This is a genomic window from Mesorhizobium sp. M0239, assembly GCF_040321815.1.
Classification (GTDB): Bacteria; Pseudomonadota; Alphaproteobacteria; order Rhizobiales; family Rhizobiaceae; genus Mesorhizobium.
This window is the reverse complement of the sequence record NZ_JAMYSG010000009.1, coordinates 1-109,855: the sequence shown is the minus strand read 5'-3', so window position 1 is coordinate 109,855 and position 109,855 is coordinate 1. Positions and strand designations below refer to the sequence as shown.

117 protein-coding genes and 3 pseudogenes (1 of these 120 cut by a window edge) are annotated in these 109,855 nt (G+C 63.1%); 65 read left to right on the top strand and 55 right to left on the bottom strand.

Annotated elements, in window-relative coordinates:
- The 7 genes from NKI99_RS11605 to NKI99_RS11575 all read left to right on the top strand — a co-directional run.
- Window positions 1–520, top strand: the 3' portion of a protein-coding gene (locus NKI99_RS11605; protein WP_352610878.1) for a CmpA/NrtA family ABC transporter substrate-binding protein. The gene continues 797 nt to the left of window position 1, outside the view; the window shows 520 of its 1,317 coding nt (coding positions 798–1,317); its start codon lies off the left edge, out of view; its stop codon occupies window positions 518–520.
- A 67-nt stretch (window positions 521–587) separates the two neighbouring features.
- Complete coding sequence (gene ntrB / locus NKI99_RS11600) at window positions 588–1,478, top strand: nitrate ABC transporter permease (protein WP_352610876.1); 891 nt, start codon at window positions 588–590, stop codon at window positions 1,476–1,478.
- A gap of 10 nt (window positions 1,479–1,488) precedes the next feature.
- The gene (locus tag NKI99_RS11595) at window positions 1,489–2,286 is read left to right on the top strand and encodes an ABC transporter ATP-binding protein (protein ID WP_023809417.1); all 798 of its coding nucleotides are present in this window, start codon (window positions 1,489–1,491) and stop codon (window positions 2,284–2,286) included.
- Between the two features lie 4 nt (window positions 2,287–2,290).
- Window positions 2,291–4,741, top strand: coding sequence for a nitrite reductase large subunit NirB (nirB, locus tag NKI99_RS11590; RefSeq protein WP_352610874.1), 2,451 nt, complete (start codon window positions 2,291–2,293; stop codon window positions 4,739–4,741).
- 5 nt (window positions 4,742–4,746) lie between these two features.
- Window positions 4,747–5,076 carry a nitrite reductase small subunit NirD gene (gene nirD / locus NKI99_RS11585; RefSeq protein ID WP_352610872.1) on the top strand — a complete coding sequence of 110 codons (330 nt, stop codon included), beginning with the start codon at window positions 4,747–4,749 and terminating at the stop codon, window positions 5,074–5,076.
- 4 nt (window positions 5,077–5,080) lie between these two features.
- Window positions 5,081–7,957 (top strand): nitrate reductase, encoded by a 2,877-nt coding sequence (locus NKI99_RS11580; RefSeq protein ID WP_352610870.1) that lies wholly within the window; start codon window positions 5,081–5,083, stop codon window positions 7,955–7,957.
- Window positions 7,958–8,056: 99 nt separating this feature from the next.
- Entirely contained in the window at window positions 8,057–8,323 is a 267-nt protein-coding gene (locus tag NKI99_RS11575; protein ID WP_023809413.1) for a BrnA antitoxin family protein, read from the top strand.
- Window positions 8,324–8,340: 17 nt separating this feature from the next.
- Here NKI99_RS11575 and NKI99_RS11570 read toward each other — a convergent pair whose 3' ends face one another.
- From NKI99_RS11570 to NKI99_RS11525, 10 genes are all read right to left on the bottom strand, one after another.
- Window positions 8,341–8,697, bottom strand: coding sequence for a cupin domain-containing protein (locus tag NKI99_RS11570; protein ID WP_023809412.1), 357 nt, complete (start codon window positions 8,695–8,697; stop codon window positions 8,341–8,343).
- A gap of 55 nt (window positions 8,698–8,752) precedes the next feature.
- Complete coding sequence (locus NKI99_RS11565; protein ID WP_023809411.1) at window positions 8,753–10,135, bottom strand: NAD(P)/FAD-dependent oxidoreductase; 1,383 nt, start codon at window positions 10,133–10,135, stop codon at window positions 8,753–8,755.
- 29 nt (window positions 10,136–10,164) lie between these two features.
- Window positions 10,165–11,274 (bottom strand): ABC transporter ATP-binding protein, encoded by a 1,110-nt coding sequence (locus NKI99_RS11560; protein ID WP_352610868.1) that lies wholly within the window; start codon window positions 11,272–11,274, stop codon window positions 10,165–10,167.
- A 1-nt stretch (window position 11,275) separates the two neighbouring features.
- Window positions 11,276–12,064, bottom strand: a complete 789-nt coding sequence (locus NKI99_RS11555; RefSeq protein WP_023809409.1) for an ABC transporter permease — start codon at window positions 12,062–12,064, stop codon at window positions 11,276–11,278.
- Complete coding sequence (locus NKI99_RS11550; RefSeq protein ID WP_023809408.1) at window positions 12,061–12,969, bottom strand: ABC transporter permease; 909 nt, start codon at window positions 12,967–12,969, stop codon at window positions 12,061–12,063. The genes NKI99_RS11555 and NKI99_RS11550 overlap by 4 nt, the downstream gene beginning before the upstream one ends.
- Window positions 12,970–12,993: 24 nt before the next feature.
- Window positions 12,994–14,073, bottom strand: a complete 1,080-nt coding sequence (locus tag NKI99_RS11545) for an extracellular solute-binding protein (RefSeq protein WP_023809407.1) — start codon at window positions 14,071–14,073, stop codon at window positions 12,994–12,996.
- 3 nt (window positions 14,074–14,076) lie between these two features.
- Window positions 14,077–14,769: a helix-turn-helix domain-containing protein gene (locus NKI99_RS11540; protein ID WP_023809406.1), complete on the bottom strand. Its 693-nt coding sequence runs from the start codon at window positions 14,767–14,769 to the stop codon at window positions 14,077–14,079.
- 135 nt (window positions 14,770–14,904) lie between these two features.
- Window positions 14,905–15,651: an ROK family protein gene (locus NKI99_RS11535; RefSeq protein WP_352610866.1), complete on the bottom strand. Its 747-nt coding sequence runs from the start codon at window positions 15,649–15,651 to the stop codon at window positions 14,905–14,907.
- 39 nt (window positions 15,652–15,690) lie between these two features.
- Window positions 15,691–15,999 (bottom strand): MarR family transcriptional regulator, encoded by a 309-nt coding sequence (locus NKI99_RS11530; RefSeq protein WP_352610864.1) that lies wholly within the window; start codon window positions 15,997–15,999, stop codon window positions 15,691–15,693.
- Window positions 16,000–16,056: 57 nt separating this feature from the next.
- Window positions 16,057–16,707 carry an SGNH/GDSL hydrolase family protein gene (locus tag NKI99_RS11525; protein ID WP_023809404.1) on the bottom strand — a complete coding sequence of 217 codons (651 nt, stop codon included), beginning with the start codon at window positions 16,705–16,707 and terminating at the stop codon, window positions 16,057–16,059.
- A 342-nt stretch (window positions 16,708–17,049) separates the two neighbouring features.
- Between NKI99_RS11525 and NKI99_RS11520 the strand changes: the two genes are divergently transcribed.
- The 5 genes from NKI99_RS11520 to NKI99_RS11500 all read left to right on the top strand — a co-directional run bounded on the left by NKI99_RS11520 (window position 17,050) and on the right by NKI99_RS11500 (window position 22,400).
- Window positions 17,050–18,129, top strand: a complete 1,080-nt coding sequence (locus NKI99_RS11520) for a substrate-binding domain-containing protein (RefSeq protein WP_023809403.1) — start codon at window positions 17,050–17,052, stop codon at window positions 18,127–18,129.
- 81 nt (window positions 18,130–18,210) lie between these two features.
- Window positions 18,211–19,722 carry a sugar ABC transporter ATP-binding protein gene (locus tag NKI99_RS11515; RefSeq protein WP_128303927.1) on the top strand — a complete coding sequence of 504 codons (1,512 nt, stop codon included), beginning with the start codon at window positions 18,211–18,213 and terminating at the stop codon, window positions 19,720–19,722.
- Between the two features lie 10 nt (window positions 19,723–19,732).
- Window positions 19,733–20,695, top strand: a complete 963-nt coding sequence (locus NKI99_RS11510; protein ID WP_352610863.1) for an ABC transporter permease — start codon at window positions 19,733–19,735, stop codon at window positions 20,693–20,695.
- A 3-nt stretch (window positions 20,696–20,698) separates the two neighbouring features.
- Window positions 20,699–21,652, top strand: coding sequence for an ABC transporter permease (locus NKI99_RS11505; protein WP_023809400.1), 954 nt, complete (start codon window positions 20,699–20,701; stop codon window positions 21,650–21,652).
- A 64-nt stretch (window positions 21,653–21,716) separates the two neighbouring features.
- Window positions 21,717–22,400 (top strand): SGNH/GDSL hydrolase family protein, encoded by a 684-nt coding sequence (locus NKI99_RS11500; RefSeq protein WP_352610862.1) that lies wholly within the window; start codon window positions 21,717–21,719, stop codon window positions 22,398–22,400.
- A 137-nt stretch (window positions 22,401–22,537) separates the two neighbouring features.
- On the opposite strand, the gene NKI99_RS11495 is transcribed toward NKI99_RS11500, so the two are convergent.
- Both NKI99_RS11495 and NKI99_RS11490 read right to left on the bottom strand, forming a co-directional pair.
- A complete protein-coding gene (locus NKI99_RS11495) occupies window positions 22,538–22,798 on the bottom strand; it encodes a hypothetical protein (protein WP_352610860.1) in 261 nt (86 codons plus the stop codon).
- 212 nt (window positions 22,799–23,010) lie between these two features.
- On the bottom strand, window positions 23,011–24,114 hold the full coding sequence (locus NKI99_RS11490; RefSeq protein WP_352610858.1) for a histidinol-phosphate transaminase: 1,104 nt from the start codon (window positions 24,112–24,114) through the stop codon (window positions 23,011–23,013).
- A gap of 130 nt (window positions 24,115–24,244) precedes the next feature.
- Between NKI99_RS11490 and NKI99_RS11485 the strand changes: the two genes are divergently transcribed.
- The 8 genes from NKI99_RS11485 to NKI99_RS11450 all read left to right on the top strand — a co-directional run bounded on the left by NKI99_RS11485 (window position 24,245) and on the right by NKI99_RS11450 (window position 32,628).
- Window positions 24,245–25,018: an SDR family NAD(P)-dependent oxidoreductase gene (locus tag NKI99_RS11485; protein ID WP_352610857.1), complete on the top strand. Its 774-nt coding sequence runs from the start codon at window positions 24,245–24,247 to the stop codon at window positions 25,016–25,018.
- A gap of 207 nt (window positions 25,019–25,225) precedes the next feature.
- Window positions 25,226–26,548, top strand: coding sequence for a histidinol dehydrogenase (gene hisD / locus NKI99_RS11480; protein ID WP_352610856.1), 1,323 nt, complete (start codon window positions 25,226–25,228; stop codon window positions 26,546–26,548).
- Window positions 26,549–26,563: 15 nt separating this feature from the next.
- A complete protein-coding gene (locus NKI99_RS11475; RefSeq protein WP_352610855.1) occupies window positions 26,564–27,589 on the top strand; it encodes a zinc-dependent alcohol dehydrogenase in 1,026 nt (341 codons plus the stop codon).
- Between the two features lie 32 nt (window positions 27,590–27,621).
- A complete protein-coding gene (gene hutC / locus NKI99_RS11470) occupies window positions 27,622–28,353 on the top strand; it encodes a histidine utilization transcriptional repressor HutC (protein ID WP_352610854.1) in 732 nt (243 codons plus the stop codon).
- A gap of 107 nt (window positions 28,354–28,460) precedes the next feature.
- Window positions 28,461–29,759, top strand: a complete 1,299-nt coding sequence (locus tag NKI99_RS11465) for a hypothetical protein (RefSeq protein ID WP_352610853.1) — start codon at window positions 28,461–28,463, stop codon at window positions 29,757–29,759.
- A gap of 200 nt (window positions 29,760–29,959) precedes the next feature.
- A complete protein-coding gene (locus NKI99_RS11460; RefSeq protein WP_031212560.1) occupies window positions 29,960–30,967 on the top strand; it encodes an ABC transporter substrate-binding protein in 1,008 nt (335 codons plus the stop codon).
- 100 nt (window positions 30,968–31,067) lie between these two features.
- Window positions 31,068–31,835 (top strand): ABC transporter permease, encoded by a 768-nt coding sequence (locus NKI99_RS11455; protein WP_352610852.1) that lies wholly within the window; start codon window positions 31,068–31,070, stop codon window positions 31,833–31,835.
- 10 nt (window positions 31,836–31,845) lie between these two features.
- Window positions 31,846–32,628: an ABC transporter ATP-binding protein gene (locus tag NKI99_RS11450; protein ID WP_352610851.1), complete on the top strand. Its 783-nt coding sequence runs from the start codon at window positions 31,846–31,848 to the stop codon at window positions 32,626–32,628.
- A gap of 105 nt (window positions 32,629–32,733) precedes the next feature.
- Here NKI99_RS11450 and NKI99_RS11445 read toward each other — a convergent pair whose 3' ends face one another.
- The 5 genes from NKI99_RS11445 to NKI99_RS11425 all read right to left on the bottom strand — a co-directional run bounded on the left by NKI99_RS11445 (window position 32,734) and on the right by NKI99_RS11425 (window position 37,725).
- Window positions 32,734–33,156 (bottom strand): hypothetical protein, encoded by a 423-nt coding sequence (locus NKI99_RS11445; protein WP_352610850.1) that lies wholly within the window; start codon window positions 33,154–33,156, stop codon window positions 32,734–32,736.
- A 185-nt stretch (window positions 33,157–33,341) separates the two neighbouring features.
- Entirely contained in the window at window positions 33,342–33,782 is a 441-nt protein-coding gene (locus NKI99_RS11440) for a DUF411 domain-containing protein (protein ID WP_352610849.1), read from the bottom strand.
- 40 nt (window positions 33,783–33,822) lie between these two features.
- The gene (locus NKI99_RS11435) at window positions 33,823–35,265 is read right to left on the bottom strand and encodes a multicopper oxidase family protein (RefSeq protein WP_352551487.1); all 1,443 of its coding nucleotides are present in this window, start codon (window positions 35,263–35,265) and stop codon (window positions 33,823–33,825) included.
- Window positions 35,266–35,390: 125 nt separating this feature from the next.
- Window positions 35,391–35,753 carry a hypothetical protein gene (locus tag NKI99_RS11430; protein ID WP_352551486.1) on the bottom strand — a complete coding sequence of 121 codons (363 nt, stop codon included), beginning with the start codon at window positions 35,751–35,753 and terminating at the stop codon, window positions 35,391–35,393.
- Window positions 35,754–35,916: 163 nt separating this feature from the next.
- Window positions 35,917–37,725 (bottom strand): dipeptide ABC transporter ATP-binding protein, encoded by a 1,809-nt coding sequence (locus NKI99_RS11425; protein WP_352610848.1) that lies wholly within the window; start codon window positions 37,723–37,725, stop codon window positions 35,917–35,919.
- A 190-nt stretch (window positions 37,726–37,915) separates the two neighbouring features.
- Between NKI99_RS11425 and NKI99_RS11420 the strand changes: the two genes are divergently transcribed.
- The 8 genes from NKI99_RS11420 to frp all read left to right on the top strand — a co-directional run bounded on the left by NKI99_RS11420 (window position 37,916) and on the right by frp (window position 45,784).
- A complete protein-coding gene (locus NKI99_RS11420; protein ID WP_352610847.1) occupies window positions 37,916–39,274 on the top strand; it encodes an LLM class flavin-dependent oxidoreductase in 1,359 nt (452 codons plus the stop codon).
- Window positions 39,275–39,295: 21 nt separating this feature from the next.
- Window positions 39,296–40,072, top strand: a complete 777-nt coding sequence (locus NKI99_RS11415) for a DUF427 domain-containing protein (protein ID WP_023809382.1) — start codon at window positions 39,296–39,298, stop codon at window positions 40,070–40,072.
- Window positions 40,073–40,106: 34 nt separating this feature from the next.
- A complete protein-coding gene (locus NKI99_RS11410; protein ID WP_023809381.1) occupies window positions 40,107–41,744 on the top strand; it encodes an ABC transporter substrate-binding protein in 1,638 nt (545 codons plus the stop codon).
- 7 nt (window positions 41,745–41,751) lie between these two features.
- Window positions 41,752–42,711 carry an ABC transporter permease gene (locus NKI99_RS11405; RefSeq protein ID WP_023809380.1) on the top strand — a complete coding sequence of 320 codons (960 nt, stop codon included), beginning with the start codon at window positions 41,752–41,754 and terminating at the stop codon, window positions 42,709–42,711.
- Entirely contained in the window at window positions 42,708–43,595 is an 888-nt protein-coding gene (locus NKI99_RS11400; RefSeq protein WP_023809379.1) for an ABC transporter permease, read from the top strand. The genes NKI99_RS11405 and NKI99_RS11400 overlap by 4 nt, the downstream gene beginning before the upstream one ends.
- 70 nt (window positions 43,596–43,665) lie before the next feature.
- Window positions 43,666–44,688 (top strand): LLM class flavin-dependent oxidoreductase, encoded by a 1,023-nt coding sequence (locus NKI99_RS11395; RefSeq protein ID WP_352610939.1) that lies wholly within the window; start codon window positions 43,666–43,668, stop codon window positions 44,686–44,688.
- A 42-nt stretch (window positions 44,689–44,730) separates the two neighbouring features.
- The gene (locus NKI99_RS11390) at window positions 44,731–45,378 is read left to right on the top strand and encodes a ThuA domain-containing protein (RefSeq protein WP_023809377.1); all 648 of its coding nucleotides are present in this window, start codon (window positions 44,731–44,733) and stop codon (window positions 45,376–45,378) included.
- A 61-nt stretch (window positions 45,379–45,439) separates the two neighbouring features.
- A complete protein-coding gene (frp, locus tag NKI99_RS11385) occupies window positions 45,440–45,784 on the top strand; it encodes a fluorescence recovery protein (protein ID WP_023809376.1) in 345 nt (114 codons plus the stop codon).
- Window positions 45,785–46,125: 341 nt separating this feature from the next.
- Here frp and NKI99_RS11380 read toward each other — a convergent pair whose 3' ends face one another.
- Window positions 46,126–48,147, bottom strand: a complete 2,022-nt coding sequence (locus tag NKI99_RS11380) for an amidase (RefSeq protein ID WP_352610937.1) — start codon at window positions 48,145–48,147, stop codon at window positions 46,126–46,128.
- A gap of 146 nt (window positions 48,148–48,293) precedes the next feature.
- Here NKI99_RS11380 and NKI99_RS11375 point away from each other — a divergent pair, with 146 nt between their 5' ends.
- Window positions 48,294–48,569, top strand: a complete 276-nt coding sequence (locus tag NKI99_RS11375; RefSeq protein WP_023809374.1) for a hypothetical protein — start codon at window positions 48,294–48,296, stop codon at window positions 48,567–48,569.
- A 15-nt stretch (window positions 48,570–48,584) separates the two neighbouring features.
- On the opposite strand, the gene NKI99_RS11370 is transcribed toward NKI99_RS11375, so the two are convergent.
- The 4 genes from NKI99_RS11370 to NKI99_RS11355 are packed head-to-tail and all read right to left on the bottom strand — an operon-like array spanning window position 48,585 to window position 52,473.
- A complete protein-coding gene (locus NKI99_RS11370) occupies window positions 48,585–49,670 on the bottom strand; it encodes a Gfo/Idh/MocA family protein (RefSeq protein WP_023809373.1) in 1,086 nt (361 codons plus the stop codon).
- Between the two features lie 39 nt (window positions 49,671–49,709).
- Window positions 49,710–50,474, bottom strand: a complete 765-nt coding sequence (locus NKI99_RS11365; protein ID WP_352610846.1) for an ATP-binding cassette domain-containing protein — start codon at window positions 50,472–50,474, stop codon at window positions 49,710–49,712.
- The gene (locus NKI99_RS11360) at window positions 50,471–51,472 is read right to left on the bottom strand and encodes an ABC transporter permease (protein WP_352441779.1); all 1,002 of its coding nucleotides are present in this window, start codon (window positions 51,470–51,472) and stop codon (window positions 50,471–50,473) included. Before NKI99_RS11360 ends, NKI99_RS11365 begins: the two co-directional genes overlap by 4 nt.
- Window positions 51,469–52,473, bottom strand: coding sequence for a sugar ABC transporter substrate-binding protein (locus NKI99_RS11355; RefSeq protein WP_127294835.1), 1,005 nt, complete (start codon window positions 52,471–52,473; stop codon window positions 51,469–51,471). Before NKI99_RS11355 ends, NKI99_RS11360 begins: the two co-directional genes overlap by 4 nt.
- 407 nt (window positions 52,474–52,880) lie before the next feature.
- On the opposite strand from NKI99_RS11355, the gene NKI99_RS11350 reads away from it, so the two are divergent.
- Both NKI99_RS11350 and NKI99_RS11345 read left to right on the top strand, forming a co-directional pair.
- A complete protein-coding gene (locus NKI99_RS11350) occupies window positions 52,881–53,114 on the top strand; it encodes a hypothetical protein (RefSeq protein WP_023809369.1) in 234 nt (77 codons plus the stop codon).
- A gap of 120 nt (window positions 53,115–53,234) precedes the next feature.
- Window positions 53,235–53,432: a hypothetical protein gene (locus tag NKI99_RS11345; RefSeq protein ID WP_023809368.1), complete on the top strand. Its 198-nt coding sequence runs from the start codon at window positions 53,235–53,237 to the stop codon at window positions 53,430–53,432.
- 107 nt (window positions 53,433–53,539) lie between these two features.
- Here the strand turns inward: NKI99_RS11345 and NKI99_RS11340 are convergent, their stop codons facing one another.
- Window positions 53,540–54,496 carry an FAD-binding oxidoreductase gene (locus NKI99_RS11340; RefSeq protein WP_352610845.1) on the bottom strand — a complete coding sequence of 319 codons (957 nt, stop codon included), beginning with the start codon at window positions 54,494–54,496 and terminating at the stop codon, window positions 53,540–53,542.
- A 211-nt stretch (window positions 54,497–54,707) separates the two neighbouring features.
- Window positions 54,708–55,565: a LysR family transcriptional regulator gene (locus tag NKI99_RS11335; protein WP_023809366.1), complete on the bottom strand. Its 858-nt coding sequence runs from the start codon at window positions 55,563–55,565 to the stop codon at window positions 54,708–54,710.
- Window positions 55,566–55,698: 133 nt separating this feature from the next.
- On the opposite strand from NKI99_RS11335, the gene NKI99_RS11330 reads away from it, so the two are divergent.
- The 6 genes from NKI99_RS11330 (at window position 55,699) to NKI99_RS11305 (ending at window position 62,510) form a co-directional block, all read left to right on the top strand.
- Window positions 55,699–56,781, top strand: a complete 1,083-nt coding sequence (locus tag NKI99_RS11330; RefSeq protein WP_352610936.1) for an amidohydrolase family protein — start codon at window positions 55,699–55,701, stop codon at window positions 56,779–56,781.
- A gap of 11 nt (window positions 56,782–56,792) precedes the next feature.
- On the top strand, window positions 56,793–57,146 hold the full coding sequence (locus NKI99_RS11325) for a Rieske (2Fe-2S) protein (RefSeq protein ID WP_023809364.1): 354 nt from the start codon (window positions 56,793–56,795) through the stop codon (window positions 57,144–57,146).
- A gap of 119 nt (window positions 57,147–57,265) precedes the next feature.
- Window positions 57,266–58,873 carry an ABC transporter substrate-binding protein gene (locus NKI99_RS11320; RefSeq protein ID WP_352610844.1) on the top strand — a complete coding sequence of 536 codons (1,608 nt, stop codon included), beginning with the start codon at window positions 57,266–57,268 and terminating at the stop codon, window positions 58,871–58,873.
- Window positions 58,874–58,961: 88 nt separating this feature from the next.
- Entirely contained in the window at window positions 58,962–60,008 is a 1,047-nt protein-coding gene (locus tag NKI99_RS11315; RefSeq protein ID WP_128306095.1) for an ABC transporter permease, read from the top strand.
- A gap of 101 nt (window positions 60,009–60,109) precedes the next feature.
- Entirely contained in the window at window positions 60,110–60,889 is a 780-nt protein-coding gene (locus NKI99_RS11310; protein WP_502897908.1) for an ABC transporter permease, read from the top strand.
- Window positions 60,879–62,510: an ABC transporter ATP-binding protein gene (locus NKI99_RS11305; RefSeq protein ID WP_352441775.1), complete on the top strand. Its 1,632-nt coding sequence runs from the start codon at window positions 60,879–60,881 to the stop codon at window positions 62,508–62,510. Before NKI99_RS11310 ends, NKI99_RS11305 begins: the two co-directional genes overlap by 11 nt.
- 110 nt (window positions 62,511–62,620) lie before the next feature.
- On the opposite strand, the gene NKI99_RS11300 is transcribed toward NKI99_RS11305, so the two are convergent.
- Window positions 62,621–63,184, bottom strand: coding sequence for a TetR/AcrR family transcriptional regulator (locus NKI99_RS11300; protein WP_352441774.1), 564 nt, complete (start codon window positions 63,182–63,184; stop codon window positions 62,621–62,623).
- A gap of 103 nt (window positions 63,185–63,287) precedes the next feature.
- Between NKI99_RS11300 and NKI99_RS11295 the strand changes: the two genes are divergently transcribed.
- Window positions 63,288–64,103 carry an oxidoreductase gene (locus NKI99_RS11295; RefSeq protein WP_352610843.1) on the top strand — a complete coding sequence of 272 codons (816 nt, stop codon included), beginning with the start codon at window positions 63,288–63,290 and terminating at the stop codon, window positions 64,101–64,103.
- Between the two features lie 66 nt (window positions 64,104–64,169).
- Window positions 64,170–65,171: an NADP-dependent oxidoreductase gene (locus tag NKI99_RS11290; protein WP_352610842.1), complete on the top strand. Its 1,002-nt coding sequence runs from the start codon at window positions 64,170–64,172 to the stop codon at window positions 65,169–65,171.
- Window positions 65,172–65,191: 20 nt separating this feature from the next.
- Here NKI99_RS11290 and NKI99_RS11285 read toward each other — a convergent pair whose 3' ends face one another.
- From NKI99_RS11285 to NKI99_RS11275, 3 genes are all read right to left on the bottom strand, one after another.
- Window positions 65,192–65,665, bottom strand: coding sequence for a VOC family protein (locus tag NKI99_RS11285; protein WP_174800353.1), 474 nt, complete (start codon window positions 65,663–65,665; stop codon window positions 65,192–65,194).
- 43 nt (window positions 65,666–65,708) lie between these two features.
- The gene (locus NKI99_RS11280; protein ID WP_128305578.1) at window positions 65,709–66,857 is read right to left on the bottom strand and encodes an amidohydrolase; all 1,149 of its coding nucleotides are present in this window, start codon (window positions 66,855–66,857) and stop codon (window positions 65,709–65,711) included.
- 163 nt (window positions 66,858–67,020) lie between these two features.
- Window positions 67,021–67,464, bottom strand: a complete 444-nt coding sequence (locus NKI99_RS11275) for an SRPBCC family protein (RefSeq protein ID WP_023809353.1) — start codon at window positions 67,462–67,464, stop codon at window positions 67,021–67,023.
- Between the two features lie 441 nt (window positions 67,465–67,905).
- On the opposite strand from NKI99_RS11275, the gene NKI99_RS11270 reads away from it, so the two are divergent.
- The gene (locus NKI99_RS11270) at window positions 67,906–68,049 is read left to right on the top strand and encodes a hypothetical protein (protein ID WP_023809352.1); all 144 of its coding nucleotides are present in this window, start codon (window positions 67,906–67,908) and stop codon (window positions 68,047–68,049) included.
- 98 nt (window positions 68,050–68,147) lie between these two features.
- Here the strand turns inward: NKI99_RS11270 and NKI99_RS11265 are convergent, their stop codons facing one another.
- Entirely contained in the window at window positions 68,148–68,840 is a 693-nt protein-coding gene (locus NKI99_RS11265; RefSeq protein ID WP_352581201.1) for a DUF2270 domain-containing protein, read from the bottom strand.
- Window positions 68,841–68,998: 158 nt separating this feature from the next.
- Between NKI99_RS11265 and NKI99_RS11260 the strand changes: the two genes are divergently transcribed.
- Together NKI99_RS11260 and NKI99_RS11255 are read left to right on the top strand one after the other, a co-directional pair.
- Window positions 68,999–69,727 carry a gamma-glutamylcyclotransferase gene (locus tag NKI99_RS11260; protein ID WP_352610840.1) on the top strand — a complete coding sequence of 243 codons (729 nt, stop codon included), beginning with the start codon at window positions 68,999–69,001 and terminating at the stop codon, window positions 69,725–69,727.
- A 196-nt stretch (window positions 69,728–69,923) separates the two neighbouring features.
- Window positions 69,924–71,075, top strand: a complete 1,152-nt coding sequence (locus tag NKI99_RS11255) for an acyltransferase family protein (protein WP_023809349.1) — start codon at window positions 69,924–69,926, stop codon at window positions 71,073–71,075.
- Here the strand turns inward: NKI99_RS11255 and NKI99_RS11250 are convergent.
- The 5 genes from NKI99_RS11250 to NKI99_RS11230 all read right to left on the bottom strand — a co-directional run bounded on the left by NKI99_RS11250 (window position 71,062) and on the right by NKI99_RS11230 (window position 77,403).
- Window positions 71,062–73,041 carry a glycoside hydrolase family 127 protein gene (locus tag NKI99_RS11250; RefSeq protein WP_352610839.1) on the bottom strand — a complete coding sequence of 660 codons (1,980 nt, stop codon included), beginning with the start codon at window positions 73,039–73,041 and terminating at the stop codon, window positions 71,062–71,064. The two genes, NKI99_RS11255 and NKI99_RS11250, sit on opposite strands and share 14 nt — an antisense overlap.
- A gap of 23 nt (window positions 73,042–73,064) precedes the next feature.
- Window positions 73,065–73,922, bottom strand: coding sequence for a carbohydrate ABC transporter permease (locus NKI99_RS11245; RefSeq protein WP_127294878.1), 858 nt, complete (start codon window positions 73,920–73,922; stop codon window positions 73,065–73,067).
- A complete protein-coding gene (locus NKI99_RS11240; protein WP_352610838.1) occupies window positions 73,922–74,848 on the bottom strand; it encodes a carbohydrate ABC transporter permease in 927 nt (308 codons plus the stop codon). Before NKI99_RS11240 ends, NKI99_RS11245 begins: the two co-directional genes overlap by 1 nt.
- A gap of 200 nt (window positions 74,849–75,048) precedes the next feature.
- Window positions 75,049–76,296, bottom strand: a complete 1,248-nt coding sequence (locus NKI99_RS11235; protein ID WP_128305584.1) for an ABC transporter substrate-binding protein — start codon at window positions 76,294–76,296, stop codon at window positions 75,049–75,051.
- Between the two features lie 63 nt (window positions 76,297–76,359).
- Window positions 76,360–77,403: a LacI family DNA-binding transcriptional regulator gene (locus tag NKI99_RS11230; protein WP_352610837.1), complete on the bottom strand. Its 1,044-nt coding sequence runs from the start codon at window positions 77,401–77,403 to the stop codon at window positions 76,360–76,362.
- 619 nt (window positions 77,404–78,022) lie between these two features.
- On the opposite strand from NKI99_RS11230, the gene NKI99_RS11225 reads away from it, so the two are divergent.
- Both NKI99_RS11225 and NKI99_RS11220 read left to right on the top strand, forming a co-directional pair.
- Entirely contained in the window at window positions 78,023–78,226 is a 204-nt protein-coding gene (locus tag NKI99_RS11225) for a hypothetical protein (protein ID WP_023809343.1), read from the top strand.
- A 5-nt stretch (window positions 78,227–78,231) separates the two neighbouring features.
- Window positions 78,232–78,423, top strand: a complete 192-nt coding sequence (locus NKI99_RS11220; protein ID WP_023809342.1) for a hypothetical protein — start codon at window positions 78,232–78,234, stop codon at window positions 78,421–78,423.
- A gap of 28 nt (window positions 78,424–78,451) precedes the next feature.
- Here the strand turns inward: NKI99_RS11220 and NKI99_RS11215 are convergent, their stop codons facing one another.
- Both NKI99_RS11215 and NKI99_RS11210 read right to left on the bottom strand, forming a co-directional pair.
- On the bottom strand, window positions 78,452–78,718 hold the full coding sequence (locus NKI99_RS11215; protein ID WP_023809341.1) for a DUF1488 family protein: 267 nt from the start codon (window positions 78,716–78,718) through the stop codon (window positions 78,452–78,454).
- Window positions 78,715–78,963 carry a hypothetical protein gene (locus NKI99_RS11210; RefSeq protein ID WP_023760015.1) on the bottom strand — a complete coding sequence of 83 codons (249 nt, stop codon included), beginning with the start codon at window positions 78,961–78,963 and terminating at the stop codon, window positions 78,715–78,717. Before NKI99_RS11210 ends, NKI99_RS11215 begins: the two co-directional genes overlap by 4 nt.
- Window positions 78,964–79,213: 250 nt before the next feature.
- On the opposite strand from NKI99_RS11210, the gene NKI99_RS11205 reads away from it, so the two are divergent.
- From NKI99_RS11205 to msrC, 3 genes are all read left to right on the top strand, one after another.
- On the top strand, window positions 79,214–79,576 hold the full coding sequence (locus tag NKI99_RS11205; protein ID WP_128305587.1) for a co-chaperone GroES: 363 nt from the start codon (window positions 79,214–79,216) through the stop codon (window positions 79,574–79,576).
- A gap of 33 nt (window positions 79,577–79,609) precedes the next feature.
- On the top strand, window positions 79,610–81,238 hold the full coding sequence (groL, locus tag NKI99_RS11200; RefSeq protein ID WP_128305588.1) for a chaperonin GroEL: 1,629 nt from the start codon (window positions 79,610–79,612) through the stop codon (window positions 81,236–81,238).
- A 259-nt stretch (window positions 81,239–81,497) separates the two neighbouring features.
- Window positions 81,498–81,995, top strand: a complete 498-nt coding sequence (gene msrC, locus NKI99_RS11195; protein ID WP_127271638.1) for a free L-methionine (R)-S-oxide reductase MsrC — start codon at window positions 81,498–81,500, stop codon at window positions 81,993–81,995.
- A 12-nt stretch (window positions 81,996–82,007) separates the two neighbouring features.
- On the opposite strand, the gene NKI99_RS11190 is transcribed toward msrC, so the two are convergent.
- From NKI99_RS11190 to NKI99_RS11180, 3 genes and pseudogenes are all read right to left on the bottom strand, one after another.
- The gene (locus NKI99_RS11190; RefSeq protein ID WP_128305589.1) at window positions 82,008–83,063 is read right to left on the bottom strand and encodes a YeiH family protein; all 1,056 of its coding nucleotides are present in this window, start codon (window positions 83,061–83,063) and stop codon (window positions 82,008–82,010) included.
- Between the two features lie 139 nt (window positions 83,064–83,202).
- The gene (locus NKI99_RS11185; RefSeq protein WP_352610836.1) at window positions 83,203–83,580 is read right to left on the bottom strand and encodes an ester cyclase; all 378 of its coding nucleotides are present in this window, start codon (window positions 83,578–83,580) and stop codon (window positions 83,203–83,205) included.
- Window positions 83,581–83,974: 394 nt separating this feature from the next.
- Window positions 83,975–84,091: pseudogene (locus NKI99_RS11180) on the bottom strand (cation transporter); the annotation flags it as partial.
- Window positions 84,092–84,403: 312 nt separating this feature from the next.
- Between NKI99_RS11180 and NKI99_RS11175 the strand changes: the two are divergent.
- The 12 genes from NKI99_RS11175 (at window position 84,404) to NKI99_RS11120 (ending at window position 94,066) form a co-directional block, all read left to right on the top strand.
- Window positions 84,404–84,883 (top strand): GNAT family N-acetyltransferase, encoded by a 480-nt coding sequence (locus tag NKI99_RS11175; protein WP_352610835.1) that lies wholly within the window; start codon window positions 84,404–84,406, stop codon window positions 84,881–84,883.
- Between the two features lie 15 nt (window positions 84,884–84,898).
- Window positions 84,899–85,282 (top strand): ACT domain-containing protein, encoded by a 384-nt coding sequence (locus tag NKI99_RS11170; protein ID WP_023809332.1) that lies wholly within the window; start codon window positions 84,899–84,901, stop codon window positions 85,280–85,282.
- 159 nt (window positions 85,283–85,441) lie between these two features.
- Complete coding sequence (locus tag NKI99_RS11165) at window positions 85,442–86,875, top strand: aldehyde dehydrogenase family protein (RefSeq protein WP_352610834.1); 1,434 nt, start codon at window positions 85,442–85,444, stop codon at window positions 86,873–86,875.
- 300 nt (window positions 86,876–87,175) lie between these two features.
- On the top strand, window positions 87,176–87,598 hold the full coding sequence (locus tag NKI99_RS11160; RefSeq protein ID WP_352610833.1) for an antitoxin Xre/MbcA/ParS toxin-binding domain-containing protein: 423 nt from the start codon (window positions 87,176–87,178) through the stop codon (window positions 87,596–87,598).
- Complete coding sequence (locus tag NKI99_RS11155; RefSeq protein WP_352610832.1) at window positions 87,592–88,290, top strand: RES family NAD+ phosphorylase; 699 nt, start codon at window positions 87,592–87,594, stop codon at window positions 88,288–88,290. The genes NKI99_RS11160 and NKI99_RS11155 overlap by 7 nt, the downstream gene beginning before the upstream one ends.
- Before the next feature lie 71 nt (window positions 88,291–88,361).
- A complete protein-coding gene (locus tag NKI99_RS11150; RefSeq protein ID WP_352610831.1) occupies window positions 88,362–88,694 on the top strand; it encodes an ArsR/SmtB family transcription factor in 333 nt (110 codons plus the stop codon).
- Window positions 88,695–88,742: 48 nt separating this feature from the next.
- Entirely contained in the window at window positions 88,743–89,852 is a 1,110-nt protein-coding gene (gene arsB / locus NKI99_RS11145; protein ID WP_502895837.1) for an ACR3 family arsenite efflux transporter, read from the top strand.
- Window positions 89,849–90,271 carry an arsenate reductase (glutaredoxin) gene (arsC, locus tag NKI99_RS11140; protein WP_023809326.1) on the top strand — a complete coding sequence of 141 codons (423 nt, stop codon included), beginning with the start codon at window positions 89,849–89,851 and terminating at the stop codon, window positions 90,269–90,271. The genes arsB and arsC overlap by 4 nt, the downstream gene beginning before the upstream one ends.
- A 63-nt stretch (window positions 90,272–90,334) precedes the next feature.
- Complete coding sequence (locus NKI99_RS11135; RefSeq protein WP_127294920.1) at window positions 90,335–90,655, top strand: ArsR/SmtB family transcription factor; 321 nt, start codon at window positions 90,335–90,337, stop codon at window positions 90,653–90,655.
- 50 nt (window positions 90,656–90,705) lie between these two features.
- Window positions 90,706–92,127, top strand: coding sequence for an NAD(P)-binding domain-containing protein (locus tag NKI99_RS11130; protein WP_502895846.1), 1,422 nt, complete (start codon window positions 90,706–90,708; stop codon window positions 92,125–92,127).
- Complete coding sequence (gene arsK, locus NKI99_RS11125; protein WP_128305597.1) at window positions 92,120–93,349, top strand: arsenite efflux MFS transporter ArsK; 1,230 nt, start codon at window positions 92,120–92,122, stop codon at window positions 93,347–93,349. Before NKI99_RS11130 ends, arsK begins: the two co-directional genes overlap by 8 nt.
- A gap of 204 nt (window positions 93,350–93,553) precedes the next feature.
- Window positions 93,554–94,066 carry a hypothetical protein gene (locus NKI99_RS11120; protein ID WP_352551425.1) on the top strand — a complete coding sequence of 171 codons (513 nt, stop codon included), beginning with the start codon at window positions 93,554–93,556 and terminating at the stop codon, window positions 94,064–94,066.
- A gap of 9 nt (window positions 94,067–94,075) precedes the next feature.
- Here NKI99_RS11120 and NKI99_RS11115 read toward each other — a convergent pair whose 3' ends face one another.
- The 7 genes from NKI99_RS11115 to NKI99_RS11085 all read right to left on the bottom strand — a co-directional run bounded on the left by NKI99_RS11115 (window position 94,076) and on the right by NKI99_RS11085 (window position 99,863).
- The gene (locus NKI99_RS11115; protein ID WP_352610829.1) at window positions 94,076–94,834 is read right to left on the bottom strand and encodes an amino acid ABC transporter ATP-binding protein; all 759 of its coding nucleotides are present in this window, start codon (window positions 94,832–94,834) and stop codon (window positions 94,076–94,078) included.
- A gap of 26 nt (window positions 94,835–94,860) precedes the next feature.
- Window positions 94,861–95,535, bottom strand: a complete 675-nt coding sequence (locus NKI99_RS11110) for an amino acid ABC transporter permease (protein ID WP_023813259.1) — start codon at window positions 95,533–95,535, stop codon at window positions 94,861–94,863.
- A complete protein-coding gene (locus tag NKI99_RS11105) occupies window positions 95,532–96,203 on the bottom strand; it encodes an amino acid ABC transporter permease (protein WP_023813260.1) in 672 nt (223 codons plus the stop codon). The genes NKI99_RS11110 and NKI99_RS11105 overlap by 4 nt, the downstream gene beginning before the upstream one ends.
- Before the next feature lie 105 nt (window positions 96,204–96,308).
- Window positions 96,309–97,097 carry an ABC transporter substrate-binding protein gene (locus NKI99_RS11100; protein WP_023813261.1) on the bottom strand — a complete coding sequence of 263 codons (789 nt, stop codon included), beginning with the start codon at window positions 97,095–97,097 and terminating at the stop codon, window positions 96,309–96,311.
- A gap of 109 nt (window positions 97,098–97,206) precedes the next feature.
- Entirely contained in the window at window positions 97,207–98,370 is a 1,164-nt protein-coding gene (locus NKI99_RS11095) for a saccharopine dehydrogenase family protein (protein ID WP_352610828.1), read from the bottom strand.
- A complete protein-coding gene (locus NKI99_RS11090; protein ID WP_023813263.1) occupies window positions 98,367–98,867 on the bottom strand; it encodes an Lrp/AsnC family transcriptional regulator in 501 nt (166 codons plus the stop codon). Before NKI99_RS11090 ends, NKI99_RS11095 begins: the two co-directional genes overlap by 4 nt.
- A gap of 132 nt (window positions 98,868–98,999) precedes the next feature.
- Window positions 99,000–99,863 carry a LysR substrate-binding domain-containing protein gene (locus NKI99_RS11085; RefSeq protein WP_352551420.1) on the bottom strand — a complete coding sequence of 288 codons (864 nt, stop codon included), beginning with the start codon at window positions 99,861–99,863 and terminating at the stop codon, window positions 99,000–99,002.
- 138 nt (window positions 99,864–100,001) lie between these two features.
- Here NKI99_RS11085 and NKI99_RS11080 point away from each other — a divergent pair, with 138 nt between their 5' ends.
- Window positions 100,002–100,208 carry a hypothetical protein gene (locus tag NKI99_RS11080; protein ID WP_023813266.1) on the top strand — a complete coding sequence of 69 codons (207 nt, stop codon included), beginning with the start codon at window positions 100,002–100,004 and terminating at the stop codon, window positions 100,206–100,208.
- A gap of 21 nt (window positions 100,209–100,229) precedes the next feature.
- A complete protein-coding gene (locus tag NKI99_RS11075) occupies window positions 100,230–100,979 on the top strand; it encodes a sulfite exporter TauE/SafE family protein (RefSeq protein WP_023813267.1) in 750 nt (249 codons plus the stop codon).
- Window positions 100,980–100,993: 14 nt separating this feature from the next.
- Here the strand turns inward: NKI99_RS11075 and NKI99_RS11070 are convergent, their stop codons facing one another.
- The 3 genes and pseudogenes from NKI99_RS11070 to NKI99_RS11060 all read right to left on the bottom strand — a co-directional run bounded on the left by NKI99_RS11070 (window position 100,994) and on the right by NKI99_RS11060 (window position 102,340).
- Window positions 100,994–101,512, bottom strand: a complete 519-nt coding sequence (locus NKI99_RS11070) for a GNAT family N-acetyltransferase (RefSeq protein ID WP_352610827.1) — start codon at window positions 101,510–101,512, stop codon at window positions 100,994–100,996.
- Window positions 101,509–101,784: a type II toxin-antitoxin system TacA family antitoxin gene (locus tag NKI99_RS11065; RefSeq protein WP_352610826.1), complete on the bottom strand. Its 276-nt coding sequence runs from the start codon at window positions 101,782–101,784 to the stop codon at window positions 101,509–101,511. The genes NKI99_RS11070 and NKI99_RS11065 overlap by 4 nt, the downstream gene beginning before the upstream one ends.
- Window positions 101,785–101,891: 107 nt before the next feature.
- A pseudogene (locus NKI99_RS11060) lies at window positions 101,892–102,340 on the bottom strand (universal stress protein).
- A gap of 208 nt (window positions 102,341–102,548) precedes the next feature.
- On the opposite strand from NKI99_RS11060, the gene NKI99_RS11055 reads away from it, so the two are divergent.
- The gene (locus NKI99_RS11055) at window positions 102,549–103,130 is read left to right on the top strand and encodes a histidine phosphatase family protein (RefSeq protein ID WP_352443120.1); all 582 of its coding nucleotides are present in this window, start codon (window positions 102,549–102,551) and stop codon (window positions 103,128–103,130) included.
- A gap of 31 nt (window positions 103,131–103,161) precedes the next feature.
- On the opposite strand, the gene NKI99_RS11050 is transcribed toward NKI99_RS11055, so the two are convergent.
- Together NKI99_RS11050 and NKI99_RS11045 are read right to left on the bottom strand one after the other, a co-directional pair.
- Entirely contained in the window at window positions 103,162–103,563 is a 402-nt protein-coding gene (locus NKI99_RS11050) for a VOC family protein (protein ID WP_352443119.1), read from the bottom strand.
- 118 nt (window positions 103,564–103,681) lie between these two features.
- Complete coding sequence (locus tag NKI99_RS11045; protein ID WP_352443118.1) at window positions 103,682–104,434, bottom strand: pseudouridine synthase; 753 nt, start codon at window positions 104,432–104,434, stop codon at window positions 103,682–103,684.
- A gap of 161 nt (window positions 104,435–104,595) precedes the next feature.
- On the opposite strand from NKI99_RS11045, the gene NKI99_RS11040 reads away from it, so the two are divergent.
- On the top strand, window positions 104,596–105,048 hold the full coding sequence (locus NKI99_RS11040) for an SRPBCC family protein (RefSeq protein ID WP_352443117.1): 453 nt from the start codon (window positions 104,596–104,598) through the stop codon (window positions 105,046–105,048).
- A gap of 41 nt (window positions 105,049–105,089) precedes the next feature.
- Here the strand turns inward: NKI99_RS11040 and NKI99_RS11035 are convergent.
- Window positions 105,090–105,934: pseudogene (locus NKI99_RS11035) on the bottom strand (helix-turn-helix transcriptional regulator).
- A gap of 79 nt (window positions 105,935–106,013) precedes the next feature.
- Between NKI99_RS11035 and NKI99_RS11030 the strand changes: the two are divergent.
- Window positions 106,014–106,904: an SDR family oxidoreductase gene (locus NKI99_RS11030; protein WP_352443115.1), complete on the top strand. Its 891-nt coding sequence runs from the start codon at window positions 106,014–106,016 to the stop codon at window positions 106,902–106,904.
- Between the two features lie 90 nt (window positions 106,905–106,994).
- On the opposite strand, the gene NKI99_RS11025 is transcribed toward NKI99_RS11030, so the two are convergent.
- Genes NKI99_RS11025 through NKI99_RS11015 form a run of 3 tightly spaced genes read right to left on the bottom strand, consistent with a single transcriptional unit; the run spans window position 106,995 to window position 108,293 of the window.
- Complete coding sequence (locus tag NKI99_RS11025; protein ID WP_352443114.1) at window positions 106,995–107,693, bottom strand: RibD family protein; 699 nt, start codon at window positions 107,691–107,693, stop codon at window positions 106,995–106,997.
- Window positions 107,694–107,697: 4 nt separating this feature from the next.
- Window positions 107,698–108,099 carry a type II toxin-antitoxin system HicB family antitoxin gene (locus NKI99_RS11020; protein WP_128305606.1) on the bottom strand — a complete coding sequence of 134 codons (402 nt, stop codon included), beginning with the start codon at window positions 108,097–108,099 and terminating at the stop codon, window positions 107,698–107,700.
- 5 nt (window positions 108,100–108,104) lie between these two features.
- Entirely contained in the window at window positions 108,105–108,293 is a 189-nt protein-coding gene (locus tag NKI99_RS11015; protein WP_127326556.1) for a type II toxin-antitoxin system HicA family toxin, read from the bottom strand.
- Between the two features lie 363 nt (window positions 108,294–108,656).
- Here NKI99_RS11015 and NKI99_RS11010 point away from each other — a divergent pair, with 363 nt between their 5' ends.
- Window positions 108,657–109,604, top strand: a complete 948-nt coding sequence (locus NKI99_RS11010) for a substrate-binding domain-containing protein (RefSeq protein WP_128305608.1) — start codon at window positions 108,657–108,659, stop codon at window positions 109,602–109,604.
- The last annotated feature ends 251 nt before the right edge of the window (window positions 109,605–109,855 follow it).

The following is a 109,855-nucleotide window of genomic DNA, read 5'->3' as shown; positions in this document are numbered from 1 at the left end:
CCTGCGTGCCGAATTCATCGAGAAATACCCGAACGCCACCAAGGCGATCCTGATGGCCGTCATGGAAGCCCAGCAATGGTGCGAGGCCAGCGACAACAAGGACGAGATGGCCGCCATCATCGGCAAGCGGCAATGGATGAACGTGCCTGTCGCCGACATCATCGGCCGCCTCAAGGGCGACATCAACTACGGCAATGGCCGTGTCGCCAACGGCACCGATCTCTACATGAAGTTCTGGAAAGGCGGCGTCTCCTATCCGTTCAAGAGCCACGATGCGTGGTTCCTCGCCGAGAACATCCGCTGGGGCAAGTTCGCGCCGACCACCGACATCAAGGCGCTGGTCGATCAGGTCAACCGCGAGGATCTGTGGCGCGAGGCGGCCAAGGATCTCGGCGTCGCGGCGGCCGACGTTCCGGCGTCGTCGTCGCGCGGCGTCGAGACCTTCTTCGACGGCAAGATCTTCGATCCGGCCAATCCGTCGGCCTATCTCGACAGCCTGAAGATCAAGGCATCGGCGTAGCACAACCGCAAGCGGCGCCCTGCGCCGCTTGCGATCACTACCTGCCCCCAAGGAGTTTTTCTCAGACATGTCGATCCAGACTATCGAGGACACAAAGGTGAAGGCGTTCCCCCCGAAGCCGGCGGAGGTCATCGCCTTCACCGCCAAGGCACGACGCCGCTTCGATCCGCTGGCGATTGCCGGCAAACTGGCGAGCGCGCTGGTGCCGCCCATCATCGTCATCGCGCTGATGCTGGTCGTCTGGCAGATCGCCTGTTCGTCGCCCACATCAAGCCTGCCGCCGCCGACCCAGGTGTGGAACGAGGCCTACGATTTGATCGCGCATCCGTTCTTCGACAATGGCCCGCAGGATATCGGCCTGGCATGGCGCGTGCTGATCTCGCTGCAGCGTGTCGCCATCGGTTTCGGCCTGGCGGCGGTGGTCGGCGTCGCGCTCGGCGCGCTGGTCGGCCAGTCGATCTGGGCGATGCGCGGCCTCGACCCGGTGTTCCAGATCCTGCGCACGGTGCCGCCGCTGGCCTGGCTGCCGCTGTCGCTGGCGGCGTTCCGCGATTCCAGCCCGTCGGCGATCTTCGTCATCTTCATCACGTCGATCTGGCCAATCATCATCAACACCGCCGTCGGCGTGCGCAACATCCCCGAGGATTACCGCAACGTCTCGCGCATCCTGCGGCTCAACCAGTTCGAATTCTTCGTCAAGATCATGGTACCGGCCGCCGCGCCCTACATCTTCACCGGCCTGAGGATCGGCATCGGCCTGTCCTGGCTCGCCATCGTCGCCGCCGAAATGCTGACCGGCGGCGTCGGCATCGGCTTCTTCATCTGGGACGCGTGGAACTCGTCGCGGCTGCCCGACATCATCGTGGCGCTCGCCTATATCGGCGTCACCGGCTTCTGCCTCGACCGTCTGGTCGCGGCGGTCGGCGCCTTCGTCACCCGCGGCACAACGGCAAAGTGAGGAGAGGGCGATGACGGCCTATCTGAAGCTCGACCATATCGACAAATCCTTCTCGCGTGGTGCCCAGGTCAGCGAGGTGTTGAAGGACATCAGGCTGACCATCGACAAGGGCGAATTCGTCTCCATCATCGGCCATTCCGGCTGCGGCAAGTCGACCCTGCTCAATCTGATCGCCGGGCTGACCAAGGTGTCCGCCGGCGCCGTGCTGCTCGAGGACAAGGAGGTCGACAGCCCCGGTCCCGAACGCGCCGTGGTGTTCCAGAACCACTCGCTGCTGCCGTGGCTGACCGTCTATGAAAACATCAACCTGGCGGTGTCGAAGGTTTTCGGTCGCTCGAAAAGCAAGGCCGAGCGGCATGACTGGATCATGCGCAATCTCGACCTCGTGCAGATGGCGCATGCCAAGGACAAGCGCCCGGCCGAGATATCGGGCGGCATGAAGCAGCGCGTCGGCATCGCCCGGGCGCTGGCCATGGAGCCGAAGATCCTGCTGCTCGACGAGCCGTTCGGCGCGCTCGACGCGCTGACGCGCGCGCATCTGCAGGACGCGGTGATGGACATCCATTCCAGGCTCGGCTCGACGACGATCATGATCACCCATGATGTCGACGAGGCGGTGCTGCTGTCCGACCGCATCGTCATGATGACCAATGGCCCGGCGGCAACCATCGGCGAAGTGCTTGCCGTGCCGCTGGCGCGGCCGCGCCGGCGCGTCGAACTGTCTTCCGACCGGACCTTCCTGCGCTGCCGCGAGGCGGTGCTGAAGTTCCTCTACGAACGCCACCGCTTCGTCGAAGCCGCGGAGTAGCACCATGAGCGAAAGACTTGTCATCATCGGCAATGGCATGGCCCCGGGGCGCATGCTGGAGCACCTGCTGGAACAGGCTCCGGGCCGCTACACCGTCACCATCTTCAACGCCGAGCCGCGCGTTAATTACGACCGCATCATGCTGTCGCCGGTGCTGTCGGGCGAGAAAGCCTATGAGGAGATCATCATCCACGGCGACGGCTGGTACATCGCCAACAACATCACCCTCTACAAGGGCCACAAGATCGTCGCCATCGACCGAGCGGCGAAGACCGTCACCTCCGATCATGGCGTCACCGAACCCTATGACAAGCTCGTCATCGCCACTGGCTCGGTGCCGTTCATCATTCCGGTGCCCGGCCATGACCTGCCGGGCGTGCTGACCTATCGCGATCTCGACGACGTGCAGGCGATGATGCTTGCCGCCCAGTCGCGGGCCAAGGCGGTGGTCATCGGCGGCGGCCTGCTCGGGCTGGAGGCGGCAGCAGGGCTGAACGCGCAAGGCATGGACGTCACCGTGCTGCATGTCATGCCGACGCTGATGGAGCGCCAGCTCGATCCCGCGGCCGGCTATCTCTTGCAGCGTGCGGTGGAACAGCGCGGCATCAAGGTCATCACCAAGGCCAACACACAGGCGATCACAGGCAACGGCAAGGTCGGGCAGGTGGAGCTCGCTGACGGCACCATTATCCCAGCAACGCTTGTGGTGATGGCCGTCGGCATCAGGCCGAATTCGGCGCTGGCGAAACAGGCCGGCATCGCCGTCAACAGGGGCATCGTCGTCGACGCCGGCATGCGCAGCAACGATCCCGACATCTACGCGCTCGGCGAATGTGCCGAGGTCAACGGCCAGGTCTACGGCCTCGTCGCACCGCTCTACGAGATGGCGCGCGTGACCGCCAGCCAGCTTGCCGGCGACGCGGCGGCGGCCTTCGTCCATATGGACACGCCGACCAAGCTCAAGGTCACCGGCATCGAGCTGTTCTCGCTGGGCGACTTCGCCGAGGGCGAGGATCGCCAGGAGATCGTGCTGCGCGACGCCGCCGCAGGCGTCTACAAGCGCCTGGTGCTGAAGGATGACCGCATCATCGGCACCGTGCTCTATGGCGAGACGGCTGACGGCGCCTGGTTCAACGACCTCAAGAAGAAGCAGACCGACATTTCCGAAATGCGCGACACGCTCATCTTCGGCCAGTCCTACCAGGGGGGTGCCCCGCTGGACCCTATGGCGGCCGTTGCAGCCTTGCCGGATGATGCGGAAATCTGCGGCTGCAACGGCGTTTGCAAGGGAAAGATCACCGGCGCGATCACGGCCAAGGGCCTGACCTCGCTTGACGACGTGCGCGCCCACACCAAGGCGTCGGCCTCCTGCGGCTCCTGCACCGGGCTGGTTGAAAAGCTGATGGTGCTGACCCTCGGCGACACGTACAACCCCGCCGCCGTGCAGCCGATGTGCTCCTGCACCACCCTCGGCCATGACGAGGTGCGCCGGCTGATCAAGGCCAAGAGCCTGAAGACCATTCCCGCCGTCATGCAGGAACTGGAATGGACGACCTCCTGCGGCTGCGCCAAATGCCGGCCGGCGCTCAACTACTACCTCGTCTGCGACTGGCCGGATGACTACGCCGACGATTACCAGTCGCGCTTCATCAACGAGCGCGTCCACGCCAACATCCAGAAGGATGGGACCTATTCGGTGGTGCCGCGCATGTGGGGTGGGGTGACCAATGCCGCCGAACTGCGCGCCATCGCCGACGTCGTCGACAAGTTCGAAATTCCGATGGTCAAGGTCACCGGCGGCCAGCGCATCGACATGCTCGGCATCCGCAAGGAGGACCTGCCGGCAGTGTGGGCCGATCTCGGTCAGGCCGGCTTCGTCTCCGGCCACGCCTATGCCAAGGGGTTGCGCACGGTGAAGACCTGCGTCGGCTCAGACTGGTGCCGGTTCGGCACGCAGGATTCTACGGGCTTCGGCGTCCGCATCGAAAAATTCATGTGGGGCTCGTGGACGCCGGCCAAGGTCAAGATGGCGGTGTCGGGCTGTCCAAGGAACTGCGCCGAGGCGACCTGCAAGGATGTTGGCGTGATCTGCGTCGACTCCGGCTACGAAATCCATTTCGCCGGGGCGGCCGGCCTCGACATCAAGGGCACCGAGGTGCTGGGCCTGGTCAAGACCGAGGACGAGGCGCTGGAGCATATCGTGGCGCTGACGCAGATGTATCGCGAGCAGGGCCGCTATCTCGAGCGCATCTACAAATGGGCCAAGCGCATCGGCATCCCCGAGATCAAGCGTCAGATCATGGACGATGGCGAGAAGCGCAAGGCTTATTACGACCGCTTCGTCTTCAGCCAGAAATTCGCCCAGGTCGATCCGTGGTCGGAACGCGTTTCCGGCAAGGACAAGCATGAATTCCGGCCGATGGCCTCTGTCGGGTTTGCGCAGGCGGCGGAGTGACAATCATGAACTGGGTATCAATCGGCTCTATCTCGGACATCCCCCGCCGCGGCGCGCGCTGCGTCGCCACCCCGGAAGGCAAGATCGCCGTCTTCCGCACCGCCGACGATCAGGTCTATGCCATCGACGACCATTGCCCGCACAGAGGCGGACCGCTCAGCCAGGGCATCGTGCACGGTGCGGCGGTGACCTGTCCCTTGCACAATTGGGTGATTTCGTTGGAGACGGGCAAGGCGCTCGGCGCCGACGAGGGCGCGGTGCGCACCATTCCGGTGCGGGTCGAAGGCGAGCGTCTGTTCATTGCGCTGGAAGCGCTGGCCAGCCGCGCGGCCTGAACCCATGGAGATCGACGAAGCGCGCGAGGTGAGGACCACCTGCCCCTATTGCGGGGTGGGCTGCGGCGTGCTGGCGAAGGCCGCCGCGGACGGGCAGGTGTCCGTCCGCGGCGACCCCGACCACCCGGCCAATTTCGGCCGGCTCTGCTCCAAGGGCTCGGCACTCGCCGAGACCATCGACCTCGACGGCAGGCTGCTGCATCCGGAGGTCCACGGCCGCCGCGCCGGCTGGGACGAGGCGCTCGACCTTGTCGCCTCGACCTTCTCGCAAACCATCGCCGAGCATGGCCCGGATGCGGTCGCCTTCTATGTTTCGGGCCAGTTGCTGACCGAGGACTATTACGTCGCCAACAAGCTGATGAAGGGTTTTGTCGGCTCGGCCAACATCGACACCAATTCGCGCCTGTGCATGGCCTCCTCGGTCGCCGGCCACCGCCGCGCTTTCGGCTCCGACACCGTGCCGGGAACCTATGAGGATCTGGAATTGGCCGACCTGATCGTGCTGGTCGGCTCCAATCTCGCCTGGTGCCATCCCGTGCTTTACCAGCGCATCGCGGCTGCCCGGGAAAAGCGGCCGGAGATGAAGATCGTCCTGGTCGATCCGCGGCGCACCATGACCGCTGACATCGCCGACATGCATCTGGCGATCGCGCCGGATGGCGACGTCGCTTTGTTCACCGGGCTGCTCGCTTATCTCGGCCAGCACAATGCGCTCGACCGCGCCTACATCACGACGCACACGACCGGCTTCGGGCAAGCGCTTTTCGCGGCCTCCGCGCTCGACCTGGCCGGCGTCGCTGCCGCCACGGGCCTGAGCGAGGACGAGCTTGGCCGTTTCTACAGCCTGTTTGCGGCAACGGCGAAAACGGTGACGGTTTACAGCCAGGGTGTGAACCAGTCGTCATCCGGCACCGACAAGGTCAACGCCATCATCAACTGCCATCTCGCCACCGGCCGCATCGGCAAACCCGGAGCAGGGCCGTTTTCGGTGACCGGCCAGCCCAACGCCATGGGCGGCCGCGAGGTCGGCGGCATGGCCAACATGCTCGCCGCGCATATGGAAATCGAAAACCCCGACCATCGCGACCGCGTGCAGCGCTTCTGGAACGCGCCGGCCATTGCCGGAAAGCCCGGCCTGAAGGCAGTCGAGATGTTCCAGGCGCTGGCCGACGGGCGGATCAAGGCGCTGTGGATCATGGCCACCAACCCGGTCGATTCGATGCCGGACGCCGATGCCGTCGAGGCGGCGATCAAGGCGTGCCCGTTCGTGGTGGTGTCGGACGTGCTGGCCCAGACCGACACCGTCCGCCACGCCCATGTCCGGCTGCCCGCCGCCGCCTGGGGCGAGAAGGATGGCACCGTCACCAATTCAGAGCGCCGTGTGTCGCGCCAGCGCGCGTTTTTGCCCGTGCCCGGCGAGGCAAGGCCCGACTGGCGGATTGTCGCTGAGGTCGGCAAGCGGATGGGGTTTGGCGAGGCGTTTTCCTATGCGACGCCAGGGGAGGTGTTTGCCGAGCATGCCGCGCTGTCAGGATTCGAGAATGATGGCGCGCGGGATTTCGATATTGGTGCTTATGCCGAGGTTGATGCGGAGGAGTATGAGGCGCTGGAGCCGTTCCAATGGCCGGCGCCGAGCCCAGCCACCCCCCTCTGGCCTGCCGGCCATCTCCCCCGCAAGGGGGGAGATCGGCTGCCACCACGGCCTTCGCCAATTACAAACAATGCAGGAGATATGCGAGCATCAAAGCTGCCAATCTCCCTCCTTGCGGGGGAGATGTCCGGCAGGACAGAGGGGGGTGCTCAAGCTCGACATCAGTCGGACGAGCATCTTCGGGCTGGGCAGAGGCTGGAAGGTAACACCACCCGCTTCTTCGCCGACGGCAATTTCTACACGCCCGACCGCAAAGCGCGCTTCATCGCCATCCGCCCCACCACGGAAGTCCGCACCAGCCCGGACTATCCGCTGATCCTCAATACCGGCCGTATCCGCGACCATTGGCACACCATGACGCGAACCGGCAAAAGCCCGCGTTTGTCGCAGCACATCGCCGAGCCCTTCGTAGAAATCCACCCGGCGGATGCGCAGCGCTTCGGCATCGGCGACGCCGACATCGCGCGGGTTTCCAGCCCGCGCGGCGACGTGCTGGTGCGCGCGCTGGTGACGGCGCGCCAACGCCAGGGCAGCCTGTTTGCGCCGATGCACTGGACCGATCAGTTTGCGGCAAGGGGCCGGCTCGACACGCTGACCGCGCCGCTGACCGATCCCATTTCCGGCCAGCCGGCGCTGAAACATGTCGCCGCCCGCATCGAGAAATTCGCCGCAAAGGCCTTTGGCTTTGCGGTGACGCGGCGCAGGCCTGAGCCTGATACCGCGGCCTACTGGGCCGTGGCCAAATGCAAGGGCGGCTGGCGGGTCGAGCTTGCCTTTGCCGAAGACGACATCGATTGGGCTGGCTTTGCCGGGTCACTGTTCGGCGTGTCACCGGGTGCGGAAATGCTCGCCTATCATGACCGCGACGCCGGCCAGCATCGCATCGCCGCCTTCGACGGCGATCAACTGTCAGCCGCCTTGTTCGTCGCACCCGGCCCGGTCGCCGTGTCGCGCGGCTGGGCGGCGGAACAGTTGAGTGCCGATCATGTCGACCGGCGCGGCAGGTTGGCGATCGTAGCCGGACGACCGGGCGGGATCGACGTCGACCGCGGCGCCATCGTCTGCTCCTGTTTCGGCGTCGGCGCCAACCAGATCGCGGAAGCGGTGCGCGGCGGCTACGGCAGCGTTGCGGCGATCGGCACGGCCCTGCATGCCGGCACGAATTGCGGCTCCTGCCGCGCCGAGATCAGGGTCATCATCGACGCGCAGAGTCTTCAAGCAGCCGAGTGATTGTCCCGACCAAAGGGGCCTGCGCGACGGCGCTGGTTGGGCTATGGTGGCGCAAGCGTGCCACGTCGTGCACGAATCGTCTTCAGTCAGGGTCATCCGATGGCAAATCCCCCGCGTCGACCGACAAATCCGATGACGGCCGCCGAGGCGGCTTTCAAGCCGGTGAAGAAGCCGGCCGCGCCGGTTCGTGAGCCCTCCGCCGCTCCAGGCGTCAGGGAGCTTGTTTCGATCCGGATCGATCGCGCCGTGCTGGACCACTTCCAGGAGGATGGGCCGGGCTGGCAGGACCGCATCAACGACGCCTTGCGGCAGGCGATAGAAGGCAAGCCTGTTGTTGCCGAGGATGATCGTTCAGACGACGAGTAGCGGCTGTTCCAGTCAGCTCACGCCTCGAAGTGCAGGATATAGAGCTTGCGCGTCTTCTCGTGGATCGTCCATTCGCCTTTCCAGCCTTTCGGCAGCACCAGCATTTCGCCCGGACCGACGTCCTCGCTGCGGCCATCGGGACCATGCAGCGAGACCCGACCTGACACGATGTGGCAGGTTTCGGAATTGCTCTCGCGCGATGCGGTGAAGCGGCCCGGCGTGCACTCCCAGACGCCGACTTCCAGTGTGCCGTCAGGCGAGGTCCACAGCGTCTTCGCTGCTTCGAGCTGATCGCCGCTGATCGAGGTCGGCTTGGGCTCAGGCTCGCCGAGGTCGATGGAAGCGAGATGGGCGAAGGTCTGGAAGTCGGTCATGGCAGTCTCCGGGCAGGCACTGAAAATGCAGAAAGTTTTGGAATCGCTCCGAGGCTCAATGCCCGGTGATGCGGTCGGCGATTGCGGCCAGTTTCGACGTATGCTGGAGGCCGGCTTCCTCGCGCTCGTCGGCGACGCGATAGAGCTGATACATCGAGTGGACGCCGAGCCAGCGCATCGGCTCGGGCTCCCATTTGCTCACCTGGCGGTTGACCCAGGGCAGGCGGGTCAGTTCGGTGTCGCGGCGCAGGATAAGGTCGCGCAGCGTGCGGCCCGAAAGGTTGGAACTCGAGACGCCAAGCCCGACATAGCCGCCGGCCCAGCCGATGCCGGTTTCAGGGTCGAGGCCTGATGTCGTGCACCAGTCGCGCGGCACGCCCAGAACGCCGCACCAGGCGTGGTCGATGCGAAGCCCGGCTGTCTGCGGCAGAAGCCGGGTGAGGATCGCGTGCAGGCTTTCGATCGTGGCCTGCTGCGTCTGGCCGCGCACATCCGTTTGCGAGCCGTAACGATAGGGCACGCCGCGCCCGCCCATGGTGATGCGGCCTTCCCGGGTGCGCTGCGCATAGCAATAGGCGTGCGCGGCGTCACCGAGAAGCTCATGGCCCTCCCAGCCGATCTCGTCCCATAGCGATTGCGGCAGCGGCTCGGTGATGATCTGCGCGCTGTTGAGCGGCAGCCAGAGCCGCTCATTGCCTGATATGCCGGCCGTGAACCCTTCCGTGGCGCGGATGATGATCGGCGCGCGCACGGTGCCGCGGTTCGTCGTGACCTTGCCCTTCTCGATGCCGGTCACGGTGGTCTGCTCGTAGATCGGCACGCCAAGCCGCTCGACGGCTTCGGAGAGCCCACGCACCAGCTTGGCCGGCTGCACGCGCGCGGTGCCGTGGTGGACATAGCCGCCAAGCACATTTTTGATGTTGATGCGGGCCTTGGCCTCTGCCTGGCCAATCAGGCTGACGCGGTCCTGCGGCACGCTCCAGCCGATCGCATCGGCATAGGCGGCCTTGATCCGTTCGAGCTGCGGCGGGTTGGTCGCAACCGTCAGATTGTCGACGCGGCGGATGTCGGCATCGATGCCTTCGGCCTCGGTCACCGCGATCACTTCGTCGACCGTGCCATGCATGGCGGTTTCCATGTCGATGACGGCGCCGCGCGTCGAGGTCCGCAGATATTTCTCGCGCGACCAGCTGAAGCCGCCGGACAGCCAGCCGCCATTGCGGCCCGACGCGCCGAAGCCGGCGAACTCCCTTTCGACGATGGCGATGCGGATCGAAGGATCGGCCTTCTTCAGATAGTAAGCTGTCCACAAGCCGGTGTAGCCGGCGCCGACGATGCAGACATCGGCTTCGAGGTCACCCGGGAGCGGCGCGCGATAGGCCGGCAGCCCGATGTCGGCATACCAGAACGAGACGTTGCCGTTGACTTTGGCGTCCATGTCTAAAAATCCTGCGGGGAAAAGAGCGATCAGGTCATCGTCATGTCGGCGCGATCGTCGTCGGCAAGAAGTTTTGCATCGACTACCGACCAGCGCAGATCGACCGTGTCACCAATCGAGAACGGTGTGGCTTCCAGCGACGAGCGCACGATGGCGACCGAGCCATCGCGAAGCGTCACCTGGTATTTCGAACCCGACCCCAGATAGATCGCCTCGCTGACCTCACCGGTGAGGCTGTTCTGCCCGGCGGCGGGAGGCGTGTTGGTGCCGGCAAGCGAGAGCTTTTCCGGCCGCAGCAGGACCACCGGTTTGCCTCCGCCGGCAAGCTTGCCGTTGGCCACGATCTTCTGGCCGGCGATCGTCAGGCTGGTCTCGTTTCCTGACGTCTGGGCGGTGCCACGCAAACTGGTCGATTCGCCGATGAACTTGGCCACGAACAAGGTCGCCGGCTCGTCATAGAGCTGGCGGCCGGTTCCGACCTGTTCGATGCGCCCCTGGTTGAACACGGCGATGCGGTCGGACAGAACCAGCGCTTCTTCCTGGTCGTGCGTCACATAGACGAAGGTGGTGCCGAGTTCGCGGTGGATGCGCTTGATCTCCAGCTGCAGCCATTCGCGCAGTTTCTTGTCGAGCGCGCCGAGCGGTTCGTCCATCAACAGCAGCGGCGGATCGAAGACGATGGCGCGCGCCAGCGCCACGCGCTGCTGCTGGCCGCCGGAAAGCTCTGAGGGATAGCGATGCGCGAAATCGGCCATCTTGACCATGTCCAGCGCTCGCACGACGAGACGGTCGCGCGCCTGCTTGTCCATGCCGCGCAAGGTGAGGGGATAGGCGACGTTCTTGCCGACGGTCATGTGCGGAAACAGCGCGTAGTGCTGGAACACGACGCCGATGTTGCGCTTGTGCGCCGGCAGGGCGACGATGCTGTTGCCGCCGACGGCAAGATCGCCTGCGGTGAGGTCGGTGAAGCCCGCAACGACGTTGAGCGTGGTCGTCTTGCCCGAGCCGCTAGGCCCCAGCAGCGTCATGAACTCGCCGGGCTCGATATGCAGGCTGACATCGTCGAGCGCGGTGAAATTGCCGTAGCGCTTGGTTGCGCCCTTGATGTCGATGGCCGCGCCACGTTCCCTCGCAGTCATCTCAACTCCTCGTCGATTTCGAGCTGATGATCAGCCCGGCGCTGATGATCAGCGTCGTGGCAATGAAGATGATGGTTCCGACGGCCGTCACCGTCGGGTCGGCGTCGCGGGTGATGCTGGTGAAGATCTGCACCGGCAAGGTCTTGAGGTAGGGACTGGTGATGAACAGCGCGACGATGATTTCATCGAAGGAGGTGACGAAGGCAAACAAAAGCCCGGACAGGATACCGGGCGCGATCAGCGGCAAGGTCACGGTGCGGAATGTGGTGAAGCGGTTGGCGCCGAGGCTGGCCGCCGCCGTTTCCAGCCGCACGTCGAAGACTTCGAGGCTTGCCGATACGGCGATGATGACGAAGGGGATCGCCAGCATCGTGTGCGCGATGACGAAGCCGGTGGTGGTGCCGACAAGCTGGTAGTCGAGGTAAACGGCATAGATGCCGATCGCCAGCACCACGCCGGGCACGATCATCGGCGTGATCAGGATGGCGCGCAGCAGGCCGGCGCCGGAATGTTTCATGCGGCTGAGGCCAAGCGACGCCAGCGTGCCGATCAGCGTGGCGGCAACGGCGACGAGGCCCGCGACCCTGAGCGAATTGAAGAAGCTCGACAGCCAATCGGGATTGGTGAAGAAATTCGCGTACCACTGCCAGGAGAAGCCGGACGGCGGGAAAGCGAGCGACTTCTTCTCGTTGAACGACATCGGGATGATGACCAGCGTCGGCATCACCAGCCAGACGGCGACCAGCAGGCAGAACAGGCCGAGCAGAATGCGGAACGGCGTTTGTCTCATGATCTGGACGCCTGCTTGTGGCGCTGGCGCATCAGCGGTGCGGCGAGCGCCAGCAGCACGAAGGTCGCGACCAGCAGGACGACGCCCATGGCGCCGCCTCGGCCCCAGTTGAGCAGGCTGAGCACCTGGCTCTGCACCAGCGTCGACAGCATGGTGCTGCGCGGGCCGCCGAGCAGGGCCGGCGTGATGTAGAAGCCGAGCGACAGGATGAAGACGATGATGGCGCCGGCGAAGACGCCGGGCAGCGACAACGGCAGATAGATTTCCAGGAAGGCGCGTGCCGGGCGCGCACCAAGGCTGCGCGCCGCCTGCACGAGGCGCAAATCGATGCCGCGCATGACCGAATAGAGCGGCAGGATCATGAACGGCAGCAACACCTGCGCCATGCCGATGACGACTCCGGTCTGCGTGCGGATCAGCTTCACGCCGTCAAAGCCGAGCAGCCTGATCACCGAATTGATGATGCCGGAATCTTGCAGCAGGATGACCCAGGCCAAGGTGCGCACCACGCCGCTGACCCAGAACGGCACCAAAACGCACAAGATGAGGACGAGTCGCAGGCGCGGCTCGACGGCCGTCATGAGATAGGCGTAGGGGTAGGCCGCGATGACGCAGACGATGGTGACCCAGGCGGCGATGGAAAAGGTGCGCCACAGGACGGTGACGTTCACCGGCGTGGAGAAGAACCAGACGTAGTTCTGCAGGCCCCAGGCCGGGTCCGAAAAACTGCGCAGCGTGACGGTCAGCAAGGGATAGCCCATAGCCGCGATAAGCAGGAGCAGGGCCGGCATCGCCAGCAGGGACGGATAGGCGGCAAGGCGCAGGCGCCGCTGCGGCCCCTGCACGGCACCTGACGGCCGGGAATGATCACCCCCGGCCGTCGGCGTATGCGATGTCTGGCTCACGCCGTCACCTCAGTGATAGCCGGCTCAGTTGCCGGCCATCAGCGCCGTCCACTTGTCGGACGCGGCGGCGAAATTGGCGACCCAGAACTTGATGTTCTGCTGGTAGCCGAGCTTCGCGTGGTCCGGCGTGTTGGTCAGGAAGGCGGCGACGGATGCGTCGACCTTGGGCTGCGCCTCGTTGTTGATCGGCGAGTAGGACGTCTGCTCGGTCAGGATCTCCTGCGACTTCTTGCCGAGATAGGCGTTGATCAGCGCGTAGGAGGCATCGGTGTCCTTGGCGCCGACCGGGATGGTCAGCTGATCCATGACGACCAGCCAGTCCTTCCACACCGGCGTATAGGCAGCGCCATTCTTGACCGCCGTCATGGCGCGGCCAGTCCACATGATGATCATGTCGGCCTCGCCGGATTCGGCAAGCTGCTGGGATTCTGCGCCGGTCTTCCAGAAGATGGTGTCGGGGCCGATCGCCTTGATCTTGGCGATGCCCTTGTCGATATCGGCAGGCGTCATGGCGTCGACCTTGCCGCCGTCGGCCAGGATGGCCTGTTCGATCAGGCCGCCGAGCGGGCTGCCACTGCCGTCGATGGCACGGGTGCCGGGGAATTTCGCGGTGTCGAAGAAATCCTTCCAGTCCTTTGGCGGATTGTCCTTGTACGTGTCGTTCTTGTACATCAGGACCATGCCGTAGTTCATCGCCGGCACGCTGCATTCGCCGACCTGTCCGGGCGGGATGTGCGAGATGTCGAGCTTGGTCAGATCGAGTTTCTGGAACAGTTTTCCGCAATGCACGAAGGGCGGAAAATCGTCTGTGTCGACGACATCCCAGGTCACATTGCCTGATTCGACCTGCGCCTGAAGCTTGGCGATTTCGGTCGGTCCGTCGTTCAAAAGCTTGACGCCGCTCTTGTCGACGAATTCCTTGAGCGCGGCAACCTGGCCGTCCTGGTAGATGCCGCCATAGGAGACGAAGGTCAGCGTCTTGCCCTTCAACGAGCCGTCGACCACGGTTCCGGCCGGCGGCGCGTTCTGCGCGTGAGCGGCGGCTGCGAGCAAGGCCAGTGCGGCGGCGCCGACAAATCCGGCCAATCTTGATCTGCTTCCCATTTTCTAACCCTCCGATGGCTCGCTGTTTGATTTTGGCAGGCCGGGCGCGAGCGTTTTCCGGGCTACATATTGATCGAGGTCGACAGCGCCGCTTGTCGGCGGCGCGATGATCCACAGCACCTCGGCCACCGCATCGCCGACATTGATCGTCCGGTGCGGCGTCGAGGTCGAATATTCGATGCTGTCGCCCTCTTCGAGGGTGAAGCTCTCGTCGCCGAGCGTCAGTTGCACGCGTCCGCGCAGCACGAGGAACATCTCGCTCGCGTTGCCATGCGTATAGGGCACGTCGCCGGTGGAGCCGCCGACGGCGAACTCGCCGCAATAGACTTCCATCTCGCGGATCGGCCGGCGCGACAGCAGCGTCTTGCGGTAGCCTTCGCTGGTCGGCAGCGCCGGCCGCTCGGCGCGTGTCAGCACCGCGTGCGGCGACACTTCGCAGTCGTCGAAAAGATCGGCGAGGCTGATGCCGAGCGCATTGGCGATCAGCATCAATGTGCTGGTGTTGGCGCCGGAAAGGCCGCGCTCGAGCTGGCTCAGGAAGCTGGCGGTGGTGCCGATCATGCCGCCGAGCTGGCGCAGCGTCAGGCGCCGCGTGGTGCGATAGGCCTTGATGCGATCGCCCAATACCGTCGAGCGGCGCGCTTCGGCGCTGGTTGCGGCATTGTCATTGAGTGCGTGATCCGCAGCGATTTTCATGGCGATCTCAGGGTTCACTTAACATGCTATTAAGTGAGGCGTCCTGGCAAGTAGATTCGCTTGGTCACCTGAAAATCATCGATGGACCTGCAGAGGGTGCATGATCGGCAGACCGGCAACGCCGGTTCGGCTCGATCACTGGATCATGAAGCGCGAACTGAACGGCAGGCTTGCCGCGCCGACGGCCTTCGGGCTGATGCTGACCCGCGCGGGCAGCGCTTCGATGCCGGGGAATTCCCGGCCGATGTCGTCGCACAAGGCCTCGGCGATCTTTTGCGGCGCATAGCTGGACAGGACGACCGAACTGAACTCGACAAACTGGGTCAGCGCGGAGATCGACGCTTTCAGGCGGTCGGAACACTCGCCCAGCCATGCGCTGTAGGCCTCGCCCAGGTCAGGCCACTCAGGGCTGCTGCTCCAGATGATTTCGGACGGGCGCCCGCGCAGGGCCAGTTCGCTCTCCAGGCGCATCAGGCCATGATCGAAGCTGGCGCTGGAGTTTCCCTTGTAGATCTGGTGGTTGAGGATGAGCCTGCTCTGCAGCCGTGCTCCCAGATAGAAGAACAGATAGTCGTTGAGCGGCTTTGCGACGCCGAACATGCTCTCGCCGCCAGCTGCCGCGGTGATGTCGTTCTGCACGAAAACCGGCAGCTTGATCTGTTCCTCGATCTCCCCCTGCAAGGCTTTCAGCGAGGTGCTCGATCCGTTGCGGGTTGCAGCCATCGTGTCGACATCGTCGGGAACGGCCAGGCCGATGCCGGCAACCCGGCTGCGCGCCTCGACCGGCAGGCTGGTCATGGCTTGCCTGATCGCGCCGAACAGATCGCCGCTTTGCGGAAAGGGATTGGCTTCATCCGCCGGCAATTGCGTGTGGAAGCGCACGGTGCCGATGAAATCGATGAGTGCGATGTCGATCCGGCGTCAGCAGAAACCGACGCCAACCACAAAAACGCCCTCCGGGATGAGCGAAAGCGGGATGGTGGGCGGCCCGACGCGGCCGCGCTGCGCCTCGCCTTGCGAGACCAGGCCTTCCTGCTCGAGCGAGCGGACGATAACCGATGCCGTCTGCGCCGAGAGGCCGGTTTTTTCGCCGATTTCCATCCGCGAAATGCCTTCGTTCTGAAGCAGCAGCGACAGCACCAGCCGCTCATTGTAGCTGCGGACGCTCAACGCATTCAGCCCGCTCGCGCGATCGGCGATGCGCAATGGATTGGGTGGTGCGAACCTCATGTCAGGCAAGGGTCGCCCCGTCGGTTGGAGCTCGTTGCCCGGTGGCTTTAGTGTTGCTCATGTCGAGCGGCTCCAGCCGATGGCATCGACCGCGCGGGCAAGTGCGGTGCCCAGCAATCTGTGCGCCTCGGCATCGATGTGAAAGCCGTCCGCTTCGCTGCACGACACCACCGAGCCGGCATCGAAAAAGTGGAGTTCGAGCGAGTCCGCCAGAACCTCGAACTCGAGCGCGAGCAGGCGCGATTTCTCCGGCGCACCGGCGAAGATGGACTTCCATTCCTTGACGTCGTCCTGCATCGGCGGCGGCGCCACGATCATGATCTCGGGCGTCGAGCCGCCTGGCCCAGGCGCCAGCTCCTTGATGTCATAGACGAGGCAGCCGATCCCCATCGCCACTTCCGACGGCGGCTTGTTGAAGCGGATCTTCAGGTCGTTGGTGCCGAGCATGATGATGACGAGGTCGAGCGTCGCATGGCTCTGCAGGCAGGGGCGAAGATAGGTTCTGCCGTTTTTGTGGGCGCCCTCGATCGGGTCGTCGTGGACGGTGGTGCGGCCGCTCAATCCTTCCTCGATGACATACCAGTCGGGGCCTAGCTGAGAACGCAATATTCCCGGCCAGCGTTCACCCGGACCATAGCGCTCGAGCGGCCCCCTGCCGGGGATCTGGCCGTGCGTGTTGGAGTCGCCGTAGCACAAGACTGATCGCATGTTTTTCCCGCCGGGACTGACAGCGCGCCGAAGCCGGCGAGCGCCATTCATGATGGATAGCGGAGCGGTGAAAGGCAAGCAAGGGAATAGTCATTCAACATGACTAACTATTGACAGGGCGAATCCGCTGTGCTTCTAAAGTGCCGGAGGAGTTCTCAACCGTCACCATCGTCCAGCCCGGGTTGGGCCTCGACACGCATGTGTTCGGGGACGGGAGAATCGCGTGCATCGGTCGGTTTGCGACGACGAGCATGCATCGGGAGAGCGTCTCGCGGCAGTACACATTCGTACGGCCGGCCATACGAATTCGTAGGCCGGGACAACCACAAGGAGGAGAGTTGAATGTTAGGATTGCTGAAAACCGTCGGCCTGGGGATGCTAGTTGCGTCCACGCTTGCCGTGACGTCCCTGGCGCATGCGGAAGACATCAAGCTGATGGACGGCGTCGCGCCGCGCCCCGACGACACGCGCATGACCGCGGCCGGTGCGTTCAAGAAGGACCCGCCCTGGGTCATCGGAATGAGCGACTTCGGCGTCAACGCAAACACGTGGACGGTACAGGTGGCGCATGAGGCGGAGAATGCCGCGGCCAAGGACAAGCGCATCTCGAAATTCATCCTGCTCGATGCCGGCTTCGACCAGAAGAAGCAGGTGGCGGATATCGAGGACCTGATTGCGCAGCATGTCGACGCGATCATCGTGCAGCCGGTGACCAGCACATCGGCGAATGCCAGCATCGCCAAGGCGGTCGCCGCCGGCATTCCCGTCATTCTCCACACCGGTCGCATCGATTCCGACGCCTACACCACCGAAATCCAGGGCGGCGCCGAGCATTTCGGCAAGGTGATGGGCGACTGGCTGGTCAAGACCGTCGGCGACAACGGCAAGATCTGGGTCCTGCGTGGCCTGGCCGGACATCCGGAAGACACCAACCGCTACAACGGACTCCTGGAGTCGCTCAAGGGCACGCATGTGCAGATCATCGCCGAGGAGCATGGTGACTGGCAGTACGACAAGGCCAAGAAGCTGTGCGAGACGCTTTATCTGAACAACCCACAGGTTGACGGCATCTGGTCGTCCGGCGCTGACATGACGCGCGCCTGCGTCGATGTCTTCAAGCAGTTCGGCACGCCCGTTCCGCCGATTTCGGGCGAGGGCAACAATGGCTATTTCGGCCAGTGGATCACGGACGGGTTCAAGTCGATCTCGCCGGAATACAGCCCCGCCCAAGGTGCGGCCGGCGTGCGCGCCGCTGTTGCCCTTCTGGAAGGCAAGCAGCTCTACAAACGCTATGTCTATAATCCCGACGGATGGGACCAGGACAAGGCCAAAAAATACTATCGCGACGACCTGACCGCCAATGTCTGGTGGCCGAGCGAACTGCCCGAGGACAAGCTCAAGGAATATTACGGCAAGAAGTGACGGCGCCGTGGCTGGCGGGGAGTGGACAAGCATTCCCCGCAGGCCGTTCCATGTGTTGAATTTGGTTCGTTCGAGGGTTTCGTGACCAATCTTATCGAGATGTCCCACATTTCGAAGGCATTCGGAGGGAGCAAGGCGCTCCATTCCGTTTCCCTCGATCTCAAGGCGGGCAGCGTCCACGCCCTGATGGGCGAGAACGGCGCCGGCAAATCGACGTTGATGAAGATCCTGGCGGGCGTGCATCAGCCCGATTCCGGCGAGATCTTCATGAACGGGGAGAAGCTCGATCTGAAATCGCCGCGCGCCGCACTCGATGCCGGCATTTCGACCGTTTTCCAGGAGCATTCGCTGCTGCCCAATCTGTCGATCGCCGAAAACATGTTTCTGGGCCGGGAGCCGACGACCCGGTTCGGCTCGATCGATTATCGGGCGATGAAAAGCCAGACCGCCAAGGCGCTTGGCGAACTCGGCCTCACGCTCGACCCGTCGCAACTCGTTTCCAACCTGACCATAGCCGAGCGGCAATTCGTCGAGATCGCGCATTGCATCCAGGCGGACGCCAGCGTGCTTATCCTCGACGAGCCGACGGCTGCTCTCAACGCGGCCGATGTCGATGTGCTCAACCGCAACATCCGCCGGCTGCGCGATAAGGGAAAAGCCATCGTCTACATCTCGCATCGCATGGAGGAGATCTTCGAGCTGTGCGACACGGTGACGGTGCTGAAGGACGGCGCACTGGTCGGCACCAGGATGGTGTCCGAGATCACCACCGACGACCTCATCGCCATGATGGTCGGACGCGAACTCCAGGACCTTTTTCCCGATCGCACGGGCGATAAGGGTGATGAGATCCTGCGAGTCGAGAACCTCAGAATCACCGACACATCGCGGCCGCTGTCGCTGTCTTTGCACAAGGGTGAGATCGTAGCCCTGGCCGGACTGGAGGGGCAGGGCCAGCAGCGCTTCCTGAGATCGCTGATCGGCCGCTATCATCCCTCCGCCGGGACGATTTCCGTCAACGGCAAAGCGCTGAAAATGCCGCTCCCGGCATCATCAGGCGTTCGCCATTTGCAGCAGCTGAGGGTCGGCTTCGTTCCCGAGGACCGCAAGGAGGAGGGGCTCTTCCTCGCTTTGCCGATCGCCCACAACATCGCCATCGGATTGCATTCGAGGCGATTCGAACTCGCGCCGGCGCGGCCGTATCGAAACGTCATCGCCCGCATGATGGAGGTCATGAACATAAAGGCGGCAGGGCCGTCCGCGCCGGTCGGCTCCCTGTCGGGCGGCAACCAGCAAAAGGTTCTCCTCGGCCGCTACCTGGCCGCCGATCTCGATCTTCTGCTGGTCGAGGAGCCGACCCGCGGCGTCGACATCGGCGCCAAGTCCGAGATCTACCACCTGCTGCGCGACTTTACCGCCAAGGGCGGCGCCGTGCTGGTGCTGTCGCGCGAGACGATCGAGTTGATCGGGCTCTGCGATCGCATCTACGTCGTCCACGACGACACCATCGTTGCCGAAATGCCGGCGGCGCAGGCGACGGAACACAAGATCCTCGACGCGGCCCTGACGGGCGGCTCCGCGCGCCAGCACTAGGGGGGCTGCCATGGTTCGCTCGCTGTTCAACATCCTGAGTGGCCGGAACACGCGGCAAGGCCTGTGGGGCCTGCCACTGCTGGTCGCCTTGTTCATTTCGCTGTGGCTGACCGTCGAGACGACACAATTTGCCACGGCCGAAAACCTCTTCAACCTGGTTGCCCAGGCGATGCCGCTGATCATCGCGGCCATCGGACAGTTGGTGGTCGTGCTCATCGGCGGGCTCGACCTGTCGGTCGGCTCGGTCATCAGCTTCACCACGGCGGTGCTGGCGCTCGACCAGCCGGCGATCGTGCTGATCCCGGCGGTCTTCGTGCTGGCGGCACTCATCGGGCTGACCAACGGCCTGGCGATCACCCGTTTCAACGTCCATCCGATCATCGCGACGCTGTCGACGCAGTACATCGTGCTCGGCATCACGCGCATCCTGCGTCCTGTGTCCGGCGGTACGGTGCCGGAGATCGTCATCGATGCCGTCTCAGGCAGTTTCCTCGGCGTTCCCTATCCGGTTTTCTGGGGCGCCGTCGTGATTCTGGCAGCGTGGAAGCTGCTCTATGGATCGCGATACGGGCTGCATCTGTTTGCGATCGGCGGCGGCATTGCTTCGGGCGCTGAAAGTGCTGCCCGCAATTTCGGCGTCTCCGACCGTCGCAACATCATCCTCGCCTATGTGGTCTGTTCCTGTTTCGCGGCCGTTGCCGGTGTCTTCCTGGCCGGGCGCATCGTGTCGGGCGATCCGAATGTCGGGCTGCTTTTCGAACTCGACACCGTCACCGCCGTCGCCCTTGGAGGCACCCAGCTTTCCGGCGGCATCGGCAGCCTGCACGGCACTGTGATCGGCGCGCTGGTCATGGCGCTGCTGGCCAACGGCATGAACCTCGCCAACGTCTCGCCCTTTGTCCAGACCGCGATCAAGGGCGGCATCCTGCTGGCGGTGGTCGGGCTGCAATCCCGCAAGAAAATGGGGCTCTGAGCAATGGCCGCCGTTCTCGCAAATCCGATCGCCCGGCGCCTGCTGCGCATACCGCCGTCCTATTTTGTCTTTCTCGTGCTGCTGGCGACGCTGTGGATCGCGCGACCGAACATGCTCAACCTCAACATCATGGGTATCTTCGTCAGGCAGATCGTCCCGCTCGGCATCCTGGTGCTGGGGCAGCTCGTCGTCATGCGGGTGAAGTCGATCGACCTCTCCGGCGGCGGCATCATCCTGCTCATCAACTATTTCATCTCGTCGGGCACTTTCCCCGGCGCGTCGATGCCTTTCTTCGTCGTGCTGGCGCTCGCCACCGGCCTCGTCATCGGCCTGTTCAACGGCTTCATGATAGGGAGCCGGCGGGTGTCGGCTGTCATCGTCACGCTGGCGGTCAGCATCATCCTGGTAGGGCTGGTGCAGTTCCTGTCGAGCGGCAATCCGCCCGGCGATGTGCCGAAGCTGTTCAACGACCTCTACAACACGAAATTCCTGTCGGTTCCGACGCCGGTGCTGTTCTGGGTCCTGCTGACCGCTTCGGTGTGGCTGCTTCTGTCGCGGACCGTCTTTGGCCGCTACGTCGCCTCGGTCGGGGAGAATGCCGAAGCCGCGCATTTTTCCGGCGTGCCGGTCCAGCGCACGGTCATCCTGGCGCATACGCTCGCCGGCCTGATCGCGGCGATCGCGGCCCTGGTGCAGACCGGTTCGATCGCCGTCGGCAGCGTCCGTGTCGGCCTCGACCTGCCGATCCTGGCGGTCGCGGCAACGATCCTCGGCGGCGTCGTCTTCGGTCGTGGCGACGGCGGCGTCTGGGGGCCCTTCTTCGGGGCGCTGTGCTTTGCGCTGCTGTTCGTGGTGATGACGGTGCTCGGCATCGACGAGCCCGGCAAGCTCATCGCGCAGGGCGTCATCATCCTCGGCGCGGCGATCTTCTACGGAGTGCGCGTGCGAAACCCCTGACTTAAGACGGCGAAAAGCAAGTGCGCCGGCGTTCAGACAATTGCAAACAGATGGAGAAACATGGATGTCACCGCCAAAAAACATCATGTGCTACGGCGACTCGCTGACCTGGGGCTGGGTTCCGGTCAAGGAGGGGTCGCCGACCTACCGCTACCCTTATGATCAGCGCTGGACCGGTGTGATGGCGGCGGCGCTAGGGGCGGGCTACCACATCATCGAAGAAGGCCTGAGCGCGCGCACCACCTGTCTCGACGACCCCAACGATCCGCGCCTGAACGGGGCCAATTATCTGCCCGCGGCCATCGCCAGCCATCTGCCGCTCGACCTGGTCATCGTCATGCTCGGCACCAACGACACCAAGTCTTATTTCCGCCGGACGCCCTATGAGATCGCCAATGGAATGGCGAAATTGGTCGGGCAGATCCTGACCAGCGCCGGGGGCATCGGCACCCCGTATCCGGCGCCGAAGGCGCTGGTCATTGCGCCGCCGCCGCTGACCCCGATGCCCGATCCGTGGTTCGAGGGCATGTTCGGCGGCGGGCACGAAAAATCCAGAGACCTGGCCAGGCAATACAAGGCGATGGCGGATTTTATGAAGATCGATTTCCTCAATGCCGGCGATTACCTCACCACGGACGGTGTCGACGGAATTCATTTCACCGCCGCAAACAACGCCGATCTGGGGCGCGCCGTCGCCGACAAGGTCAAGTCGATCCTCGAGCCGGGCAAGGTCAGCACTGCCGCCTGAAGCTGCCAGGCCGTCGGCCTGCGGCACACAGGCCCATGGCGCAGGTGTATCGCTCGTTCCTCCGGCGATACACATCGATACGGGGCCGTTTGGCCCCGTATCGATGTGGCGCTCGACGCCTGCAGACCTGCGTTGATCTAGGGCCTTGCGCTCCGAGGGACATGATCGGCGGACGCTTTGGTTTGGCGGTCGAAAACGACCGCCAGGCCGTTCTTCACGGCAAGCGCGGCGACCATGTCGTCGAGTTCGCGATCGGGAATGGCGGGTTTGAGGACCTGCCGGATGGCCCGATAGGCCTGCTCGGTCGACACATAGTCGTAGTGCTTTTTGCGCGCTTCCACATATTGCTCGATGAGAATGCCCAATCGGCGGGCGGCGATGTCATCTGGTTGCTGCAAGGGAGCCTCCTCAGGGTCGATCGTTTGCAGACCCCCGAGATGTAAAAACCCACGCCGCGAAAGTTAAGGCCTGCTGTCGGTTTGAAGCCCAAAAAATCTATTGCCTCCGTTCAACGAACTGCGCCGCAGAGTGACATCGTGTCCGAATTGGCACATCGCAGCCGCAAGGCGCGGGTCAACTAACCCGTCCGAATCCCGAACAAAGCGTGTATTCACAACAGTTCCGACAGAACGGCCATGAAGTGGTCGTTCTCCGCAGCCGAGCCGATGCTGGCGCGCACATAGGTGTCAAAACCCTGCTGCTTCCACGGCTTGACGATGACGCCTTGCCGCAGCAGGCCTTCAACGAAGGCGGAAGCATCTTGCCGGCAGTTGAAGAACAGGAAGTTGCCCCTGGAGGCGGCGACGTCGAGGCCCTTGCTTGCCAGGAAAGTCTCGACGCGTTTTCTCTCCGCCCTGGCCAGCGCGACGACCCTGGCGAGGTGTTCGTCGTCGGCCAGCGCCGCGAGTGCGGCGGCTTGGGCCATGCCGTTGGCGTTGAAAGGCGTGCGGACGCGGTCGAGCAGCGCGCGCAGCTCCGGGTCACCGACGATGCCGAAGCCGATCCGCAATCCGGCCAGACCGAACGCCTTGGAAAAGGTCCGCAGCACGATCCAGGGCCGGTCCAGCTTTTCGAGATAGGGCAGGGACGACGCATAGTCGTCGCCCTCGGCATATTCGGCATAGGCTTCGTCGATGACGATCAGCGTCTCGTCGCTCGTCGCATCCAGAACCCTCGACAGATCGCCGCCGGAGAGCCAGCTGCCGACCGGGTTCATCGGGTTCGAGAACAGCAGCATGCGCGGCCGCTCGCGCGCCGCCTCGACCAGCGCATCGACATTGATGGTCAGATCGTCGTTGACGACAACGCGCTTGACGGTAGCGCCCATCAACGTCGCGTAGTCCTCATGCAGCGGAAACGACGGATAGAGCGTGACGACCGCGTCGCCCGGCCGCAACACGGCACGGCTGATGACGGAGAGAAGGTCTTCGGAACCGTTGCCGAGGATAATCTGGTCCTCGGTGACGGCATATTTGTCGCCGATCGCCTGGCGCAGCTTGCGCCCGGCAGGGTCCGGATAGAGGCGGAACATCTCGGAGCCGGCATGCATCGTCGTGGCGAGGGTCGGGCTGGGCCCGAGCGGGTTTTCGTTCGAGCACAGTTTGGCGATTCTGGCCGGTGCGTATCGCTCCATGACCTCGTCAATTGTCAGCCCGGAATTGTAGGGCGACAGGCGGTTGACTTCGGTACGGACCATATCCGAGGCTTTCGACAAGGGCGGGCTCCTCTGCGGTGGATTTCGTCATCCGTACCGTAGCCCAAACAGTTTGTATATGCTTGTATATGTAACTTGATCTGATAGTCTCGACGCTGAAGCGGAAACCGACACCGATCAGGAGGATCACATGCGCAACGCTTCTCTCTTCGATCTCTCCGGCAGGAAGGCGCTTGTCACCGGCGCAAGCCGAGGCATCGGGCGCAGCATCGCCGAAGCGCTGAGTGCTGCCGGCGCCGACGTCGCGGTCTCGGCGCGCAGCCTAGCCTCATTGCAGGACACAACGACAGCCATCCGCGCCGCCGGCGGGGTGGCGCATGCCATTGCCCTCGACGTCACCGATGTTGGCCGCTGCGGGGCAGCCACCAACGAGGCTGCCAGCCTGCTTGGCGGTCTCGACATTCTCGTCAACAATGCCGGGATGGAGGAGGTGCGGCCCTCGCTCGATGTCGACGAGGCACTGTGGGACAGGATCGTCGACACGAATCTCAAGGGAGCGTTCTTCTGCGCCCAGGCCGCCGCGCGGCAGATGCGCGACACCGGCCGTCCTGGTGCCATCATCAATCTGTGCTCGCTGACATCCGAAGTCGGAATCCCCACCGCGGTGCCGTATGGCTCGTCGAAGTCGGGCCTGCTCGGCATGACCCGCGCCCTTGCGGCGGAGTGGGCGGAGCTTGGCATAAGGGTCAACGCCATCGCGCCGGGCTATTTCAGGACGGCGATGACCGACGTTTTTTACAGCGACGAGGCATGGCAGCACTCCATGCTGGCCAAGATCCCGCAGCGGCGTTTCGGTGATCTCCACGACTTGCACGGCATCGCCGTGTTCCTCGCTTCGGATGCGGCTGCCTACATAACCGGCCAGTCCATTCCGGTCGATGGCGGCTTTCTCGCCTCGATCTGATGAGGCAGGTTTGCCTCCGCAGTTTCGACGGGAAGGATGATGGAAAAATTGCTGGCGACCATCATACATACATGTATATACTTTTGCCTGAGTGAAGCCTCTCGACGGCTTTGATCCTTGCCCCGGTCGGCTTGTCGACCCGCAGAACTATGGCCATCCACGGGCCAACCGTCATTGCGTTCCAAGAGTTCCAGGAGACGAGCAATCATGTCCGACATCAGCTTCCACGATCTGTCATCCATCGATGCCGACCAGCGCGCCAGTCTGCTGAAGCGCGCCGAGGCCGATCTGACGGTCTTCGTTGAGAAGGTCCGGCCGATCATCCAGGCCGTCAAGGACGAAGGCGACGCCGCCTTGATCCGCTTCGCCAGGGAACTCGACAAGGCCAATGTCGCCGAGGGCGAACTGCAGGTGTCGGAAGCCGAGTTCGATGCGGCGTTCGACAAGGTGGAAAGGGACGTCGTCGAGAGCATCCAGTTCGGCATCGACAACATCAGGCGCTTCCATGAGGAGCAGAAGCCGGAGACGATGTGGCTCAAGGAAGTCCGGCCGGGCGCCTATGCCGGGGACAGGTACACGCCCATCGCATCCGTTGCGCTCTACGTGCCGCGCGGCAAGGGCGCTTTCCCGTCGGTGACGATGATGACGTCGGTGCCGGCGGTGATTGCCGGCGTGCCGCAGATTGCCATCGTGACGCCGCCGACATCGGATGGTTCGGTGGACGCGGCAACGCTCGTCGCCGCGCGTCTCGCCGGCGTGGGCACGGTCTACAAATGCGGCGGCGCCCAGGCAGTTGCCGCCGTCGCTTACGGCACCGAGACGGTGAAGCCCGCACTCAAGATCGTCGGTCCCGGCAGCCCGTGGGTGGTGGCGGCCAAGAGCGTGCTGTCATCGGTCATCAACACAGGCCTTCCGGCGGGCCCGTCGGAAGCGATTATCTTTGCCGATGACAGCGTCGACGGCGGGCTTGCCGCGCTCGACCTGTTGATCGAAGCCGAGCACGGGCCAGATTCCTCGGCCTATCTGGTGACGCACAGCCGCAAGATCGCAGAAGCAGCACTCGCCGCACTTCCCGAGCATTGGTCGCGGATGACCGAGCAGCGTGTCGAGTTTTCGCGCGCGGTGCTGACCGGCAAGCGCGGCGGCATCGTGCTGACCGCATCGCTGGAAGACAGCTACCGCTTCATCAACGACTATGCGCCCGAGCATCTCGAGATCCTATCGACGGAGCCGTTCGCCCATCTCGGACGCATCACCGAGGCGGCCGAAATCCTCATGGGAACGCACACGCCGGTGACCCTTGCCAACTTCGTCCTTGGACCCAATGCAGTGCTGCCGACCAGCCGCTGGGCGCGGACCTACGGCCCGCTTTCGGTGACGGATTTCGTCAAGCGCTCGTCGGTCGGCTATGTCACCTCGACTGCCTATCCGGAACTTGCCCTGCACGCCCGCAGGCTCGCCCGCTACGAGGGCTTCAGCTCGCATGAGAACGCGGTCTCGGAAATCCGCGACCGCTATCTCGCCGGTTGAGCGGAAACGATCGCGATGAAGGCTGCTCGACTCTATGGACCCGGCGATCTGCGCGTCGAGGATGTCGCCGCGCCGGGCGTGCCGGATGCGGGCTGGGTGAAGCTCAGGGTCGACGCCGCCGGCATTTGCGGTTCGGACCTGCACAATTTCCGCACGGGCCAGTGGATAAGCCGGTCGCCTTCGACGGCCGGCCATGAACTCACCGGCACGGTGACCGCCATCGGCGCAGGCGTTGATAGCGTCGCCGTCGGTGACAGGGTGGTTGCCGATTCCCGGTTCTGGTGCGGAGACTGCGCGCAATGTTATGCCGGCAGGCGGCATCTCTGCGCGTCGCTGGGCTTCGTGGGAGAAATCTGCGACGGCGGATTTGCCGAACAGGCGGTGCTGCCCGCACGGCTTTTGCATATCATCGATGCCGCGCTCGACGAGCGGGTTGCGGCGATGGCCGAACCGCTGGCGGTGGCGCTGCATGCGGTGCGGCGGCTGCCGAAAACGGCAGGCGCGGTGCTGGTGGTCGGCTGCGGGCCGATCGGTGGTCTTGCCGCGCTGCTGCTGTCGCGGACCTTCGCCGGCACCGTGCTCGTCGCCGACCGCAACCAGAGCCGCTGCGCCCGGGTGGCGCGGGTGGCGGGTGCCACGATCGTCGATCTGAACCGGGATGCCGTTGCCGCTGCGACTGCCAATGCGCCGCTGCTCGCGGCCATTGAGGCGACCGGCAGCATTGCGGCGCTCAATCAGTTGCTCGGCGTTCTCGATCCCGGCGGCACGATCGCCATGGTGGGCATCTTTCACGGCCGCCTCGACATTGATCCCAATACGCTGGTCGAACGCGAAATCGGGTTGCTGGGATGCCACGCCTTTGCCGATGAGCTGCCCGAGGCCGTGCGGATGCTAGGTGAACTCAGCGAACCGCTGTTGGCGCTGATCGACCAGGAGATCGGCCTGGATGACATTCCGGCTGCCTATGAGCGGCTGTTGGCGGGACACAGCGACGGCTTGAAAACAATCATCCGCATGCGGCAACCTGTCGAGCAGTCGTGATTTCCGATGAATCGCCGGAAGGGACTTTTGAAATGATCACTTTGCCCGACACGGCCAGCCCTCTCTACGAGAAGGTGAAGGACTACATCCTGGCCAACATCGGAACGGGCCGGTGGGGCAAGGATCGCAAGCTGCCGTCCGAGAATGAGTTGGTGGCTTCACTCGGCGTGTCGCGGATGACGGTTCACCGGGCGCTCAGAGAGTTGACCTCGGCCGGGTTCCTGATCCGTCTGCAAGGTGTGGGAACTTTCATCGCGCCACCGCGGCCGCAATCGACGCTGATCGAGATCAACAACATCGCAGCCGAGATCGTCGAGCGCGGCAACAGGCATCGATCCGAAGTCCTCGTCCTCGAAACCATCATGCCGACAAAGGAGCTGGCGCTGTCGTTCGAGTTCGCAAAGCGCGTCCCGATCTATCATTCTGTCGTCGTCAATTTCGAGAATGATTTGCCGGTGCAACTCGAAGAGCGCTTCGTCAATCCGAGCCTCATCCCCGACTATGACAAGCAGGATTTTTCGAAGACGGCGACCTATGACTACCTCATGCAGAAAACCCCGGTGACCGAGGTCGAGCATATCATTTCCGCCATCCCGGCCGATGGCGAGACGGCGCGGCATCTGGGCATCGATGTCGGCGCCTGCTGCCTCTTCCTGCACCGCCGGACATGGACAGGCGCGGTGGTGGCCACGATCAGCAAGCTGACTTATGCCGGCAGCCGCTACTCGCTCGGCAGCCGCTATTCCCCTTCAAAAAGCAGCTAACGGAAGCAGGATGAATGCAAGTCGGGAGCGGTTTCGTTGTCAATGTATATACATGTGCTGACGAGAACGCTTTCGCTCTCGAATGAACGGGCCAAGAAGGACAACAGATGACGCAGACACCGAGTCGCACGGCGCAGATCCGGGCACTCGCGCAGCATGATGTTGCCGAAGCACAAAGCGCGCTGGCGGCATTGCTGGGCGACCTGTTCGCGATGACCCCCCGCAATGTGCGCATCAACTTCGACAAGTACAGCCTCAATTCGTTGAACGGCTTCTTCGAGGACGATGGCAAGGCCTACTTCTTCAAGTTCCATCAGGAGGAGCGGGAAGAGGCGATGACGGGCGAGTATTACCGCGCCGAGATTCTGTCGCGCGCCGGCCTGCCGGTCGACCAACCCGTGCATATGTCTGCCCAACCAGGCGAGCAGATCCTTGTCTATCGCCGCCGCACGGATCCAAGATTTTCGGATGTGCTGTTCGCGCTGGATGGGCAGGACGATGCCTGCAAGCGGCAAGAAGCCGTTCTTGCCGAGCGCGACCTGTCGGCCAGGCTGCTCAAGGTCTATCTCGAGACGCTGCATCCCGTCACTGTCGAGGACGTGGCGGCGGAGCCGATCCACAGGCTGTTTCATGAGCGGCTGATCGATGCCGAGACACGCTTGTCACCAGGCGGAAGGCTGGCCGATTTCTATGTCGGCAAGCCGTTCGTCTTTCCCGGTGCCGAGCTGGATTGGGATCGGTTTTCCCGGCTGAAATTCGTCATCAACGACCAGCAGTACACCGACAGCATCGGTGAGCTTTTCGATGCCGCGGCTGTGCGCTTACGGCCCGACCGCCTTGCCGATGCCGGCGGCGTGGTCGCGCATGGCGACGCCCACAACGCCAATGTCTGGTACACGGCGAAGGCGGGGAGGGCGGAGCTGTCCTTCTTCGATCCCGCCTTTGCCGGCTCGCACATCCCGACGCTGCTGGCCGAGGTGAAGGCGACGTTCCACAACATCTTCGCCCACCCGTTCTGGCTCTATGATCCGGCGACCGCGACAGAGGCTTTTCGCGCCCAGGCGCGGCTGGACGGAAATCTGCTCCATGTCGACACGGACTGGGACCTGAGCCTCGTCCGCCGCGACCTGCTGGAGGTCAAGGCGACAGCGCTGTGGCGGCCATTGCTGCTGGAGCTCAAACGGCGCGGCATGCTGCCGGCCGATTGGCGCGCGGTGCTGCGGGCCGGTCTTTTCCTGTCGCCGACGCTGGTCATGAACCTGCGGGCTGGCGCGCGCAGCCACACGCCGGTCTCTTCCCTCATTGCCTTTTCAGTCGCGGTCATGGTCGGCAGCGAACCCGTTGCCGGAGCCGATCGGGTGACAGGTTTCCTCGACCGGATCGATCCGGCCAAGGTGGGAAATTGAGTCTTTCCAACTTGTATATGCATGTATGTATTTTAGCCTTGACATCCGCTCCCGCTGACGCTGAAATATCCTCGCACTTCACCATGAAGTGGCAGGTAAGACGCCGAGGCACAGTGCCGCAAGAGCAGAAACCCGCAGTCTCACCAGACCGGCTACCTCAGCTAGAAAAAGCGGTCTGATCATCAAGGGGAACAAAGATGATGCGTAACCTAACAGGACAGTTTCGCGCGCTCGTGATGGCCGCCGCCATCGGACTCGCCGCCGCCCCGGCAGCCTACGCGGCCGATGCGGCCATTCCCACCACGCCCGAGGCAGGAGCGTTCAAGATCGGCATCGAGCCCTGGCTCGGCTATGGCCAGTGGCATGTCGCCGAGGCCAAGGGTCTGTTCAAGACAAACGGGCTGAGCGACGTCCAGATCGTCAACTTCGCCGAGGACAAGGACATCAATGCAGCACTTGCAAGCGGCCAGCTCGACGCCGCCAACATCGCCACCCACACGGCGATGGGCATGGTAGCGGCCGGCCTGCCGGTGAAGATCGTGCTGCTGCTCGACGTCTCCATGACCGCCGACGCCATCATCGCCGGCAAGGACGTCACCTCCATCGCGGACCTCAAGGGCAAGCAGGTGGCCTTCGAGGAAGGCACGACGAGCGACATCCTGCTCAAATACGCGCTCGCCAGGAACGGCATGTCGATCGACGATGTGAAGCCGGTCCCGATGCCGGCGTCCGATGCCGGCAGCGCCTTGATCGCCGGCCAGGTGCCGGTCGCGGTGACCTATGAACCGTACCTCACCGTCGCCATGGCGCAGAACAAGGACCTCAAGCTTCTGTTCACCGCCGGCGAGGATCCCGGCCTGATCAGCGACGTGCTGGTGGTGCGTGACGAGGTGATCAAGTCGCGGCCCGGCCAGGTGCTGGCCATGATCAAGAGCTGGGACGCGGCGCTCAAGGACTACAATGCCGACACGCCCGGTGGGCGCGCCATCATCGCCAAGGCCGTCGGTTCGGACGTCAAGGACCTCAACACCGCCTTTGACGGCGTGCGCTACTACTCACTCGCCGAAAACAAGACGGCGCTGACAGGCGACTTCACCACCAAGACCTTCGCCGATGTCGAAGCCGCCGCCAAGAACGCCAAGCTGCTGCAGGCTGATGTGACGCCGGAGCAGATGATCGACCCGTCCTTCGTCAAGGCGGCGGAATGACCAAGGCCGGATCGCGGTGGTGACACAGATGCCCGGGGAGCGACCGGCGCCAGGACCGATCGCGAAACAGGCGAGGCGCCGCCGGTCCTCCGGGATCGGCGTGCCCATCGCCAGGTCGCGCTTTCTGATCATCGCGGTGGCCGTGTTCGTCGGGCTGGGCCTTGCCTGGTGGGCGGCGACCGGACTGGGGTTGGTAAAGCCGATCTTCCTGCCTTCGCCGGGCAGCGTCGCGGCGCAGATCGCCAAGCTCGCTGCCGACGGCACGTTGTGGCTGGACCTCAAAGCCTCGATGTACCGTATCTCCATCGGCTTCCTCATCGCCTCGGCCCTGTCGATACCGATCGGCGTGCTGATCGGCAGTTTCCGTTCCTGGGAAGCGGCCATCGAGCCGCTGGTGGATTTCATCCGCTACATGCCGGTCGTCGCTTTCGTGCCGCTCTCCATCCTTTGGGCCGGCACCGGCGATTCGCAGAAATTCCTGATCATCTTCATCGGCACCTTCTTCCAGCAGGTGCTGATGATCATGGACAATGTGAAACGGGTTCCAGCCGATTTCATCGGCCTTGGGCGCACGCTCGGCCTGCCGGATCGCAAGATCCTGACGCGCATCGTCGTGCCCAGTGCCTTGCCGGGTATCTGGGATACGCTGCGCATCAGCCTGGGCTGGGCATGGACCTGGCTGGTGCTGGCCGAACTTGTCGCCGCGACTTCGGGGCTCGGCTATCGCATCACCGTGTCGCAGCGCTATTTCCAGACAAACACCATCATCGGCTACATCCTGCTGCTTGGCCTGCTCGGCCTCATCACCGACCAGGTCATGAAGGCGCTGGAGAAGGTGCTGTTCAAGCAAGATGGCCGCTCGCAATGAGGTGCCGCCGATGAGCCTCCCCAAATTGCGGATCGCCGGTCTGCACAAGAGCTTCGGCACGGGCGAGCGGCGCACGGAAGTGCTGCGCGATATCAACCTCGATCTTGCCGACAACGAGTTCGTCTCCCTGGTAGGCACGTCGGGCTGCGGCAAGAGCACGCTGCTGTCGATCGTTGCCGGACTGCAGGACTTCGACGCGGGCGATCTCAGCATCGACGGCGCGCCGATCCTGCAGCCGGGTCTCGACCGTGGCGTCGTCTTCCAGTCCTACACGCTGCTTCCCTGGCTGACGGCGCGGCAGAACATCGAGTTTGCCCTCAAGGCCGCCGGCTACGATCGCCCGACCTGCCGCAGGATCGCGCTGGAGCATCTCGAACTCGTCAAGCTGTCCGACAGCGCCGACCGCTATCCGGCCGAACTCTCGGGCGGCATGAAACAGCGCGTTGCCATCGCGCGTGCGCTCTCTTATCGCCCCAAGATGCTGTTGATGGACGAGCCCTTCGGCGCGCTCGATGCCTTGACCCGGCATCAGATGCAGGAACTGCTCACCCAGATCTGGGAGGAACACAGGTTGACCGTCCTGTTTGTCACCCATGACGTGGAGGAAGCCGTCTATCTGTCGGACCGGATCATCGTCATGGGCATCGGCCCGGGACGCATCACGCAGACCTTCAACGTCGATATCGAGCGCCCGCGCCGCGAAGAGGTGATGGAAAGCCCTGTATTCATGGATCTGCAGCGCGGCGTGCACAAGGCCATCCGCGAGGGTTCAAAACGCCCCGAAATGGCGTAGGCGCTTGTGGTAGGCCCAATCATGCCGGACGAGGCTAGCACCCGGCGATACGCAAACGACGGCCGGACAGCATGCAAGCCGCCTGTCCGGCCGGAACTCCAACTGCTACGCCGGTATCAGGACGGCGATACGATGCACGCCGACCTCTTTGCTTGTATTCGTCGCCTCGTCGGTCTTGCCCTTGGAGCAGGTGTACATGTCACCCGTCTTGAGCTTGAATTCGTTGTCTGCCTTCTTGATGGTGAACGCGCCTGAAGTGATCGTGCAGACCATGTCATTGTCCATCATCATCGCGGGAGCGTGCGCTCCGGGCTGAAACACGACATCGACGATTGAGATGCTCTTGTAGGCAGGAATATCGGAGTTTCCCGTGCCGACCTCAACCACCCTGACGCCGGGCGCAATCTCCTTGCCATCCTTCGGGCCGTATTTCTTGGCCTTCGCGGACGCCGTCAGGGCAAAAAAAGGCGTCACCGCGGCGGCCGTCACACCGAGGGCAATTGCAGACCTGCGATTCATGGTGTTCATCGCGTCCTCCCATTGGTTGGTCACGCACGAAGGTGCATGGCCATGGTATATTAGCACAAACTCATGCCCTTGTATGCGAAATGGCGCAAAAGCAGGACACCAGGCCGTGCGAAGGACCGGAACATCATGGCGAGCCAGGTTCGGACAGGGCAATCCGACATATCGGCAGACATGGCGATTGCCTTTCAGTCCGTCGCGTAGACGGTGGGCGCCTTGCCGTCCTTGGTGAAGGCGTAGACGATGAACGGGCCGGCCTTCTCGCCCCCCATGCCGGGAGCGCCGGTCGGCATGCCGGCCAGCGTGATGCCGGTGATGGCGGGCCGCTCCGTCAGCAGTTTCTTGACGATATCGACCGGCACCAGCCCGTCGACGACATAGCCATCGACCATCAGCGTATGGCAGCCTTCGAGGTCCGCCGGCACACCGGCATCACTGCTGATCTGGGACAGGTTGTTGACGGGCTTGATGTCGACCTTGAAACCGTTGTGTTCCAGATAGTTGGCATAGGATTCGCAGCAGCTGCATTGCGGGTTCTTGTACATGACCGCGTTGATCGTCGCCGCGACAGCCGGCAGCGGCATTGCAATCGCGACTGCGAAAGCGGCGAGAGTGTAAGTCGGTTTCATTGCAGTTCTCCTTGTTGTCTTGACGTTGTTGACGAGAAAATCAGGTCACTCGAAACACCGTCATGAGGCCGGCCATCTGGTGGTCGGCGACATGGCAGTGCAGCATCCAATCGCCGGGATTGTCGGCGACGAAGGCGCATTCGATCGTGTCCCTGGGAGCCAGCAGCACCGTGTCCTGCCATTGCCGGTGCGGTACCGGCGAACCGTTGCGCGCAAGCACCAGCATGCTGAAGCCATGGACATGCATCGGATGCCACCAGGCGGTTTCATTTCGCATGGTGAGATGACAGGTTGCACCGCGCGATAAGGTGAATTGCGGCGCCATGCCGGCATGGCCGTCACCGGTCATCGACATGCCGTTGATCGCCCAGGCAGCGCCACCCTTCATGCCGGGTGTCGCCATGCCCATCATGCCGCCGACGCCGGCGAGCTTGCCGCCACCCATCATGCCGCCTTGCAGGACGATCTCCTGGCGCTCGGCGCTTGCGAGATCGGGTTGCTGCAACGGGTTGCGCGGCAGGCCAAGCGGCGTGTCGAGAGGATGGATCCGAATCGGCGATGCGCTGTCATAGGCAAGCGTGGTCAGCGTATAGGCGAGACCGTCGTAGAAATCATCGATCACCGCGTAACGCTTGCCTGGATCGCCCTGCATGTCGATCACGACGTCGATGCGCATGGCGGGTGCCAGAAAAAGGCGGCCGTCCTCCGGTTCATGCGGATCACAGGGCTGGCCGTCGATCGCCACGACGACCGGGTGGTGGCCTTCGAAGCGCAGCGCCATGATGCGGGCGAGCGAGGCATTGGCCAGCCGCAGCCTGACGCGTTCACCCGCCTTTACGCTCTGATCGGCCGGCGCCGTGCCGTTGATGGTGACGACGTTGCCGACGCGGCCGGACATCGCCGCATCCATCGCGCTGCCGAAGCCGGGCGCCATCTGCCCGTCATCGGCAAGCCGCCAGTCCTGCAGCAACCACAACAGGTCGCGGTCGACGGCAACGGGTTCGGTCTCCTCGACAATGAGGGCGCCGGCGAGCCCGCGGCCGAGCTGCACAAGGCTGTTGGCATGCGGATGATACCAGAAGGTGCCGGCGTCGCGCGGCGTGAATTCATAGACGAAATCTGTCCCCGCCTTGATCGGCGGCTGCGTCAGACCGGGCACTCCGTCCATGGTGTTTTGCAGGCGGATGCCATGCCAATGGACCGTGGTTTCCTCGTCCAATGCGTTCTCGACCGTGATGCGAGCGGGTCGGCCCTGGCGCAGGCGCAGCATCGGGCCGGGGATCGTCCCGTCATACGCCCAGACAGGAGTGAGCGGACCGCCAGGGCCGGTGAAGCTGGCGTGGCCTGGCGCGATCCTGATGCGGCGCTCATCGACGGTGGATGCTCTTGGCGTTGCGGCGCGCACCAGGGTGGCCGCAGCAACGCCCGCCGCCGTAAGGACGAACCTGCGGCGTGAAATGGAATGACTGGAATTGATACTCACTCTCAAGCCCTTTGCGATCTCGATCGACGGCGAGCCTCTCGACGTAAATTGCCGTGTGCCTGCCGGCGCGAAGCGCCAGCGGCAATCAAACGCCGGAAATCAGCCGCGGGATGGCTGAAACGGCGTCAGACGAGATCGGTGGATTTGGGAGGGAATGGGTCGGGCACGGAACTTCGCCCGTGAAGGAACGGCATCGGTAGCGCCGATGGTTGTTGCACCGCTGGAACCATGGTGATGGCGAGGCTTTGAGGGAGCACCGCGAGCACTGGTGCGATGCAGGTCGGCGGACAATGCATCGGCTTATCGCTGTCGGCGGCGCCCTTGAGGCACGCGCTGCAATCGCCATTCATGGCTGTGTCGGCCATCCTGGCCATGCCGGTGCCGGCAGGCATGCCGCTGCCAGTCGTCATCATCATCTTCGCCGACATGACGCTCGCCTGAGCGGCAGACAGGCTGAACCCGGCGGTCAGGAATACCGCGAGCAGCATGACAAGGACATGTTTTGGCGACCGGCGTGCCATCATGCATCTAGGCTGGCCTCAAAAGGAGGCATTTGCAAGCTGGATTCCGATGCTGCGACAATCCCGGCATCGCATCCTGCCTGCCGCTAAAACCGAGCTGCCGCGGGCCTTCGGACTGCTGTTGAGCCGCTCAAAAACCCTGGCTGTGCCGCCAGCAGGCGATCCGGTGGCCGTGCGCGACCTCGTTAGCGGGCGGCTCTGCCTTTCTGCAGTCGGGCAGGACCAGCGGGCAGCGGTCGGCGAAGGAGCATCCCGTGTTCGGGATGCCGGTGGCCTCTGTCTCGACCGAAGCGGAAAGCTTTGGCGCGGCCTCATCGGAAGATGCCGCCAGAAGCAGTGCGGTGTAGGGGTGGTTCGGGCCGCGAAAGATCTGGTCGGATGAGCCTGTCTCGACCAAGCGGCCGCGATAGAGCACGCCAATTCTGTCGGCCATGTAGCGCACCACCCTGAGGTCGTGGCTGATGAACAGATAGGTGGTGTCCTTGTCGCGCTGCAGGTCGTTGAGCAGGTTGAGCACTGTCGCCTGGACCGAGACGTCGAGTGCGGAGGTGGGTTCGTCGAGCACGACGACCTTCGGCACGCCGGCGAAGGCGCGCGCGATCGCCGCCCGTTGCCGTTGTCCGCCGGAAAGCGACCGCGATTTCTGCTCGGCCGTGGCGCCGGCGAGGCGGACCGATTGCAGCAGGTCGCTGACGCGCGCTCTCACCTCACTGCCGCGCAGCCCGGCGAGCCGCCGCAACGGGCGGCCAAGGATCCTGCCGATCCGCTGGCGCGGGTTGAGCGTGCGATCCGGCGACTGGAAGACCATCTGCACGTCGCGGCGTTCGGCAAGGTTTCTCTTCTCGACGCGCGGCGCGACCGTTCTGCCGAACAGCTCGACCGATCCGGCGCTGGGCGTCTGCAGGCCGGTGACGATGCGTGCCAGGGTCGACTTGCCGGAACCGGACTCGCCGATCAGCCCGAAGGTTTCGCCTTGGCCGATGTCGAGATCGATGCCGTGCAGCACTGGCTGGCTGCCGAAGGCATGACTGATGCCTTTGCAGGCGATCGCGATCCGGCGTTCTTTTGGCAAGCCGGCGTCTTCGCCTTGGGCTGTGGGGTGCGCTGGCATGCCGTCCGTCTCCGCCAGTCTTCCGTCCCGCTTGGTGTAGTTGAGCGCCGGGATCGAGGCGATGAGCGCCTTTGTGTAGGCATGAGAGGGGTTGTCGAAGACATCGCCGACGGCGCCGCTCTCGACCACCGTGCCCTCCTGCATTACCGCCACACGGTCGCAGGAGCGGCGGATCATATGGATGTCGTGGCTGATCAGCAGGATGCTGGTTTTGTGATCCTTGCGAAGGTCATGCAGGATGGCGATGATCTCGGACTGGACGCTGGCATCGAGCGCCGTCGTTGGCTCGTCCAGCACCAGCAGCGACGGATCGAGCGCAATCGCAATGGCGATGTTGGCGCGCTGCTGCATGCCACCGGACAATTCGTGCGGATAGAGATCCAGCACACGCTCCGGATGGCTGACGCGGACCCGTCCGAGCAGTTCCGCGGCACGCTCGCGCGCCTCGTCGGGGCGAACCGGGCGGTGCCGCATGATCGTTTCGGTGATCTGCCGGCCGATCGTCATGCTCGGATTGAGGGCCGCGCCCGGATGCTGGTAGACGGCGGCGATGTGATTTCCCCGGAGCTGGCGCAGCTGCTCGGCGGAGAGGTCGCGGATTTCCCGGCCCTGGAATTCGAGCGCTGACACCGCCATGCGGGCATTCTTCGGCAGATAGCGCAGGATGGCGAGCGCCACCGAGCTTTTCCCAGATCCCGACTCGCCGACCAGGCCGAGCGCTTCGCCTTCGCCTATATGCAGCGACACGCCGCTGACGGCGGGATGCGATCCCTTGTGCCCGTCATAGGCGATGGACAGCTGGTCGACGTTCAGAACCGAGGAGGACATGGGGACTTGAAACCACTTTCTTCGCGGGCTGCGATCGAGGGCAATCGCTTCCGCTTTCGCAACGCATTTTCTCTATAAAATTACTCGGATTAAGCCGGAGCGCAATCTACCTTTCTCGGATCAGCAGAGATTGTCGCCGCCTGCCGAAGCAGCGCGACGGTCTCCGGAGCAGATCTGGAAGGAGGCCGGCATGGCTCGAGACCACATGATCCTCAGCGCATTCTTCTTCAACCCGCAGGGCGATCATCGAATGTCGTGGCGCCATCCGCGGGCACCGGGCCGGGAAGTGCTGGACTTCGAGTTCTACCGCGATCTCGTGCAGGCGGCCGAGCGCGCCAGGATCGACACCATCTTCGTCGCCGACCACGTGTCGATCTGGGATTCGGTCAAGAGCGGCGTTGCCCACTATGCCAATGCCCGCCTCGAACCGCTGACGCTGTTGTCGGCGCTAGCCGGCGTGACCAAGCATATCGGCCTGATCACCACGGCGTCGAGCTCCTACAGCGAGCCCTACAATGTGGCGCGCATGTTCGCGTCGCTCGACCATATCAGCAAGGGCAGGGCGTCTTGGAACGTCGTCACCTCGGCTATGGACGAGGAGGCGCGCAATTTCGGCCGCGACGGCAATATCGAACATGCATTCCGCTATGAGCGCGCGGCCGAATTCCTCGATATCGCCAAAGCGCTGTGGGACAGTTGGGAAGACGAGGCGCTGCTGATCGACAAGGCGTCGGGCTATTTCGCCGATCCCGACAAGGTCCACCCCATCGACCATAAGGGCAAGCATTTCAAGGTGCGCGGGCCGCTCAACGTCTCGCGGCCGCCGCAAGGTCATCCGCTGATCGTCCAGGCCGGATCCTCCGAAGACGGCAAGAACTTCGCCACCGCCCAGGCCGATGCGCACTTCGCCATCTACAGCACCAAGGAGGATGGCATCAAATACCGTCAGGATATCAACGAGCGGCTGGCCCGCCACGGCAGGCGGCCGGAGAGCTTCAAGATCCTGCCCGGCATCCTGCCTGTTGTCGCCGCCTCCGAGGCGGAAGGCCGGGAAAAGCAGGAATATCTGCAGACCTTGCTTCCCGATCAGGTCGGCATCGACCTTCTGTCCAGCTGGAGCGGGTTGGACCTGTCGCTGTTCCCGCCGGACGGGCCATTGCCGCCTCTGCCGGACGAGAGCACGTTCAATGGCGGACGCACGTCGCTCAACCGGGTCAAGCAGTGGGCGAAGCAGAATCTCAGCCTGCGCGAGATCGCCCGCAAGCTTGCCAACAGCGGTTCGGTGCCGACCGTCGCCGGCACGCCGGTACAGATCGCCGACCAATTGCAGGACTGGTTCGTTTCGGGTGCTGCCGATGGCTTCAACCTGATGTTCCCGCTGCTGCCCGAGGACTGGGTGAATTTCGCCGAACAGGTGGTTCCGGAGCTGCAGCGGCGCGGCGTATTCCCCCTCGAATACGCGCCGGGAACGTTGCGCGACCGCTTCGGCCTGGCGCGACCAGCCAATCGCTTCGCCGAACAGCGCGACAATGCGCGCGCGGTGTCCTGACGTCAGGCCGGGAGAACGATCATGACCGTTGCACCAAGATTGCAGCCCCGCGAAGCCACCGCGCCGCAGCTCGTCAATGTCCTGCACAGCCCCAAGCGCGTGCGTGTCAAATTCGGCGGCCGCACCATCGCCGACAGCCGCAACGTGCTGGTGTTGCGCTCCAACCATTTCCTGCCGATCTATTTCTTCCCGCCGTCAGCGGTCGACCCGTCGGTGCTGAGACCCTCATTGCATCGCGAACCGCATCCGGTCGGTGGCGAGACAGCCTATTGGGATATTGATACCGGTGACAGGCGCAGCGCCAACGCGGCCTGGGCGTTCGTTTCGCCGCCGGATGAAAACCTGTCGCCGCTGGCTGGCCGCATCGCCTTCACCTGGAAGGCCGTCGACCAGTGGTTCGAGGAGGATGAAGAAGTCTTCGTCCACGCTCGAGACCCGTATGCGCGCATCGATGTGCTGCAGAGCTCCAGCCATGTGCAAATCTGGTTCGACGGCGAGCCAATCGCCGACAGCCACCGTCCGGTTCTGCTGTTCGAGACGCATCTGCCGACGCGTTTCTATCTGCCGGCGGAAGACATCCGGCTGGAGCGGCTGACGGCGTCCGTCACAACGACGCGATGTCCTTACAAGGGCATCGCCTCCTACTGGTCCGGCCTGCTGAGCGACGGAACGGTGCGCCCGGACATCGCCTGGAGCTACCGGGATCCGATAGAGGAAATGCCGAAGATCAAAGGGCTCATCGCCTTCTATCCGCAGGCCGTCGACCGCATCCATCTCGACGGCGAACCCGTCGCATAGCTTTTCAATCTTCATTTCAGAGCAGGGGTTTAACATGACCAAACGCAGAGATATCGACGCAGTTCGCAACCTGTCGGGGGACATCTGGAATGTCGCCGTCGACGAATATCAGGGCGGCTTTCTCAAGCGCCGCGATCTCCTGAAATACGCCGCACTGCTCGGCCTGACCGGCTTTGCCGCCTCGCAGGGGCTTGGAGGCGCACGCGCCGCGACTGCTGCCGGCGGCACGGTTCGCGTCGGGCTCGGCCAGCCGACCAAGGCGATCGATCCGGTTTCGGTGACCGATCCGGCCAGCATCGGGGTGATCAGCCAGGTCGGCGAGTATCTGATCCTCGACGATCCGAAGGATGGTCTGCAGCCGAAGCTCGCTCTGTCCTGGGAGGCAAACGAGACGGCCAGTCGCTGGACCTTCAAATTGCGGCCAGGGGTGAAATTCCACGATGGTCGCGCGGTCACCGCTAGGGATGTTGTGGCGAGCTTCGAGCGGCTGGTCGATCCGGCCAGCGGCTCGTCGGCCCTGTCGGCCTACAAGGGCATCCTGTCCAAGGGCGGCGCCAAGCTGGTCGACGACGAAACCGTCGCCTTCGATCTCGACGGCCCAAACAGCAACTTCCCCTTCTATGTCTCCTCAGACGTCTACAATGCCGTGATCCTGCCGGCCGACTATGCCGGCGATTTCGAGAAGAATTTCAACGGCACGGGTCCGTTCAAGCTGGAATCCTTCCGTCCCAAGCAAGGCGCCAGCTTCGTGCGCAATGAGGACTACTGGGGCGACAAGGCGCTGCCCGACCGGGTCGAGATCAAGTTTTTCGACGACGAGCAGGCGCAGGTGCTGGCGCTGCAGGCCGGCCAGCTCGACGTCATCCCGAGCACGACGCGCCTGGAACTCGCGATCGAAGGCAATCCCAACTTCAAGCTGCTCAGCGTGCAGGCAAGCTCGCATGACCAGGTGCATCTCAGAACCGACCAGGCTCCGTTCACCGACAAGCGGGTCCGCCGCGCGCTGGCGCTCACGCTCGATCGCGAGGCGATCGTCAAGGGCCTGCTGAAGGGCCGCGCCATCGTCGGCAACGACACCCCGTTCGCGCCGATCTTCCCATCGGCCGATCCATCGGTGCCGCAGCGCAAGCAAGACATTGCCGAGGCCAAGCGCCTGCTTGGCGAGGCGGGCGTGCCCAACGGCTTCGAGGTGACGCTGACCACCGAACGCGCCTATGACATTCCCGACTATGCGGTGATCATCCAGAACTTCGCCAGGAAGGCCGGCATCGACATCAAGCTCAATGTCCTGCCGCAGGACGCCTATTACGGCTCGGCGACCTTCGGCAGCTCGCCATGGCTGGATTCGGTGCTCGGCATCACCGACTACGGCCATCGCGGCACTCCCGACATCTTCCTCAACGCCACGCTGAAGAGTTCGGGAGCCTGGAACGCGGCGCATTTCAACAACCCGGCCTATGATGCGCTGCTGCTCGATTACTCGAAGGCGCGTGATCTGCAGGCACAGCGCCTCGTTGCCGGCAAGATCCAGACCTTGCTGCTCGACGAAACGCCGGCGATCATCAGCTACTTCTCGCAATACAGCCGAATCGTCAGCTCCAAGGTCGAGGGCGTGCGCTTCACGGCGATCTCGCATCTGCTGCTCGACCGCGTTTCCTTCGTCCAGGCATGATCGAGACATGCTGACGGGCCGCACTTTGTCAACGCGTGTGGGCACACTTGTCCTCACGCTGTGGCTGGTCAGCATCCTGGTGTTCTTCGCCGGGCAGGTCCTGCCCGGCGATGTCGGCCGCGTGATGCTCGGTCCGTTTGCCGACGCGCAGGCGGTGGCGGAACTGAACAAGCGGCTCGGCGCCGACCAGCCGATTCTCGTCCAGTACTGGCTATGGTTCAGCAAGGCCGTGACCGGTGACTTCGGCACCTCGTTGTCTATGCGCGGGCCGGTGGCGCCGTTCGTGCTCGAAAGCCTCAAGCGCTCTGCTGCCCTTGCCGGCATTATTCTGATTTTTCTCGTGCCGCTTGGTGTAGGGGCCGGCGTCATCGCGGGTCTCAATGCCGGCCGCCTGATCGACCGGCTGATCGTGATGGCGGGCGTTTCCTTCGGCATCGTGCCTGATTTCGTTTCCGGGCTGATGCTCCTTATCCTCTTCGGCCTGTGGCTGAACTGGTTCCCGATCTCCGGCGTTGCGCCCGATGGCGCGGGCTTCTGGACGCATGGCTATTATCTGATCCTGCCGGCGCTGCCGCTGGTGCTGAACCTTGCCGGCTACATCGCCCGGATGACGCGGGCAGGGGTGATCGAGGCAATGGCCGCCGACTATACGCGCACCGCCGTCCTGAAAGGGCTGGAGCGGCGCGAGATCATCTTTCGGCACGTGCTGCGCAACGCGCTGACGCCGACCATCGCGGTGCTGGCGACGCAGACCGGCTACATGCTTGGCGGGCTGGTGGTGATCGAGGCGCTGTTCGGCATCCAGGGGCTTGGCAATCTGGTTCTGAATGCGGCCAAGGCACGCGATTTCCCGATGCTCGAGGCCGGCGTGCTGGTGATGGCGGCAATCTTCGTGCTGTCGGCGGCGGCCGGCGACCTCGTGCTGGCGCTGCTCGATCCGCGGCAACGCCGCCGGACCTCGCCATGACGGATCTGGCGGAGTTTCCCGCACCACGGCGCGCGGTGGCCGGCTTTCCGGCAGTGCGCAGGATCCGCAGTGTTTTCTCCGGACTGGCCCCGTCGGTCGTGGTCGGATCGCTGCTGCTTCTGTTCTGGGTCGTTTGCGCACTGTTCGGCAACCTCTTCGTTCCCTACGATCCCTATGCCGAGGATTTTCTGGCGATGCTGACGCCGCCCGATGCGCTGCACTGGTTCGGCACCGATCATCTCGGCCGCGACGTGCTGTCCCGCATAGTCGTCGGATCGCGCGATATCCTGCTGGTTGCGCCGCTGGCGACGCTGGCCGGCGTTGCCGCCGGCAGCATCATCGGTCTGGTGCTCGGCTATTTCGACGGCCTGGTCGATGCCATCGGCGCGCGGCTGCTCGATACGCTGATGGCGTTTCCGTTCATTGTTCTCGTCACCATGACGCTGGTGGCGATCGGCCCGTCGAACCTGACCGTCATCCTGGTGATCGGCATCGCCTACGCGCCGCTGGTGGCTCGCACCGTCCGCGCCGCCGTGCGCGAGCAGAAGGAGCGCGACTATGTCAGCGCTGCGCGGCTTGGCGGCGAGGGCCCGCTCGCCATCATGTTTCTGGAGATACTGCCCAACATCAGGGAAACGATCTTGATCGAGCTGGTCACAAGGCTGGGCTACGCGTTCTTTTCGATCGCGACGCTGAGCTTTCTCGGCCTCGGCATCCAGCCGCCATCGGCCGACTGGGGACTGGCCGTCGCCGACGGCTACGGCTTCCTGACCGGCGGCAAATGGTGGGTCGTCGTCTTCAATTCCGCGGCAATCGTCTCATTGGTCATGGCGACCAACCTTATCGCACAAGGCATCGGCGCCTTCGAAAACAGCGATGCATGAGCCTTGATCGGGTGCGTCGAAAAATCTCTTTGGCATTGAAGCCTGACGCGCATCCTTATATCGCATGGCTATGAAGAAAATCGGTTTCCTGTCGTTCGGGCACTGGACGCCCTCGTCGCAATCGCAAGTGCGCTCGCCATCGGACGCGCTTTTGCAATCCATCGAGCTGGCCGTCGCCGCCGAACAGCTTGGCGCGGATGGGGCGTATTTCCGCGTGCATCATTTCGCCCGCCAGCTCGCGTCGCCATTCCCGCTGCTGGCCGCCGTTGGCGCCAAGACCAGCCGCATCGAGATTGGCACCGCAGTCATCGACATGCGCTATGAGAATCCGCTCTACATGGCGGAAGATGCCGGTGCCGCCGACATCATCGCCGGCGGCCGCCTGCAGCTCGGCATCAGCCGTGGCTCGCCCGAGCAGGTGATCGACGGCTGGCGCCATTTTGGCTACGCGCCACCGGAAGGCAAAAGCGACGCCGACATGGCGCGGCATCATGCCGAGGTCTTCCTCGAGACGCTGCGGGGCGAGGGGTTCGCCCAGCCCAATCCGCGGCCGATGTTCCCCAATCCGCCCGGCCTCTTGCGCCTTGAGCCGCATTCGGAGGGTTTGCGCGAGCGGATCTGGTGGGGTGCGGCTACCAACGCCACGTCGGAATGGGCGGCCAAGCTCGGCATGAACCTGCAGAGCTCGACGCTCAAATTCGACGAGAGCGGTAAGCCGTTCCATATCCAGCAGGCCGAGCAGATCCGCATCTATCGCGAGTCCTGGAAGGCGGCCGGCCACAAGCGCGAGCCGCGCGTCTCGGTCAGCCGCAGCATCTTCGCGCTGGTCGACGATCGCGACCGCGCCTATTTCGGACGCGGCAACGAAAGCCGCGACCAGATCGGCTTCATCGAGGAGAACACCAAGGCGATCTTCGGGCGCAGCTATGCGGCTGAGCCGGATGTGCTGATCAAGGAATTGGCGCAGGACGAGGCGATCGCCGAGGCCGACACGCTGCTGCTCACCGTTCCGAACCAGCTCGGCGTCGACTATAATGCGCATGTCATCGAGGCGATCCTGACCCATGTCGCGCCGGCTCTGGGCTGGCGCTGACGCCGGATCGATCGAAGCGGAGTGCTCCAAGGGAGGTACACCATGCCAAAGAAGGCCTTGATCGCCTGGGGCGGCTGGGAGGGCCATACGCCGGAGCAGAGCGCGAAGATCGTTCGCACCTTGCTTGAGCGAAACGGCTTCGACGTCACGTTGGGCGAGGGCACGGCGATGTTCGCCGATCCGGAGCTGTCGTCATTCGATCTCATCGTGCCCGTCATCACCATGTCGACGATCGAGAAGACCGAACTGCAGAACCTGACGCATGCGGTTCTCGGGGGGAGCGGACTCGGCGGTTTCCACGGGACGATGGGCGACAGTTTCCGCAACGAGCCCGACTATCAGTTCATGACCGGCGGTCAATGGGTCGCGCATCCCGGCAACATCATCGACTATCACGTCGCCATCACCCGGCCGGACGATCCGATCACAAAAGGTATCAGCGATTTCGCCTACCGGTCGGAGCAATATTACATGCATGTCGACCCAAGCAACGAGGTGCTGGCGACCACCACCTTCACCGACGCGCATTTTCCGGGGATAGGCGGCGTCGTCATGCCGGTCGTCTGGAAACGGCGCTATGGGGCGGGGAAGGTTTTCTACAGTTCCCTTGGTCACACGGCGGATGAGTTCGCGGTGCCGGAAATGGCGCTGATGGTGGAGCGGGGTTTGCTTTGGGCGGCGCGGGGGTAGCAGCAGGCACGTTTTCGTGAAAACCTGGGTTGAATTCACAGGGCATCCATGGAGATATCAAATGAGTGATTTCGAGTGGTCCGGATCCGAAAAGAAGCTCGCGCGCCATGCCTTCGATACCGCTCTTGAGGCGGCGCTCGCAAAGACGATGGCCGACTTCAAAAGCAAGGCGAGTGCGGTGACGCAGCCCTCCGAGATGTGGGAGCTCGAAGGCTATTTGCGTGAACAGCGACGGGAAATCGATCGCACGTTCGACTATCGCTATTCGCAGCTTCTCTTCGTGTTCGCGCAGCTTATTCGAGCAGGATATCTCGATGAAAAGCTGCTTGGCGGTCTGTCGCAAGACAAGCGGGATGTCATTCAGCGGGACCTGGCCTATGTCGAGAGTCGCTTTGCAAGTGGATGACGAGGGGAACGGCGCTGCCAGAACTGCGAGAGGTTGGCGATCGTTGATTGACGTCACTTTTGCGAACCCCACGCTTCGTCATCCTAGGGCGTAGCAGTCGCGAAGCGACGTCGCGAAGACCCTAGGATCCATGCCGCGACTTCCGTGCGGTGCGACGGTGGAGAACTTTCAGTCGCAATCGCTGCATCTGGAAAGAAAAGTTGACCTCAATTGCTCTGGACCGATGCATTCTTCGGTCACAGTCCTGGCATGGATCCTAGGGTCTGCACCGCGTCGCTTCGCTCCTTGCTCCGCCCTAGGATGACGAATTCGGGGAGGCTTAAGGCACGAATTGCGCAACCTCACCCAATCCCGCCCGTAACCAGATAGGCGCCGGCGCTGCGCCCATCCTCCAGCCACACCACCGCTGTGACGATCGAACCGTAGGAGCCACGCCAGACGCTGTGGAAGCGCTGATGCTCGGCGGCCGGAATGAGCGCGTGCCCGCTGAAGCGCGCACCGCTTCGCTGCAGCGCGACGGCCTCTCCGTTGACATGTACCTTGAGGCAGGCCGTCCCAGACACCTCATTTGGCAGGTCGAGCGTGATGACGATCTCGTCCTGATCGCCGAAAGGCCGCGTCTCGGCGGCAAGCGTGATGGCGAACGCTGACGCCTTGCTGTCGTCGGCTCGGGCGGGGCGGCCTGAAAACACATCGGCGGCAAGTTCTGGCGTGCGCGGCGGGCGGGTGCGGCGCTGCGTGGAGCGTTCGAAATCGCCGGCCATGCGCAGCAGCCTTTCGTCGTCATAGGCCTTGCCGGCGAAAGTCAGGCCGACCGGCATACCGATATCGGCCATCGTACCCATCGGCACGGTGACGGTGGGGATGCCGAAATGGCGCCAGACCAGATTGCCGTTGGCGACCCAGGTGCCATTGCGCCAGGCAAAGGCGGCGGACGCCTCGTCGATGTCTGCATCGGCCGGCCCGACATCGGCAGCGGCGGGCAGCACCACGGCGTCGATGCCTTGCGCGTCCAGCCAGTCCTCGAAATCGATCCGCCTTGTCGCTTCCAGTCCCTTCAGTCCCTCTTCCAGCGTTGGAATGTCCACGAGGGGCGTGACGCCGGACCGTGCCCGCTCGACATATACCCTCAGGTCGAAGCCGCCTTCGTATCGGTCGGACAGCGTGCCGGGCGGTTGCGGGAAGATCTTTGGGCCATCGACCGAGACGAGATCGGGAAGCGCCGGATCGGCATTGGCGCGCAAAAAGTCGTCCCAGCCCCAGATGCAGAGGTCCCAGAGCTCGCGCTCGGCGAACTCTGGGGGCACCAGCCCGCGCTCGACCATGCTGCGCGCGCCGGGGCGGTCGCGTTCATAGTTGGAGACGACGGGAAAATCGACCTCGATCACCTCGGCGCCAAGCCGCCTCAGATCGGCCGCCGCCTGCTCCCACAGGGCAAGTACCGAGGCGCGGGTTTCGATCGGCTTGTCGGCCTCGGTGTCGCGGCCGATATACATTCTGGGCACGCCAAGCCGCATGCCTTTCAACGACCCCGCCAGTGTGAGGTCGGTATAGCGCGGCGGCCGCACGTCGGAGCTTTTCGGCAGCTTGACCCAGGGCTGCGCGCGCCAGAAATCGCCGTGCGTCTCGGGGTCGTCGGCGACAATCACGTCGAGCAGTTCGAGCATGTCGGGGACGCTGCGCGTGTGCGGCGCGACGACATCCATGGTCGGGACCAGCGGCCAGTTGCCGCGCACCGAAATGACACCGCGCGACGGCGTATAGGCGACCAGCGCATTGTTGGTGGCCGGCGCGCGGCCGGACGACCAGGTTTCCTCGCCAAGCCCGAAGGCGCAGAAGCTGGCCGCTGTCGCTGTGCCGGAGCCATTGGATGAGCCCGATGCGAAGGCGGCGGTGAGATAGTCGCCATTGTACGGACTTTCGGCGCGGCCATAGACGCCGCGCTGCATGCCGCCATTGGCCATCGGCGGCATGTTGGTCAGCCCGATCAGCACCGCGCCGCCGGCCCGCAGCCGGGCGATGGTGAAGGCGTCCTCATTGGCAATGAGATGCTCGAAGGCCGGCGAGCCGGCGGCGACCGTCAGGCCTGATACCTTGTAGCTGTCCTTGGCGGTGTAGGGGATGCCGTCGAGTGGCCCGAGCACGGTGCCGTTGCGGCGGCGCTGGTCGGAGGCGGCAGCCTCCTCGAACATGCCAGGGTTGAGCAACGGGACGGCATTGAGGCTGATGCCGTGCCGGTCGAAATGCGCGATGCGCCTGAGATACGCCCCGACCAGTTCGACGCTGGTGACGGTGCCGTCATCGAGCGCGCGGCGCAATTGGTCGATCGTCGCTTCGACGAGATGAAAGCCGGCATCGGTCATCACGGGTCCCACATTTCCACGCACCATGGATGAGCGAGGCAGCTGGCTTCGGCAAGAGCCTATCGCGGTCATCTCCGGAACTTTTGTCCGGCTGGCGGTTTTGGATGTATGGTGTGATTCCGGAAATGGCCAGGAGGGTATTGGCGATGACCACGAAATGCGTTGCGATCCTAGCTCTCGCTGTCGCCATGGGCTCAAGCGTTTGCGCCCCGGCTTTCGCTGGCGACCGGTATCACGACCGCCGGGTCCACTCCGAACGCTACGTTCCCGCCGAAGGCGATCTCATCGACATCCTGTTCGGCGGCCCGCGCTACTACGATCAGCAGTTGGTCACGACAGCAGCCGGCGCGTGCTCCTATCATCGCGTCGGACCCGACGCGAATGCGTTGAACAAGATCAACGATCATCACTGTGGGAAGTAGGCGGCAGGCAGCGCCTCAGCGCCCGCCACTCTCCTTCATCCGCTCGATGATCTCGGCCATCAGCGCCAGGTCGCGGCGGGAATCGGCGAGGTCGGTCAGCGGCTTTGTGCCTTGGGTGATGTGGCGGTGGAAAGTCTCGAGTTCTTTCGAGAAAGCATCGCCGTAGAGAGGCCCGAGGGTTTTCGTCACCGGGCCGAACGGGCCGGCATCGGTGACCTCCAGCCGCGTCGGCAGGCTGCGGATGTAGGGCGTGTCGTAGATGATGCGCACCCGCCTGTTGTTCGAGCGCACCTCGATCATGGCGTCGAACAAGCCGAGATCGTCGACCACCGCGTCGTAGAGACAGGCGAAATGGCCGTAGTCGAAGGTGACTGATGTGTTGGCGCCGCCGTTGGTGCGGTGCGCGGCCAGCACGCGCGTCGGCTCGCCGATCAGCCCACGCATCGCCGAAATGTGGTGCGAGGAAAGTGCCGTCAGCCCGCGATAGGCGCGCACCAGATCGGCCGGCGCGTCGGCGCCCACCACCTCGCGGATCAGCGCGTCGCGTTCGCTTGCGCCACGCGCCAGCAGGGCAGGGTCGATGTCCTGGGGGTAAAGGACGTTCTGGCTCTTCTTGAGGAAATGCCGGCCCTCCGAGATCAGGTCGAAGATGCGGACATGGGTGATGTCGGCGAAGGCGGGCAGCTCGTCCCTGGCGGCCAGATAGGCGGGCGCATAGCGGCGCATATAGCCGACGAACAGGGTCTTGTCGTAGCCCGGCATCAGCGCCAGCAGATCGTCGATTTCGCGCACCGTGAGGCAAGCGGGCTTTTCCAGCAGGATATGTTTGTTGGCAGCAATCGCCGCCCGCACGAAGCGGCTGTGGGTATCGTCGGATGACAGCACGAACACAGCGTCGATGTCGGGCGAATTAATCAGCGCCTCGGCCGTGTCGAAGGCCTTTGCCGTCGCAAATTCGGAGGTGACGAGTGACATCAGGCTGGGCGACACGTCGTACACGCCCGCGATCACCCAGCGGTCGCGCTGATCGCCCAGCACAGGCAGATGGATCGACTGCGCGACCTCTCCAAGACCTATCAGTCCGACACGAATTGGTGCCACAGGCGAACTCCCTTTGATTTCAAGTCTGATGCTGCAGGACTATGCCGCGCCGGTTACCAGCGCGACGAGCTCATTTCCGGACGTTTCGGAAGCGCGCACGGTCGCCGCCATCTTTCCCGCCCGCATCACCCAGATCTGGTCGGACAGGCGGCGGACCTGATCGAAATTGTGGCTGACCAGGATGACGCTGACGGATTGCTCGCGCAGGCGCCGGATCAGCGCCTCGACATTGGCCGTCTCCTGCACGCCGAGCGCCGCCGTCGGTTCGTCCATCACCACCAGCTTGGCGCCGGAGCCGACAGCGCGGCAGATCGAGATCGCCTGCCGCTGGCCGCCCGACAGACGCCGCACACGCTGGTTGATCGACGGCACGTTGATCGACAGCCGCGACAGCATTAAGCGGGCCTCGCGCTTCATCGCCTTGCGGTCGAGGAAAGCGAACGGGCCGATGCGGCGCACGATCTCGCGGTTGAGGAACAGGTTCTGCGCGACCGTCAGTTCGTCGATCAGCGCCAGGTTCTGGTGCACGGTCTCGATGCCGGCCTTGCGTGCCTCGTCGGGATTGGCGAAGGGCCGCGCCCGTCCGTCGAAGAACAAATTGCCGGTGTCCGGCTGATGCACGCCGACCAGGCTGCGGATCAGCGTCGACTTGCCGGCGCCATTGTCGCCGATGACGGCGGTGACCTCGCCGCGACGGGCCTGGAAGGCGACGTCGGTGAAGGCGCGGATGCCGCCGAAATGCTTGCTCAGCCCTTCGCAGGCGATGATCGCGTCCGCGGCGGGGATGTGATCGGGAGCCCTCATTTCTGATACCGCATGATCAGCGCCGCCAGCACCACGATGGCCCCCACGGCAAGCGGTTGATAAAAGGCCGACACGTTGAGCAAAGTCAGGCCGTTGACCAGCGCGGTGAGCATCAAGGCGCCGATCGCCGGCCCAAGGATGCTGGCGCGGCCGCCGAACAGGCTGACGCCGCCCAGCACCACCGCCGCCACCGAATTCAAGAGCAGGCTGGTGTTGATCTGCGGTTCGGCCGAGCCGATGCGGGCGACCAGAAGAATGGCCGCGATGCCGGCGCAGAAGCCCGAGACTGTATAGGCGGCGATCTTGACCCGGTTGGTGCGGATGCCGAGCGCGCCGGCACTTTCGGCTTGGCCACCGGTCGCCAGCAAATGCACGCCGAAGCGCGTGTGGTAGAGCGCGATATGGGCGACGATGACGGCTGCGATCGCCACCCAGACTGGATAGCCGAACGGTCCGAACGAGCCCGAGGCGAGCCTGAGCAGGAAGGTCGAGCCGACCATGGTCGGTTCGCCGCCCGACAGGATGAGCCCAAGCCCGGTGATGCCCGACAGCGTGCCGAGCGTCACCACGAAGTCGGGGATCTTGCCTGCCGTAATGATCAGCCCGTTGAGGAAGCCGACGGCGCTGGTGGCGAGAACCGCGAGCATGCAGGCGATGAAGATGCCGTAGTCGGCGGCATTGACGAGGCCGAGGATGATGGCGCCGAGCATGACGGCGGCCGCCAGCGACAGGTCGATGCCCGAGGTGGCGATGACGAAGGTCTGGCCGATCGACAGCACGACCAGGATCGCAGCCGCCAGCAACAGCGCCTGCAGATTGGCGACGCTGAGAAAGACCGGCTGGGCGATGCCGAAGACGATGACGAGGCCGACCAGGCCGACGACGGATGCCCAGTCGGCCCAGAAGGAGGGATCGAGGAGGAGAGCCGCCAGGGAGGGACGGCTCTCCTCCGCACCCGCCGAATGGGCGGCGGGCGCGTTGTCTGCAGGTGTGCTCACTTCAGCATCTCGCGGAAGGGATCGGGATAGTCGCCGCCCGGACGCGGAAAATTCTTCAGCGAGGCTTCGGCATTGTCCTTGTTGATCAACAGCACCGGTGCTGGCACGTTGGCCGGCAGTTCCTTGCCCTTGGCGGCCACTGCACAGGCCTCGAGGCCCATGGCGCCGACGACATAGGGATATTGGGCGACGGTGGCGGTGAGTTCGCCTGATGCGATCGACTTCAGCGCGTCGACGATGCCGTCGAGGCCGATCACCTTGACGTCCTTGCCCGAGGTCCGCACGGCGCGCTCGACGCCGAGTGCCATGATGTCGTTGGCGGCGAAGAAGCCGGCGAGGTCCGGATGGGCAGCGAGGATATCGGTTGCGGCGGTCAGCGCCTTTTCGCGATCCCAGTCGGCGCTGACCATCACCACGATGTCGAGTTTACCTTCCACCGCCTGCTTGAAGCCCTTGATGCGGGCGTTGGAGCCGACATCGCCGACGATGCCGGCGACCAGCGCGACCTTGGAGCCCTTCGGCACCAGCTTCAGCATCTCTTCGCCGGCCAGCGCGCCGGCGGCGACATTGTCGGTGCCGATATAGGTCGAGACGGCAAAGCCGGCGGCCTTGGCCTGCTCGGGGTCGATGGTCGAGTCGATGTTGACGATCGGCTTCTTCTTCTGGGCGACCGGCACCAGCGCCTGGACGAGATTGGAGACGCTGATCGGGTTGACCAGGTAGCAATCGAAATCCTGCATGGCCATGGCGGTCAGGCGGTCGGCCTGGCCGGTGGCGTCACCCATGTTGGCGGCGGCCTGGACGCTGACATTCACGCCGTTTGCCTTGGCCTGCTCCTCGATGCCCTTCTGCATGGTCTGGAAGAACGGATTGTCGAGGCCTTTGACGATGGCCGCGACTTTCGCCGCATCCTCGGCATGGGCAGGCGCTGCGACGATGGCTGCAAGCATGCCTGCGCCAAGCAGGTTCGTGCCAAGCTTCAGGCAATTGAACATACGCATGGTTTTTCCTCCTCCTGATTGTTTTATGGGCTGCATCAATGTCGCTGGCCGGCGACTGCAATGTCCGACGGGGCGCGAGCCCGGCGCCCGGCGCGATGGTCTCGCCAACAGAATGCTGCCCGCTTGGGATGTGCGGACTGCAGCCCAGGTTCGGGCACTTTCGACGTCAGGCATTGCTCCTCCCAGAGCGCCGGTCGATGCCATGCCGGCGTTTGCGCATGTTTTATAAAAAATTGACACGCGTCAAGATTTAAAATGTGCGTAGCGATTTTTGACTGTGCGCCCTGCGGGCATGACTGTGCTGCCGGCATGCGCTACAACCAAGGCGCGAAAAAAAGTGCCGGCCTCAGGGAACCGGTTGGGGATGTCCGCGTTGGTCGCTACTTTTGTGCAGAGGGAGGTTTCGGGTGGGGCGTTTCGAAATCGTGGAAGAGCCAACGGGTACGTTTTCGATTTTCGACACAATCACGGAATTGCCGGCAACGGTCGAAGGGGGCGTGTGCATTGGGCTTTATCGGCACGAAGTGCCGCTGGCGCTGCTTGCAGCGGTTGAAACGGTCCAGCCCGGCCCTTTTTCGCTGCTGCCCTCATTGTCGGTGTTGAACGACTGGCGGGCCCATCGAGACGGTCTGCTGGCATGAGCAAAGGTGCCTGATGTCGCATCGAAAATCATACCGTATGGGAAATCACGCCCTGTTGTCGAAAGCGGCGGTGAGGCATGGAAAGCAAGGGGAGGTTGCAGTGCGTCGGGAGGTGAAGCGATGTCTGATCAGGACGACCTGATCCGAGCTGCCATCGGTCGGCTGCTCGCCGAGAAGACAGGCGCTGCCGTCATATCGATGAGAGAGAGCATCACCGAGCTTCTGGCGCTGACCGGTGCCGCGCTGGACGAAAGACTGCAAGACCTGCTGCTGGAAATGGCCGAAGTCCGCGGCATGATGGTCGCTCTCGACTTCTGAGCAATATCGGCTGGGGTCGATGGGCATCAGTCCGCTACGCCGGCAACGCCTTCGCCGGCAGTTCAACACTACTGCGCCGGCTTCAATGCTGAACCAAGCACCCGGGGTTAAAGATCGAGCAAAACCGTTCCTTGCGGGCGGCTGCAACATGCCAGGACATAGCCGGCCGACTTCTCTTCAGGGGCCAGACCGCCGAGATCCTCCATGGCGACTTCGCCGGACAACTTGGCGATGCGGCATGTGCCGCAAACTCCCTGCTGGCAGGCGGTTGGGACGTAGACGCCACATTGGCGTGCCGCCTCCAGCAGCGTCTCTCCGGGCAAGCAGTTATGCACGATCCCGGAGCGGACGAAACGGACCGAAGATGGTATTGTCGAGGCCGGTTCCAACTGAGGGCTGCTGACGCCGCCGAAGCTCTCCTGGTGGTACCGCGACGGAGCCACGCCAATCGCATCCAGGCAGGCACGTGCGGCTTTCATGTACGCTTCAGGGCCACAGGCAAAGATAGTGCGGTTGTGGAGATCGGGAACGAGGGTCAGCAGCATCTGGCTGTCTATTCTGCCAGTCGGCCCCCTCCAGGTGGGATCTTCCTGGCTACAAACGCACGTTACTTTTACGTTGGGCAAGCGAGAGGCAAGTGCGTCCAATTCCCCTCGAAAGATTATGTCACCAGGCGTTCTGGCACTATGAACGAATGAGATATCCTGGTCGGCCGCGCGGTCGGTAAGCGCACGCAGCATGGACATCACCGGCGTTATCCCGCTGCCGCCCGAAAGGAAGAGCGGCTTTTCATATGGCAGGTCATCGAGATTGAATGAGCCGAGCGGCCCTTCGATCTCGATCTCGTCGCCCGCCCCCAAATTGTCGTGGAGCCAATTCGAAACCAGGCCGCCCGGTGTTCGCTTCACCGTGATCTGCAGGTCGAGCGGTCGCGTCGGTGGTGACGAAACAGAGTAGGAGCGCGTCACCGCGGCACCCTCGATCTTAAGGTGCACGAGCACATACTGGCCCGCGCTGAAGCAGAACATCCGATCCGTCGGGGATGTGAAAACGAAGGTTTTCACATCGGGCGTTTCCTCGATTACACGACGGCAGAGTACAAGCTGCGATGTGGTTTGTGCCCATTGCCGATGACGCCTCATCGGGAGGAGGTCGGGGGCCCCAAAGGAAACGTGTGCGTTCATCATTCATCTCGGTTTGAAGTCGAGCCAAGATGCCAGTTCCAGGCCCCCCGCAACAGAAGCATCCCTCCCAAGTTATGATCGATTATTTCGATTACATATCCAGTGACATCACGGCAACGTGAAGGGCGCGGATTCCCTTGCGGATGATCGGTTCGTGTTTGCGGCGCGCCAGGATGGCCGTGTGTACCGGCTGATGCAGCGTCGGAGCGCCTTCGACGATGAACGATGGGCGTTCGAGGGCGAACCGGCGCGCATCGTCACTTCTCATATAGCAGGTGCCGCCCGTGCGCCGTAGCATCATTTCCGCCAAGGTTTCCGATCCCATGGAAAGGCGACAGATCGCCAACTCGCCGAGCAATTCGGCATGGGCCTTCTCCAGCAGGACCGTATAGCCCGGACGAATGTAGGTTTCGGGATCGACCTCCGAGAGGGTTCTGGCCACCGTGGAAACCATCACATATTCCTCAACCATCAAATGCTCATAGGAGATTTCGGGTAGGTATCGCGGAGCGTAAAGCACTGCGATGTCGAGATTTCCCATGCTTAGGTCGCTGACCATCTGGTTTGAATAATCCGACTCGACATGGATCGACGATTTGGGAAGAGCCTGACACAGCGTCTCGACCCAACCCGGCAAAACCGAGCGGGTCATCCCGACCTGCGCGGCGACGCGCAAGGTGCCTTCGAAACGATTGAACGCCCGGACATCGTGGCGAGCCTGCGACCATGTGGACAGCAAGGATCTTGCATAAGCTTCGAACCGGCGCCCTGCGGCGGTCGGCTCCGCCCCGGCGCGTCCGCGCTGGAACAGTTCGGACCCGATTGCGCTCTCGAGGTTCTTGATGCGGGTGCTGATCGTCGACTGGGTCAACCCTAGCCGATCCGCGGTGCGATTGAAGTTTCTCGATTCGATAATGTCGAGAAAGGTCTCGATGTGATCAAGTTGCATGAAATATCCAATCGAAAAACTCGATCATATTCCACGTATCATAAGCTTGATCAAACAATACTCAAGGCGGAAGCTGCAGCAGATCAGCGGCCGGCAGCGCCGCGGGACGAGACACGGATACGGAGCGGAAGAAGTGTTCATAGTCGACTGCGACTGTCATAATTACTGGTCAAGCGCCACCGTGTTGGAGCCCTATCTCTCCGGCTTGTGGAAAGACATGTTCATCGAGGGCGAGAAAACAGGTCCCGTTGGCGCCTTTCCGCATGGTCATCGGCCCTGGTTCCACCCGCAGGATTTTTCCCGCAAGGACATCCGTCCGAAAACAGAAGCCGACAATTATCTCATCATGAAGGAGAAGCACCTCGACAAATACAAAGTCGACGTGGCGATCCTGACCGGCGATGAGCCTATCGAGGCGTCGACCCTGGCTAACCCTTATTATGCCAGCGCTCTGGTCAGCGCTTACAACGATTATCAGATCGATCAGTGGTTGCCGAAAGACGATCGTTTCATGGGCTCGATCATCATCGCGCCACAGGATCCGAAGCTCGCTGCCGCCGAGATACGCCGTCTTGGCAGTCATCCGCGCATGGTCCAGGTTCTCGCTTCCCAGGGTTCCGTCAAGCCGTATGGCGACCCGTTTTACCATCCGATCTACGAAGCCTGCGCGGAAGTGGGGTTGCCATTCGCCATTCATCTGGGCGGGCATGGCGGCGTGAATTCAACTGCCATTGCTCCTGCCCCGACGACATTCTTCTGGGAAACGCATGCCATTCTGCACATGTCGGCGATGTCGCACGTGGCAAGCATGATCGCCCATGGCGTCTTCGAGAAATGGCCGGACCTCTACTTCGTGATCATCGAGTGCGGCGTCGCCTGGGTTCCGTCGGTCCTTTGGCGCCTGGACGCCGATTACAAAGCGCTGCGCAAGGAGACGCCATGGCTGAAGATGCTGCCGTCTGAATATTGCCGGCGCAACATCCGCTTTTCCACGCAGCCGCTGGAGCAGCCTGCAAACATCCAACATCTCTGGTCCACGCTCGAAGCGATGGACGGCGAAAACACGCTGATGTTTGCATCGGACTATCCGCACTGGGATTACGACGATGCCAACACGCTGCAAATCCCTCCTGCCTGGAAGGGCAAGATCATGGGACTGAATGCGCTGGAAGTCTACAAACGCATCCCCCGCGCGCAAGCCGCGAATGCCGCCTGAGGAAGCATATGATGCCCGAGAAGACATATATCTGCCGCGTCGACGAGATCGAAACAGGGTCTCCGTTCATCGCCAAGATCCGCAGCCTTTCGGTCGGGATTTTCCGCATCGGAGATTCATTCCACGCGCTGCTGAATGTCTGTCCGCACCGCGGCGCTCCGCTTTGCGAGGGGCCGCAATGCGGCACAACCGCGCCCGTTGAACAGGCGCAATTCATCTATCATCGCGAAAACGAGATCGTTCGATGCGCCTGGCACGGCTGGGAGTTCGACATCAAGTCAGGCGCGGCCTTGGTCGATCCGTCCGTTCGCGCGCGCACATTCCCAGTCACCGTTGAAGCCGGCGGCATCTATGTGACGGCCTGACAGGCGCAGATCGATTGGGATTGGAAATTCGAAGGAAAGGTGGTCGTCGCCAACCAGCAGATCTGTTCGCAGGTGCTTGACAAGAAATAACGCGGAGAACTCCGCAATGGGAGAGTCAAATGTCAGAATCTGAATACAAGCTTGGTATCGCGCAAAGCCTGATCGGGGGCGGCAAGGTTTCCCGCCGCGACTTCATTCATCTTGGGCTGGCCGCGGGCCTGACCGTTGCCGCCGCCGACCGGCTGTTCGTGAGCACGGCGCGGGCCGAACCGATGCAGGGCGGCTTCGCCAAGCTCGGCATGGCTCACGGCGCGACGACGGATTCGATCGATCCGGCCGGCTACCCCGACACGTTCACACAAACCGCATTTTCGGGCTCGCTGTCCAACAGCCTCACTGAGGTCGACGCCAAAGGCAATGTCCAACCGGACCTCGCCGAGAGCTTTGAAACTTCGGATGGGGCCAAAACCTGGGCCTTCAAGCTGCGCAAAGGCGCAACCTTCCACAACGGCAAGAACGTGGCGGCGGATGACGTCGTGACCTCCTTGCAATATCACATGGGCAAGGACACCAAATCGGCGGCGAAATCGCTGTTGGACTCCGTCGCCGACGTCAAGGCGGACGGCCCGGAAACGGTGGTCTTCACGCTCAAGGACGGCAACGCCGATTTCCCTTACATCATGAGTGACTACCATCTGGTCATCATGCCGGCCAAGGACGGCAAGGCGGATTGGGCTTCAGGCGTTCGCACCGGTGCTTTCGTCCTCGAGAATTTCCAGCCCGGTGTTTCGGCCAAACTCAAGCGCAATCCAAACTACTTCAAGAATGGCAAGCCCTACCTCGACGAGGTGGAGTTCATCGCCATCACGGATCTTGCCGCCCGCATGGCGGCGCTGTCCACGGGGGAGGTGGACTATATCGGCCGCGCCGACCTGAAGACCCTCGGCATGTTGAAACGCAATCCCAAGGTGGAAATCGTCGAAGTCACTGGGTACGGGCACTATACCTTGCCGATGAATGTCACGATGGCGCCGTTTGATAATCCGGACGTGCGAATGGCATTGAAATGGGCAATTAATCGCCAAGAAATCGTCGACAAGATCTTTCATGGCCACGCCACTGTGGCCAACGACAACCCGATCGCGCCGGCCATCAAATTCGCCAAGGATCCGCAACCGCAACACAGCTTCGATCCGGAAAAGGCCAAGCACTACCTGAAAAAGGCCGGGATGGAGAACCTGAAGGTGGACCTCTCGGTGGCCGATGCCGCTTTTGCGGGGGCGGTGGACGCGGCTTCGCTCATTCGCGAAACGGCAGCCCAATGCGGCATCGACGTCAATGTCGTGCGTGAGGCCGAGGACGCTTATTGGGACAATGTCTGGCTGAAGAAACCCTGGTGCGCTTCCTATTGGAGCGGTCGGGCCACGGCCGACTGGATGTTCACGCAAGCCTTCGCCGCCGACTCCAGTTGGAATGAGTCTTTCTGGAAAAATCCCCACTTCAACGAATTGCTTGTCCAGGCGCGCGCCGAGACGGACGAGGCCAAGCGAGCGGCGATGTATGCCGAGATGCAGCAGTTAACCCACGATGACGGCGGCAGCATCGTGCTGGTCTTCAACAATTTCGTAAGCGCGCAATCCAAAAAGCTCGCACACGGTGATGTGGCGCCCAACTGGGAGAACGATGGACTGAAAATGGCCGAACGCTGGTGGATCGCCACGGCATGAGATGGCGGGCCGGAGCCGCGATGGTTTTGAGGGTCCGGCCGGCTTACTCCGAGTGCAGGGCTGCCGCCCAAAGGGAAACGCCACGCACATGAACCCCGTCGCAAGAACGGTCCTGCAGCGCCTTGGCCTCGGCCTGGTCACTTTGTTCATCGTGTCCATCATCATCTTCTCTGCGATCGCGATGCTTCCAGGCGACTTCGCCAAGGCCACGCTAGGGCAATCGGCGACGCCCGAAACGGTCGCCGCGTTCCAGCGGGAAATCGGCATCGATCGTCCGCCTGTCGAGCGCTACTTCGTTTGGGTCGCCCAGATGCTCCATGGCGATTTCGGCTCTTCGTTTGCGAGCCGCACCGGATATCGGCGTACCGTGGCCGAGATCATCGCACCACGCCTCTACAACACGATGTTCCTTGCAGCGGTGACTGCGCTGATAGCTGTTCCTCTGGCCTTGGGGCTTGGCATTCTGGCTGCGCTGTACCGCAACGGCTGGTTCGACCGGCTGGTGAATGTCGCGACGCTGACAACCATTTCATTCCCGGAATTTTTCGTCGCCTATATGCTCGCCTACCTGGTGATCTCGCGCGACACGTTCATCGGATCCGATTTCGCTCAAACGCTGCCTCATTGGCTCACTGTCTCGCTGAACTGGGCGCTCAATGCGGTTCCCAAATTTCCGACATTGTCGAATGTGAACGATCAGACGCCATTTTGGGAGCATCTCTGGAAAGTGGCCCTGCCGGCAATTACCCTTACGCTCGTAATCGTGGCCCACATGATGCGCATGACCCGAGCGGCCATCATCAACATGCTGGCAAGCCCCTACATCGATATGGCGCGCCTCAAGGGAATGTCCCCAATGGTGATCGTGCTGAGGCATGCCCTGCCCAATGCCTGGGCTCCGATCGTCACTGTGGTGGCGTTCAACCTGGCGTATCTCATCGTCGGAGTGGTCGTGGTCGAGGTCGTGTTCGTCTACCCCGGCATCGGCCAGCTGATGGTTGACGCGGTGAAATCCAGGGATGTTCCGGTTGTCCAGGCCTGCGCCCTGATTTTCGCCGCGACTTACATCCTTCTCAACTTGCTAGCCGACGTTATTTCCATCGCCACCAATCCCAGGCTCTTGCACCCGCGATGACCAGATCCGAATCTGTCGCGGCGGTTCGGAGGCTGAGGCGCTCGCGTGCGACCCGGGCGAAAACTGCGCTGAAGAAGGCACCGTTCAGCGCATGGTTCGGCATCGTCGTGATCCTCGGCTACGTTTTTGTTGCGGTCTTCGCGCACTGGATAGCCCCATATGGCGAGACGCAGGTTTTCAGCGAAGCCTTCGCGCCGTGGAGCCAGGAGTTCAAACTGGGAACCGATCAGCTCGGCCGCGACATGCTTACCCGCTTGATCTACGGTGCGCGCAACACCATCGCTATCGCGGTCGCGACCACGTTGCTGTCCTTCGCGGTCGGCGTCTCGCTCGGCCTTCTTGCCGCATTGTACAGGGGGTGGCTCGACCAGATCTTGTCGCGTGCGGTGGACGTGCTGATGTCGATCCCGAGTCTGATCTTCGCGCTGGTGCTGCTGACGATCTTCGGCTCGTCGATCACCAGCCTGATTGTCATCATTGCGCTTCTGGATTCCACCCGGGTCTTTCGGCTTTCTCGCGCCGTCGGGCTTAACGTGGCGGTGATGGAATATGTCGAGGTGGCACGATTACGCGGCGAGGGACCGAAATGGATCATCGCCAAGGAAATCCTTCCCAATGTCATGCCGCCACTGGTCGCCGAGTTCGGCTTGCGATTCTGCTTCGTGTTCCTGACAGTTGCGGCGCTGTCGTTTCTCGGCGTCGGTATTCAGCCGCCGACGGCCGATTGGGGATCAATGGTGCGCGAGAACGCGACCCTGATCACCTATGGCGATGTCACCCCGCTACTTCCGGCCGGCGCGATTGCTCTCCTTACCGTGTCCGTGAATTTCGTGGTGGATTGGTTCCTGCAAGCAACAAGCGGGTTGCGGGATGAAAAGTAGCGGTCCAGGCCCACGCGAAAAAGGAAAGGATCTGCTTCAAATCCGCAATCTGCATGTGGAGGGGTTCTCGGATGAGCGGTGGCATCCCATTGTCCACGGGGTCGATCTGACGCTGAAGCGGGGCCAGGTTCTTGGGCTGATCGGAGAGTCAGGCGCCGGCAAGTCCACCATTGGCCTTGCCGCAATGGGTTATGCCAAGCCGGGCTGCCGGATCACGCAAGGCTCGGTCCTGTTCGACGGGATTGATCTTCTGGCAGTCAATGAAAAAGGGCGCCGTCGCCTCAGGGGCTCCCGCATTGCCTATGTCGCGCAAAGCGCGGCTGCCTCTTTCAATCCGGCACATCGGCTCTTGGAACAAACCGTCGAAACCGCAGTGGCACATGGAATTGCCGGCCGGGAAGAGGCGAACCGGAGCGCCGTCGATCTTTATCGACGCCTTCAACTCCCAGAACCGGAGACCATAGGCTTTCGCTATCCTCATCAGGTCTCCGGCGGGCAGTTGCAACGGGCAATGACAGCGATGGCAATGGCTTGTCGTCCGGACCTTATAATATTCGACGAGCCAACAACGGCGCTCGACGTAACCACGCAGGTTGAAGTTCTAGCTTCCATTCGCAACATCGTGGAGGAATTCAGCACCGCTGCAATCTACGTGACGCATGACCTGGCGGTGGTGGCGCAAATGGCGGATCGCATCATAGTTCTGCGCCACGGACGAACCGTGGAGGAGGCTGACACGCGCCAGATGCTGGCCTCGCCCAGCCAGGAATATACAAAAACGCTCTGGGCCGTACGCAAGCTCGCCAAGCCCGAAGTTCCAGCCGATGACTATCTGCTGACTATAGACAACGTTACCGCGGCCTATGCAGGAAAGGTCAAGGTGCTCCAGGATGTCTCCATCAAGGTTCCGCGCGGAAGAACCGTGGCTGTGGTTGGCGAATCCGGTTCGGGGAAATCGACGCTCGCTCGAGTCGTCACCGGCCTTTTGCCGCCAATTTCAGGTTCGATTTCTTTTGCCGGCCAGCTTCTTTCCTCGAGCCTGAAGACGCGGCCGAAGGAGGTCCTGCGCCGCATACAGATGATTTATCAAATGCCCGACAACGCCCTGAATCCGCGCCAAACGGTCGAAGAGGTCATAGCTCGGCCGCTCGAATTCTACCTAGGCCTTAAGGGCGCGCGGAGGGATCGCCGGATCGGCGAACTTATGCACATGGTCGAGATGAGCGAAGATTTTCTGGAACGCCTGCCTGGCGAGCTGTCGGGTGGCCAAAAACAGCGCGTCTGCATTGCCCGCGCGTTGGCTGCCGATCCGGAGCTTATCATCTGCGACGAGATCACGTCCGCGCTCGACCAGATCGTCCAAGAGGAAATTCTCAAGCTTCTCATACGTCTCCAACGTGAACTCGGAATGAGCTACATCTTCATTACCCATGACATTGCTACCGTGCGCGCGATAGCCGACGAAATCGTCGTCATGCACCGCGGCAAAGTCGTCGAGCAAGGATTGAAGAGCGAAGTTCTCACGCCACCGCACGCGGCCTATACCGAACGGCTATTGTCCTCTGTTCCGGAAATGAATCCGGACTGGCTGACAAGGCTGCTGGCCAGCCGGAAGATCTGACGGATCGGCTATCCGTCAACGCCCGGCATATTCCTCACGATCAGCTTCCTTCGCGATCACCCGATGTCAGCCATATGGCCGGCAACGCCGTTACGATCTTTCCTGGAGCGCTAACGCTGCTCGATCAGCGTCTTTGCCGCATTTTTCCCCACCGCGAGGATGCGATCGGACAATTCCGTTCCGCCCACGGCGCGGGCCATTTGCAGCGTGCCGAGGAGCGTTGCGAAGACAGCCAGCGCCACGCCCTCCGGATCCTTGGCCTGCGGTAGCGCTTGCGCCAAGTGGCGCACCAAGGCCAGCAGGTGGTCTGTATAGGCTTCACGCGTTTCAGGCGGCTGACGGGCGAGCTCCGGCAGCAGCGCAGCTGACGCGCAGCCCTTTCCGGGATTGTCCCGGTGCTCGGCCGACAGATACGTGTCGATGGCCATCTCCACGCCCGAAGCCAATGCTTCCGCCAGTTGCTGCGCCTGAAGCTCCATCGCCGCCGCCACGCTTTCGCGGACAAGCTGCGCCTTGGATTGAAAGTGTGGATAGAAGGCGCCGTTCGTCAGCCCGGCGTCGCTCATGATGGTCGCCAGTCCGGACGCAGCTATGCCGTCGCCGCGAAAGCGTTCCGCTGCGACCTCCATGATCCGTCCGCGCGAGGTGTCCTTCCGGCCCTTTTCGTAGCGCATGGCTGCTATTCCTTTCTGCTATTGCATTATGAGCGTAATCTGATATTACGACTGTAATTCAACGGGCGCAAAAAAGCTAGCCCTCATGATTTTGGAGCACGAAATGAATGCGAATTCCGGAAAAACCGCTGTTGTGACGGGAGCCTCTTCGGGCATTGGCCGCGCCAGTGCCGAGGCTCTGGCAAGGGCGGGGTTCACGGTTTTCGGAACCAGCCGGCGCAAGGCCGACGACGGCCCGGACGGGGTGACCATGCTGGTTTGCGACGTGACCGACGGTGAGGCCGTTGCCGCACTCGTTTCGACGGTGCTCTCGCAGACCGGCCGGATCGACCTCTTGGTCAACAATGCCGGCGTCGGCCAGCTTGGAGGCGCCGAGGAATTCTCGATTGCACAGGTACAGGCCCTGTTCGACGTCAATCTGTTCGGCGTCATCCGCGTGACCAATGCGGTGCTGCCGTCGATGCGGCGGCGTGGCGAAGGGCGCATTGTCAATATCGGCTCTGTGCTGGGACTGGTGCCGGCGCCGTATTCAGCGCATTATTCGGCAGTCAAGCACGCGCTCGAGGGCTATTCGGAATCGCTCGACCATGAGGTTCGTGCCTTCAATATCCGCGTCTCGGTCATCGAGCCGGCATTCGTTCGTACTGTCTTCGACCAGAACGGGATCCAGCCGGATTCGCCTTTGCAGGAATACGATCAGGCTCGAGCTACGCTGGAAGCGCTGCTTCGCGATGTGATGCCTGTCGCCGATCGGCCCGAAGTGGTGGCGCAGGTGGTCGTCAAAGCAGCGACCGATGCCCGTCCGCTACGGCGCTACACCGCCGGCAAGGCAGCGCGCCAAGTCAGCCTGCTGCGCCGCTTTGCCCCTGCGGGGATATTCGACAAGAGCCTGCGCAAACAGTTCCGCCTGCCGGTCTGAACGACAGCGAGCAGAGGATTTCACGCACATGCGGCTAGCCAAAAATACTCTCAGAAAGTCACTGCCATGAAGGCATTCGTCGTCGACAAGTATAGCAAGAAAGGCACGCTGCGGCTGGCCGAAATGCCGGAGCCGAAACTCGGGGACAGCGATGTCCTGGTCGAGGTCCACGCCGCGGCGGTGAACCTGCTCGATTCCAAGGTCAAAACCGGAGAGTTCAAGCTGATCCTACCCTATCGCCGGCCGTTCATCCTGGGTCACGACGTGGCCGGGAGGGTTGTCCGCGTGGGATCGACAGTCCGCAAGTTCAAACTCGGCGACGACGTCTATGCGAGGCCGCGCGATGGCCGGATCGGGACATTCGCCGAGTTCATAGCCATGGATGAGGCCGATGTAGCCCTGAAGCCCGGGAACCTCAGCATGGAAGAGGCGGCCTCGATCCCGCTGGTCGGCCTGACCGCCTGGCAGGCGCTCATCGAAAGGGCCAACCTGAAGAGGGGACAGAAGGTCTTCATTCAAGCCGGATCCGGCGGCGTGGGGACATTCGCCATCCAACTGGCAAAGCATCTCGGCGCGACCGTTGCGACCACCGCCAGCGCGGCGAGTGCCGGTCTGGTCAAGGGGCTCGGCGCCGATGTCGTCGTCGACTACAAGAAAGACGATTTCGAAAAAGTGCTGTCGGGCTACGACGTCGTCTTGAACAGCCAGGACACAAAGACACTTGAAAAGTCACTGAATGTGCTGAAACCGGGAGGCAAGCTCATCTCCATCTCCGGCCCACCGGATCCCGACTTCGCCAGGGAAAAGGGACTGAACATGGTGCTGAAGCTGGTGCTTCGCCTGCTGAGCCGCGGTATTCGAGCGAGAGCCAAGCGCCGTGGCGTGACGTTCTCGTTTCTCTTCATGTGGGCGCAGGGCGAGCAATTGAGCAAGATCGCATCGCTCATCGAAGCTGGTGCGATCCGCCCGGTTGTCGACCGGGTCTTTCCCTTCGAAGCCGCCAACGAGGCGCTGGCCTATGTCGAAACAGGACGCGCCAAGGGCAAGGTCGTCATCAAGGTCAGATAGCAACTCAGCTGCGATCGAGGTCAGCCGCGCCGGGCTGCATCGATCGCCGCGACGTCGATCTTCGTCATCTCCATCATCGCATCAAAGGCGCGTTTGGCTTCCTCGCCGCCGGCCGCCATGGCCTCGGTCAACGTGCGCGGCGTGATTTGCCAGGACACGCCCCATTTGTCCTTGCACCAGCCGCACGCGCTCTCCTGGCCGCCATTGCCGACGATGGCATTCCAGTAGCGGTCGGTTTCCTGCTGATCGTCGGTGGCGATCTGGAACGAGAAGGCCTCGCTCTGCTTGAATGTGGAGCCGCCGTTCAATCCGATGCAGGGAATGCCGGCAACGGTAAATTCGACCGTCAACACGTCGCCTTTCTTGCCGGACGGAAAGTCGCTCGGCGCACGGTGAACGGCGCCCACCCTGGTGTCGGGAAAGGTCTCCGCGTAGAAGCGAGCCGCAGCCTCGGCGTCCTTGTCGAACCAGAGGCAAATCGTGTTCTTTGGCATCGTTGGCATTGCGTGTTCCTTTCGGTGTTAGAGTTGGCGGAGGTCAGCCCAGCAAATTACGTGCCGTGCGCATGAAGATCCTTGACCCGATCGGGATCAGGTCGTCGGGAAAGTCATAGTCGGGATTGTGCAAGGCAGGGTGCCGCTCGCCTGCACCGAGGAAGAACATCGCCGACTTGGCACTATGGCCGAACAGGCCGAAATCTTCAGAGGCGCGCATCGGCAGGGCTTCTTCGCCGTGCGCGACGCCCTCTTCATCGAGCGCGCGCCGCAGATGCTCCACCGCGTCCGGCGCGTTGACGCTGGCGACGAAGATCTCGTGATAGTCCCAGCGGACGGAAAGGCGATGCTCGCCCGCGATCCTGGCGACCAGTGCTTCGGCAGCAGCGCACAGGTTTGCCATGCGCTCGTCACGCCGGGTGCGCAGCGTTGCCCACACCTCGGCGTGAGCCGGCGCGATGCCGAACACGGCTTCGCCCATCGCGGCATGGGTGACCGTCAGCATGGAGAAGTCGTTATCGGCGAAGGTCCCGCGCCCGAGCGCCGGCAGCGCCGGCATCAGCTCACTGATCGCCAGCATCGGCGAGATGCCGGTCTCCGGCATGGACGAATGGGCGGTCTTGCCTTCCAGCACGATGCGCATGCCGCGTGATGCACAGTTGACCACGCCGGCTTTGAGCCGCACCTCGCCGAACGGCACGCCGGGCAGGTTGTGCAATGAGAAAGCGAAATCCGGCACGATCTCGCCGAAGCGCGGATCGGCGACGACGCCGGCCGCGCCATTGCCGGTTTCCTCCGCCGGCTGGAACATCAGCACGACGCGGCCGCTTGCAGGCCTCTCGCGCCCCAACTGACGGCCAAGGGATGCCAGGATCGCGGTGTGTCCGTCATGGCCGCACATATGCGACTTGCCCGGTACGCGCGACGAATGCGGCACGCCTGAAAGTTCTTCGATAGGCAAGGCATCGAGTTCCGAACGGAACAGCACCGTCGGCCCCGCTTTGCCGCTGTCATATATGGCCGCGACGCCGTGCCCGCCGAGCTGTGTCAGCACCTTGTCCGGCCCCGTATCGGCGAGGAAGGCGACGACCTCTTTTGCGGTCTTCTCCTCTTCATTCGAGATTTCCGGTTGCTGATGCAGCTTGCGCCGCCATTCGGTTAGTTCGACAATGTCTCGATTGGTCAAAGTCATGCTTTTTCAGCCTCCGCTGCACTCTTCATTTCGTTGACACGTCCAGTCACAGGGGGTGTCAAACGCAATGATGAATTGCTAGCGATAAAGGGCAGTTCCCGCCACAGTCCAAGTTTCGGGCTTCGGCAGGCCAGAAACGACCGTTCTCCCAGCCACTCTCAGCCTATTGATTGATCTCGGGCTCGACGAGCTTTGCCAGATTTCTGAGCGACTCCTGCCAGCCGAGATAGCAGGCCTCGACCGGAATGACGTCCGGAATGCCCGCCTGGGTGATGTCGATTTCAGTGCCGACCGACACTTTTTTCAAGACCACGGTCACTCGTATCTCGCCGGGCAGGTTGGGATCGTCGAACCTGTCGGTGTAAAGCAGGCGCTCGCCCGGAACGAGTTCGAGATACTCGCCGCCGAAGGAGTGGCTGTCGCCGGTGGTGAAATTGCGGAACGACATCTTGAACGTGCCTCCGACCTTTGCCTCGAAATTATGGACCGTGCAGGTGAAGCCGTTTGGCGGAAGCCACTTGGCCAGCGCGTCCGCTTCAACGAAGGCGCGATAGACCTTTTCCGGGCTGGTCGTCAGAACGCGGTGCAAACGTACGGTGCCGGGCATTGCTGGATCCTTTCATGAATGCCTGTTCGATACCCCAAGGACGGACGAAGGCTAGCCAGTCCGACATTGGTTTGCGAATTTTTTGGGTTTGCGAATTTTTTGAGGGCGCACGGCCTGCGTCACCCACAGGCATGCCGTTCGACCCCGCGCCTGTCGGGCGAGGCGGCGGACGAACTGCACCGGCTCTGGAGCTGGCGTTCACCTGCTAAATCGGGTTCCTGAGCCATCTTGTTGTTCAGGCGCGGTTTTACCGATTGACGCGAACGGCCGCGCGTCGCGGCCAATGCTTCGAACGGGCTAAATAGGGCAGCGCGTCTTTGCCGTCCAAGTGCCGATCATTAGAATTTGCCTCTGATCAGAGTTGATTTCCTATCAGGCCGTTAATGCGGCCATGCTTTTAATAAGCATTTGCTAATAAATCCTCCGAACCTGAGGCAAGCAATGACCAAGAATCTCGGCAATGCACGTCATACGCCAGCGAAGGACCAGCAGGTCTCCCTTCTTGGCAAAGCCGCGCCGGCACTTTTTCCGCTGGTCGTGGCGGCACTGGGCTACATGATTGGCAAGCAGTTCTTCGGCATCTAGCCGCGAAGACAGGGTCTTCCGTTCCCCAAACGTCCCGGCGGATGTCAACGCCGCGGGGCGCCGTTGACATTGCAGCGGCGTGTCGCCGGACATCAACGTCAAACATGGACGTCGCCAAAGGACAGTTCGCCGTCGTCATCGGCCGTGAAAAAGACGATGGCAAGCAACCCGACATAGAATGCGGCCACAACAACCACGATCGCCACACCGGGAACGGGGCCAAGGGCGGCGCTGTCTAGGGCCTCGCGAAGCGAGCCGGCAAAGCCGGCCCTGACACCCACGGTTTGAAGGCTGGGTGTGGATATCTTGAGCACCCAGGCCAGCAACAGGATCAGAAACAGATAGATGTAATTTCGCCGCAGCCGACGGGCTAGCGCGACGCGCTGCGACAGCAGGAATTTCGGCGCGCGCAGGCCTTCGCCGACGATGAGCACCCAGTCCGAGGCGAAGTCGGGCTGTGGGGAAAAGATCTGGGCGAAATAGTGGCGTTCGAACTGGCGTACGCGCGCCCGATAGAAATCGAAGAACCGATAGCGGCGCGCCTCGATCCACAGCAGCAGCAGGATCAGCAGCATGGCGAACAGCAGCACGCCGTGATGCGCACTGGCCGTCGACAGCGATACCGAAAGCAGCGCCGCCACCACCGTGATTGCCCAGTTGGTTGTCCTGTCCAGCCGGTCGCGCCATCCTGCCATGCGAGCGATCTCGGCGCGGTGGAAATGGGACAGCGTGTTGACGCGCTCCGCCGATGAAAGGACGGGGCCAGCGGGCTTTGCCGACGCGTCGTTCATGGCATCCTCCGGCAAGGAACAGAACAGTTTGCCGGCAACATCGTTCCAAGACGCGTCACGCAAGAGCGGCATCGGCCACTCGTGATCTATCTCGGCTGCACGGCCCTTGAGAATCCTTCAGCCTTCGGCAACATGGCGGTAGGGCTGGGAGCGCGAAGATGAGCAAGGCTATTTCCACCGCATCATCGAGGGTCCCGCGCAAGGCGCCGATGGCTCTGACCGAGGATCTCATCGCGCGCACCATGCGTGCTGTCGAGGATGCCGGGCCGACGCCGGGCATGGTTCACATGACCGATGCCGACTATGCGCGCATCCGCGACGAGGTGCTGGCCGGCGCTCCGGCCGGGCCGCTGAAACTATTTGCCTATGGCTCGCTGTTGTGGAAGCCCGCCGGCGAGGTGAGGGGCGGAGAACGCGCGGTGGCCAGCGGCTGGCATCGTTCGTTCTGCTTCACGGTGCAGCGTTTTCGCGGCACGGTCGAGCAGCCCGGCCTGATGATGGCGCTCGATCGCGGCGGCCAGTGCCAGGGCATGGTGTTCGAGATCGCGGAGCCGCTGGCGGCTAACCTCGAAGCGCTGCTGCGCCGCGAAATGACCATCCTGCCCGCCGTCAACGTGCCGCGCTGGCTGCAGGTCAGGACCGAAGGCGGCCCATGTCGCGCGCTTGGCTTCGTCGTCGATCCCGCCAATCCGCGTTATGCCGGCAAGCTCGACAAGCAGGCGATCGCGGCGACGCTGGTGACAGCCGCCGGTCATTGGGGCTCGGGCGCGCAATATCTTTTCGAGACGATCCGCCACCTCGAAGCCTGCGGCATCCGCGACCGCAATCTGTGGCGGTTGCAGGAATTGGTGGCCGTGGAGATCGGGCTGACCATCGCCCAGAAGTGATCCGCCCAGAAGTGATCCGCTCAGACGCGGCACGCTTCAGTCGTGTTTGGCCCCGGATGTTTGCAGGCCACAGCACTTTTTGAAGCAAATCTCTGATTTCGAAAGTCTCCGCAGTGAGGGTTTAATGAATTGAAAACAGTTCTGGCCCAACGATGACCTGAACACCGGCGCAGGACACGGTGCGCGTGGGCAAATCATGAAATCCTCGACCGGAGAGCATTACCCAGCGCTGGATCATGTTCGTGGCCTGGCGGCCTTTCTTGTCTTTTCCTGGCATTTCCTTCATGCGTCTCCTGAAGGCCCGGTGCCTTATGACTTCGTGCCGGCTCTTCCCCTCTTCAGCGTTCTGGATGAAGGGCATACTGGCGTTTCCCTGTTCATGGCGCTTTCCGGGTACCTGTTCGCCAAGCTGCTCGATGGAAAGCAGATCAACTATCTGCCCTTCTTTGCCAACAGGGCCCTCAGGCTGCTTCCGCTTCTGCTGGTCGTGATATGTATCGAGGCTTGCCGCAGGTACCTGGCCGGACAGTCCCTCGACGGGTATTTCACGGGCGTCGGATTGGGGTTTCTTTTTCCCACCCTCCCGAATGGCGGCTGGTCGGTAACGATCGAAGCGCACTTCTACCTGTTGCTGCCGTTCTTGCTGATGGCATCCAGGCGGTTTGTGTTCGCGCCCTTGCTATTCATCGCGGCAGCCATTGTGCTGAGGTCCGTCCTGTATGTGCAGATCGGCGAAGTGCAGTCGGCGGCGTCCGTAACCATCATAGGCCATGCGGATCAGTTCCTGGCCGGCATTCTTGCCTTCCACCTGCGTGCCCACGCGAAGAACCAACACTGGCTGGCGCTGGCCGTTCTCATGGCTTTTTCGGGGTTCTTCTGGTGGTTCGATGCAGCCGGCGGATTTTACCAACTGGGCCGCTATCCGTCGCCTCATTGGATATGGATCATCCTGCCGACCCTGGAGGCGGCAGCCTATTCATTCGGCATCGCCTACTACGACACGAGCTTTTCGAAAAAGCGAACAAGCCCGCCGTTCAGGATACTGGAGAAGGCGGGGGCCTACAGCTATTCGATCTATCTTCTGCACCTGTTCTTCGTCATGCAATTGGCGGCGTTCATAGACACGAATGTCATGAGCATCAGCAATTTCTACGTCGCATGCCTCTGGTCCGCATTGTGCTTCGTGGCGACGATCCCGATCGGCTATCTCAGCTACACCTGCGTCGAGGCGCCATTCCTGCGCCTGCGTCTGCGCTATATGGACCGAAAGCCCGAAACTGCGGCATCGACCGCGGCTGAGCTTGGATCGGTCATCGCCCATAGACCGACCTCGTTCAGCCGTCCCTGAGCCACACCAGCATTTCGCCGGGCTCGCGGTTGTCCCAGGCGAAATAGGGAATGGCGGTCAGGCGCGTCTCGGCGGTGGTCGGCGGCTCGGGCCTGTAGAGCCCGTCCTGCCAGCCGTCGGGGACATCGGCAAGTGCCGCGGTCGACAGCGTCACCACGCCGCCGAGAAGTTCCGGCCGCTGCTGCGCTTCGATGGTGGCCGTCCGCGGCAGCGTCAGGCGATGCGGCTGGCTGTCATTGTCTGATGCCTCGACGCAATAGATCAGCGGGCCGCGTGACAGCGCGACGCGGCCGGCATCCTGGCGCACCTGCGGGTTGGCATAGAGCCGCTCGATCGGCATTTCGAGATCGAGCCGGACATCATCGCCCTTCGTCCATGTTCGCTTGATCGCGGCGTAGCCGTCGCTGGTGATCTCAGCCGGCTTGATGGCCTCGCCGTTCACCTTCAACTGGGCACTGGCGCTCCAGGCGGGAATGCGCAGGTGCAAGGTAAATTCGACCGGCGCCTGCGGCTCGAGCGTGATCTCGACGGCGCCGTCCCAGGGATAGCGGCTTGCCTGCGTCAAGCTCACCGGTGTGCCTGATATGTCGAAGCGAGCTGTCGAGTCGCCATAGAGGTGGATGGCCAACGCATCGTCGGCCAGGCTGTAGAAATAGCTGCCGATCGAGGCGACCATGCGCCCGATATTGGGTGGGCAGCACGGGCAGCGGTGCCATTTCCACCTGTTGTGCTTGCCCCGGCTTTCCAATGGATTCTCGTAGAAAAACAGCGAGCCGTCGAGCGACAGGCCCGAGATCGAACCGTTGTAGAGGGCGCGTTCCATCATGTCGGCGTAGCGCGCGTTCGGCCCCATGCCGAGCATGCGGCTGGCCCAGAACACCAGGCCCACCGCTGCACAGGTCTCGGCATAGGCGCTCTCGTTGGGCAGGTCGTAGTCGCTGGTGAACCCCTCATTGTGCGCCGATGGTCCCAGTCCGCCGGTGATATAGAGGCTCTTGGTGGTGAGATCGTCCCACAGAAGGTCGAGTGCCGACCGCAGCGTGTCGTCGCCATATTCAGTGGCGATGTCGGCCATGCCCGAATAGAGGTACATCGCTCTGACCGCATGGCCGACGACCTTGTGCTGTTCGCGCACCGGGATGTGCGACTGGCTGTATTCATAGGTCTTGAAATGATAGGCCTTCGGGTCGGCGCCGCGGGCGCGGGCCTCCTCGTCGAAATAATGTGGCTGCTGCCCGCGCTGGTCGATGAAGTATTTGGCCAGCTCCATGTATTTCCGCTCGCCGGTCACCCGCGCCAGCTTGACCAGTGCCAGCTCGATCTCCTCATGACCGCAATAGCCCTTCTTCTTGCCGGGCTCGGGGCCGAGCACCGACGCGATATGGTCGGCATAGCGGCACATGATATCGAGCAGCTTGCGTTTTCCCGTCGCCTGGTAGTAGGCGACCGCGCCCTCGATCAGGTGGCCGGCGCAATAGAGTTCGTGGCAGTCGCGCAGATTGGTCCAGCGCTTGCCGGGCTGGATGCGCTGATACCAGCTCGAGAGATAGCCGTCCTCCTGCTGCAGCTTGCCATACATGTCGATGACGGCATCGATCTTCTTCTCCAGTTCGGGGTTTTTGCGCCGGTAAAGCGAATAGGCCGCGGTCTCGATCGTCTTGCCGAGATCGGAATCCCAGAACATCTGCGTGGTCACCGTCGATCCGGTGAATTCTGCGCCCTGGCGATCGGCTTCGTCGGGAGAGGGCGAGTGAAAGGGGATGATTATGCCGGGCGAGGGGCGGCCCGGATCGATCTGCTCCAGCATGCGGGCCTCGACGCAGCGCTCGTAGAGGATGTCGGCGGTGCGTGTGGCGACAGCGTCGGCGCGGTCGCCCCAGAAGCCGTGCACGTCGACCTGCGGCACCGGCAGCGGGCGGAAGGCGAGCTTCGGTTTTCCGGTTTTTGCGGATGGCGATGCGGTCATGAAACTTACTCCATTCGGTCTGTCTATTTGACGGCCCCGGCCATCAGGCCGCGGATGTAGAAGCGCTGCAGCGCCAGGAACAGGATCAGGCACGGCACCATCATCACGGTGACGCCAGCCTGCACCGCGCCCCAGTCGATGGCGCCGAAGCGGCCCGACTGCAGTGCGGTCATCATCACCGGCAGCGTGAACTTGGATTGGTCGGTCATCAGCACGAGGGCGGCGAGGAATTCGTTCCAGGCGCCGAGGAAGGCAAACAGGGCGATGGTGACGACGCCCGGCCAGACCAGCGGCAGCATCACCTTCAAAAGCATTGTGAGATTGCTGGCACCGTCCATGCGGGCGGCCTCCTCGATTTCGCGCGGCACGGCGTCGAAGGCGTTGCGCATCATGAAGATCGAGAACGGCAGTTGCAGCGTCACATAGACGCCGACCAGGCCGGTCAGGGTGTTGTGCAGGCCAAGCTTGGTCAGCACCAGGAAGATCGGCGTCAGGATCGACTGGAACGGGATCATGATCGTCGACAGGATGAGGATAAAGAACAGGTCCTTGAACGGAAACCGAAAGCGCGAAAAGCCGTAGCCGGCCAGCACGCTGACGGCGACCGAGAGCACGACGGTCATCACCGAGACATAGATGCTGTTTTGCGCCGAAGCCCACAGCCCGTCACCGAAGCTGTTGAGCGTGGCATAGTTCTCCAGCGAGAACCCCGACGTCGGCCAGGGCGGCAGCGGCGGCAGGCGTGCTTCGGCCGCCGGCTTGAACGCCGACAGCACCGCCCAAACAATCGGCGCGGCAAACAGCACCGAGGCGATGATGCCGGTCGAATGCTCTGCGACGCGGCTCAGGAGCCGGCGGCTACGGGAGGCGGCCTGCGCCATCAGTCGAGACCCTCCGGCTTGCGCAACAACCATAGCTGGACGAGGCTGAGCGCCACCAGGATAACCAGCAGCACCATGGAAAGTGCCGCGCCATAGCCGAGCTTGAACGACACGAAGGACTGGTTGAAGATCCAGTAGACCGCCGTCAGCGTCTGGTTGCGCGGGCCGCCGCGCAGGATGATGTAGAATTGGTCGAAGGCGAGGATCGAGCCGGCGACCGACAGGATCAGCGCCAGCGCCAGCGTGCGACGCATCAGCGGCAAGGTGATCGCCCTGAACCTGGCGAAAGGCCCGGCACCGTCGATGACGGCCGCCTCCTGCAGGTCCTGCGGGATCGATTGCAGGCCGGCCATCAGGATGATCATGGTGAAGCCGGCGACCTTCCAGACGACCATGGCGATGATCGACCAGAAGGCCGGCTGAAAGGTGGCCAGAAGGTTGAACTTCCTGTCGATCAGTCCGAGGTCGTAAGCGGCCGGGCTGAACAGGCCGGAATCGACATTCAGCAACCACGACCAGAGCAGGCTGGCCGAGGCGAAACCGACAACCGCCGGCATGAAGAACATGGTGCGGTAGAGATTGGTCAGCGGCCGCGGCCGTTCGACGAACAGCGCCAGCGGAAAGGCCACCACGAAGATCGCGATGGTGACGATCACCGTGTAGAAGGCGGTGAAGCGCAGCGCGTTCCAGAACCTGGTGTCGCGCAGGATGGCGACGTAATTGCCGAGGCCGATATAGCTGTGCTCGCCCATCAGCGGCCAATTGTGTAGCGACATCCACGCCGTCATGCCGAGCGGGATCAGGAAAAAGACGATGACCAGCGCGACAGCCGGCGCGACATAGAGCAGGCCGATCCATTGTTGGCGGCTGGCGACCCTGCGGGCGCTGGGCGGGGCGGGGCTTGCTGCGGTTGTGATAGAGCTCATGCCGTGCCTGTTCTTCCGTCGGATACAGTTGGCCGCCCCACCTCCCCCTTGTGGGGAGGTCGGACCGAAGGTCCGGGTGGGGGGTACTGGCGCTGACCCCCACCCCGCTGCTTTGCAGCGACCCTCCCCACAAGGGGGAGGGTAAAGAACGCGCCGGCCACCCGCCCAGGGAGACAGGCGGGCGGCCGGAAGGCGGCCGCTTATTTTTGCGGCGCCTGGTCGATGATCGACTGCATCGTCTCTTGTGCGTTGGCTATGGCGCCATCGACATCGTCGCCGAAGAAGACCTCGTTGATCATCTGCGTCCACGGCCCGTTGGCGGAGTTGATCAGGTCGTTGAACACCACCGAATAGGGTGTCTTGCCCTTGGCCATGGCCTCGGCGGCGATCTGGTAGCGCGGATCGAGATCCTTCAGCGCCTCCTTGGCGATGTCGCCGCGCACCGGCAGGCTGCCGTATTTGGCGAGGATGGTCTGGCCCTCGAGCGAATAGGCGAAATCGAGGAACTCCTTCACCACCGGCAGTTTCGTGGTGCCCTTGGTGACGACGAAATTGTCGCCGCCGGCAAAGGACGACCAGCCGCTGTCCTTGCCCGGCAGGAAGGTGACGCCGTAATCGATATCGGGATACTGGGTGTTGAGCGCGCCGATGGCGAAGGCGCCGGATGGCGAGATGCCGATATTGCCGGCGGCAAATGCCGCAAAGAAGTTGGCGCCGGTATCGGTCTGCGCGCCCGCCGGCACCAGATCCTTCTTGACCATCGAGCGGTAGAGATCGATGGCGCCGCGCAGCTGCGGGCTGTCCAGCGTCGCCTTCGAGCCGTCTTCGCTCAGGATGTCGCCGCCCGACGCCCAGATCAGGGGTGTGAAAGTGAAGATGTTGCAGCCGCCGCAATTGCCGGAGAAGTAGAAGCCCTTGATGTTGCCGCCGAGCGCGTTGACCTTCTCGGCATCGGCCGCGATCTCGGCCCAGTTGGCCGGACCTTTTTCGGGGTCGAGGCCGGCCTGCTTGAACAGCTTCTTGTTCCAGATCAGCACCGAGGCGTCGGCGGAGAACGGCAGCCCGTAAATGTGATCCTTGTAGGTTCCGGTCTTCACATGCGCCGGCGACAAGCTGGCAAAATAGGGCAGGGACTTTGCCCAGTCGGTGATGTCCTCCAATTGGCCGGCTGCGGCGAAGGACGGCGTGTAGATCAGGTCGAGCGACAGCGCGTCGGGCGCCGTGCCGCCGGCGGCCGCGGCACCGTATTTCGGGATGATCTCGGCATTGGGAATAATGTCGAGCTTGACCTGGTTGGTGTGCGCCTTGTTGTAGGCATCGACGATCCTCGGCATGAAATTCGAGCCGTCGGCGCGCACCCAGATGTTGGCCGTCTCGGCGGCGGCAGTGCCGAGACCGCCACCCAAAACAGCAGCGGCCAGGGTCAGTTTGGCAATCAGGTTCCTCATGTTCTCCTCCTCCAAGGTTGGCCGCGGGCCGCGGCTTGGCGCCGATTGCGCGGCGCTTCGTTTTCAGCCACCCGGCGGATGGCCGCATGACTGCCGCACCACCAGCCGGCACGGCAGTTTTCGAATGCCTGGCGCGGCGGGCTTGCCGCCGACCAGCGAAAGCAGGGTCAACCCGGCCTCGCGCCCGAGCGCGACCAGGTTCATGTCGACAGAGGTCAGCGGCGGGCGCGTCGCCTCGGCCACGATCTCCCAATTGTCGAAACCGATGACGCCGACATCCCTGGGGACGTCGAGCCCGCGTTCGCGCAGAGCATCGATGACGCCGCGCGCGATCTGGTCGTTGCCGCAGAAGACCGCGTCCGGCCTTTCGCTTTTGCCGTCAAACAGTTGCGCAACCGCCTGGTGACCCCAGGCTTCCGACCAGGAGCCGAGCAGCGGCTCGCTGACCGTCAGGCCGTTTTCGACGAGCACGTCGCGGTAAGCCTGGACGCGCGCGTGCACCACGGCAAAGCTCGCCGGCCCGGTGACGTGGGCGATGCGCTTGCGGCCCAGCCGGCAGAAATGCTCGACGGCCAGCCGGGCGCCGCCAACATCGTCCGAGACGAAAGCGACGGCGTCGGGATCTGGCTGCGTGAAAGCATAGATCACCGGGACGCGCAGATTGGAGAGGTCGACGGGGAGATGGCGATCGATGCGCTTGCCGGTGGCGATGATGCCGTCCACGCGCTTGTCGAGCATGGCGTCGACATGCATCTGGCCCAGCCGCGGATCCTCCTCGACATTGCACAGGAACACCGAGACGCCATTGTCGACCAGCGCGTCCGAAATGCCCGACATCAGCGGCAGCGAGAAGCGGCCATAGGTATCGTTGGTGAGCAGGCCGACGGTGAAGCTGCGGCGCCGGAGCAGGCTTTGCGCCAGGCTGTTGGGCCGGAAGCCAAGCCGCCGGGCGGTCTCGCGAATGCGTTCGCGCGTCTCGGCTGTCATCCGGCCCTGGCCGTTGAGCGCCTTGGATGCGGTGGCGACGCTGACTCCGGCCTGGGCGGCCACGTCACGCAAGGTGACTGGCTTGGAAAAGACCGGAACAGGCAGATCGTCCGATGGCATCGCGCCGAGATCCTTGGTTGGGAAAAGGTTTTCTCTTACCGAGCCGGATGAGGCCCGGCAGGTGGCCGAGCCCGACGACGATTGTTTGGGAAAACCTTTTCTCAGAAGAAGCTAAGCCAGATCGAATCGCTGTTCAAGGGGAAAAGTTGGTTGGCCTCCGCTCCTCTCCTCCAAAATGCAACGCGGGGTAAAAGCAGCCTCGGAAGCGCGTAGCTCTGGGGAAGAACGTCAGTCGCAGTGCTGGAGGCCCTCGGTCGAGACGGGGCGGGCTGCCGCTTGGGGCGTGAAGGATCGCAACTCTGCGCCGGAAGCGAGACCCGGCAAGGTTGGCTGGCGAACGCTCTGAAACTCGATCCGAAAATTCTGAACAATCCCTCGGGAGACGGCAAATCTCTGAAGCCTCGGTTCGATCCCGAGGCGAGGCCCCCAAAATTTGGCGTCCCAATCTGCCCCGGGCGCAGTCAGTTCCCACGAATAGATTGTGTGTTGCGAAGGCAGTACGGACTGGCCGTCAAAGCAATCCTGTCTTGAATTTGGCATGCAGGCGCTCGCGAAAAGAGTGCTATGGAAGGGGTGCGAGCGTAGTTGCTTCGCTTTTCCCTGACATTCGAGGCCTTTCGTGCGTGAACCGTCGCTGCTGCCCGTCTTTGGAAAACTTGGCCTCAAGGCCCCTGTCGCCTTGGCGGCGGCACCGGTCTCGTCGGCAGGTGTGCCGCACCTGCGGAAGCTTCTGGCCGTGCATGGCGGCATGGTGCTGAAACTGTCGGTCGTCGCCTGGACGGTGCTGATCCTGGGCGCCGTGTTTTTCACGATGCAAGGCTGACCGCCATGGCCAACCGCTACACGCTGCGCATGGAGCTTCCCCAGAGCTGGAGCATCATCGATGTCTTCACCGGCCAGCCTGCGGTTGTCCGGCAAAAGGTGATGGTCGGGATGGGGCCGCGCGAGGCCGAGGACATGGTCGTGCAGATGAATGTCCGCGACGTCAGACGCCGCGAAAGGGCCGAGCGCAAGACCTGATCGCGGTCAGCGCCAACTCGCCGCCATTTCAGCCGAAATCGGCCGCCGTCAGCACATACATGCTCTTGCGGGTGCGGTCATAGGCCTTCGACGCCACCTCGCGGATGGCGCTGCTCTCGGTGTCGAATGTCTGGAGATAACCGGCTTCATCGGCAGCTGTGCCCGGCCGCATCTTGGCCATGGCGTCGGCAGCGACGGAAAACGAGATCTGAAACATGCCGTCATGGCCAACGAAACGAATGCGCTGGCCCGCTTCGTCATAGCTGCGGCTGCGGTTGGGAAAGGTGAGGCTCATGTCTTGGCCTCCGTGGCTTTCTTGGTCACCCGCTTCTTCTTCGGCGTCGGATTGAGGGCCTCGGCGACACGATCGGCCTCTTCCTTGGCCAACCGAAGCTCCCTCAGCCTTGCCGTCTTGATCTCCCTGGCTCTTGCCTCGGACATATATTCGGCGGTCGCCTTGTTTTTCTCCGCTGTCTTCTTTTGCTTGTCGACAAAGCGGGCTTCAGCTTTTTCCATGATCGTCTGATTGCCTTCGGCCATCGAAGAAATCTCCCTTGTGCCTGAAATCGTGAAAGTGAACTTGTCCGATAAATAGGCACTCGATCGGCAAAATTCAATCTTTTGAATTATTTGACATTCTGCGGATATCACGAAACGGCCAGCCGAAATAATACTTTTGAATATTTAATGTGGTCCGCGAATAATTTTTGGCACTCCTATCTATCGAGTGCCAACGCGTCTATAGAGGAGGGGCGTGGCCGCCTGTGCCGGCCCCAGAAAGAAAGTTCCCATGAAATTTCGGCCACTCCACGACCGCGTCGTCATTCGTCGCGCCGAAGGCGATATCAAATCCAAGGGCGGGATCATCATCCCCGACACTGCCAAGGAAAAGCCGCAGGAGGGCGAAGTCATCGCCGTCGGCCCTGGCGCACGCGACGAAAACGGCGCGCTTGTTCCGCTCGACGTCAAAGCCGGCGACTTCATCCTGTTCGGCAAATGGTCGGGCACCGAGGTCAAGATCGACGGCGAGGACCTTCTGATCATGAAGGAAGCCGACATCATGGGCGTCATCGACAAGAGCGAGACCGGGATCATCGACAAGGGCGAGACGGCTGTAACCGACAAGACCGTGGCCGCCAAGAAAGCTGCCTGACCTCATTTTCTCCGAACGAACTGGATAAAAATCATGTCTGCCAAGGAAATCAAATTCTCCACCGATGCGCGCGACCGCATGCTGCGCGGCGTCGAGATCCTCACCAATGCGGTGAAGGTCACGCTCGGCCCCAAGGGCCGCAACGTCATCATCGACAAGGCCTATGGCGCGCCGCGCATCACCAAGGACGGCGTCACCGTCGCCAAGGAAATCGAGCTTGCCGACAAGTTCGAGAACATGGGCGCCCAGATGGTGCGCGAAGTGGCCTCGAAGACCAACGACCTCGCCGGTGACGGCACCACCACCGCCACGGTGCTGGCCGCCTCGATCCTGCGCGAAGGCGCCAAGCTGGTCGCCGCCGGCATGAACCCCATGGATTTGAAGCGCGGCATCGACCAGGCGGTTTCCGCCGTGGTCAAGGAAATCCAGGCGCGCGCCAAGAAGGTCAAGTCGTCGGCCGAGATCGCACAGGTCGGCACCATCGCCGCCAATGGCGATGCCAGCGTCGGCGAGATGATCGCCAAGGCGATGGACAAGGTCGGCAATGACGGCGTCATCACCGTCGAGGAAGCCAAGACCGCAGAGACCGAACTCGATGTCGTCGAAGGCATGCAGTTCGACCGCGGCTATCTCTCGCCCTATTTCGTCACCAATGCCGACAAGATGCGCGTCGAGCTGGAAGAGCCCTACATCCTCATCCACGAGAAGAAGCTTGGCAATCTGCAGGCGATGCTGCCGATCCTCGAAGCGGTGGTGCAGAGCGGCAGGCCGCTGCTGATCATCTCCGAGGACGTCGAGGGCGAGGCTCTGGCGACGCTGGTCGTCAACAAGCTGCGCGGCGGCCTCAAGGTCGCGGCCGTCAAGGCGCCGGGCTTCGGCGATCGCCGCAAGGCGATGCTGGAAGACATCGCCGTGCTGACATCAGGCCAGATGATCTCCGAGGACCTCGGCATCAAGCTTGAAAACGTCACCATCGAGATGCTCGGCCGCGCCAAGCGTGTGCTGATCGAGAAAGACACCACCACGATCATCGACGGTGCCGGCACCAAGGCGACGATCCAGGCGCGCGTCGCCCAGATCAAGGGCCAGATCGAGGAGACGACCTCCGACTACGACAAGGAGAAGCTGCAGGAGCGGCTGGCCAAGCTCGCCGGCGGCGTAGCCGTCATCCGCGTCGGCGGCGTCACCGAGTCGGAAGTCAAGGAAAAGAAGGACCGCATCGACGATGCGCTGAACGCCACCCGCGCGGCGGTCGAGGAAGGCATCGTGCCCGGCGGCGGCGTGGCTCTGCTGCGTGCCCGCTCGGTACTTGGCGGCCTGACCGGCGCCAATGCCGATGTCACGGCCGGCATCACGATCGTGCTGCGGGCGCTCGAAGCGCCGATCCGCCAGATCGCCGAGAATTCCGGCGTCGAGGGCTCGATCGTCGTCGGCAAGCTCACCGACAGCAAGGACCACAATCAGGGTTTTGACGCCCAGAACGAGGTCTATGTCGACATGATCAAGGCAGGCATCGTCGATCCGGCGAAAGTGGTGCGCACCGCACTGCAGGATGCCGGTTCGATCGCGGCCCTTCTGATCACCGCCGAAGCGATGATCACCGACGTTCCGCCGAAAGACGCTGCCCCGGCGGGCGGCGGTGGCGGTATGGGCGGCTACTAAAACCCGGGACTTGTCCGATCTGTTTGAGAGGTGAATGACGGCCCCGATCGGGGCCGTCATGATTCTCAAGATGATCGCAAAGTTTACGCATAGCTGCCTTGCCGTCCGGCTCAGCGCCGGGAGGCACCCCTGATCTTGCGGCTTTCGGAGGGGACGCAATCCACGCTAGACTGTGCAGGCGGCCGTCCTGGTTGCGGAGCTCGCCGGGACTTTGTGAAGCGATCGGACGAACCGCTATCCTCGATACGGAGACACGTTCATGTTTGCGGCCAAGGCCATCGATACCTCAGACAAGGCCGCGTTCTACCGCGACCTCGCCACTCAGCTTAAGGCGCTGCTCGACGGCGAGCGCGATTCGATCGCCAACGCCGCCAACACCGCAGCACTCATCTTCCAGATGGTGCCGGACCTCAACTGGGCCGGGTTCTATTTCCTGCAGTCGGACGAGGAAATGGTGCTCGGGCCGTTCCAGGGCAAGCCGGCCTGTGTGCGCATCGCCGTCGGCAAGGGCGTGTGCGGAACGGCGGTCGAACTCGGCACCTCGATGCTGATCAAGGACGTGCATGATTTTCCCGGCCACATCGCCTGCGATGCCGACTCGCGCTCGGAACTGGTGGTGCTGCTCGAGGACGATGAAGGCGTCTTCGGCGTGCTCGATCTCGACAGTCCGCTGCCCGGCCGCTTCGACAAGGCCGACCAGGCCGGCATCGAGACGCTGGCGGCGATCTATGCCGCGTCGAGTTCGTTCGAGGACTAGGCCCGGTTTAGACTAGGCGAATTTCACCAGCAGCAGGCTGAAGCAGCCGATGAACAGGAAGGCCGAGAAGGCGAGCGCCAAGGGGCGCAGGCCGCGTGAGCGCAACTGCGAGATGTCGGCCTGCAGGCCCATGGCGGCCAGCCCCATGGTCAGCATGATGGTGGTGGCGAGCGCCATTGCCGATTTCACCTCGGCCGGCACGGTGACGAGGCTGTTCAGCGCCACGATGGCGACGAAGGCGGCGACGAACCACGGCATGGGCGGCCGCGCCGCCACCTCACTGCTGCTCCTGCGGCGCGCCATCAGGCCGAGCGCGACGACCATCGGCGCCAGCATGGCGACGCGGGTCAGCTTGGCGACGGTGGCGATCTCGCCGGACTGGGTGCCGTTCTGGAAGCCGGCGCCGATGACTTGCGCCACTTCATGGATCGAGGCGCCGGCCCACAGGCCGAAAGCGTGCTGGTCGAGGCCGAGCATGGGCGCCATGAGCGGGAAGCCGAGCATGGCGACGGTGCCGAACAAGGTGATCGAGGCGACGGCGTAGGTGACGTCCTCGTCGCGCGCATCGGTGACGATGTTGGTGGCGACGATAGCCGAGGCGCCGCAGATCGAGGTGCCGGCGGCGATCAGCTGCGCCAGCTTGGCGTCGACGCCGATCAGCCGACCGAGCGTGATGGTGAAAACGAAGGTGGCACCAAGCGTGGCCGCGACAATGCCGACGCCGCCGGCGCCGATCGAGACGACTTGGCCGAGCGTCAGCTGGAAGCCGAGCAGCACGATGGCGAAGCGCAACAGGCGCCTTTGCGAGAATGCGATACCGGCTTTGGCGTGCACCGGTGTGCCCAGCACGTTGGAGTAGATCATGCCGGCAACGACGGCCAGGATCATCGGGCTGAACAAGGCGAAGCCGGAGACATTGCGGGCCGAGAAGGCGACCGCAGTGATCATCGTGACCAAGACGATGCCGGGGACGATGCCATTCCAGTTGAGGGATTTCCGTCCTGGTGTCAGATCGGCAGGAAAAGCGCTTTTCGGAATATCGTTCGCGAAGTGGGAAATGGAAGACAATGCAATGCTCCGGACGGGTGTGCCGGAGGAATGCCATTCCTCAAATAATCTTTCCAACGAATTATTTTCGTCATAATGATCGGTTTTTACGAACGATCGGTCGGGCATTGGCTGTGCGTCATCTTCTGGCCGACCTGGATTAAAGCTGCGCTTCGATCGCCGCCTTGTCGATCACCGACCAGACGTTCCTGATTGTGTCGTCGCGGAATTCATAGAAGACGTTCTCACTGAAGGAGATCTTCCGGCCGTTGATGGGCAGGCCGAAGAAGGTTCCCTTCGGCGTGCAGTTGAACTGGAGCCGGCTGGCTATGAACGGCGGTTCGGCGATTTGCAGTTGGATGTCGAAATAGAGGTCTGGGATCTCCCGAAAATCGCGCTCCAGCATTTCGCGGTACCCCGCCAGCCTGACGCGGTCGCCATTGTAGTGGACCTCGTCATGGACGAAGCGATGCAGATTTTGCCAATCCTGATTGTTGAGGCAGGCGATGTAGCCTCGATAGAGGTCGGTAACGGTCACGGCGATGGCTCCGGTGCTTGGTCTGGGTCGAGCAAAAAGATAGAACGACTGCGGGTGCAGTCCAGATGCGACATCGCCTGCCGGCGCGCCGCCTAGAACATGCCGCGGTCGTTGCTCCGCTGGTCGTCGTCCACCAGATGCGGCTGATAGATTCCCGTCCGCGCCGTCCGCCGCCAAGGCCGGGCCGGGTCCGCCGGATTTGTGTGGATATCGGCGACGGCGATGGAGGGTGTTCCATCGGCCGGGCATTGCGCCGCCCACCGGCCGCCGGGGGCAACGATTCCCGAAGGCGCGGTCAGGCTGTGTTGCGCGGGGAGGGAGAAACCGGCCCAGTAATTGTTGCTTGCCGCGTCCCTGCATCTCGACGGCGAAAGCCGGGCCGTCGGCGGCGGTGATTGTCGGATGCGTCCTCCAGAAAATCGATGCTGTCCGCGAACAGCGATGCCGATCCGATCCAGACGGCTACGGCAAACTCGATCCCGAAATAGGCCAGGTTCAGGATGGCAACCATCCGCACCCTTGTTCAGCGTTCCGGTCCTATTTTGTCCATCGATCAATTGCCGTTTATCGCAAGGCCCGCAGCGATTCATGACATGAGACATTACCGATCGAGCAGCCGCCTTGACAGCGCCACGCATCATGTTCCAGCTTGGCGCCATGTTCGTCCTCGCGCCCGCCAACACCAAGCGACGCCGCACCTGCACAGGGCGGAGCGGCAGACTGATTGCGCGACGACAAAGACCGGCAGGATAGATCCGGTTCGTTCGTTTCCAGCCCCGCCCGCGACACCGCCGGCGGGGTTTTTCATATCTGGAGCACTTTGATGACCAACAATTCTTCTATCCGGCTTCGGCCCGCCGAGCCCGCTGACGCCATCGCGATCCGGGATATCGTTCGTGCCGCCTATGTCAAATGGGTGCCGGTGATCGGCCGCGAGCCGCTGCCTATGCGCGCCGACTACGACAAGGCTGTTGCCGAGCATCCGTTCGATCTCGCCGTCGAGGATGGCGGCATTGTCGGGATGATCGAAACCATCCTGGCCGCAGATCACCTCTGGATCGAGAATGTCTGCGTGGCACCGGATGCGCAGGGGAGAGGGATTGGCCGGCTGTTGCTGGAGCTGGCCGAGCGCAAGGCAATCGAAGCAGGACGTGCCGAGCTTCGCCTGCTGACCAATGGCGCCTTCGAGGCGAATGTGTCGCTCTACAAGAGGCAGGGCTATGTCATCGATCGGGAAGAGCCGTTCATGGGCGGCATGACGGTCTATATGAGCAAGAGGCTCGCGGGATTACCGGCAATCTGACGAAGGAGTTCGATAATGGCTGCCAGGGTCAGGCTTAAGCAACTTCTAGGGCTTTACGCGGTTTCCCGGCTGGAGGCGGGCGAGATCATTCCCGGTTGGGCGGACGGGCCAGGCTTCGTCAGCATCACAAGGACTGACGACGAGCTTTCGATCGTTTGCTTGCAGGACCGCGTGCCGCATGCCGTCAAGCAGGATATCGACTGGGTGGCCTTCAAACTCGAGGGCCCGTTTGCCTTCGATGAAACCGGTATCGTGCTGTCGGTTATCAGGCCGTTGTCGGAAAACGGGTTGGGCATCTTCCTGGTGTCCACTTTCGATGGTGACCATCTGTTGGTGAAAGCGACGGATCAGGCCGCCGCGAGGCGGTTTCTGGTCGAGGCCGGGCATATCTTGCTGTAGTCCATCCTCACCACTACTCGCTGGCCCAACCGCTCTGGCTCAATCACTGCCGCACTGGCTCAACGACTTCGGGGGTTGCGTTTGACAGCGGCGTTTGTGCATCGTTATCTCCAGCCAGATATGACGGCCCGGCGCGGCCATGCGGCCAAGGAGAAAACCATGTCACACAATCTGCAATTCTATATCGATGGCGCGTGGGTCGATCCTGTTGTGCCCAACACATTGGACGTCATAGATCCCTCGAATGAGGACGCCTTTGCGCAGATTTCGCTAGGCTCCAAGGCCGATGTCGACAAGGCGGTGGCTGCCGCCAAGCGCGCCTTCAACAGCTTTGGTTTTACAGAGGTTGGTGAGCGGCTCGACCTGCTGAACCGCATCATCGCGGTCTACAAGAAGCGCAGTGGCGATCTTGCCGTCGCTGTGTCCCGCGAGATGGGTGCGCCGCGCCAGATGGCGTTGGACAGCCAGGTCGGCATCGGTCTTGCGCATCTGCAGAAGATGGCCGACGTGCTGAAGAGTTTCGAATTCCGCAACGTCAAGGGCAACCATCTGGTGGTCAAGGAGCCGATCGGCGTCGTCGGGCTGATCACGCCGTGGAACTGGCCGCTCAACCAGATCACCTGCAAGGTCGGTCCGGCGCTTGCTGCTGGCTGCACCATGGTGCTGAAGCCCTCCGAGATCGCGCCGCTCGACGCCATCATCTTCGCCGAAATCCTGGACGAGGCCGGCGTGCCGAAGGGCGTCTTCAACCTCGTCAATGGCGACGGTCCCGGCGTCGGCCAGGCGCTGTCCAGCCATCCCGACATCGACATGATGTCATTCACCGGCTCGACCCGCGCCGGCATCCTGGTGGCCAAGGCCGCCGCCGATACGGTCAAGCGCGTGCACCAGGAGCTTGGCGGCAAGTCGGCCAACATCCTGTTCGGGGATGTCGACCTCGCAAGCGCCGTCAGCAAGGGCGTCGCCGGCTGCTTCAGCAACAGCGGCCAGTCCTGCAATGCGCCGACGCGCATGTTCGTGCCGCGCGACCGCCATGAAGAGGCGGCCGGCTATGCCAAGGCCGCGGCGGAAAAGTTCACCGTCGGCCCCGCTGACGCCGCCGGCACCAAGCTTGGCCCGGTCGTCAGCCAGGTTCAGTTCGACAAGATCCAGGACCTGATCCAGGCCGGCATCGATGAAGGTGCGACGCTGGTGGCGGGCGGCCCAGGCCGGCCGGCCGAGCTTAACCGCGGCTACTATGTCAGGCCGACGGTGTTCGCCGACGTCACCCACGACATGCGCATCGCGCGCGAGGAGATCTTTGGGCCGGTGCTGGCGATCATGCCCTACGACAGCGTCGACGAGGTGGTCGAGACCGCCAACGACACCGTCTATGGCCTTGCCTCCTACATCCAGGCCAAGGACATGAAGAAGGCGCGCGAAGTCGCGGCGCGCATGCGCACCGGCAATGTCTACATCAACTATCCCCAATGGGACGCCGGCCTGCCGTTCGGCGGCTACAAGCAGTCGGGCAATGGCCGCGAGTATGCCGAATACGGGCTCGAGGATTTCCTCGAGATCAAGGGCATCGCAGGGTATGAGGCGGCAGAGTAGGCGGGGTACTGGCGGCGACTTTCAGGACTTGGGTTCCTCGCCCTCGCAAAGCGGGGGAGAGGTGGCCGCGAAGCGGTCGGAGAGGGGGCTGCGACGCTGGCAAGTTCCCTCTAAATCACCTAAGGCCGCGCCGCCCCCGCTCCGTCTCGGCTTCGCCGAGCCACCTCTCCCCCACTTCCGTGGGGGCGAGGAACCCAAGCCCTGCCTCGTCCCGCCATCCTCTTCCCATCAAGATGCGGTTGGACTTATCTTGCCAATTGGCAAATACATGCTATATGTCTGCCAATAGCGAGGCACAAAATGCAGCTTCAGTCCATCGTCACCACGCCGGCCACGGTCGGAGCCGCTATCTCGGATGAAGAAGCTGGCGCGCTGGCGCGCACCACGGTCAACCTGTTCAAGGCCTGGAATCTCACCGACCTGGAGGCCTGCATCCTGCTCGGCGGCATGTCGGCGCGGACCTGGGCGCGTTGGAAGACTGGGGCGAAGGAAGGCGGCGTCGGCAGGATCGACCGCGATCTTCGCACACGCATGGCGCACCTGATGGGCATCCACAAGGGCCTGCGCTATCTGTTCACGGAGCCGGCGCGCGGCTATGCTTGGATACGCAAGCCCAATGCCACCTTCGGCGGCCAGTCGGCCCTCGACCTGATGCTGCGCGGCGAAATTTCCGATCTATCGGCGATGCGCGAATGGCTCGATGCGGAGCGTGGTGCATGGTGAGTGGGCTTGCGGTCCGGCGCGGCGTCCATTGGCACCAGACCTTCCGCATCATCCGCTCCATCCATCCGCCCATCGACCTCTTCGAGGACATTGCCGACCCGCGCGACTGGGAGGCGCTTGCCGCCGTCGAGGCGAAGACAAACCCGCGCATAAGGTTCGAGATCGGCGATCTCGGCAAGGTGTCGGCCGCAAGGCGGGTTTCCGGCCCCGGCGCCAGCTTCGTGATGGCGCCCTTCGTGCACTGCTCGACGCTGAGGCCAGGCCGCTTCTCGGATGGCAGCTACGGCATCTACTATGCGGGCGACAGCGAGGACGTCGCGCTGGCCGAGACCATCCACCACCACCAGAAATTCATGCGTGCCACCAACGAGGGACCGGGCTGGACGGCTGACTTCCGCGTGCTGATCGGCAGCGTCGACCGCGACCTAGATGACGTCAACGCCGTGCCCGGCGTGCTCGACCCGGACGACTATTCCGCCTCGCAGGCGGAAGGGCGGGCGCTGCGGGCAGCAGGCAGCGACGGGCTGGTGTGGAACAGCGTGCGCATGCCGGGCGGCGGCTGCATCGGCATCTTCTGGCCCGATGTCATTACCATTCCAGTCCAGGGCCGCCACTACAGCTACCACTGGGACGGCGCCCGCGTGGACTTCGTGCGCCAGCACGATACGGGAAAGGTGCTGGCCGTCACCTGATGGTGGGCGGACCCTTTACAGATCGTGGGGGAGTCGGTATCACGAATCCATAAATCCAAGGATTCGGATATATGGATAAGAAGGGTACTTTGAACGCGCTGGCCGCACTTGGCCAGGAGACGCGGCTGGATGTCTTCCGGCTGCTCGTGCGTGCCGGTCCGGAAGGCATTCCGGCGGGCGAGATCGCAACGAGGCTGGACACGGTCCAGAACACCATGTCGGCGCATCTGAAGGTGCTCGCCCATGCCGGGCTGATCCGTCCCGAACGCGACGGAAGGACCGTGCGCTATGTCGCCGACATGACCGGCTTGCGCGACCTGCTGGCCTATCTGATGGAAGATTGCTGCAATGGCGCGCCGGAGCTCTGCCGTCCCGTCATCAATGCCGTGACCTGTGACTGCTGAGGGGCTTGTGACTGTCCGCCGCGCGCCGTTCGAACAAGGAAAGCCATCATGACCGATCACGCTCTGAACGCGGGCGAGGCGACGCGGCCCGGCATCGGCTTCGTAGAGAAGTATCTGACGGTGTGGGTGGCATTGTGCATCGTCGCGGGCATCGCACTTGGCCATCTGCTGCCAAGCGTGTTCGGCGCCATCGCGTCGGCCGAGATCGCCAGGGTCAACATTCCTGTCGCCGTGCTGATCTGGCTGATGATCGTGCCGATGCTCTTGCGCGTCGATTTCGCCTCGCTGGCCAGGGTCAGCACCTATTGGCGCGGCATCGGCGTGACGCTGTTCATCAACTGGGCGGTGAAGCCGTTTTCGATGGCGCTGCTGGGCTGGCTCTTTATCGGCTGGCTGTTCCGGCCGTGGCTGCCCGCCGTGCAGATCGATTCCTACATTGCCGGGCTGATCATCCTTGCTGCGGCGCCCTGCACGGCGATGGTTTTCGTCTGGTCGAACCTGACGCGCGGCGAGCCGAATTTCACACTTTCGCAAGTGGCGCTCAACGACTCGATCATGATCGTCGCTTTCGCGCCCATCGTCGGCCTGCTGCTCGGCCTGTCGACGATCACCGTGCCATGGGGCACGCTGATGCTGTCGGTCGCACTCTACATCGTCGCGCCGGTGATCGTCGCGCAGCTGGTTCGGGGCCGGCTGCTGGCAGCGAGGGGACAGGTCGGGCTCGATGCCCTGCTTGCCACGCTGCAGCCCTTGTCGCTGACTGCCTTGCTGGCGACGCTGATACTGCTGTTCGGCTTCCAGGGCGAGCAGATCATTGCGCAGCCGCTGGTGATCGTGCTGCTGGCAGTGCCGATCCTGATCCAGGTCTATTTCAACTCCGGTCTTGCCTATCTGCTCAACCGCCTCAGCGGCGAGCGGCACTGCGTGGCTGGACCATCGGCGCTGATCGGCGCGTCGAACTTCTTCGAGCTGGCGGTGGCCGCCGCGATCGCGCTGTTCGGGCTGAATTCGGGCGCGGCCCTTGCCACCGTGGTCGGGGTGCTCATCGAGGTTCCGGTCATGCTGTCGGTGGTGTGGATCGTGAACCGCAGCAAGGGCTGGTACGAGAAGGGTGGCGCCGTCCGGAATACCATGTCGACTGGGAAGGCCTCGAAATGACCATCACCATCTACCACAACCCCGATTGCGGCACGTCGCGCAACACGCTGGCCATCATCCGGCAGTCGGGCGAGGAGCCGGAGGTGATCGAATATCTGAAGACGCCGCCGTCGCGACAAAGGCTAGTCGAACTGATCGCCGCGATGGGCATCACACCGCGAGACCTGCTGCGCGAGAAGGGCACCCCCTATGCCGAACTCAGCCTTGCCGACCCGAAATGGTCCGACGAGCAGATCGTCGATTTCATGCTGGCACATCCGATCCTTATCAACCGGCCGATCGTGGACAGCCCGCTCGGCGTCGTCCTTGCACGGCCGTCGGAAAAGGTGCTGGACATCCTGCCCAACCCGGAGATCGGTGCGTTCACCAAGGAGGATGGCGAGGTGATCACAGGCGCCTCGGGCAAACGCGCCGGCTGATGTTATTTCCATATTTTTCGAAATTAAGTTGACGGCGCGAAAAGTGCCGCGTAGTTTATTTCCATGAAACTCGAAAAAGCAGCTGCCCAGCTTGAAGCACTCGGCAATCCGACGCGACTTCAGCTCTATCGCATCCTGGTGCGCGCCGGTGACGACGGGCTTGCCGTCGGCAGCGTCCAGGGCAAGCTCGACATTCCGTCATCGACGCTGTCGCATCACCTCAAACGCCTGGTCGACACCGGGCTTGTCACGCAGGAGCGGCAAGCGACGACGCTGATCTGCCGCGCCAACTATCCCGGCATGAATGCGCTGATCGGCTATCTCGCCGACGAGTGCTGCGCTGACGCCGTCTGCGCGCCCGCCGTCGGCAAAGCGCTGGCTTGATTTTTTTGCACTTATAATTCGAACATACCGGAAGGATCGAACCTATGGACATGATGGCAAACCTTCCCGTCGCGATGATCGGCGCCGGCCCGGTCGGGCTGGCAGCCGCGGCGCATCTGGTCGAGCGCGGCATCACTCCGCTCGTCCTGGAGCGCGGCGAAAGCGTGGGTGCGGCGCTGCTCGATTGGGGCCATGTGCGGGTGTTTTCGCCATGGAAATACAACATCGATACGGCGGCGCGGGCGCTGCTCGACCGCTCCGGCTGGACGGCGCCGGACAGCCAGGGCCTGCCGACCGGCGGCGAGATCGTGCGCGATTATCTGGCGCCGCTTGGCCGGCTTCCCGCGATCGCCGCCAATTTGAAGCTCGGCGCCGAGGTCACAGCGATCACCCGTCAGGGACACGACAAGGTCGCCAATGATGGCCGCAAGGACGCGCCCTTCGTCATCCGCTATCGCGATGCCGGCGGCGAACACCGCGTTCTCGCGCGCGCCGTCATCGACGCGTCCGGAACATGGTGGCGGCCAAATCCGATCGGCGTCGACGGGCTGCCGGTTTCCGGCGAAGGCGAGGCGTCGGCACGCATCGCCTATGGCATTCCCGACGTGCTCGGCAAGGCGAGAGAAGACTATGCGGGCAAGCGCATCCTGGTCATCGGCGGCGGGCACTCGGCCATCAACGTCGCGCTGGCGCTGATGGAGCTGCAGGATGCGGCGCCTGGCACCGAAATCTTCTGGGCGCTGCGCCACGCCAGCATCGAGAGATTGCTCGGCGGCGGGCTGAACGACCAGTTGCCGGAACGCGGCGCGCTTGGGCTGGCGGCCAGGCAGGCGATGGCGGATGGCAGGCTGAACATGCTGGCGCCCTTCGCCGTCAACGGCATCAAGACGCAGGGCAAGGGGCTTGGTGTCGATGCCAGCCTGGGTGGCAAGCCGTTCAACCTGGCCATCGACCGCATCGTCGTCACCACCGGCTTCAGGCCAGACCTGTCGTTCCTGAGCGAAATCCGCATCGCGCTTGATCCCGCCGTCGAGGCGCCGCCGGCACTGGCGCCGCTGATCGATCCAAACTTCCACTCATGCGGCACGGTTCCCGCGCATGGCATTGCAGAGCTCGCCCATCCCGAACCGGGCTTCACCATCGTCGGCTCGAAATCCTACGGCCGTGCCCCGACCTTCCTGATGGCGACCGGCTACGAGCAAGTCCGCTCGGTGGTCGCCGACATTGCCGGAGACCATGCCGCGGCCCGCGAGGTCCGGCTGGTGCTGCCGGAGACCGGCGTGTGCAGCGCCGTCGGTGTCGCGACGGTAGCGGCAAGCGCCGGCTGCTGTGGCGGGCCCGCGCCGGCCGCTGTCGATGCCTGCTGCGTCAGGGATGCGGACGCCAAGGCAACCGGCGCATCGGGTTGCGGCTGCGCAACCGCGCCGGCCACCGAGACGCGAGAGGATATGGCGGTCGGCGCCGATGCCTGAACGATCCGTCCTGCGCAAGGCGATCTGGGCGCTTGGGCTGACCCAGATCATTGGCTACGGCACGCTCTACTACAGCTTCTCGATCCTGGCGCCGGCAATGGCTGGGGAGTTCGGGCTCACGGAAGGCTGGGTGTTCGGCGCGCTGTCGGCCTCGCTGTTTGCCGGCAGCCTGTTCGCGCCGACTGCCGGGCGGTGGGCCGACCGCTTCGGCGCCGGCCGCATCATGACCGTCGGCTCGGTGGCGGCAGCCGTGGCGCTGGCGCTGTGCGCCGTCGCGCCCGACCGCGTGAGCTTCGTTGTGGCCTTGCTGGCGATGGAACTGGCCTCCAGCTTCGTTCTCTACAGCGCCGCCTTCGTTGCGATCGTGCAGATCGGGGTTCCCCGACCGCAGCGCAGCATCACCCATCTGACGCTTATCGCCGGGTTCGCCTCGACCCTGTTCTGGCCGCTGACTTCGGCGCTGCATGCGCATCTGACATGGCGCGAGGTCTATCTTTTGTTCGCCGCTCTCAATCTCGGCCTATGCCTGCCGATCCACGCGTGGCTGATGCGCCTGTCGCGCCGCCATGCAGCAGTCATGCCGCAAGAGCGCGGGTCCGCCCCCGATGAAGCGGGCACGCGGCTCGATGCGCGGCGCGGCCGGACCGCCTTCCTGCTCATGCTGGCGGGGTTCGCCACCGAGGGCTTCGTGCTGTCGGCGATCCTCATCCACATGGTGCCGCTGACGGCGGCGCTGGGGCTCGGAACCGCAGGCCTCTTCGTCTCGACCCTGTTCGGGCCGGCGCAGGTCGCCAGCCGGTTGATCAACATGCTGTTTGGCGGGCGGCTGCAGCAGACGCACCTCGCCGTCATCGCCGCATCGCTGATCACAGCAGGGCTGTGCGCACTGCTCCTGACGACGCCATGGCTGCCAGGCGCTTTCCTGTTCGTGTTGCTGTTCGGCCTTGGTTCCGGCCTCACCAGCATCGTCGGCGGCACCTTGCCGCTCGAACTCTTCGGCCGCGAGGGCTATGGTGCGCGGCTCGGATGGGCGAGCGCTGCCCGTCAGTTCACCTCGGCCTTCGCGCCGTTCGCGCTCGCCTTCATGATGGCGCGGACATCCGTCGCCAATTCGCTGTGGGTGCTGGTGGTCGTCGCCGCGAGCGGCGTGATCGCCTTCCTCGCCATCGTGCTGCTCAGACGGCGGGGCGGCCTGCCAGCGTTCGTGACCCATCTCGCGTGACTTGGCACCTGGCGCCGATCATGATGGTCTGCAAAAGGGTCCGGAACGCTGAGAGTGGGGATCGACCGCAATCCCTTTTGCATCTACCGCTGTGTACTGCCGACGGAAACCTGGCTCTTAAGGAGCGCCGGGAAGACCGGCTCAACATCCAATGCGTCGCGGGGTTCCCGCTACCCGCGGTCACAGTGAACCAGGTGGAATCTTATGCAGAATGATTTTGTATTCAAGACCGGGTCAGCAAAACGAACGTTGGGATGGTTGGTCTGTCTGGGTGCCGCGGGCGCATTGGCAGCCATGATCTATGGTATTTTCACGCATCCCGAAGCGCAGACCCCGGCCGAGCTTTGGTCCGGAGTGGTCATCGGTGTTTTCCTTGTCGGTCTCATGGTGGCCGGGATTGCTGTCCAATACGCACGTTGGAGCATCGAAGGCGAAAACATCATCTACCGTCGTCTCTTCAGAAACAAAACGATCCCACTCTCCGAGTTGGCAGGCTTTGGACAAGTCATTGTCGTTGTCGTCGTCATTCCTTTCGTCCATGTGGATCTTTACGATCGCGAACTGAAGCTCATCGCGCGGCTTCCGGTAAGTCTCAAGGATTGGCCTGAAGCGGAAGCACGGCTTGCAGCGCGTTTGCGCTATGTCGTCAATGACGGAAGCCCCGCATTGCCCAAACGGAGGTTCGTCGATACACCGAAAAAGAAGCATGTCTTATAAGGCGTGACATCACTGCCTGAGAATCTTGCTCAGGAAAGCGCGGCTGCGGTCGGTCTTGGGGTGTGAAAAGAACTCGTCCGGCGTGCCGCTTTCGACGATGGCGCCGGCGTCCATGAACACCACGCGCTGGGCGACCTTGCGGGCAAAGCCCATCTCGTGCGTCACCACCATCATGGTCATGCCTTCCTCGGCGACCGCCACCATGACGTCGAGCACTTCGGAAATCATCTCGGGATCGAGCGCCGAGGTCGGCTCGTCGAACAGCATGATCTTGGGCCGCATGCCGAGGCAACGCGCGATCGCCACGCGCTGCTGCTGGCCGCCGGAGAGCTGTGCGGGATAGGCATTGACCTTGTCGGCGAGGCCAACCTTGGCCAACAATTCACGGCCTGCTTTTTCAGCCTCGGCACGCGGGATCTTGCGGACATGGATGGGGGCTAGCGTGACGTTCTCGAGTGCCGTCTTATGCGGGTAGAGGTTGAACGACTGGAAGACGAAGCCGATCTCGGTGCGCAGCTGCGTCATGTTGGTGGCGGGGTCGCCCAGGCGTTGGCCGTCGACGACGAGGTCGCCGTTCTTGATCGCCTCCAGGCCGTTGACGCAGCGGATCAGAGTGCTTTTGCCCGAGCCGCTCGGGCCGCAGACGACGACCACTTCGCGCGGCTCGACGCTGAGCGTGATGTCCTTGAGCACGTTGAGCGAGCCGAACCATTTGTTGACGCCGCGAAAGTCGATCATACCGGTCTTGGCAAGGCCCGTTGTGGTCATGTTTTCTGGACCTTTGGGGTTGGAAGTCACAACTGCACCTCGCCATGTGCCGCGCCCATGCGCTGCTCCAGCCGACGGGCCAGCATGATCAGCGGATAGCATACGATGAAATAGCCGACGCCGACGAGGAAGAAGACCAAGAGGCCGTTGGGCACACGCTGCACCACCAGCCAGCCGACGCGGGTGAGGTCGGTGAGACCGATGGCGGAGACGACCGAAGAATCCTTGATCAGCAGCACATATTGCCCGACCAGCGGCGGCAGCACGATGCGCATCGCCTGCGGCAGCACCACCTGGCGCATGCGCTGCCAGCGCGACAGGCCGGACGCCAGCGCCGCCTCGACCTGGCCGGTCGGCACCGAGCGGATGCCGGCGACGACGATCTCGCAGATGAAGCAGGCGGCCAGATTGGTCAGCGCGATGATGCCGGCGGTGAAGGCGTCAAGCTCGATGCCGAACTCCGGCAGGATGAAGAAGATCAGGAAGATCTGCACGAGGAACGGCGTGCCGCGGATCAGGTCGACCCAGGCCCCGATCAAGCCCGAGATCAGCTGGTTGCCGCCGGTGCGCAGGATGCCGAGGCCGAAGCCGAGCAAGGTGCCGAGCACAAGGCTGATCAGCGACAGCATCACGGTCATGCCGAGGCCGCGCAGGGCCAGCGGATAGGAGCCGGCGAGGCTTTGCAGTTGTTGCCAGATCATGTCCGCGCCCCCGCCGTGCCGAGCCAGCGGCTGGAGACGCCAGCCAGTCCCTTCAGTCCGTAATAGAGCAGCAGATAGAAGGCGGCGATGGTGAGGAAACCTTCGGCCGGCATGAAGCGGTCGGAGGCGAGCAACTGGCCGGCGCGCGTCAGTTCGGCAACCGAGATCAGCGACAGAAGGGCGGAATCCTTGACCAGCACGATGGCTTGGCCAAGCAGAGGCGGGATCGTCACCTTGAAGGCTTGCGGCAGGACGACAAGGCGCATGCGCTGGACATAGGTCATGCCCGAGGCGACGCTGGCCTCGACCTGGCCGCGCGGGATCGACAAGATACCGGCGCGAATGATTTCAGCGATATAGGCACCGCTGTTCAACGACAGCGCGAGGATGCCGACGACGAGTTCCGGCAGGACGAAGCCGAGCCGGGGCAGGCCGAAATAGAGAAAATAGAGCTGCGCCAGCAAGGGCGTGGCGCGCACCGCATCGATATAGGCCTTGGCCGGCACACGAAACAGCCAGCCGCGCTGCAGATTCATGGCGCACAGCACGATGCCGACGATGAGCGCCCCTACAAAGGACAGCGCCGACAGCCAGACGGTCGTGATCAGGCCCTGTCCGAACAGCGGCAGGTATTCGACGATGGTGCGGAAACTGAAATTTTCGAGCATCGTTGGGTGCAATCCCCAGAGTGCAGGAAACGACGGATGAAGCGAAATTCCAGGCGGTTCGCGGCGCTTGAGACGCGCGCGAAACCGCCTGGGTTTTATCGCTGCTTAGTGGTCTTTCTTCCAGGCGTCGGAATTGACCCAGTAGTCGAGGTTCTTCTGCAGGCGACCGTCGATGGTGACCTGGTTGAGGAACAGGTTCATCCAGACCAGCAGGTCCGGCTCGTCATAGCGGGTGGCGAAGGCAAGCGGCTCCTTCGACAGAAGGTCCGGCATGATGGTGAAGCTGCCGGCCGGATAGGCGGTCGACTGGCCCTTGACCGCCGAGACGTCGTTGACGCCGCAATCGGCCTGGCCGTTGTTGACGGCGTCGAGCAGCAGCGGACCGCCGCCCTTGTAGCTCTTGATGTCGGCGTCGGGGAAGGCTTTCTTGGCTTCCTTCTCGCCGGTGGCGCCGAGCAGCACGGCGATCTTGGTGCCCTTGGCCTTGCAGTCTTCGGTGGTCTTGAACTTGCTGTCGGCCTTGGTGAAGACGGTGCTGCCGGTGTACATGTAAGGCGTGGTGAAGGCGACCTTCATGCCGCGCGCCAGCGTCGGTGTCATGTCAGCGACCAGAAGGTCGGCCTTGCCTGACAGCAGCGCCGGGATCAGACCATCCCAGTCGAAATCGAGGAAGGTGATTTTCACACCCATTTCCTTGGCCATCAGTTCGGCCAGTTCAACCGAACTGCCGGTGCGTTCGCCATTGGCGCCAACCAGCGAGAAAGGGGGTCCCTGGGTCTGCACGGCGACACGCAGTTCGCCGCGCTTGGTGATGTCGTCCAGTGTTCCGGCTGAGGCAGCAGTGGTAAGGCCGGCGAGCGCAAGTCCGGCGATGAAAAGCTTGGCAATCTTCATTTGGTAGTCCTCCTTGTTTTATTGTTCCATGTCTTCGTTGTTTTTCACCCTTTGGGGTGCTTTTTGAGCGGCAGCGCCGTTGCCGGCGGCAGCCACCGTTCGAAAATCCTCAGTCCCAGGCCACCGTCTCGGTGACCTTGATGCCGCGTCTGGCAAGCTCGTCGAAGAAGGGTTCGTCGGGCACGTCCAGCAGCGGGTTGAGCAGGCCGGGTTTGGTGATCTCGCCACGCGCCAGCATCTGCGCCACGATGCTGGCGGGATAGCCGACGCCGAGGCTCATGCCGAACAGGCCCGAAGCCAGGTCCCGCTCGATGATCAGGTCCGACGTCACCGTCTTGGCGCGGCCGCCTTCGAGGCCGGAAAAGACATTGCGCATCACGCACAGGTCCTTCTCGCCGGGACCATATTGCAGTTGCGGGCCGAGCAGCCGGCCGAGGAATTCGCGCGGGCTGTTGGAGGTGCCGGGCACCTTGTCCTCAGAGAGGAAACCGAGCTCCTTTAGCGGCGCCCAGAAGGCCGACCATCCCGGCCAGCGCAGCGTGTAGCGGCCGGAACGGCGCAGACCCTTGGCTGCCTCCAGCATCTCGACATAATGCAGCGCATCGCCATTTGGGAACGCTTCCAGCCTGCCCAGGCCCGCGACCTCGATCTCATGGATGAAAGGGTTTTCGTGCTGCTGGCCGGCCGGCACCGCGACGCGCTTTCCGCCCTCGATCATGACGCTGTCGCGGTTCTGGCTGACCAGGACCATGTCGAAATTCCAGCTCACCTTGTAGCACAGCGGCTTGGCCATCGCCTTCGGCTCGGGGATGCCGCCGCAATAGGAATCGATCGCGGTGATCGAAGAGAACTGCCTGGCGGCGCGCGCGTAGAGTACGAGGTCGATGCCGGGGTCGAGCCCGCATTCGGTCATGATCGAGACGCCGGCTTGTTCGGCGGCCGGCGCCAGATCGGCGATCGACTTGGCGTAGTTGGTGGTGACCAGCGGCGTGCGCGTGGCGATCGCGGCCTGCACCGCCTCGCGCATCAATGGCTGCGGCAACAGGTCGATGACGGCGTCGACATCATCAAGCACATTGGCCAGCGCCGGGCCGATCGCGCCTTCAGGCACGACGAAGCGCACACGGGCAAGATCGGTCAGGCCGGCAAGCCGGGCCGGGCCATCCGCTGCGGTGTCGACGCAGACGATTTCCTCGACGCCGTCGCTGGCAACAAGGTCGGCGATTGCCGCCCGGCCTTGCAGGCCGAGGCCGCCGAGTACCGCGATCTTCATGCCGGCTCCTTGCGGTCGTCCGACCAGCAGCCTTCCGGCAGGCTGACCCATTTGTTGCAGGACGCCATGACGACGAAGGTTTCGCTGCGCACGACTTCGCCGGGCTCGCCGGCACCCGGGATCAGTTCGCTAGTGACGCGGTAGAGGTCGGCGACGTCACCCGCCACGGTTACGTCGACGATGATGTCGAAGCGCCCGGTGACGACCGAGGCCGAGTTGACGAAGGGCAGTTCGGCAATGCGCTGCGCCAGTTCGCGGGCCCGGCCGCGCCCTTGGGCATTGATGCCGACAATGGCCGAGATCAGCTCGGGACGCTCGGTCAGATTCAGCAGGCCGACGATCTTGAGCAGGTTGCGGTCGAGCAGGTTGCGCAACCGCGTGCGCACCGTCGGCACCGAAATCGCCAATATCTCCGCGATGCGGTTGATGCCCGGCTGTGCATCCTGCGACAGCTGTTTGACCAGCCGCCGATCGGTCAGATCGAGATGTTCTCGCAAAGTCCCCGTCTTTCACAAAAGGAAAAAACTTTGGCGATTTTTTTGCCAATGTGCAAACAAGCTACGTCACGGATATTGGAAAAGCAAGGCAATGATTCAGCGCTACTGGTGATAGGTGGTCGCTGTCAGGGCTCAGACCAGCGCTGCCGCCAACAGTTTTGCCTGTGGCGTCAGCTCTTCGAAGCGGCGGGCGCAGAGGTTGAGCTGGCGCGTCGCCCAGTCGTCGGTCAGCCGCAGTGTGCGCACGGAACGACCCGCCGCACTTTCCGGCACGATGGCGATGCCGGCGCCTTGCGCGACCAGCCGGCAGACATTGTCGAGGCCAGGCACGCGGATGCGGACATGCAGATGGCCGCCAAGGCGGGCCGCCTGGCGCGTGATGTGCTCCTGCAGCGCATGGCCGGTGCTGAGGCCGACGAAAGATTCGCCGAGAACCTCAGTGAGGTTGACGGTGCGGCCTTCAAGGCCGGGCCGGTTCCGCGCGGCGATCACCACCAGCCGGTCGGTGAAGAACGGTTTCTGTTCGAGATGCGACAGGCCGGCCCAGGTTGCGGCGATGCCGAGATCGGCCGCACCATTGGCCACGGCTTGCGCGATCTCATGGCTGGGGCGCTCGTCGAGATCGATGTCGATCTGGGGATGGGCGACAAGGAAAGCCGGCAGGATGTCGCGCAGCAACTCGGCTGTAGCGGCGGTGTTGGCCAGCAGCCGGACGCGGGCGCGCAGGCCGGTGGCATAGGCGGCCAGATCGCCGGTCATGGCCTCGATCTGGTTCTGCACGGCGCGCGCATGATGCAGCAGCGCCTGTCCCGCCGGCGTTGGCACCACACCACGGCGGCGGCGCTCCAGGAGCGGCGCGCCGAGCCGCTCCTCCATGCCCTTGATGCGGGCGCTGGCCGACGCCAGGGCCAGGCCGGCAAGCTCGGCGCCATGGGTGATGCTGCCGCGTTCGGCCACCAGCAGGAACAGGCGGAGATCGACCAGATCGAAGCGCATTCTTTTGCTCCTGCGAATATTCAGCGCCCGGGAAGGCGATCGGCCCTCCAGCCTTCGTCCTGGCCGAAGGTTGGCAGCACAACTTCCACATTGTGATCGGCCGGGATCTTCGTCAAACAGTTTCGAAGGAGAATTGTGATGAACAAACGAACGTCAGGCCGGCTCGGCATTCTCGAAAGCACGGCGATCGTGCTGGCCATTGCCGTGGCTGGCCTTGCCATGGCGCCAGCGGGATCAGGCCTGCGGGGATGCGCGGCGACGGTCGTATCCACCAGCCGCGATGCGGCGCCGGCAAAGGCCGCCAGCCTGGATGCCGACGCAACCGATATGCTGCTGCATGACTGATCCCGCCTTGAAGATACGACCATGCTGAGCGCCGGCGTCCTCGCTTGGATCGGCGCCGTGTTCCTCGCCGCCGGCTTCGTCAAGGGCGTCGTCGGCATGGGGCTGCCGACCGTTGCGATGGGCCTGCTGGCGGTGACGATGCCGCCTGCGCAGGCCGCGGCGCTGCTGCTGATCCCGTCGTTGGTCACCAATCTCTGGCAATTGCTGACCGGCCCGTCCTTCGGCGGCCTGTGTAAGCGGCTATGGACGATGATGGCCGGCGTGATGCTCGGCACCGTTGCCGGTGCCGGGCTGCTGACCGGCACGCATACGGGCGCGGCTTCGGCCGGGCTGGGCGCCGCACTGGTGCTCTATGCGATCCTCGGCCTCGCCAAGGCCGGCTTCACCACGCCGGTGCGCCACGAAGCCTTGATGTCACCGCTGGTCGGGGTGGCGACCGGGCTGGTCACCGGCGCCACCGGCGTCTTCGTCATCCCGGCAGTGCCCTATCTGCAATCGCTGCGGCTGGAGAAAGAAGACCTGATCCAGGCGCTCGGCCTATCCTTCACCGTGTCGACGGCGGCGCTCGCCATCGGGCTGTTCAGGACCGGTGCCCTGGCGTCGCCGAGCGCGCAACTGGCGGGATCGGTCGCAGCCCTTGCGCCGGCGCTGGCCGGCATGTTCGCCGGCCAGGCATTGCGCCGGAGGATGAGCATCGAGACCTTCCGGAAAGTCTTCTTCGTCGGATTGCTGGCGCTGGGTGTCTATCTTGTGGAGGACGGTATTCTGTAGCTTGCGGCAGGCGTTCAGAATGCAGCTCTCGCCTTGGCGATCGCGGCGAAAGGCAGGACCAGGGACAGCGGCGCGTCATCCAGACGGATCGCACCGTAACCTTCATACCAGTGGGCAGCCTGGTCACCTTTGGCATCGATTAGCAAGGCAACGCCGCCGAGCTCCTCCGCGACTGCCATACAGCGCTTCCCGGCGGCGAGCAGCAAACCGCCGCCAAGGCCGCGGCCTTGTATCGTACGGTCTACGGCGAGCCGACCCAGACGGTAGACCGGCACGTCATAGCGGCCAAGGCCGCGTTTGGCGACTGCCGGGGTCCTGGCAAAGTCGATCGAAGCCGGGCTGAGAGAGTAGAAGCCGAGGATGCGCAAAGGATCTTGCGCCGTCACGGCGACGAAAGTTTTTGCGCCACCGCTTTGATGACTTTGACGCGCAAAGCGCTGCAAATAGATGTTGAGGTCCGCGTCGCCACAGTCGAAGGCGGCACGGTTATGTTGTCTCCCGATCGGCACTTCTTGCCATGTGACGGAGTTCACGCGAGAGTCTGGCCGGCTTTGGCGGCGCGGATAAGGCGGTTGGTCGGGGAGGGCGGGTTTTCAAGCAGGTCGAGGACGCGCAGACTGTCCCGTTCTGACAGCGCAAGATGTTCGGCGCGTTCGATCGCAGCCTGGGCGTCACGCAGTGCGGAGCGCGTAACGAACTCGGTCAGGCCGACATTCGACAAGGCGGCCGCACGTGCGATCACGGCTTTCGCTTCGGGCAGAATCCGGAAATCGATTCGACCGTTATCACCGACGTTGCGAGGCATGGCTATCTCCTTTGTCTGCTATTATATGGTACGGATTGAATCCGTACAATATAAATCCTGTCGCTTTAGCCTCACGGGCATGTGAGGAGCGCGCTGGGCCAAATCTGTTACCGCACCACCAGCACCGCAATCTCCGTGTAGGACAGCACTTCCGCCGTCTGGCTGCCGAGAAGCAGCTTGCCCAGTCCGCGACGGCCGTGCGAGGCCATGACGATCAGGTCGCAGCGCAGGGCCTGCGACAGTTCCAGGATGGCTTCGGCGGGCCGCTTGTCCTCGACATGGACCACCTCCGCGGCCACGCCAACGGCGTCCGCCGACGCCTTGCATTTGGCGAGCACTTCCTTGGCATAGCGGCCTGCCTCTTCCTTGTAGGCGACGAGCTCATCGCCGGCGGCATAGCCGGCCATGGCGCCGCCCCAGGCAAGATCGGGAATGGTTCCGAGACGGTAACGAAGGTGACGGAGGCGCCGAGGTCCTTGGCCAATGTCAGGCCGTGGGCAACGCCCTTGTCGGCCAGTTCCGATCCGTCCGTGGCGATGAGCAGATGTTTGTACATGATGATCTCGACTTGTTGTGCAAGGGCCCGTGCCCTTGTGGTGGCGGGAGCCTTGTAGAGGCTGGCCTTGATATAGTTGCGGCACCAGGATGATCACAGGGCCGGCCCGCCGCGGATCAAGGCCAGGCGACCACGCAGTTTTGTACCAAGCGGATTCCCCTTTGCCGCATCGTCGCTTAAGGTGCCGGACCACATCGAAAGGCATCTCATGAGCAGCGTGTATCCCCAAATCCATCTGGTCCGGCATGGCGAGACGGCATGGAGCCTTTCGGGGCAGCATACCGGCCGCACCGACATGCCGTTGACCCCGGTTGGCGAGGCCGCCGCGCGGGGCGTCGCGGATAGGCTCAAGGGCCTGTCCTTTTCGGCCGTATGGTCGAGCCCGTCGCAGCGCGCCTACAACACCAGCGTATTGGCCGGCTTCGGCGCGCAGAGCGTCAAGAAAGACGATCTGCAGGAGTGGGACTATGGCGCCTATGAGGGGCTGACGACAAAACAGATCCTGGCCGAGCGCCCCGGCTGGAATGTGTTTCGCGATGGTTGTCCAAAGGGCGAGATGGCGGCCGATGTGGGCGCGCGGGCCGACAGGATCATTGACGGGTTACGCAAGGCCAATGCCGACATGTTGGTGTTTTCCAGCGCGCATTTTTTGCGCGTGCTGGCGGCGCGCTGGATCGGGCTGCCGCCCGAAGGCGGCGCGCTGCTCGTGCTCGAAACAGCCAGCATCAGCGTGCTCGGCTACGAGCATGATTTGAGCGAGCCGGTCATCCGGAAATGGAACCAGAAATAGGGCGGCTTTGGCCAGCGGCGCCGCTTCCGCCCTATCTGTCGAATTTCTTGATCGCTTCGGCGGTCACCGGCGTAAAGAAATTCAACAGATTGCCATCGGGGTCGCGAAACAGCAGCGAGCGATTGCCCCAGGGCATTGTGGTTGGCTTCTGCACAGTAACATTCCTGACGAGGTCCGAGAGCCTGGCGAATTCAGCATCGACGTCGCCGACGCGGAACTCAAGGATGACGGTGCGGTTGTCGGCGGGGCGGGCGATGTCGCCGCCGAACAGCTTCAAGGTGCGCGTGCTGCCAATCGCCAGCGTGCAGGCCGGTGTCGCCAGTTCCGCGAAGTCTTCCGTGTAGACCGTCACGGGCATGCCCGTGATCTCGCCGTAGAAGCGCACGAGGCGCTGAACGTCCGAAGTGATGATGCGGATAGAGACGAAATTCATTGCTTTGGCTCCTGATCGTTGAAGCCGTGGCGGGCTCCCATCCGACCTATAGGGCAGGCCTCCTGACAGCTTTCCGTCAGGAAGGATTGCTGTGCGCCTGCACCAGCGCAGGCGGGGCTCACCCCGCCAGCAGCTCCAGTTCCTCCGGCGTCAAATGCCGTGCCGTACCCTTGGCGAGGTCGCCGAGCGGCAGGCGGCCGATAGCGATGCGGATGAGGCGCAGAACCTCGACGCCGTGCGCGGCGAGCAGGCGACGGATGTGGCGGTTACGGCCTTCGTCGAGTACGATCTCCAGCCAGGCGGTGCGGCCGCCGCTGCGCAAAAATTCGATCGAACTGGCGCTCAGGGTCTCGCCATCAACGGTCACGCCGGCGCGGAATTTGTCCAGCATCGCTGCGTCCGGCACCATGCCGATCTGCACGTGATAGGTCTTGGGCAAATGCGAGGCCGGATCCATCAGCCGGTTGGCAAACCGGGTGTCGTTGGTCATCAACAGCAGGCCTTCGCTCGCCTTGTCGAGGCGACCGACCGGGGAGACGAAGGGCAGGTCGAGCCCTTCCAGGCAGGCATAGACGGTGTCGCGTTGTTGCGGGTCGTCGCGGGTGGTGACCAGCCCGCGCGGCTTGTTGAGGACGAGATAGACCTTGCGCTCGGCAACCACCGGCCTGTCGTCGACAACGATGCGGTCGCGGTCGAGGTCGACGCGCAGGGCTGCATCGCGCACGACCTTGCCGCCGACACGCACGCGGCCTTCGGCGATCAGCACCTCGGCCTGCGTGCGAGAGCACAGGCCGAGCTTCGACAGCGCCCGGTTCAGGCTGACGCCGGGCGCCGCCTGCCTGCCGCTTTGTCGTGTCTGCCGTGGTGTCATGCTGCCGTCTGTGCTGGTGGAGCCGACAAATGCCACGGGCTGCAATGGCTTCGCAAGACGCGCTGCTGCAATCGTGCGCAAAGCAAGGGGGCAGTGGCGGCATCCGCGGTTCTTGGACCGGCGATATTGTCGCCGCCGCATCCGCGATAAACTTGCTTCGCATGAGTGAGTCTCCCGACATCTCGCCGATCACCAAGACAGTCGTCATCGGTGCCGAGCCGGCCAAGGTTGGGCGGATACTGACGACGCCAGAAATGATCCCGCAATGGATGTCCGACGAGGAGTTGACCGTCAGCCTGCAAGGGCATGCCGGCGGCGCGATCGTGATGCGCGGACTGCTGCACGGAATGCCGTTCGAGAACCATGGCACCATCCGCGCTTTTGAGCCGGAAAAGAGCTTCGCGTACGGCTACTGGAGCACGCTGTCGGCCTCGCGGCTGGCGGACGTGCCCGAAAACCACACCGTGGTCAGCTTCGATCTGGCGCCGATGGATGGGGGGACGAAGCTGACGCTGACGCTCAGCGACTTCGCCGAACCGGCGATCCGTCCGCACGCCAATCTCTACTGGGGTCCGACCTTGCAAATCCTGAAGGCGGTCTGCGAGCGCGCTTGAAGGAGGGCGGGCGTCATCCCCGCGGACGGGTCGTCCGGCCCTTACTCTTTGGGGTGTCGGGCGAGAGCCAGCGCGCGGATGCGGTCGGCGACGGCGCTGTCGACCGGGTTGTAGACGGTCAGGCTCAAATCCGGCCGGCCGTCGACCGCGAAGCCCGAATATTCCAGCTCGATATCGCCGAGTTCCGGGTGTTTCAGGCGCTTTGTCCCGTCGCCGTGGCTGAGCACGTCGTTTTCCCGCCACAGCGCGTCGAATTCCGGGCTGGCGCTGCAGAGCTCGTCGACGAGTTCGCGCACCTCGGAGACAGCGCCGGCGCGTGCCGCATCGGCACGGAACGAAGCGACCACGAAACGGGCGAGGTTTTTCCAATCGTGCTGCTTGGCGCGGATGACGGGGCGCAGGAACATGAAACGCAGGATGTTGCGCTCGCCTTCGGGCAGGGCGCTGTAGTCGGTCAGCACGACCCGCGCGGCGCGGTTCCAGGCAACGACGTCCCAGGTGGCGGTCCTGACTATGGCGGGGCTGGCATCGAGTGTGTCGATGAGGCGCTGCAGCCGGGGGCTGACGCCCTCGTCGCCTCTGTAGCGGACCACGGGCGGCGCCCCAGCCCGAGCATGAAAAGATGTTCGCGTTCCGCCTCGGTCAGCAGCAGCCCCTTGGCGATGCGATTGAGGACATCGGCCGAGGGTGCGCCGCCGCGGCCCTGCTCCAGCCATGTGTACCAGGTCGGGCTTATGTTGGCGCGCTGGGCGACCTCTTCCCGGCGCAGTCCCGGCGTGCGTCGGCGGCCCGAAAAGCCGAAGGAAGCCGGATCGAGCCGCGTGCGCCGGTCTTTGAGGAACGCTGCCAGCGAGCCGGCGGAATTGGAGGGCATCCTGTTAGTCATTATACCATGATAAGATCACTACTTTAATAGAATAATAGACCAGCAATATTACGCAGGCAACTAGTGCAGGAGATTTTGCATGCGTATCTTTCTCACCGGCGCGACCGGTTTCATCGGTTCGGCGCTGGTTCCCGAACTCATCCAGGCGGGCCACCAGGTGGTCGGCGTGACCCGCTCCGACGCCGGCGCCGAGGCGCTGGCCGCCGCGGGCGCCGAAGTGCTCCGGGGGACGCTCGAGGATCCCGAGGGGCTGCGCGACGGCGCGGCCAAGGCGGAGGCTGTGATCCACACAGCGTTCGACCACGATTTTTCGCGGTTTGCCGAAAATTGCGAAAAGGACAAGCGCGTCATCGCCGCACTCGGCGCCGCCCTGGCCGGCTCCGACCGGCCGCTGGTGATCACCTCCGGCGTCGGCATGGGCAGCCCCGGGCATGGCGAACTGGCGATCGAGGACGTCTTCAATCCCGGCCATCCCAATCCGCGCATCGCCTCGGAGCTGGCCGGCAATGCCTTGCTGGACGCCGGCATCAATGTGTCGGTGGTGCGGCTGCCGCAGGTCCACAATCCGGTCAAGCAAGGGCTTATCTCGCCGCTCATCGAAATCGCGCGTGAAAAAGGCGTCTCGGCCTATGTCGGCGAAGGCCGCAACCGCTTCTCCGCGGGCCATCTCCTCGACGTCGCGCGGCTTTACCGGCTGGCCGTGGAAAAGCGGCAACCGGGCGCGCGCTATCACGCGGTCGGCGAGGAAGGCGTCGAGGTGCGGGCCATCGCCGAGGCGCTTGGCCGGGGCCTGAAATTGCCGGTCGTTTCCATCGCGCCGGAAAGAGCGGCGGAGCATTTCGGCTGGATGGCGATGTTCGCGCCGATGGATCTGCCGGCCTCCAGCGCGCTGACCCAGCTACGGCTTGGCTGGCATCCGACCGGCCCGACGCTGATCGCCGATCTCGACGCCATGCGATACGCTGCTTGATCGACTGAAGCATCGGCGCTGAAGCTGACGATACAGGGGCCGGTAATCTTCAGTCAGATTGCCGGCCCTTCTGTACGAGGCGGTCAGCCCTCATCCAGGAGTAACTGCGTAACGCAGATGGACAAGTCCATGCGCCAGCGCTTCGCAGCTCTTCAGGGACAACTGCATCTTGCCCGGCAGGCCACTCTCGCCGAACTCGACGAACGCCTGGTTCGCGGCCCGTCCATCGATCGCGGGTGCGACGAGAAGGCTCAGTTCATCGACGAGCCCGGCCGCAAGGAACGAGCCGTTGATGCCGGCACCGCCCTCGAGCAGCAGCCGGCGGATGCCGAGTTCGCGTCCGAGCACCTCGACCATCGCGGCGAGATCCATATCCGCCGTTTCCGCGACGATATAGGACACGCCGTCGGATGCGAGCTCGGCCAGATGGCTGTCGGCAACGTCACGCCCAAGCAGCACCACGACATGGTCGCCGCCGATGTCGGGTTTGGAAAAATGAAGCTTGCCCGAGGCATCGAGCGCCACGGCATAACTGCCCGCATCCCTTTGCGCGAAATGATAGGGCCGGTCGACCTTGCCGGTATTGGCCGGCGGATGCGCGCCGGCCTTGCTCATCTCGGCCATGGTGACGCGGCCGACGATCCAGGCGTCAGCCGCGAGATCATTGTGGATATGCTCGTAGAGGCTCGACCACTCCGCCCGGGTCCCGTCCGGACTTGTCGTGTAGCGGCTTGGATGAAGGCTGCCGTCGAGTGATGCGAGCATATGGCAGATGATTTGCGGCTTCATCGGGTCACGCCGCTTCAAGCGCCATCACTTTTTCAGCGGCCTTTGCGAGAAACCCGGATCGGGTATAGCCATGAGCTTCGGCAAAGGCATCGATCCTTTGGAGAATGTCGTCCGGAAGCGTCACGTTGATACGCACTGTTTTCCTGGTCTGGGTCTGGGCCGAGACCAGGATTGCAACACCGTCGCGATTATCGGCGTCCGCCATCACAGCCTCCAAACTGGAGGGTTCAGGAACAGCCCCGCCATCCTCGACCAACCCTTCGATGTGGAGGGCGAGGGCCTCTTCAGCCATGGACCGGGCGTCATCCAGATCCTTGCCGGCGGTAATCACGCCTGGGAAATCAGGGAAAGACACACCGAAGTCGCTGTCGGCATCCTTATGGATAAGTCCGATATACTGCTTCATGGCCGTCACCTCAGTTTCAGTCCAGATTGTTTTTCGATGCTGCGCAGGGTGCCTATTGGAATATCGCGCTTGGGATGAGGGACGGTGACCCGCCCTAGCCTGTCGCGGTGTTTGAATTGCGCATGACTGCCCCTTCGGGCAACTTCAACCCACCCATCAGCTTCCAACAGGCGGATAATGTCGGCGCTTTTCATGTGTATTTATACACATTTAATGATGGCCTTTCAACAAGGAATATGAAGTCAGTCAACGCCAAATAGGCCGCAGGAGGCGAAGCGCCGTGTCTACTGTGCTGGGAAGCATGCCGCACGATCCAAAAATCCGACAATTCCGATAATTTGCCGGACGGCGCTGTTATATCGAGGTTGCACAAATGGTTGGCGCTGGGTTAGCATCCCTGTGCAGGCGTCGGTGGGAGGCTCTTTTTACAGCGGCGGCCAGCTGGAGCGGCATGCGTTTTCGGGCGCAGGGAGGATGCTCCACACTTTGAACCGACGCATGATCCTTCCTGAAACCGATCCGGTTTTCGGGCGTGCGTCCTTGTGGAGGAGGATCCCATGAACAGACGTGAATTCCTGCTGTCGTCCGCGGCTTTCGGCGCCATGATGGTTGCCGCGCCCTCGGTGTTTGCGCAGGACAAGCTCACCATCCTTGGCTCGGTGCCCAGTCTCGGCTTTCCGTTCTTCGTGCACATGCTGAACGAGATCAAGGCGGAAGCCGCCACGCAAGGCGTCAATCTGACCGAAAGCGACGGCCAGAACTCGGCCACCAAGCAGACCGCCGACATCGAGGCCGCCCTGGTGCAGAAGGTCAACGCCATCGTCATCTCGCCGCTCGACGTCAACGCACTGGCGCCGGCCATCGAGGAAGCGGTCAAGGCCGGTGTTCCCGTAGTGACGATCGACCGCCGCGTCGACGGCGTCGAGGGCATCCTCGCGCATGTCGGCGCCGACAATGTGAAGGGCGGCGAGGCGGAAGCCAACGCCGTGGTGGCGGCGTTCCCGAACGGCGCCAAGCTGTTCCATCTGCAGGGCCAACCCGGTGCCGGCCCGGCGATCGACCGCAACAAGGGCGTGCACAATGTGCTCGATCCCTTGAAGGACAAGTATCAGATCGTCTTCGAGCAGACCGCCAACTTCGCCCGCGCCGAGGCGCTGTCGGTGACTGAGGCCGGCCTTGCCGCCAACGGCAAGCCCGACGCCATCGTCTGCGCCAATGACGACATGGCGCTCGGCGCCATGGAGGCCTGCGCCGCTCGCAACTTCACCGACGTCAAGATCTACGGCTTCGATGCACTGCCGGAAGCGCTGGTCGCGGTGCGCGACGGCAAGCTTGCGGGCACCGTCGAGCAGTTTCCCGGCGAGCAGTCGCGCACCGCGGTGCGCATCGCGGTGGCCTTTGCCAAGGACAAGACCGAGCCGCAGGAGAAGCTGGTGCTTTTGACGCCGATCGTCATCGGCAAGGACAATCTCGACAAGGCGGAGAGGATTGGCGAGACGAAGTAGGGCGATTTGGCGGGGATCGGCCGATTGGCAAAGCCGGTGGGACAGCACCCCCCTCTGTCCTGCCGGACATCTCCCCCGCAAGCGGGGAGATTGGCTGTCCGTCCTGCTTTCGCCAATCTCCACACCGCAGGAAAAGCGCTACCAGCAAAGCTGCCGATCTCCCCCCTGTTTGGACCGGAGACATCGCGAACAGGTGTGCGAGGACATCGCGAACAGTTTTGTCACTTATCGTCTGCAGAGGTTGAGGTCGA

What these genes read in the sequence shown, in the direction of transcription:
- NKI99_RS11315 (WP_128306095.1), top strand. Translation starts at nt 58,962, where the DNA reads ATGAACCCCGTCGCAAGAACGGTCCTGCAGCGCCTTGGCCTCGGCCTG.
- NKI99_RS11030 (WP_352443115.1), top strand. Translation starts at nt 106,014, where the DNA reads ATGCGTATCTTTCTCACCGGCGCGACCGGTTTCATCGGTTCGGCGCTG.
- NKI99_RS11440 (WP_352610849.1), bottom strand. Translation starts at nt 33,782, where the DNA reads ATGAAACCGACTTACACTCTCGCCGCTTTCGCAGTCGCGATTGCAATG.
- NKI99_RS11525 (WP_023809404.1), bottom strand. Translation starts at nt 16,707, where the DNA reads ATGCGATCAGTCTTGTGCTACGGCGACTCCAACACGCACGGCCAGATC.
- arsC (WP_023809326.1), top strand. Translation starts at nt 89,849, where the DNA reads ATGACCATCACCATCTACCACAACCCCGATTGCGGCACGTCGCGCAAC.
- NKI99_RS11105 (WP_023813260.1), bottom strand. Translation starts at nt 96,203, where the DNA reads ATGCTCGAAAATTTCAGTTTCCGCACCATCGTCGAATACCTGCCGCTG.
- NKI99_RS11280 (WP_128305578.1), bottom strand. Translation starts at nt 66,857, where the DNA reads ATGACTTTGACCAATCGAGACATTGTCGAACTAACCGAATGGCGGCGC.
- NKI99_RS11450 (WP_352610851.1), top strand. Translation starts at nt 31,846, where the DNA reads ATGAGCCTCCCCAAATTGCGGATCGCCGGTCTGCACAAGAGCTTCGGC.
- NKI99_RS11575 (WP_023809413.1), top strand. Translation starts at nt 8,057, where the DNA reads ATGGCAAATCCCCCGCGTCGACCGACAAATCCGATGACGGCCGCCGAG.
- NKI99_RS11080 (WP_023813266.1), top strand. Translation starts at nt 100,002, where the DNA reads ATGAACAAACGAACGTCAGGCCGGCTCGGCATTCTCGAAAGCACGGCG.
- NKI99_RS11485 (WP_352610857.1), top strand. Translation starts at nt 24,245, where the DNA reads ATGCGCAACGCTTCTCTCTTCGATCTCTCCGGCAGGAAGGCGCTTGTC.
- NKI99_RS11285 (WP_174800353.1), bottom strand. Translation starts at nt 65,665, where the DNA reads ATGCCAAAGAACACGATTTGCCTCTGGTTCGACAAGGACGCCGAGGCT.
- nirB (WP_352610874.1), top strand. Translation starts at nt 2,291, where the DNA reads ATGAGCGAAAGACTTGTCATCATCGGCAATGGCATGGCCCCGGGGCGC.
- NKI99_RS11405 (WP_023809380.1), top strand. Translation starts at nt 41,752, where the DNA reads ATGCTGACGGGCCGCACTTTGTCAACGCGTGTGGGCACACTTGTCCTC.
- NKI99_RS11045 (WP_352443118.1), bottom strand. Translation starts at nt 104,434, where the DNA reads ATGACACCACGGCAGACACGACAAAGCGGCAGGCAGGCGGCGCCCGGC.
- NKI99_RS11445 (WP_352610850.1), bottom strand. Translation starts at nt 33,156, where the DNA reads ATGAACACCATGAATCGCAGGTCTGCAATTGCCCTCGGTGTGACGGCC.
- NKI99_RS11085 (WP_352551420.1), bottom strand. Translation starts at nt 99,863, where the DNA reads ATGCGCTTCGATCTGGTCGATCTCCGCCTGTTCCTGCTGGTGGCCGAA.
- NKI99_RS11150 (WP_352610831.1), top strand. Translation starts at nt 88,362, where the DNA reads ATGGATAAGAAGGGTACTTTGAACGCGCTGGCCGCACTTGGCCAGGAG.
- NKI99_RS11055 (WP_352443120.1), top strand. Translation starts at nt 102,549, where the DNA reads ATGAGCAGCGTGTATCCCCAAATCCATCTGGTCCGGCATGGCGAGACG.
- NKI99_RS11205 (WP_128305587.1), top strand. Translation starts at nt 79,214, where the DNA reads ATGAAATTTCGGCCACTCCACGACCGCGTCGTCATTCGTCGCGCCGAA.
- NKI99_RS11165 (WP_352610834.1), top strand. Translation starts at nt 85,442, where the DNA reads ATGTCACACAATCTGCAATTCTATATCGATGGCGCGTGGGTCGATCCT.
- NKI99_RS11355 (WP_127294835.1), bottom strand. Translation starts at nt 52,473, where the DNA reads ATGCGTATGTTCAATTGCCTGAAGCTTGGCACGAACCTGCTTGGCGCA.
- NKI99_RS11320 (WP_352610844.1), top strand. Translation starts at nt 57,266, where the DNA reads ATGTCAGAATCTGAATACAAGCTTGGTATCGCGCAAAGCCTGATCGGG.
- NKI99_RS11565 (WP_023809411.1), bottom strand. Translation starts at nt 10,135, where the DNA reads ATGGACGCCAAAGTCAACGGCAACGTCTCGTTCTGGTATGCCGACATC.
- NKI99_RS11210 (WP_023760015.1), bottom strand. Translation starts at nt 78,963, where the DNA reads ATGGCCGAAGGCAATCAGACGATCATGGAAAAAGCTGAAGCCCGCTTT.
- NKI99_RS11270 (WP_023809352.1), top strand. Translation starts at nt 67,906, where the DNA reads ATGACCAAGAATCTCGGCAATGCACGTCATACGCCAGCGAAGGACCAG.
- NKI99_RS11250 (WP_352610839.1), bottom strand. Translation starts at nt 73,041, where the DNA reads ATGACCGCATCGCCATCCGCAAAAACCGGAAAACCGAAGCTCGCCTTC.
- arsK (WP_128305597.1), top strand. Translation starts at nt 92,120, where the DNA reads ATGCCTGAACGATCCGTCCTGCGCAAGGCGATCTGGGCGCTTGGGCTG.
- NKI99_RS11325 (WP_023809364.1), top strand. Translation starts at nt 56,793, where the DNA reads ATGCCCGAGAAGACATATATCTGCCGCGTCGACGAGATCGAAACAGGG.
- NKI99_RS11430 (WP_352551486.1), bottom strand. Translation starts at nt 35,753, where the DNA reads ATGCTGCTCGCGGTATTCCTGACCGCCGGGTTCAGCCTGTCTGCCGCT.
- NKI99_RS11300 (WP_352441774.1), bottom strand. Translation starts at nt 63,184, where the DNA reads ATGCGCTACGAAAAGGGCCGGAAGGACACCTCGCGCGGACGGATCATG.
- NKI99_RS11155 (WP_352610832.1), top strand. Translation starts at nt 87,592, where the DNA reads ATGGTGAGTGGGCTTGCGGTCCGGCGCGGCGTCCATTGGCACCAGACC.
- NKI99_RS11130 (WP_502895846.1), top strand. Translation starts at nt 90,706, where the DNA reads ATGATGGCAAACCTTCCCGTCGCGATGATCGGCGCCGGCCCGGTCGGG.
- NKI99_RS11500 (WP_352610862.1), top strand. Translation starts at nt 21,717, where the DNA reads ATGTCACCGCCAAAAAACATCATGTGCTACGGCGACTCGCTGACCTGG.
- NKI99_RS11510 (WP_352610863.1), top strand. Translation starts at nt 19,733, where the DNA reads ATGGTTCGCTCGCTGTTCAACATCCTGAGTGGCCGGAACACGCGGCAA.
- NKI99_RS11380 (WP_352610937.1), bottom strand. Translation starts at nt 48,147, where the DNA reads ATGACCGATGCCGGCTTTCATCTCGTCGAAGCGACGATCGACCAATTG.
- NKI99_RS11335 (WP_023809366.1), bottom strand. Translation starts at nt 55,565, where the DNA reads ATGCAACTTGATCACATCGAGACCTTTCTCGACATTATCGAATCGAGA.
- hisD (WP_352610856.1), top strand. Translation starts at nt 25,226, where the DNA reads ATGTCCGACATCAGCTTCCACGATCTGTCATCCATCGATGCCGACCAG.
- NKI99_RS11065 (WP_352610826.1), bottom strand. Translation starts at nt 101,784, where the DNA reads ATGCCTCGCAACGTCGGTGATAACGGTCGAATCGATTTCCGGATTCTG.
- NKI99_RS11050 (WP_352443119.1), bottom strand. Translation starts at nt 103,563, where the DNA reads ATGAATTTCGTCTCTATCCGCATCATCACTTCGGACGTTCAGCGCCTC.
- NKI99_RS11520 (WP_023809403.1), top strand. Translation starts at nt 17,050, where the DNA reads ATGTTAGGATTGCTGAAAACCGTCGGCCTGGGGATGCTAGTTGCGTCC.
- ntrB (WP_352610876.1), top strand. Translation starts at nt 588, where the DNA reads ATGTCGATCCAGACTATCGAGGACACAAAGGTGAAGGCGTTCCCCCCG.
- NKI99_RS11095 (WP_352610828.1), bottom strand. Translation starts at nt 98,370, where the DNA reads ATGAAGATCGCGGTACTCGGCGGCCTCGGCCTGCAAGGCCGGGCGGCA.
- NKI99_RS11290 (WP_352610842.1), top strand. Translation starts at nt 64,170, where the DNA reads ATGAAGGCATTCGTCGTCGACAAGTATAGCAAGAAAGGCACGCTGCGG.
- NKI99_RS11015 (WP_127326556.1), bottom strand. Translation starts at nt 108,293, where the DNA reads ATGAAAAGCGCCGACATTATCCGCCTGTTGGAAGCTGATGGGTGGGTT.
- NKI99_RS11215 (WP_023809341.1), bottom strand. Translation starts at nt 78,718, where the DNA reads ATGAGCCTCACCTTTCCCAACCGCAGCCGCAGCTATGACGAAGCGGGC.
- NKI99_RS11420 (WP_352610847.1), top strand. Translation starts at nt 37,916, where the DNA reads ATGGCTCGAGACCACATGATCCTCAGCGCATTCTTCTTCAACCCGCAG.
- nirD (WP_352610872.1), top strand. Translation starts at nt 4,747, where the DNA reads ATGAACTGGGTATCAATCGGCTCTATCTCGGACATCCCCCGCCGCGGC.
- NKI99_RS11400 (WP_023809379.1), top strand. Translation starts at nt 42,708, where the DNA reads ATGACGGATCTGGCGGAGTTTCCCGCACCACGGCGCGCGGTGGCCGGC.
- NKI99_RS11135 (WP_127294920.1), top strand. Translation starts at nt 90,335, where the DNA reads ATGAAACTCGAAAAAGCAGCTGCCCAGCTTGAAGCACTCGGCAATCCG.
- NKI99_RS11540 (WP_023809406.1), bottom strand. Translation starts at nt 14,769, where the DNA reads ATGAAAATCGCTGCGGATCACGCACTCAATGACAATGCCGCAACCAGC.
- NKI99_RS11115 (WP_352610829.1), bottom strand. Translation starts at nt 94,834, where the DNA reads ATGACCACAACGGGCCTTGCCAAGACCGGTATGATCGACTTTCGCGGC.
- NKI99_RS11175 (WP_352610835.1), top strand. Translation starts at nt 84,404, where the DNA reads ATGACCAACAATTCTTCTATCCGGCTTCGGCCCGCCGAGCCCGCTGAC.
- NKI99_RS11410 (WP_023809381.1), top strand. Translation starts at nt 40,107, where the DNA reads ATGACCAAACGCAGAGATATCGACGCAGTTCGCAACCTGTCGGGGGAC.
- arsB (WP_502895837.1), top strand. Translation starts at nt 88,743, where the DNA reads ATGACCGATCACGCTCTGAACGCGGGCGAGGCGACGCGGCCCGGCATC.
- NKI99_RS11570 (WP_023809412.1), bottom strand. Translation starts at nt 8,697, where the DNA reads ATGACCGACTTCCAGACCTTCGCCCATCTCGCTTCCATCGACCTCGGC.
- NKI99_RS11075 (WP_023813267.1), top strand. Translation starts at nt 100,230, where the DNA reads ATGCTGAGCGCCGGCGTCCTCGCTTGGATCGGCGCCGTGTTCCTCGCC.
- NKI99_RS11555 (WP_023809409.1), bottom strand. Translation starts at nt 12,064, where the DNA reads ATGAGACAAACGCCGTTCCGCATTCTGCTCGGCCTGTTCTGCCTGCTG.
- NKI99_RS11560 (WP_352610868.1), bottom strand. Translation starts at nt 11,274, where the DNA reads ATGACTGCGAGGGAACGTGGCGCGGCCATCGACATCAAGGGCGCAACC.
- NKI99_RS11395 (WP_352610939.1), top strand. Translation starts at nt 43,666, where the DNA reads ATGAAGAAAATCGGTTTCCTGTCGTTCGGGCACTGGACGCCCTCGTCG.
- NKI99_RS11545 (WP_023809407.1), bottom strand. Translation starts at nt 14,073, where the DNA reads ATGGGAAGCAGATCAAGATTGGCCGGATTTGTCGGCGCCGCCGCACTG.
- NKI99_RS11170 (WP_023809332.1), top strand. Translation starts at nt 84,899, where the DNA reads ATGGCTGCCAGGGTCAGGCTTAAGCAACTTCTAGGGCTTTACGCGGTT.
- groL (WP_128305588.1), top strand. Translation starts at nt 79,610, where the DNA reads ATGTCTGCCAAGGAAATCAAATTCTCCACCGATGCGCGCGACCGCATG.
- NKI99_RS11295 (WP_352610843.1), top strand. Translation starts at nt 63,288, where the DNA reads ATGAATGCGAATTCCGGAAAAACCGCTGTTGTGACGGGAGCCTCTTCG.
- NKI99_RS11530 (WP_352610864.1), bottom strand. Translation starts at nt 15,999, where the DNA reads ATGAGGTTCGCACCACCCAATCCATTGCGCATCGCCGATCGCGCGAGC.
- NKI99_RS11100 (WP_023813261.1), bottom strand. Translation starts at nt 97,097, where the DNA reads ATGAAGATTGCCAAGCTTTTCATCGCCGGACTTGCGCTCGCCGGCCTT.
- NKI99_RS11375 (WP_023809374.1), top strand. Translation starts at nt 48,294, where the DNA reads ATGACCACGAAATGCGTTGCGATCCTAGCTCTCGCTGTCGCCATGGGC.
- NKI99_RS11595 (WP_023809417.1), top strand. Translation starts at nt 1,489, where the DNA reads ATGACGGCCTATCTGAAGCTCGACCATATCGACAAATCCTTCTCGCGT.
- frp (WP_023809376.1), top strand. Translation starts at nt 45,440, where the DNA reads ATGAGTGATTTCGAGTGGTCCGGATCCGAAAAGAAGCTCGCGCGCCAT.
- msrC (WP_127271638.1), top strand. Translation starts at nt 81,498, where the DNA reads ATGTTTGCGGCCAAGGCCATCGATACCTCAGACAAGGCCGCGTTCTAC.
- NKI99_RS11235 (WP_128305584.1), bottom strand. Translation starts at nt 76,296, where the DNA reads ATGAGGAACCTGATTGCCAAACTGACCCTGGCCGCTGCTGTTTTGGGT.
- NKI99_RS11220 (WP_023809342.1), top strand. Translation starts at nt 78,232, where the DNA reads ATGGCCAACCGCTACACGCTGCGCATGGAGCTTCCCCAGAGCTGGAGC.
- NKI99_RS11160 (WP_352610833.1), top strand. Translation starts at nt 87,176, where the DNA reads ATGCAGCTTCAGTCCATCGTCACCACGCCGGCCACGGTCGGAGCCGCT.
- NKI99_RS11120 (WP_352551425.1), top strand. Translation starts at nt 93,554, where the DNA reads ATGCAGAATGATTTTGTATTCAAGACCGGGTCAGCAAAACGAACGTTG.
- NKI99_RS11465 (WP_352610853.1), top strand. Translation starts at nt 28,461, where the DNA reads ATGACGCAGACACCGAGTCGCACGGCGCAGATCCGGGCACTCGCGCAG.
- NKI99_RS11390 (WP_023809377.1), top strand. Translation starts at nt 44,731, where the DNA reads ATGCCAAAGAAGGCCTTGATCGCCTGGGGCGGCTGGGAGGGCCATACG.
- NKI99_RS11460 (WP_031212560.1), top strand. Translation starts at nt 29,960, where the DNA reads ATGCGTAACCTAACAGGACAGTTTCGCGCGCTCGTGATGGCCGCCGCC.
- NKI99_RS11020 (WP_128305606.1), bottom strand. Translation starts at nt 108,099, where the DNA reads ATGAAGCAGTATATCGGACTTATCCATAAGGATGCCGACAGCGACTTC.
- NKI99_RS11240 (WP_352610838.1), bottom strand. Translation starts at nt 74,848, where the DNA reads ATGAGCTCTATCACAACCGCAGCAAGCCCCGCCCCGCCCAGCGCCCGC.
- NKI99_RS11025 (WP_352443114.1), bottom strand. Translation starts at nt 107,693, where the DNA reads ATGAAGCCGCAAATCATCTGCCATATGCTCGCATCACTCGACGGCAGC.
- NKI99_RS11305 (WP_352441775.1), top strand. Translation starts at nt 60,879, where the DNA reads ATGAAAAGTAGCGGTCCAGGCCCACGCGAAAAAGGAAAGGATCTGCTT.
- NKI99_RS11505 (WP_023809400.1), top strand. Translation starts at nt 20,699, where the DNA reads ATGGCCGCCGTTCTCGCAAATCCGATCGCCCGGCGCCTGCTGCGCATA.
- hutC (WP_352610854.1), top strand. Translation starts at nt 27,622, where the DNA reads ATGATCACTTTGCCCGACACGGCCAGCCCTCTCTACGAGAAGGTGAAG.
- NKI99_RS11260 (WP_352610840.1), top strand. Translation starts at nt 68,999, where the DNA reads ATGAGCAAGGCTATTTCCACCGCATCATCGAGGGTCCCGCGCAAGGCG.
- NKI99_RS11415 (WP_023809382.1), top strand. Translation starts at nt 39,296, where the DNA reads ATGACCGTTGCACCAAGATTGCAGCCCCGCGAAGCCACCGCGCCGCAG.
- NKI99_RS11580 (WP_352610870.1), top strand. Translation starts at nt 5,081, where the DNA reads ATGGAGATCGACGAAGCGCGCGAGGTGAGGACCACCTGCCCCTATTGC.
- NKI99_RS11425 (WP_352610848.1), bottom strand. Translation starts at nt 37,725, where the DNA reads ATGTCCTCCTCGGTTCTGAACGTCGACCAGCTGTCCATCGCCTATGAC.
- NKI99_RS11110 (WP_023813259.1), bottom strand. Translation starts at nt 95,535, where the DNA reads ATGATCTGGCAACAACTGCAAAGCCTCGCCGGCTCCTATCCGCTGGCC.
- NKI99_RS11255 (WP_023809349.1), top strand. Translation starts at nt 69,924, where the DNA reads ATGAAATCCTCGACCGGAGAGCATTACCCAGCGCTGGATCATGTTCGT.
- NKI99_RS11230 (WP_352610837.1), bottom strand. Translation starts at nt 77,403, where the DNA reads ATGCCATCGGACGATCTGCCTGTTCCGGTCTTTTCCAAGCCAGTCACC.
- NKI99_RS11265 (WP_352581201.1), bottom strand. Translation starts at nt 68,840, where the DNA reads ATGAACGACGCGTCGGCAAAGCCCGCTGGCCCCGTCCTTTCATCGGCG.
- NKI99_RS11040 (WP_352443117.1), top strand. Translation starts at nt 104,596, where the DNA reads ATGAGTGAGTCTCCCGACATCTCGCCGATCACCAAGACAGTCGTCATC.
- NKI99_RS11275 (WP_023809353.1), bottom strand. Translation starts at nt 67,464, where the DNA reads ATGCCCGGCACCGTACGTTTGCACCGCGTTCTGACGACCAGCCCGGAA.
- NKI99_RS11245 (WP_127294878.1), bottom strand. Translation starts at nt 73,922, where the DNA reads ATGGCGCAGGCCGCCTCCCGTAGCCGCCGGCTCCTGAGCCGCGTCGCA.
- NKI99_RS11475 (WP_352610855.1), top strand. Translation starts at nt 26,564, where the DNA reads ATGAAGGCTGCTCGACTCTATGGACCCGGCGATCTGCGCGTCGAGGAT.
- NKI99_RS11010 (WP_128305608.1), top strand. Translation starts at nt 108,657, where the DNA reads ATGAACAGACGTGAATTCCTGCTGTCGTCCGCGGCTTTCGGCGCCATG.
- NKI99_RS11365 (WP_352610846.1), bottom strand. Translation starts at nt 50,474, where the DNA reads ATGAGGGCTCCCGATCACATCCCCGCCGCGGACGCGATCATCGCCTGC.
- NKI99_RS11345 (WP_023809368.1), top strand. Translation starts at nt 53,235, where the DNA reads ATGTCTGATCAGGACGACCTGATCCGAGCTGCCATCGGTCGGCTGCTC.